Here is a 102,024-nt window from a genome sequence, read left to right on the forward strand (position 1 = left end):
CATGGCGAATTTGGTTCGCGAGTCGAAAGCGTCCTGCGTGTGTAGTGGTGGTGTATCTCTTATCTCTTCTCTTCTCTTCTCTTCTTTATTCGTTGAGTTTTCGTTCAACGGGATTTCAACGGGCGTTGAACGAGCGTTGCGAGCCTTTGTCGGGCGGGCCTTTGCGGATTGCTTGCGAGCTTCGGCGGACGCCTTTCCTGCTGCAATTCGCTGCTCTTGCGTTGCGCGAACAGCTTCCAAGTCACGCTCAATTCGGTCGTGTACCCACTCGTTATCACGCTCGTTGAAGAATTCCCCCAACGACCGCTCAACGTCCGTCCAGCGCTCGTTCGAAAGCCGCGTAATACGGGCCAGCCGTGACATCGGGATAGGCTTTCCGGTCTGCCAGTAGTTGAAGATCAGCAGTAGGTAAGCCCCATGCTCTTCAGTGGTGAGGTGCATGGTGTCGGCCAGGTAGTCGGCGACGTAAAGCTGCATATACGGGAGGGCTGCCATAGTCAGTCCTCCTCCAGCTGATCGACGTGCTGGACGTGCTCCATCCAGCGCTTGGCCTGGTGGAAAATCGCCTCGATATCGCGCTGGTTGAAGCAGCGCATGTCATTCGGGACAACCTTCAGCCCCAGCACCGCCAAGATCTGGCAGAACTGTTCGAACTTCTCCGGCTTCATGCGGCTGATGGTTGCCTCGTCGCAACCCACTGCAAGTGCGACAGGGGCGTTGCCGATCGATGCAAGGCTCTGCATGAGAACGGAGTAGTTCTTGCGGGCCCTTACGGTCTGCTCTTGGTTCAATGGGTTCGTCGACATGATCAGGCCGCCTGTTCACCGGAGTCGGGGAACCGCTCCGGGTAAAGGATATGGATCTCGGTGATTTCGCCGTCGAAGACCTTGCTCAGGTTCTCCGCAAGACCTGCGGAGGCACGCTGAACCCCGCGTTCAACGCGAGAAAGGTTGCCGGAGTCGATGGCGTCACCGATCAGAGCAAGACGGGCCGAAACATCGGCGAGCGTCCATTTCTTTTCGAGACGAGCACGTTTTAGGGGAGTCATGGCGGTAGCCCTGAGTTGATTTCAGGGTAATTCTGCGATTAGCGCAGATTTAATGCAAACAAATTCTGCGCCAATCGCTTTGCGTATAACGCAGCAAGACCGGAAAATTCGCCCATGGATATCGGACAGATCATCAGAAACGCACGGAAAGCTAAAAAGCTCTCCCTCGAAGAACTCGCGCACCAGGTCGATTCAGACTCTGGCAACCTCTCGCGTCTGGAGCGTGGGCTGCAAAGCACCACCCCGGAAAAGCTCAAGCAGATCATGAGCGTCCTTGGTATCAAACTGACCCCGCAACAAGACGCTGGAATGTCGAACGTGCAGATGGCCCTGCAACCGAGTCGGGCGCCTAAGGAATATCCTTTGATCAGTTGGGTAATTGCTGGTGAGTGGGCGGAGTCCTGCGACAACTTCCACCCGGGCGATGCAGACCAGTGGCTTGCTTCCACAGAGAATGCTGGGCCTCATGGCTTTTGGCTGGACGTTAAAGGCGATTCGATGACCTGTAACGGAAATCCGAGCTTTCCAGAAGGCTCTCGCATCCTGGTACAGCCCGAAGCCGATCTGATCAGTGGAAAATATTACGTGGTGAAGCTGCTCGACAGTGGCGAAAGCACGTTCAAGCAGTACATTGAAGATGCAGGACTGAAGTACCTTCGCCCGCTGAACCCGAGCTACCGCACCATCCAGATCAATGGTGAGTGCAAGTTCATTGGCCGGGTAATCGACACCAAGATGACGGGGCTTTAAATGCGAACCTCGACGGATAAAGCAGTTTGGCGCCAAGCGCAGACTTACGCCGTGATGGCTTTTATTGCCCTGGGCGCCATCCTACTGGGGCTCTGGATGCTGCGGGCGCATGTTGCCAGCAGCTACCGAGACGCCTTTGAGTCAGCGCTCTACGTGGCTTGTTTCTTCGCAATATTCGCCGTTCGCCCACTTACCGATCTGTTTTACTCACGCCTGATCCGCCGCTAACTCCCCTTCTCCGAAATCAAGCCCGCCGCGTGCGGGCATTTTTGTGCCTGCGATTTATAAATCTGCGCTTGACGCAGAAACATTTCTGCGCATAATGCAATCCATGTTCTGCGATTAGCGCAGATTAGAAACCCGGCGAAAGCCAGCGCTCTTTAGTTACACCAGGCAGCAATGGTCCGGCCTCAACGGACCAGATGGGGGGCCTCCACCCAGGGCGCGAAGCGTAAAGCGCCAAGACTGGAGAGATCGCAGCCTGCAGGGCGTGGCGATCTGTCGAGGCCTCAAGCCTCCCGAACAAGTCATCGCCCAGTCCGCAGGTGGCGTGTAACAGCGGCCAGCAACAAACGAATTCAAAGCGCCTTGGCAACAGGGCGCATCGGATAGCGCTCGGCTGCGACCGCACCGAGATAGCAGGGTGGCCACCTTTCCCCGAGCCAGAGCGGATTGTCCGCGGCGTAGACGGGTTACTCGCCGGCCAGATTCGAGCGCTATCCGATGCACAACCACCCGCAATCACGGAGGCGACCATGTTCAATAAGACAGCACGAACGATTTTCGAGGAGCGGCTTGAAAAGGCTCGGGGCCTGACCACCGGTGACCTGGTCGGCTCCGAATCAGAACTTTGCTACGCGGCTGGGATGATTTCCTACGCCCTAATGTGTGGCGACGTTGACCACACCGAATCGGCCTTGCTGCACCACCGGGTGAATTCGGTGCGCAGCAACCGAGTAGCACGGCTCTGCCGAGATAATCGGATGGCGCGGACATGACAATCATCGCCAGAACCTGCAAGGAACTCGCCGAAGCCCTGAATAAGCAGGGCTTTTTTCTGGTCGCCGATCTGCCGGAGAAAACCAAAATCGAAATCCGGCGCGGAATGATCGTGGTGCACATGCCATGACCGCCCGCCAGCGTGCCCGCCGAGTGCTGATCTGGCGCGGATCTTTCTCCGCCATCACCGTTTTAACTCTCCTGATGCTGCTCGGCGCCCTCGCCGACCGCGTCACTCAATAGGAAAACACCATGCCAATCGATCCTCGGGCAAACGCCCCCGAGCGCATTGCTGCACCCGCGCCGCTGCCTCACATCAGCCGCCGTGCACTCAAACGCGTGAAGAACCCACTCCCTGCGCCGACCGTCTGCCGTTACTGCGCTGGCCACGTCGAGCTGGTGAGCAATTCCGAAATCTACAACGGCCGGGAATACGGAGATTGGCCATACGCCTACCTCTGCACCGATTGCAAAGCCTATGTCGGCCTGCATCCGGACACGGACATTCCGCTGGGCACACTGGCTGCGCCGCAACTTCGCAAGGATCGCAATGCAGCCAAGGACGCCTTCCACCGCGTTAAGGAAAAGCGCGGCTTCAGTCGCTCCCTTGCTTATCAGTGGCTGGCCGAAAAGATGGGCATTGAGGTCGGCGAATGCCACTTCGGATGGTTCGACCAGGCCGACTGTGCAAAGGCCTTTGCGCTCTGCACTGAGGATCTGGCGGCCAGCCCCAACACCAACAATGCCTGGGTACAAGCATTCAAAAATGCGAGGAAAATCACATGGCCGTAACCACAGTCCGTGCCTCGTCGTGGGGCTCGCTGTTCGACTGCGCCTTCAAGTGGGAGTGGATACACCTTCTGGGGCATCACTCGCCCAGCAGCCCGCGCGCCCACCTGGGCACGTCGATCCACACAAGCACCGCGGCTTTCGACGTTTCCCGCATGAACGGCAGCAACCTGACCGCATTCGACACGGCCGAGCTGCTGATTCACACCCTGCGCAACCCTGACCGGGACGTTGACTGGAAGGCCGACAAGCTGACCATTCAAGAGGCCGAACGCATCGCCCTTCCCTTGCACACGATGTACTGCAACGAAATCAGCCCGCGCTATGAGTACGTGGCCGTTGAACGTACAGCCACGCCGCTGGAGATCGATTGCGGCGGTGGCGTCATCGTTCGCCTGACCGGCCAGCTTGACCGGGCCCGGATATGCAAGACCGGTGACGGCAAGGGTATTGCCGACGTGAAGACTGGCGGCGCCGCTGTCAGTGAGGGCGTGGCGAAGACCAAAGGCCATGCCGCGCAGATCGGCACCTACGAAATTCTCGAAGAGCACACCACCGGCGAGCCCTGCACCGCCCCGGCTCACATCATCGGGCTGAAGACGAAGGGCAAACCCGAGGTGGGGATCGGCGAGATTCGCAACGCCCGCCAGATGATGGTCGGTACCGAAGAGTTTCCCGGCCTGATCCAGATCGGCGCCGAAATGTTCCGCACCGGCCTGTTCCCGCCCAATCCCCAGAGTTTCCTGTGCAGCGCGAAGTACTGCCCGCGCTGGTCCTCCTGTCCTTACCACGAGTAACCACTATGACCCAGACCACCCTTGCGGCAATGCAGACCAGCGCTGTCGCCGCACCAAAGAACGATGCACCCATGTCGCTGCTGACAGGTTCGGGCTTCGAACAACTGCAGCGAGTCGCAAAGGCCCTCGCCGGCTCTACCCTTGTGCCGGTGCAGTACCGCGCATTCACCGAAACGAAGGAATACGGCAAGGTCGTGGGTCATGTCGCGAATGCTGCCGGCCTGCCCAACTGCGTTGTAGCGCTGAACATGGCGCTGCGCATGGGTGCCGATCCACTAATGGTGATGCAGAACCTCTACGTCATCGAAGGCCGCCCGAGCTGGTCGAGCCAGTTCATCATCGCAATGCTCAACAGCTGCGGTCGTTTCAGTCCGCTGCGCTTCGACCTGAGCGATCCTGGCAAGGTCGAGGAACTGAAATACAGCGCCACGTTTTGGAAGGACGGCAAGAAGGTCACCGAGCAGCGGACGGCGAAGATTAAGCATCAAACCTGCACCGCCTGGGTGATCGAGAAGGAAACCGGTGATCGGCTCAACGGCCCGACCATTTCCATGCAGATGGCCATCGATGAGGGTTGGTTGACCAAAAACGGCAGTAAGTGGCTGACGATGCCGGAGGTCATGTTGCGGTACCGGGCAGCCAGCATGCTGGGACGGCTTTATGCGCCCGAACTGTTGATGGGATTGCAGTCACGCGAAGAGGTCGAGGATTTCATCGACGCCACGGCGGACGCTTCCGGTACCTACTCCGTGGACATCAATGATCTGCGCGATAAAGAGCCTGAGCCGCCAGCGATCATCGATGACGATGCCGACCAGGTCGACGCTGATGCATCCGATTCGCCGGAATCTGCATCAGAAACGTCCGAAACCGCAACAAATCAGGCCGAAACCGTTACAGAAACAGCCGAAACGGTCACCGAGGTCCCCGCCGACACCAGCAACCTGCAATTCGAGTAACCGCCATGGCTACTCAATCAGTCACCGAGATTTACGACCGCATTGAGGAGTTCGCCGCCCTGTTAGCCGTCGCTGAGCTTCACGCCAGCGGCGCCTGGGAGTTGGAGTTCGTCGAGAACTTGCGGGCCAACTTCAAGCGCTATGGCGCCCACACCCATCTGAGCCCGGCGCAACAGTCGAAGCTCGAACGCATCGCGAAAGCGTAGGAGTCACCAACGATGAAAACTGAACACATGGAAGCCATCGAACGCGCCAAGCTACATGGCCTTATGCCGTCGATGCTGGCTCATGAGCTGCTGGAACGCGACCTGGTGGAAGCGGCCATGTTCGAGTGGAAGAACATCGCTGCCCCATTCAGCAAGTTGAACGAGGGCCAACAGCAGGAAGTCATCGATCGACTGACGGAGAAAGTTCATGAAGCCGTGCACGGTGCGATTGCGATCATCGCTTCCCGCGGCTCGATCACCATCCCCTGCACCATGAAGCAGATCAAGGTGGACGCAAAAAACCTGACTGTAACGTCGGTAGTTGATGCCAAGGATAAGAACAGGCATGGGCTAACCGACAGCGCCGGTCACATCTGCCTGCTGGTTCTTGCGCCCGACGACTATGACGAGGGGCTCGACAGCATCAAGCCAGAACGCGACCAGCATGACCTACCGCTTCATGTCAGCAATCTGACCGGCAGCCTGTTTGATGGCAAGCCTACCGGGGCAGATGAGCCGGACGGTCAGGATTACACGCCATTGACCGACCCCTTCTATGACCGGGCCGTTGCTTTCGTGGTTGAGAGCCGCCGGGCTACGGCTTCATCGGTTCAGCGGGAACTTGATATCGGCTTCAACCGTGCGGCCACGCTTCTCGAAGCGATGGAGCAAAACGGCGTTGTGAGCGGGATTGATCACACCGGTGCGCGGGAAGTTTTGTGGGAGCCGGGTGCTGTAGCACAAGCCAACAGTGAACTGCCAGACGATCTGGTTGACGCTGAGTTTAAACCAGAGGGTAAAGAGTTCGGCGATTTCAGCTACGAAGACGCCGCCCAGCTGGTGGTGCTCCACGCCAAGACCGTCGACGTCGCCTGGCTGCAACGTCGCCTAGCCATCGACAGCGACCAGGCCATCACCCTGCTGCTGCGTCTCGTCGACAACCAAGTGATCGAACTCGAAACCGAGGCCGCACTTGTCATCGAAAACACCTACAAGGTCATCGCCGAGCTGGCGAACCTAAACCTGGAGTAACCGCCATGCGCCTGAATCACCTATTCGTCGAGAACTTCCAGGGTCTGCAAGCGTGCAACCTGGATCTGGCCGCACCAATCACGCTGGTCAGCGGCCCGAACGGCGCCGGCAAGTCCAGTCTTCAGGAAGCAATCAACTTGGCGTTGGGTGGTTCGGCGCGGGTTTCCCTGAAGAAGGACTACAAGCAGCTGGTCACCGAAGGCCAGAAGAAATCCCAGATCATTGTCAGCCACGACGACGTGGCCAGCAGTTACACCCTGCCAGATGGCAAGGGCGACCACACACTGGCTGTCGGTGACGAGTACCTGCCCTACGTGCTGACCCCTTCCCTGTTCGCCAGCCTGAAGGACGTCGAGCGCCGCAAAATGCTGTTCGCGCTGACCAAGTCCAGCAGCAAACCACAGGTGGTGGTCGACAAGCTGCTGGCCAAGGGCGCCGACGCGCTCAAGGTCGAGAAGATCAAGCCGCTGCTGTTGAGCGGTTTCACTGCGGCTCAGGACCAGGCCAAGACCTACACCAGCGAATGCCGCGGTGCCTGGAAGGGACTGACCGGTGAGGTTTACGGTAGCGAGAAGGCCGAGGGCTGGATGGTTGAAATCCTGCCGTTGCCGGACGATGCGCCCGAGGTGACCCAAGATGACCTGGTGCAGGCGCAGAAGGAATTGACCGACGCCGCCACCGAAATCGAGAAAGGCACCCAGCATCTGGGCGGCCTGAACGCCAAACGCGAAGCGGCCGACAACCTGGACGCCCGCAAGACCGAACTCGAAAAGATCTATCTCGAACTGAACCGCCGGAAGACCAAGCTCGCCGCCACCAACAAAGAGCTGGAGCCGTGGAAAGCCAAGGTCAGCGAGGCTGAACAACAGGTCACCGCGTTCTCTGGTGAAAACCCATGCGCCTGCCCTGAATGCGGCGTGAAGCTGAAGATCGTCGGCAAGGTGCTGGAGCTGTTCAAGGGCAAGACTGCTGACGCGGCCAAGCTGGCGCAGGCTCAGGCCGATCTGAAGAAGGCGAACGACGCCTACAACCTGCTCGCCCGCACCCAGGTCAACGACCAGAAGGCCGTCGATGAATCCGAACAGGCCGGCCGCGATCTGGACGCCCTGGTGAAGAACGCCCCTGAAGCAATCACCGACGCCATGATCGAACGGGTCGAAAATGCCATTCAGGTACAACGCAAGCTGCGCGACACCGCCAAAGCCAAGGTCGACGCCATGTCCGACCGACTCGACCTGATCGCCAGCGCCGAACAGAAGGCAGAAGACGCCGCCGCACACCACGCTGACGTGAAGGCCTGGACTGTGATCGCCGACCTGCTGGCACCGGACGGCATCCCGAGCGAGATCCTGAAAGGCGCACTCAAGCCATTCAACGACAGCCTGGCCAAAGCATCGACGTTGTCGAACTGGAAGAAAGTGCAGATCGGCGCCGACATGAACGTCACCGCAGGCGGCCGCTTGTACACGCTGTTGTCCGAGTCAGAACGGTGGCGCGCTGACGCACTACTGGCCCTGGCCATCGCCGAGCATTCCGGATTACGGTTTGTGATCCTCGATCGCTTCGACGTTCTGGATCTGCCCGGACGAGGCCAACTGCTCGGCATGCTGGTCGCCATGGCCAAGGCCGGCACCATCGATAGCGCCATTGTCTGCGGCACCCTTAAGGCCAAGCCCGCCAAGTTGCCGCCAGAAATCAACGCGGTGTGGATCGAGGGCGGTGTTGCCGCCGGCGACCAGCAACTACAGGAAGCAAGTTGATGCGTAAGGTCGAACTGAAACGAAAGGTGTTCGTTCCAGCATCCGGGGACGTTCGCGGCCACTGGAAAGACGTCGAACCGGTGATCGCTACCTTCCACCAGTTTGGCGCGGCGTATGAAGAGTTCGAATCAGGCCCGGGCAACTACACCGTGGCCATCGGCGAGTTGCCAGACGGAACCGTCGAAACCGCGAACCTATATGACGTCCGCTTCATCGAGTAACCCACCCATCGCAACACCACAGGCGCCTACGGGCGCCTTCTTTTCGCCTGGAGAAAACCAATGTCCGATTTGATCTGCGTGTTCGACACCGAAACCACGGGCTTTCCCAACTGGAAAATCCCGAGCGACGACCCGTCGCAACCTCACCTCGTCGACATCTGCGCCCTGCTCTACACCCCACAAGGTGAACTGGTCGACTCGTTCGAAGCGATGGTCCGGCCGGATGGCTGGATGATTCCGAACGATGTCTCGGTAATTCACGGCATCACCACGGAAATGGCGCTTGAACAGGGCATTCCTGAACTTGAGGCCCTTGGCGGTTTCCTGAGCATCTACATGCGTGCCGGGCTCCGGGTTGCGCACAACTGCGCATTTGATGACCGAATCATGCGCATCGCGATCATGCGTTACATCGGCAAGCAGGCCGCTGACGTCTACAAAACGGAGACTAGCTACTGCACAGCCACCAGTTCGAAGCCCATCTGCCAGTTGCCACCCACCGAGAAGATGAAGGCGACCAACTTCAAAAACTCGTTCAAGACACCAACCGTCGCCGAGGCCCTGTTGCACTTCACCGGTGAAGAACTGGTCGGTGGCCACCGCGCCCGGCCCGACACCGAGGCCTGCGCCCGCATCTACTTCGCCATGAACCCGCCTGCTCAGGTGGCCTAAATAAAAACGCCCCGTGAGGGGCGTTTATTTATTCAGATTTCTGTCCGTTTCCGACGCTTCTACCGCGATCAAGCCCCCAATCAATAGCTTGCCCGACCGTCATGTCTTTAACGTCGTCCGTGTAGTCCTCAACGATTGGCTTTCCCTCAGCGCTGTAAACCCCAACGAATAGCTGAATGGTGCCATCGCTTAGCTGCCTGCAACACGATTCGACAAATGCTCCGTTTGTCAGTGTGTCCTCTTTACTCACATACGACTGCCGAACAGCCGCCCACTCGAAGTACGTTTTTGTCCTTTGACGACTCGCCAATCCCATTGCCCTACCCCTTGCTGTAGTTGAGCAACGAGTAAGGCACAAGCTTTCAATTTACGCCAACAGGCAAGGTCCCCCAATGAATTCACTCGCACAACAGACGCTCGCCAGCGCCTTGGGCAAAGCCTTGCCCGCGCCAAAGCTGTTACCGCCAATCGTGGCTAATGAGCCGTTGCCCGATCTGGTTATCACCGGCCCCATCAACCGGGTGATGGAACTGGAGGGTAAGCGGTTCGCCCTTGAGTTTGTGAGAGGGCTCGGCGCTTCCATCCGCCGCGAACCCATCAGGATCAAGGCCATTGCAGACCTGACCAAGTACGCCGCCGCGCAGCCTTCCAGCGTGGCCAGCGGCGTGAAGATCGTCATTGATGTGCTGAAGGGGGCTGCATGAAAGAGCGCCCGATTCTATTCAGCGCGCCGGTGGTGCGCGCCATTCTCGAAGGCCGGAAGACGGTCACGCGGCGGGCACTCAAGATGCCCCACGGCTTCTGGGAAACATCTGAAGCGGGCGAACTGGTGCCGATTCCTGCCAACTGCCCATTCGGCAATCCCGGGGACAGGTTGTGGGTGCGCGAGCCGTTCGGTGAGGTCTACGAGTATTGCGATCACCCCGAAATGCCCGGCTGCCCAACCGAGTATTGGCACATCGCCTGGAAATACCGGGCAGACGCTGAGACGCCTGAGATTGAAGACGGGGTGTTCGAAGGCTGGCGCCCAAATATTCATATGCCGCGCCGTGCGAGCCGAGTCGTTCTCGAAATAACGCAAGTCAGAATTGAGCGGTTGCGCGATTCGGAAGACTTGGAATTGCTGGATGAACTGGGCGACATGCTCGAGGACTGTGATAGCGCCGCCGGAAAGGAGTTCTTGCGCATCGAGCATTTGCAGTCAGCTGGCGCACCACTCCGGATGATCCCTGAAATGTACGGCTTCAAAGCGTTCTGGGATGGGAAGCACGGCGCAGGGAGTTTCGATGCCAACCCGTGGGTCTGGGTCGTCGAGTTCAAGCGGGTGCCCATAACTAACCAATTCGGGGGAGATAGTGATGAGTGAAGTGAAGCGTTACCACGTGACCGAGGCGGGGCTCGTTGAGGGCCAGTCCCTGGGGCGAATCAATGTTGTTCTGGGGGCCGACTTCGACCGCGTCGAGGCTGAGCGTGACGCCCTGCAGTTGCGCCTGAACGCAGCGGATCAGGCCTTGGACGAGGCCGACGATGGTTTTTCCCTGTTGAGCCTGGAAGCTGGGCGGCGGATCGATCTTCTGGAGGGACTGCTGGAGAAGATGCTCAAGGCAATGAAGCGAACGTATCAGGCAGGCCGTGACCGCATCGTTGACCTGGGCGGCGACTGTGACGGCGTTGAATACATGATGAACAGCGACCTGACGGTTCAGGAAGTCCGAACCGTGCTCAAGCCAGCCGATGAGGCTTGCCAGTTCCCGCAGTCGTGCACCACCCGCTGCGACTGCGACATTCCAGACTTCAGCCCCGGCAATGGCAACAAGGCGCGGCGCCGAGCGGAAGCGCTGCTCGGCTTTAAGGTCGTCGAGGATCCGACACTGGCGCCCGGTGAAATCAAGTTGGTGCAGCCGACAGTCAAGGATGCCGAACAATTCAGAACCTGCCTCGGATGCTTCGGCGCTGGCACCATCTGCACCGGTATCGAAGAAGCATCCTCAACAATCTGCAACGGGTGCAACGGCACCGGGAGAGAGAACCCATGAACACCGCACGCAACGATCAACACGAAGAGCCGGTCGAGTTCATCCGGCTGCCGAAGGTCAAGGAACTGACCGGCCTGGGTACCACCAAGATTTACACCATGGCAAGCGAGGGTCTGTTCCCAAAACAGGTACCGCTGGGTGGCCGGGCTGTAGCCTGGGTGAAGGCCGAGGTTCTGCAATGGAACAACGACCAGCTCGCCGCCGCCCGGGGTCAGCCTTCCAACTCGAGCTTATCCAAGTAATCTGCCCAGTCCTGCATCATCCCCCGCCGCTGTTCCACGTACTCCGCGTGGTTGTAGGTCTTCCTTACTTTGCTTGAACTCGCATGCGAAAGCTGCGCCTCGATCCAGTCCTCGTTGTAACCCATCTCGTTCAAGGCCGTTGAAATCGTGGCACGGATCCCGTGCCCGGTCAGCTTGCCTTCATACCCCATGCGCTTTAATGCAGCGTTGACCGTGCCGTCACTGATTGGCTTGCTCGGGTCGTTGCGGCCCGCGATCAGCAGTTTGTAACTGCCGGTCAACTGATGCACCTTGCGCACCTCTTCAACCGCCTGCCGCGACAGTGGCACCAGATACGGCGGAATCTCACCTCCCTCCTTTGTTCGAATCATCTTCCTCAATTGCTTCACGCCTTCTGGCGGTATCGTCCACAGCGCGGCGCCCAGGTCAAACTGGGCTGCCGTCGCATGGCGCACCTCGCCCGTGCGAACACCGGTCAGCAGCAAGATACGAATGGCGCTCTTCGTGTAGCCAGCGCAGTCGAAGCCCCTGAGCGTGTGTAGGAAGGCTTTCAGGTCGCGCTGCCTGAGCATTGGGTTGTGCTTCACCGGCGGCTCTTTGGCGGCGACGATGTCCAGGTCAGCGGCTGGGTTCATGTCCAGGTAACCCGAGGCAATGCCAAACCGGAATATCTCATTGAGCCAGGCGCGACACTTGCGGGCCGAGTTCAGCGCCGCGCGCTTTTCCACCCTGCGCACAGCCTCAAGTACATCGGATCGCTTCACCTCGGCCACAGGGATCTTGCCCAGCACCGGGATCAGGTCCTTGTCCAGGTAGAACCTCGACTGATAGGCGGCACCTTTTTTAGCCACCACCAGCCGCGGGGTTTTGAAGGTGTGCCATTCGTTGGCCACAACTTCGAAGGTCTTGACCGCTTCCGATGCGGCGGCGCGTTTCTCTTCCCGACGCTGCAACCGTGGGTCGACACCCTTGGCGACGAGCGTGCGAGCCTGATCCCGTAGTTCGCGGGCTTCCTTTAGGGTGATTTCGGGATAGGTGCCCAGCGACATGCGCGGCTGTTTACCGTGCCAGGAAAACCTGAAGTGCCAGGACTTGGTGCCATTGGGGGCGATGAACAGGGAAAGGCCGCTGGCATCCGTGAGGGTGAAGCTTTTGTCGGCCGGCTTGGCCTGTCGCACAGCGGTATCAGTGAGGGGCATTAGTACATCACCAAGTCACTCGAATTAAGAAGTGCTGAATGATGTACTAAAAGTGCGCGGCACGCAGCGAAAGACTACGAAAGACCACGAAAAGAAAAACCGCCAAGGCTTGTGGCTCTTGGCGGCTTCGGGAAACTCTGTGAAACAGGGCGGAAATTAATATGGTGCCCGAGACAGGAATCGAACCTGCGACCTTCGCGTTACGAGTGCGCTGCTCTACCGGCTGAGCTACACGGGCGGTGGGCTAAACCTAGCACTGACTTCAGGGGCAGGCAACTTCCGGAACGTCTCAATTTCCTGCAGACAAAAAAATGCCCCACAGCTTTCACTGCGGGGCATTTTTTATAACGTTGAAGCGGTCAGGCGTGAGGCGTGATTAAACGCCCGAAGCCTTGGCTGCCGCCACGTCTTTGATGGACAGCTTGATACGGCCGCGGTTGTCCACGTCCAGTACCAGTACTTCCACTTCCTGGCCTTCTTTGAGGATGTCGGTCACTTTCTCAACGCGAGCATCGCTCAGCATGGAGATGTGAACCAGACCATCCTTGCCCGGCAGGATGTTGACGAATGCGCCGAAGTCGACGATGCGTTCAACCTTACCGACATAGATCTTGCCGATCTCGGCTTCAGCGGTGATGCCCAGAACGCGCTGACGAGCAGCTTCCGCCGCTTCCTTGGTTTCGCCGAAGATCTTGATCGAACCGTCGTCTTCGATGTCGATCGAAGCCTTGGTTTCTTCACAGATCGCACGAATGGTCGCGCCGCCTTTACCGATGACGTCACGGATTTTGTCGGTGTCGATCTTCATCGCGATCATGGTCGGAGCGTTGGCCGACAATTCGGTACGCGACTGGCCAATGATCTGGTTCATCTGGCCGAGGATGTTCAGGCGCGCTTCCAGGGCTTGGCCCAGAGCGATTTCCATGATCTCTTCGGTGATGCCCTTGATCTTGATGTCCATCTGCAGCGCGGTGACGCCTTTGGCGGTACCCGCTACCTTGAAGTCCATGTCGCCCAGGTGGTCTTCGTCACCCAGGATGTCGGTCAGGACGGCGAATTTCTCGCCTTCTTTAACCAGACCCATGGCGATACCGGCAACCGGCGCCTTCATTGGCACACCAGCGTCCATCAGGGCCAGGGAAGCGCCACAAACGGAAGCCATCGAGCTCGAACCGTTGGATTCGGTGATTTCCGACACAACACGGATGGTGTACGGGAACACGTCAGCGGCAGGCAGCATGGCCGACACCGAACGACGGGCCAGACGGCCGTGACCGATTTCGCGACGACCAGCACCACCCATGCGACCACACTCGCCTACCGAGAACGGAGGGAAGTTGTAGTGCAGCATGAACGGGTCTTTTTTCTCGCCTTCCAGGGTGTCCAGCAGTTGTGCGTCACGGGCAGTACCCAGTGTTGCAACGACCAGAGCCTGGGTTTCGCCACGAGTGAACAGAGCCGAACCGTGGGTCTTTGGCAGAACACCGACTTCGATGTTCAACGGACGTACGGTCTTGGTGTCGCGACCGTCGATACGTGGCTTGCCGTTAACGATGTTTTCGCGAACGGTACGGTATTCGATTTCGCCGAAAGCCGCTTTGACTTCGCTGGAAGAAGGCTGGCCTTCTTCACCGGACAGCTTGGCAACGACCTGGTCCTTCAACTCGCCCAGGCGAGCGTAACGGTCGGCCTTGACGGTGATGGTGTAGGCCTGGGAGATCGCTTCGCCGAACTCGGCACGGATAGCGCCCAGCAGTTCGGTGGCTTCTGGCGCAGGTGCCCAGGTCCAGGTCGGCTTGGCAGCTTCAGCGGCCAGTTCCTTGACGGCGTTGATCACAACCTGGAACTCGTCGTGAGCAAACAGTACCGCGCCCAGCATCTGGTCTTCGGTCAGCTCTTTGGCTTCCGATTCAACCATCAGCACGGCGTCCGAAGTACCGGCAACGACCATGTCCAGGCTCGAGGCAGCCTGTTGCTCGTAGGTCGGGTTCAGCAGGTAGCCGGTGCTTTCGTGGAAGGCAACGCGGGCAGCGCCGATCGGGCCATCGAAAGGAATGCCGGAGATTGCCAGAGCAGCCGAGGTACCGATCATCGCAGCGATGTCCGGATCGGTCTTCTTGCTGGTGGAAACGACGGTGCAGACAACCTGCACTTCGTTCATGAAGCCTTCGGGGAACAGCGGACGGATCGGACGGTCGATCAGTCGGGAAGTCAGGGTTTCTTTCTCGGAAGGACGGCCTTCGCGCTTGAAGAAACCGCCAGGGATCTTACCGGCAGCGTAAGTCTTTTCCTGGTAGTGAACAGACAGAGGGAAGAAGCCCTTGCCTGGATCGGCTTGTTTTGCACCGACTACGGTCACCAATACGCTGACGTCGTCGTCAACGGTGACCAATACTGCGCCGGAGGCCTGACGGGCGATACGGCCAGTCTCGAGGGTAACGGTCGACTGACCGAACTGGAATTTTTTGATTACCGGGTTCACGGTGTCCTACCTTCTTTGTGGCTCTTGGGGGAACTGGTTTCTTGCGAAATTCTTGGGCAATGTCGGGAGTCGGCCCGACCGGTTTGTCCAGGTGCTACTCAGGCAAAGCAGGTATCCAGATAAAACTTGAGGCTGGGAGCCTGCCATGCGCCAACGGGAAACCCGCTGGTGCACGACAGACAACCAACCTCTAGCGCAATCGCTTATTAGCGACGCAGACCCAGGCGACCGATCAGAGTCTGATAGCGACCCAGATCCTTGCCTTTCAGGTAGTCCAGCAGCTTACGACGCTGGTTAACCATGCGGATCAGACCACGACGGGAGTGGTGGTCTTTACCGTTGGCCTTGAAGTGACCTTGCAGTTTGTTGATGTTGGCGGTCAGCAGTGCAACTTGCACTTCTGGCGAACCGGTGTCACCAACAGCTTGCTGGTAGTCAGCTACGATTTGAGCTTTTTCTTGAACGTCGAGAGCCATGAGGCAATCCTTTTATCAGGAAACTGTTTGTCGAAAAACAGTTTCAACAGGCCAGGGACAAATCCCTGTATCTAAAAATGAGTAGTGACCGTGCCTGTTGACAGCCACCCTCGCCAGCCTGCTGTTACACAGACTGGTTTCGGTCATTCTGACCGAATCAGTCGACGCGGCGCGATGCGCCCGTCTTCGCTCACTTCACCGATACCGATGAAACGACCATTGTGATCCTGTACCCGCACCATGCCGAACTTCGGAGCATCCGGGGCACGTACCGGCTGGCCGTTGAGCCAGTAGAACGCACTCGCTTCCGAGAACTGCAACAGTGGCCAATCCAGCAGGCCGCTGTCCGATGGCATCAGGAAGCGATCGACCGCTTCGTTGCCGCCTTCGGCATGTACCGCTTCCAGCTCTTCGAGGGTAACCGTCTGCGCCAGGGTGAATGGCCCGGCCTGGGTACGTCGCAGTTCTGCAACGTAAGCGCCACAACCGAGTTGCTCACCGATATCCTCCACCAGGGTGCGGATATAGGTGCCTTTAGTGCAATCCACCGCCAGCCGCGCAGTATCACCTTCGAAGGCCAGTAATTCCAAGCGCGTAATAGTAACAGAACGCGGTTCGCGCTCCACTACTTCGCCTGCACGAGCCAGCTTGTACAGCGGCTGGCCATCACGCTTGAGCGCCGAGTACATCGGCGGTATCTGACTGATTTGCCCACGAAATTTCGGCAGTACAGCCTCGATATCGGGGCGACCAACGGTCACCGGGCGTTCCTGCAAAACTTCACCCTCGGCATCCGCCGTGGTGGTGGTCTTGCCCAGTTGCGCCAGGGTTTCATAACCCTTGTCGGAGTCGAGCAGGTATTGTGAGAACTTGGTGGCCTCGCCAAAGCACAGCGGCAACACGCCGGTGGCCAAGGGATCGAGACTGCCGGTATGACCTGCCTTTTCGGCGTTCAGCAACCAGCGAACCTTCTGCAAGGCCGCGTTGGAGGTGAACCCCAGCGGCTTGTCGAGAAGGATAATGCCGCTGACGTTACGACGGATACGTTTGACCTGAGCCACCGATTACTCCTTGGTGTCTTCGGCTTCTGCCGCAACCGGATGCTGATTGTCTTCAGCCACTGCGCGCTCGATCAATGCCGACAGATGCGCACCACGCACGACGCTTTCGTCGTAGTGGAAGTGCAGCTGTGGAACGCTGCGCAGTTTCATCTCGCGAGCCAGCTGCATACGCAGGAAACCGGCGGCGGAGTTGAGCACCTTGATGCTTTGTGCAATTTCTTCGGCGCTGTCCTGCCCCATCACGGTGATGAAGATCTTGGCGTGACCGACGTCACGGCTGACTTCCACTGCGGTAATGGTGACCAGGCCGACGCGCGGGTCTTTGACTTCACGACGGATCAGTTGTGCAAGCTCGCGCTGCATCTGATCGCCGATGCGTTGGGTACGGCTATATTCTTTTGCCATGTCTTGTTACCTGTTACTGCCCCACGGTGAAACCCGTAAGGTCTGAAAGCGGCAAACGCCCGGCCTGACAAAAGCCAGACCGGGCGTTGCGTTTAGAGTCCTGGTGACGAGCTGCGCATTTGCATGCGACGCCCCGTCACGGCTCCTGAAGTGCGCGAATTAGAGGCTGCGAGCAACCTGCACCTTCTCGAAGACTTCGATCTTGTCACCGACCTTGACGTCGTTGTAGCTCTTCACGCCGATACCGCATTCCATGCCGGCACGTACTTCGGAAGCGTCATCCTTGAAGCGGCGCAGGGATTCCAGCTCGCCTTCGAAGATAACAATGTCTTCACGCAGTACACGGATCGGACGGTTACGGTGCACAACACCTTCGATAACCATGCAACCGGCGATCGCGCCAAACTTCGGCGAACGGAACACGTCACGCACTTCGGCGATACCCAGGATGTTCTCGCGAACATCGCTGCCGAGCATACCGGTCAGGGCTTTCTTGACGTCTTCGATGATGTCGTAGATCACGTTGTAGTAACGCATATCCAGACCTTCCTGCTCGACGATCTTGCGCGCGCCGGCATCGGCACGCACGTTGAAGCCGAACAGTACAGCGTTGGAGGCCAGTGCCAGGTTGGCGTCGGATTCGGTGATACCACCGACACCGCCACCCACTACACGCACTTGCACTTCGTCGTTACCCAGGCCGTTCAAGGCACCGTTCAACGCTTCCAGCGAACCACGGACGTCGGATTTGAGGACGATGTTGAGCGTCTTCTTCTCTTCCTGACCCATGTTTTCGAAGATGTTTTCCAGCTTGCCGGCGTGAGCACGGGCCAGCTTGACTTCGCGGAACTTGCCTTGACGGAACAGAGCCACTTCACGGGCTTTCTTCTCGTCGGCAACCACGCTCATCTCGTCGCCAGCATCCGGGGTACCGTCCAGGCCGAGGATCTCGACAGGGATGGCCGGACCGGCTTCCTTGATTGGCTTGCCGTTCTCGTCGAGCATGGCACGTACACGGCCATAGTTCGAACCGACCAGGACCATGTCGCCTTGGCGCAGGGTACCGTCTTGAACCAGAACGGTAGCCACCGGGCCACGGCCCTTGTCCAGACGGGACTCAACCACAACGCCACGGCCAGGAGCCGAAGGAGTTGCAGTCAGTTCCAGGACTTCGGCTTGCAGCAATACGGCTTCGAGCAGTTCGTCGACGCCAGTACCCATCTTCGCCGAGACCGGTACGAACGGAGTGTCACCACCCCACTCTTCCGACGTCACGCCGTGAACCGACAGTTCGCTACGGATGCGATCGAGGTCAGCACCTGGCTTGTCGATCTTGTTCACTGCAACAACCAGTGGCACACCAGCCGCTACCGCGTGCTGGACAGCTTCAATGGTCTGCGGCATCACGCCGTCGTCCGCTGCAACCACCAGGATCACGATGTCGGTCGCCTTGGCACCACGGGCACGCATTGCGGTAAACGCAGCGTGACCAGGGGTGTCGAGGAACGTCACCATGCCACGGTCGGTTTCAACGTGGTATGCGCCGATGTGCTGGGTGATACCACCGGCTTCGCCAGCAGCAACCTTGGCACGACGGATGTAGTCGAGCAGGGAAGTCTTACCGTGGTCAACGTGGCCCATTACGGTCACGACTGGTGCACGGGAAACTGCCTCGCCTTCAAACTTCAGGGACTCGGCCAGGGAGTCTTCCAGGGCGGTGTCGCTGACCAGGGTCACTTTGTGGCCCAGTTCTTCGGCAACCAACTGGGCAGTTTCCTGATCCAGTACCTGGTTGATGGTCGCTGGAGTACCCAGTTTGAACATGAACTTGATGATTTCAGCAGCCTTCACCGACATCTGCTGGGCGAGATCGCCAACAGTGATGGTTTCGCCGATCTTCACTTCGCGCACGACAGGGCCGGTAGGGCTCTGGAAACCGTGGGCGTTGCGCTTCTTCAGCTTGGCCTTGCCGCGACCACCACGACGGAAGCTATCGCTTTCTTCGTCGGTAGTACGTGGGGCAACACGTGGAGCCGGAGCCTTTTCCTTGACCGAAGCACGATGCGGAGCGTTTTTGCGCTCGCCATCGCCGCTACCGCGACGATTGCTGTCGTCGGCACGTGGCTTGTCCGGACGGCGCTGTTCGTCACGCTTGCGGGTATCGGCCGCAGGCGCTGGAGCAGCCGCCACAACCGGTGCGCTTTCGCGAACTGGCTCGGCCACCGCAGCAGGCGCTGCAACAGGTACGGCTTGAGCGGTCGACGCAGCAGCAGGCTGGCGACGCGCTTCTTCTTCGGCGCGACGCTTGGCTTCTTCTTCAGCCTTCTGACGAGCAGCATTTTCTACTGCGCGACGTTCATCCAGTTCACGCTTGCGCTCGGCTTCGATTTCTTCCGGGCTGCGCTGTACGAAGACCTTCTTCTTGCGTACTTCAACGCTGATGCTCTTGCTGCCAGCAACACGCAGGGTGCTGGTGGTTTTACGCTGCAGCGTAATCTTGCGTGGTTCTTCCACTTTCGCCTTGTGGCTGCTTTTCAAGTGAGTCAGCAACGATTGCTTCTCACTGTCAGTCACATGTTCTTCGGCGGCGGTGTGCGGCAGACCTGCCTCACGCATCTGCTGCAACAGGCGCTCTACCGGTGTTTTGACCTCATCGGCCAGTTGTTTCACCGTGACTTGCGTCATGCACTTCTCTCCTCAGGCCGCGCCTAATTACTCGAACCAGTGGGCTCGGGCGGCCATGATCAACTTGCCGGCACGATCATCGTCAATGCCGTCGATGTCGAGCAGGTCGTCAATAGACTGCTCGGCCAGGTCTTCGCGGGTAATTACGCCGCGCACCGCCAGTTCCATCGCCAAATCCTTGTCCATACCCTCAAGCGAGAGCAGGTCTTCGGCCGGATGGGCGTCTGCCAGCTTTTCCTCAGTAGCGATGGCTTTGGTCAACAAACGATCCTTGGCACGAGCGCGAAGCTCGTTGACGGTTTCTTCGTCAAAGCCGTCGATGTTGAGCATTTCTTCCAACGGTACGTAGGCAATCTCTTCCAGGCTGGTGAAGCCTTCATCTACCAGCACCTGTGCCAGGTCTTCGTCGACTTCCAGCTCGTCGATGAAGTTGCGCAGGATGTCGCCGGTTTCTGCTTGCTGCTTAGCCTGGATGTCCGATTCGGTCATCACGTTCAGGGTCCAGCCAGTCAACTGGCTGGCCAGACGCACGTTCTGACCACCGCGACCGATGGCCTGAGCCAGATTGTCTGCGCCAACGGCGATGTCCATTGCATGGGCATCTTCGTCAACGATAATTGCCGCCACTTCAGCCGGCGACATTGCATTGATCACGAACTGAGCCGGGTTATCGTCCCACAGGACGATGTCCACACGCTCACCGCCCAACTCGCCGGACACTGCCTGGACGCGCGAACCGCGCATACCGATGCAAGCGCCTTGCGGATCAATGCGTTTGTCCTTGGAGCGGACCGCGATCTTGGCGCGCGAACCCGGGTCGCGGGACGCAGCCATTACTTCGATCAGGCCTTCGGCGATTTCCGGCACTTCGATGCGGAACAACTCGATCAGCATTTCCGGCGCGGTACGCGACAGGATCAGCTGCGGGCCGCGGTTCTCGGTGCGGATTTCCTTGAGCAGCGCACGCAGACGCACGCCAACCCGGAAAGTTTCGCGAGAAATGATGTCTTCACGGGCCAGCAACGCTTCAGCGTTGTTGCCCAGATCAACGATCACGTTGTCGCGGGTGACTTTTTTCACGGTGCCGGAGATGATTTCACCCAGGCGCTCGCGGTAAGCGTCAACAACCTGAGCGCGCTCGGCTTCGCGAACTTTCTGCACGATGACCTGCTTGGCAGTCTGTGCAGCGATGCGGCCAAACTCGATGGACTCGATCTTCTCTTCTACGACGTCACCGACCTTGGCACCAGGATGCGTTTCGGCAACCTTGCTCGGCCAGGTTTCGATGGCCGGATCGTCCAGGTCTGCTTCTTCGACGACCGTCCAGCGACGGAATGTCTCGTATGCACCCGTGTGGCGGTTGATTTCCACACGCAGATCAACTTCGTCTTCGAAACGCTTCTTGGTAGCAGTGGCCAGGGCCAGCTCCAGCGCTTCAAAAATCACGTTTGCCGGTACGCCCTTTTCATTGGATACCGACTCAACAACCAGCAGTACTTCTTTGCTCATCGTACGCCTCGCCTTTCGCAAGCCATTGGATCCGCGGGATCCGCAGTATCTGGCACGCCTCAGTCAAAACTGGGAATAATGTTGGCCTTGTCGATCATATCGATCGGCAACAGGAACTCATGGTCATCTACCTGCACCACGACATCCTGCTCTTCTACGCCGCGCAGAAGGCCCTGAAAGTTGCGTCGTCCTTCAAAAGGCGAGCGCAGCTTGATCTTCACTTGTTCACCGGCAAATTTTGCAAACTGCTCAAGAGTGAACAGAGGGCGTTCCATGCCAGGCGAGGAAACTTCAAGGGTGTACTCAACGGAGATTGGATCTTCAACATCCAGCACACCGCTGATCTGACGGCTGACGATGGCGCAATCGTCCACCAGCACGCCGCCTTCTTTATCGATATAAACGCGCAACATCGAGTGACGACCCTGAGCCGAAAACTCGATACCCCAGCATTCATAGCCTAGGGCCACGACCACCGGGGCCAGCAAGGCCTGCAACTCTTCTAGCTTGCTCGACACCTGAACCCCCTAGTGCATGTATGTGCATGCTATGCAAAATAAAAAAATGGGCGAAACGCCCATCCTTGAAACGCCGTCGAACAGCGGCGTTGAAAGTGTCCAGCTAACAAAAAGCCCCTTAAAAGGGGCTCCTTAAACTGGTTGCGGGGGCCGGATTTGAACCGACGACCTTCGGGTTATGAGCCCGACGAGCTACCAGACTGCTCCACCCCGCGACAAAGCTGGGGCGGAAGTATACGACCGATCCCCTACAGGGTCAATGTAACCTTCCACCTGCAAGAAAGCCCGCAACAGCGGGCTCTCCTGACTAATTGGTACCGAGAAGGGGACTCGAACCCCTACACCCTATGGGCACAACCACCTCAAGGTTGCGTGTCTACCAATTCCACCACCTCGGCAATACTACGTTTGAAACCCTTCTTACTTCTGCTCTTGAGCTGGAGGCACGTCAGTCGCTGGAGTAGCCGACTTTTGCTCTTGAAGCACCGGGACATCATCAGAAGCCGGTTGTTGCTTTGGAACTTCCAGTACCGCTGGATTTGGGAGACCTACTTGAGTCAGCTGGTGAGCCTTCTCTTTAGCAAAGTAACCTAACCCCAAGCTGGTTATGAAAAAACCTGCGGCAAGTATAGCAGTAAACTTACTAAGAAAGGTAGAGGAACCTTGGCTTCCGAACACAGTATTTGAAGCACCTGCTCCGAAAGACGCGCCAGCATCCGCACCTTTACCCTGCTGCAGCAAAACCAGAGCTACTACGCCCAATGCACCCAGCAGATGAAAAACGACTACGACTGTTTCCAGCATTTTTTCAGTTTCCCGCGGCGCGACAGATCGCACCGAACTCATCTGCATTCAGGGAAGCCCCACCAATGAGACCCCCATCGATATCCGGCATGCCGAACAGTTCGACCGCATTGGCCGCCTTCACGCTGCCGCCGTATAGAAGCCGCACACCTTGTGCGACTTCAGAATTCTCTGCCGCCAACTGGGCGCGAATGGCTGCATGCACATCCTGCGCCTGTTGTGGCGTTGCAGTCAGCCCGGTGCCAATGGCCCAGACCGGCTCGTAAGCGATCACTGCCTTGGCAAAGACACCAACACCCAGCTCCTCGATGATACTGCCCAGCTGACGCGAGACAACCTCAAGAGTTTTTCCGGCTTCACGCTGCTCAAGGGTCTCCCCTATGCACAACACCGGAATCAAGCCACATGCCTGTGCCGCTGCGAACTTGCGGATCAGCACTGCGTCCTGCTCGCCCATGATCTGGCGGCGTTCGGAGTGCCCGACAAGTACCAGGGAACAACCTGCATCCACCAACTGACTCGGTGCAACTTCACCGGTCAACGCACCTTGCCCGGATTCCACCGCAGAATTCTGCGCGCCGACCGAAATCGACTTTCCTTCCAGGCCATCAATCACTTGATTGATATGCAACAAAGGCGGGAATACCGCGACATCAACACTGCTCGGCAACGCCAAGTCACGAAGGCCGTTGATCAGCTCAGCGACGCTGGCGCGGGTACCGTGCATCTTCCAGTTACCAGCTACCATAGGGCGACGCATGCTGTACCTCGTCGGTCAAAGTGGGCGCAGATGTTACCCAACACAATCATGGCTGGCAAGCCGAATTCAGGCAGAAACTTCAGTAACCAGTTTTGCCAGCTCTTCGGCATAGCCACGAACCTGCGTTTCGTCTTCGCCTTCGACCATCACACGCACCAGCGGTTCGGTTCCTGACTTGCGCAACAGCACACGCCCGCGACCCGCCATGGCCTTGGTCACCCGCTCGCTGGCTTCCTTGACCGACGGATGATCAAGAGGGCTTGCGCCGCCACCGAATCGCACATTGATCAACACCTGAGGGCACTTGCGCAGCGCCTGCCGGGATTGCGCCAGACTTTCGTCACGCGATCGCAGCGCCATCAACACCTGAAGCGCCGCAATGATTGCATCACCGGTGGTGGTGTGACTGAAGCACACGATGTGCCCGGAGTTTTCACCACCCACGATCCAGTTGCGCTCCAGCAGCTCGGCAATGACATAGCGGTCACCGACGTTGGCGCGCACCAATGGAATACCCAGGTCAGCCAGGGCCAGCTCCAGCCCCAGGTTACTCATCAAGGTTCCGACCACGCCGCCTTGAAGCTTGTCGCGCTCATGCAGGTCACGGGCAATGATGAACAGCAGCTCATCACCATCCACCACCGCACCGGTGTGATCGACCATCTGGACGCGGTCACCGTCGCCATCGAAAGCAATGCCCAGATCGGCCTTCTCAGCCACGACGGCAGCCTGCAACGGCCCCATATGGGTCGAACCGCAATTGTCGTTGATGTTCAATCCATTGGGTTGCGCCGACAGCACGACGACTTCAGCGCCCAACTCGCGGAACACGCTCGGCGCCACTTTGTAGGTCGCGCCGTGAGCGCAGTCGATGACGATCTTCAGGCCCGTGAAGCTGGTGCCGGTCGGCACGCTGCTCTTGCAGAATTCGATATAGCGCCCCGACGCATCGTTGATTCGCGATACCTTGCCGATCTTGCTCGACTCAACCACGGTCATCGGCGTATCGAGCAACTCTTCGATCATCAGTTCGACTTCATCCGGGAGCTTGGTGCCCTTGCCGGAGAAGAACTTGATGCCATTATCATCATGCGGATTGTGCGACGCACTGATGACGATGCCTGCCTCGGCATGGAAAGTACGCGTCAGATAGGCGATTGCCGGAGTCGGCATAGGCCCCAGCAGCATCACATCGGCACCTGCCGACGTCAGCCCTGCTTCAAGCGCCGACTCAAACATGTAGCCGGAAATTCGGGTGTCCTTGCCGACCAGCACCTTGCAGGCGCCCATCTTGCGGAAAGCCATGCCAGCAGCCCAGCCGAGCTTGAGCATGAAATCAGGGGTAATCGGGTATTGACCAACACGTCCACGAATACCATCGGTGCCAAAATATTTTTTGCTCATAAGTGCTCCATCATTCTTATTCGGCTGATTCCACTGCGGCGATCATCCGCACCACATCCACTGTTTCGGCTACATCATGGACGCGCAATATACGCGCACCTTTCGCCAAAGCCAGCGCCGCGAGCGCCAAACCGCCATACAGTCGGTCCCCCACCGGACGACTCAACGCCTGACCAATCATGCTCTTTCGAGAAACCCCGACCAACAGGGGCCGCCCCAAGGCATGCAAGGCCTCCATATGTTTGAACAAGCTTAGATTGTGCTGCAAGGTTTTAGCGAAGCCAAAGCCGGGGTCAAGAATGACCCGCTCAGCGGGAATACCCACCAATGAACACTGATGCATGCGCTCGGCGAGAAACTCTCCGACCTCCCTTGTAACGTCCTGATACTGCGGATTGTCCTGCATATCGCCCGGCTCGCCCAGCATGTGCATCAGACAAACCGGAAGCCCGGTGGCTGCCGCTGCATCCAGAGCACCATCACGACGCAACGAACGTACGTCATTGATCAACCCGGCACCCAGGCGCGCAGCTTCACGCATGACGGCTGGCGTTGAGGTATCGACCGATATGATCACATCCAGCTCGCGACTGATGCGCTCGACGATGGGGGCTACGCGCTCCAGCTCTTCGAGTGGCGATACGACCCTGGCACCGGGACGGGTGGACTCGCCACCGACATCGATCAGCGTCGCGCCGGCCGCCACCATGGCTTCGGCGTGGCGCATGGCCGCGTCGAGCTGGCTATATTGGCCGCCATCGGAAAAAGAATCAGGAGTGACATTGAGAATACCCATGACATGCGTCTGGGCCAAATCAAGAACCCGGTTGCCGCAAGGCAACCGGGTCGAGGACTGAACAGAAGTCATTTCAAACCTTATACGTCAGCAGCAGGACCACCGATCGGTGTTTCCGGACGCTCATCCTGCACCGCCGGCGGGGTACCGGAAGTGCCCGTGCCACCCGACCAGTCGCGCGGCTCGCGAGGCGAACGACCCGCCATGATGTCGTCGATCTGCTCGGCATCGATGGTTTCGTACTTCATCAAGGCATCGGCCATCGCATCGAGCTTGTCACGGTTGTCCGTGAGAATCTGCTTCGCCGTGCCGTAGCACTGATCGATGATGCTGCGCACTTCGGAGTCGATCAGCTTGGCTGTCTCACCAGAGAAGCTTGCACCCTGACCGCCACCGCCGCGACCGAGGAACACTTCACCCTCTTCTTCGGCGTACATCAACGGACCGAGTTTTTCCGAAAGACCCCACTTGGTCACCATGTTCCGCGCAATCTGGCTGGCGCGCATGATGTCGTTGGAGGCACCGGTGGTCACGCCGTCGAAGCCCAGGGTCATTTCTTCAGCGATACGACCGCCGTACAGCGAGCAGATCTGGCTGATCAGTGCGCGCTTGGACAGGCTGTAGCGGTCTTCTTCCGGCAGGAACATGGTCACACCCAGCGCACGACCGCGCGGGATGATCGACACCTTGTACACCGGATCGTGCTCAGGCACGACACGACCCACGATGGCGTGGCCCGCTTCGTGATAAGCCGTGTTCTGTTTTTCTTTCTCGGACATGACCATGGATTTGCGCTCGGCACCCATCATGATCTTGTCTTTCGCCAGTTCGAACTCTTTCATTTCGACGATGCGCTTGCCGGCACGGGCAGCGAACAACGACGCCTCGTTCACCAGGTTGGCCAGGTCAGCACCGGAGAAGCCTGGAGTACCACGAGCGATCACGGCCGGGGCAACGTCGTCACCCATCGGCACTTTGCGCATGTGAACCTTGAGAATCTGTTCGCGACCACGGATGTCCGGCAGACCGACCACAACCTGTCGGTCGAAACGGCCCGGACGCAGCAACGCAGGGTCCAGTACATCAGGACGGTTGGTCGCGGCAATCACGATGATGCCGTCATTCATCTCAAAGCCGTCCATCTCAACCAGCAACTGGTTGAGCGTTTGCTCGCGCTCGTCATGACCACCACCCATGCCAGCACCACGATGGCGACCAACGGCGTCGATCTCGTCGATGAAGATGATGCATGGAGCGTGCTTCTTGGCCTGTTCGAACATATCGCGAACACGGCTGGCACCAACACCGACGAACATTTCGACGAAGTCGGAACCGGAGATGGTGAAGAACGGTACTTTGGCTTCGCCAGCGATGGCCTTGGCCAGCAAGGTTTTACCAGTACCCGGTGGACCGACCATCAGCACACCGCGAGGAATGCGGCCACCCAGGCGCTGGAACTTGCCCGGATCACGCAGGAACTCGACAAGCTCGCCGACTTCTTCCTTGGCTTCGTCGCAACCGGCGACGTCAGCCAGGGTCGTTTTCACCTGATCTTCCGAGAGCAGGCGCGCCTTGCTTTTACCGAAGCTCATCGGCCCGCCTTTGCCACCGGCACCGCCCTGCATCTGCCGCATGAAGAACATGAATACGGCGATGATCACGAGGATAGGGAAGCTGGCGACCAGAAGCTGAGTCCAGATGGATTGCTGTTCAGGCTGCTTGCCTTCGACCACGACGTGGTTATCCACCAGGTCACCGATCAGGCCGTTGTCCTGGATCGCGGGACGAATGGTCTTGAAGCTGTCGCCATCGTTGCGCTTGCCTGTAATCACGTAGCCATCAACCGCCACGCGCTCGACCTTGCCATCCTTGACCTGCTGGATGAAGTCGGAATAGTTGAGGGTCTGCGGCTCGTTAGGGCTGGAGAAGTTGTTCATCACCGTCACCAGGACAGCCGCGATGATCAACCACAGGATCAGATTCTTTGCCATATCGTTCAATTAACTACCCTCTGAAGCAAGCTCCGCTACTGACGCGCGCTTCGCATGATATTCACCGGCCTAACTTACTACATTACCTACAACTTGGCAGGCGCCGTCTGTAACCCTTTGTGAAACACTTCCTACACAATATTCGCTAATTCTGACAAGGCGTAATACAAAAAACCTATCACCCTGATCGAAAATTCACTCAACCTTCACTGCGCCCGCGGAAACCGCGACCCAGCAGGTACTGCTCGCGAGAACGGTCGCGCGACGAGGTCGGCTTGCGCATCTGCACCTTGTCGAACTGCTGGCGAACGCTCTTGTGGAACTCGTCGAAGCCTTCGCCCTGAAAGATCTTGATCAAAAAATCACCACCGGGCTTGAGCACCCGAGTCGAAAGATCCAGTGCCAATTCGCACAGGAACATCGCTCGCGGCATGTCTACGGCCGGTAATCCACTCATATTGGGGGCCATATCGGAAATCACAAGGTCTACTTCCTTATTTCCGACGGCATCGAGGATCTGGGCCAGCACGGCGTCCTCGGTAAAGTCGCCCTGAATGAAGGTCACGTCCGGGATGCTGTCCATTTCCAGAATGTCAGAAGCGATCAGCGTACCCTGCCCGCCAATCAGACGACTGGTCACCTGGGACCACCCACCGGGAGCCGCACCAAGGTCAATTACGCTCATGCCCGGACGGATCAGACGATCCTTTTCCTGGATCTCCAGCAATTTGTAGCTGGCGCGGGAACGGTACCCGTCTTTTTGTGCCATTTTGACGAATGGGTCGTTGAAATGTTCTTTCAGCCAGTTAAGGCTTGTCTTGGAACGGGCCACGGGATACCTCGGAAATAAAACGGGTCGTGATTAACTGGGCGGTCCCGGACTCGCTCGGGTAAACTGGCCGCCGCTTTTTACAAGATCAGACGCAGGGGTCAGATTATGCCGCTCACTCAAGAGCAGAAGAAACAGTACAAATCCATTGGCCACCATCTGAAACCAGTATTGATTGTGGCAGACAATGGTTTGACTGAAGGTGTGTTAGCCGAACTCGAACGCGCATTGGCGGATCACGAGCTGATCAAGATCAAGCTCAACATCCTCGATCGCGAATCGCGCCTGGCGTCCATTGCAGAGCTCTGCAAGGTCGGCAAAGCGGATCTGGTCCAGGTCATCGGCAAGATGGCACTGATCTACCGCAAGAACTTCAGCGTCAACAAGCAGCTGTCGAACGTCCATCGCTTCAAGTGATGACAAGGGTCAAGGGTGTGCTTCGCGCACCCTGCCACTCCATCCCGGCACCGGCTGCAATACCAGCACCAGCCCGGAAAAGCCCAGAACAAGATAGCTGAACGCCTGCCAACGTAGCGCATCCGGCCAGCCGAAACGCACCGCGAAGTACATCGCGCACGCACACAGCGCCATCAAAAGCAGTTGCCCGCGAATATCCCGCCATAGACTGCCAGGGCCCTCGGCCTTAACCAGCACCAAAGCCTGAAAAATCACACACGCCGTAGCGAATCCCACTACCAGCGTATTGAGCATGCCTGCGATTTCGTCGATCAGCAGCGGCGCCAGGCCAATTCGCCCCAGCACCGGCAACAGACCGATTTGCAACAGCCACAGGCCGCCGACCCACAACATCTGGGTCAGTTGCCAAAGCATGGCGCCCGCATGAAACGGGCGCCGGCTTTCAGATGTGGCGAACTTCGACAATCTCGTACTCGATAACGCCACTTGGCGTTTTCACCGCAACCACATCGCCCTCTTCCTTGCCGATCAAGGCACGAGCCAGGGGCGAGCCGACCGAAATCTTGCCAAGTTTGAAGTCAGCTTCATCCTCACCCACGATGTGGTAAGTGACGCTTTCATCAGTCTCGACGTTGGCGATTTCGACGGTGGTACCGAAGATAACCTTGCCAGTGTGAGGAATGGTCGTGACATCAATGATGACCTGATTCTGAATCCGGCCCTCGATGTCACGAATGCGCGCCTCGACCATACCCTGCTGCTCACGGGCAGCGTGGTATTCGGCGTTTTCCTTCAAGTCACCCAACTCGCGGGCCGTACCGATGTCCTGGCTGAGCTTCGGACGAACGACCTTGGTCAGGTGAGTGTGCTCTTCTTCCAGGGCGCGAGCGCCCTGAACGGTCATTGGGTATTTCGTTATGCTCATGCCTTCAATCCTGCGTGTAGATCCTGCAAGCGGCGCACGGTCTTCTCGGGACCGAATTTCAGCGCTTCACAGATGGCTTCGCCAGCAGCAATGGTGGTGGTGCAGTAAATCTTGTGCTGCAAGGCATTACGACGAATGGAATACGAATCAGCGATCGACTGACGACCTTCGGTGGTGTTGATGATCAGCGTGACTTCGTCATTCTTGATCATGTCGACCACATGCGGACGACCTTCGGTCACCTTGTTCACACGGCGCACTTTCAGGCCTGCCGCCTCGATCAGCTTGGCAGTACCGGCAGTGGCAACCACTTCGAAGCCCAAGTTGATCAGATCACGGGCCACGCCCGCAACCAGCGGCTTGTCGTCGTCACGTACGCTGATGAACGCAGTACCGCCGGTCGGCAGCACTTCGCTGGCACCCATCTGGGCCTTGGCGAACGCTTCACCGAAGGTGTCGCCCACGCCCATCACTTCACCGGTGGACTTCATCTCCGGGCCGAGGATCGGGTCAACGCCGGGGAATTTGGCGAACGGGAACACCGCCTCTTTCACGCTGTAGAAGTTCGGGATGATTTCCTTGGTGAAGCCGATTTCCTTCAAGGTCTTACCGGCCATGACGCGAGCCGCGATCATTGCCAGGGAAACACCGATGCACTTGGAAACGAACGGCACGGTACGGGAAGCACGCGGGTTGACTTCGATGACGTAGATGTCGTCGCCTTGCAGCGCCAACTGAACGTTCATCAGGCCGATTACGCCCAGTTCCAGAGCCATTTTCTTGACCTGGTCACGCATCTCGTCCTGGATGTGCGCTGGCAGCGAGTACGGCGGCAGCGAGCACGCGGAGTCACCGGAGTGAACACCAGCCTGCTCGATGTGCTGCATGATCGCGCCGATCACAACGTCTTTGCCGTCGCAGACCGCATCCACGTCCATCTCGATGGCGCAGTTGAGGAAGTGGTCCAGCAGCACCGGGCTGTCGTTGGACACTTGCACCGCTTCGCGCAGGTAGCGCTTGAGTTCTTCTTCTTCGTAGACGATTTCCATCGCACGACCGCCCAGCACATAGGACGGACGCACCACCAGCGGGTAACCGATCTTGCTGGCGGCACGAATCGCTTCGTCTTCGCTGCGCACGGTGGCATTTGGCGGCTGACGCAGGTTCAGGCGCTGGACCATCTGCTGGAAGCGCTCACGGTCTTCGGCACGGTCGATGGCGTCAGGGCTGGTACCGATGATCGGCACGCCGGCGGCTTCCAGGGCGCGAGCCAGCTTCAGTGGAGTCTGGCCGCCGTACTGGACGATCACGCCTTTCGGCTTCTCGACGCGAACGATTTCCAGCACGTCTTCCAGGGTCACTGGTTCGAAGTACAGGCGATCGGAAGTGTCATAGTCGGTGGAAACGGTTTCCGGGTTGCAGTTGACCATGATGGTCTCGTAGCCGTCATCGCGCAGGGCCAGTGCCGCGTGTACGCAGCAGTAGTCGAACTCGATGCCTTGGCCGATGCGGTTCGGACCGCCACCCAGGATCATGATCTTGTCGCGACCCGATGGCGCCGCTTCGCACTCTTCCTCGTACGTCGAGTAGAGGTAGGCAGTATCGGTGGCGAACTCGGCGGCGCAGGTGTCGACGCGCTTGTAGACCGGGAAGATTTCCAGCTTGTGACGGTGAGCGCGCAGGCTCTTCTCGGTCACACCCAGCAATTTGGCCAGGCGCATATCGGAGAAGCCTTTGCGCTTGAGGCGGAACATCAGATCGCGGTCGATGCTGGTCAGACCCAGGGTCTTGACCTTCTCTTCTTCCTTGATCAGGTCTTCCATCTGCACCAGGAACCAAGGGTCGATCATGGTCATGCCGAAGATGTCTTCGACGGTCATGCCGGCGCGCATGGCGTCCGCCACGTACCAGATACGCTCCGCACCCGGCACGGTCAGCTCGCGCTTGAGCACGCTCATGCTTTCCGGGTTGGCCAGGTCAACCTTCTCGTCCAGGCCGCAAACGCCCACTTCCAGGCCACGCAGGGCTTTCTGCAGGGATTCCTGGAAGGTACGGCCGATGGCCATGACTTCACCGACAGACTTCATCTGGGTGGTCAGGCGCGCGTCAGCCTTGGCGAACTTCTCGAAAGCGAAGCGTGGCAACTTGGTGACGACGTAGTCGATGGACGGCTCGAAGGACGCCGGGGTCTTGCCGCCGGTGATGTCGTTCGACAGCTCGTCGAGGGTGTAACCCACAGCCAGCTTGGCCGCGACCTTGGCGATCGGGAAGCCGGTGGCCTTCGAAGCCAGGGCCGAAGAACGCGATACACGCGGGTTCATCTCGATCACGACCATGCGGCCGGTGTTCGGGCAGATACCGAACTGAACGTTGGAACCGCCGGTTTCCACGCCGATCTCGCGCAGTACCGCCAGGGAGGCGTTACGCAGGATCTGGTATTCCTTGTCGGTCAGGGTCTGTGCAGGAGCCACGGTGATCGAGTCACCGGTGTGCACGCCCATCGGGTCGAAGTTTTCGATGGAGCAGACGATGATGCAGTTGTCCTTCTTATCGCGGACAACCTCCATCTCGTATTCTTTCCAGCCGATCAGCGATTCGTCGATCAGCAGCTCTTTGGTCGGCGACAGGTCCAGACCACGGGCGCAGATTTCTTCGAACTCTTCACGGTTGTAAGCGATACCGCCACCGGTGCCGCCCATGGTGAAGGACGGACGGATGATGCACGGGAAGCCGAGCTTCTCGAGGACCGCATTGGCCTCTTCCATGCTGTGGGCGATACCGGAACGCGGGCACGCCAGGCCGATGGACTTCATCGCCTTGTCGAAACGCGAGCGGTCTTCAGCCTTGTCGATGGTGTCGGCGTTGGCACCGATCATCTCTACGCCGAACTTCTCCAGAACGCCTTCGCGCTCCAGGTCCAGGGCGCAGTTCAGAGCGGTCTGGCCACCCATGGTCGGCAGCAGCGCGTCCGGACGCTCTTTCTCGATGATCTTGGCAACGGTCTGCCACTTGATCGGCTCGATGTAGGTGGCGTCGGCCATGGCCGGGTCGGTCATGATGGTGGCCGGGTTGGAGTTCACCAGGATGACGCGGTAACCCTCTTCGCGCAGGGCTTTGCAGGCCTGGGCGCCGGAGTAGTCGAATTCGCAGGCCTGGCCGATCACGATCGGGCCAGCGCCGAGAATCAGGATGCTTTTAATGTCTGTACGTTTTGGCATGGGTTTGTCACTCAAATCCGCAGGTCAGTCGGCAAGCCGTCTTGTTCAATCTCTGAAGCCTTGAGGGGGCCGCCGGTGCGGGGCCACCCTCAAGCTTTGCTACATCAGGGCGAGCGATCAGCGTCGCTTGGCCATCTCGGTGATGAAGCGATCGAACAATGGCGCTACGTCGTTCGGGCCAGGGCTGGCTTCCGGGTGACCCTGGAAGCTGAAGGCGCTCTTGTCGGTACGCTCGATCCCTTGCAGGGTGCCGTCGAACAGCGATTTGTGGATCGCGCGAACGTTGGCCGGCAGGGTCGCTTCGTCTACGGCAAAACCGTGGTTCTGGCTGGTGATCATCACCACACCGCTGTCCAGGTCCTGGACGGGGTGGTTGGCACCGTGGTGGCCGTGACCCATTTTCAGGGTCTTGGCGCCGGAGGCCAGGGCCAGCAACTGGTGACCGAGGCAGATACCGAAGACCGGGATCTCGGTTTCCAGCACATCCTTGATCGCCTGGATCGCGTAGTCGCAAGGCTCCGGATCACCAGGGCCGTTGGACAGGAACACGCCGTCCGGCTTCAGCGCCAGCACATCGGCGGCAGGAGTTTGCGCAGGGACGACAGTCACGCGGCAACCGCGTTCGACCAGCATGCGCAGGATGTTCACCTTGACGCCGTAGTCGTAGGCGACCACATGGTACGGCAGCTCGGAGGCTTCGATGGTTGCGTGGCTGTCGGTTTTCAGATCCCAGACAGTCGAGCGCCACTCGTAGCTTTCCTTGGTGCTGACGACTTTCGCCAGGTCCATGCCCTTGAGGCCAGGGAAACCCTGGGCGGCGGCGATGGCGGCAGCTTCGGAAATGTTGTCACCGGCCATGATGCAGCCGTTCTGCGCGCCTTTTTCACGCAGGATGCGCGTCAGGCGGCGGGTGTCGATACCGGCGATGGCCACAACATTGTTGGCCTTCAGGTAGTCGGACAGGGACATCGTGTTACGCCAGTTGCTCGCCACCAGTGGCAGGTCACGAATGACCAGGCCGGCAGACCAGACGCGGTTGGACTCGGCGTCCTCCGGCGTGGTGCCGGTGTTGCCGATGTGCGGGTAAGTCAGGGTAACGATTTGTTGGGCGTAGGAAGGATCGGTAAGGATTTCCTGATAGCCGGTCATTGCGGTGTTGAACACCACCTCACCAACGGTTTGACCGTCGGCTCCAATGGCTTCGCCGCGAAAAATGCTGCCATCAGCAAGGGCGAGTATGGCTGGCTTAGTCAAGAAGACCTCCCGTAAATAAAGCCTGAAAGGGCGATCGCAGGTTGTAAAAAAGCGGAGTGACGTATGGACACGTCACCCCGCTTCTTCACTGAATTATTCTGCGCGCTTTTAGTGGACACACTAAAGCTGTAGCTTACAGAAAAAGGCTTTTTTGGTCTACCGCCAATGAGCCTTAAAGGCTGGAGAATGCGACAGGACGTCGCTTGGCGGAACAAAACCGGGCTCAAACGCGGTGCGCGAGCCCGATTTCGGGTGCATATTAACGCAAATCGAGCACGTCTTGCATGTCGTAAAGGCCAGGCTCGCGCCCGTCCAGCCACAAAGCAGCACGTACCGCGCCCTTGGCGAACGTCATGCGACTGGAAGCCTTGTGGGTGATCTCGACACGCTCGCCGTCGGCAGCGAACAGCACGGTGTGATCACCAACGATGTCGCCAGCGCGTACGGTGGCGAAACCAATGGTCTCGCGCTCACGAGCGCCGGTCTGCCCCTCACGACCGTACACCGCCACTTTCTTCAGGTCGCGACCCAACGCATCGGCAATCACCTCACCCATGCGCACGGCAGTGCCGGACGGCGCATCGACTTTATGCCGATGGTGAGCTTCGGTGATTTCGATATCGACATCGTCGCCCAACACGCGAGCGGCCGTGTCGAGCAGCTTCAGGCACAGGTTGACCCCGACACTGAAGTTGGCCGCGAAGACAATCGGAATGTCCTTGCCCGCTTCCGCCAGCAGTTGCTTCTCTTCAACGCTGAAGCCGGTGGTACCGATGATCATGGCCTTGCCGTGTTTACGGCAGAAAGCCAGGTTCTTCAGGGTCACCGTCGGGTGAGTGAAGTCGATCAGCACGTCGAACTCGTCGACCACCCGATCCAGATCACCGGACAGAGGCACGCCGATACGACCCAGCGCAGCCAGCTCACCGGCATCCGCGCCGACCAGCGTGCTGTCGGGGCGATCCACCGCCGCCGTCAGACCGGCGCCCGGAGTTTGCTGCACCGCTTCAATCAGGGTCTTGCCCATGCGCCCGGCGGCGCCCATCACTGCAATACGTCGCATGCCTGCCTCCTTACAAATCGCCGAAGAAACGCTTCACGCCTTCGAACCAACCGGTGGTTTTTGGCGAATGGCTGTTGTCATCCGCCAGCGAACTACGGAACTCCTCGAGCATTTCACGCTGGCGACGGCTCAGGTTGACCGGAGTCTCGACCGCCACACGGCACATCAAGTCACCAGCACCACCACCACGCACAGGCGCGACACCCTTGCCACGTACACGGAACTGCTTGCCGGTCTGGGTCCCCTCAGGAATCTTCAGCTTGACCCGACCATCAAGGGTCGGAATCTCCAGCTCGCCACCCAGCGCCGCATCGACGAAGCTGATCGGCACTTCGCAGAACAGATGCTTGCCATCGCGCTGGAAAATCGAGTGCTCGCGCACATTGATCACCACGTACAGGTCGCCAGTCGGCCCACCCTGGGCACCCGCCTCGCCCTCACCGGACAGACGAATGCGGTCACCGGTATCGACACCGGCCGGCACTTTCACCGACAGGGTCTTGTACTCTTCGACACGACCTTCGCCGTGGCAGGAGTCGCACGGATCGGAAATGATCTTGCCCTGGCCATGGCAGCGCGGGCAGGTCTGTTGCACCGAGAAGAAACCTTGCTGCATGCGCACCTGGCCGATACCGCCGCAAGTCGGGCAGGTCACGGGCGCAGAACCCTTCTTGGCACCGGAGCCGTCGCAAGGCTTGCAGTTGACCAGCGTCGGAACGCGGATATTCACGGTCGTACCGCGCACCGCTTCTTCGAGGTCCAGTTCCAGGGTGTAGCGCAAGTCACTGCCGCGCTGAGCGCCGCCACGGGAACCGCCGCGACCACCACCGAAGAAGTCACTGAAGACATCGCCAAAGATGTCGGAGAAGTTCTGACCACCGAAACCGGCACCGCCGCCACCCATGCTCGGGTCGACACCGGCATGGCCATACTGGTCGTATGCCGCGCGTTTGCTGGAGTCGGACAGCACTTCGTAGGCCTCGTTGGCCTCCTTGAACATGTCTTCCGACGCTTTGTCATCGGGATTACGGTCCGGGTGATGCTTCATTGCCAGGCGACGGTAGGCCTTTTTCAGGTCCGCTTCGCTTGAGCCACGCTCAACACCCAACACTTCGTAATAGTCACGCTTTGCCATAAGTCTTTGCACTCTTGAGGACGTCCGACAAAACCCTCCTGAGTTTGCCGAACTCGTTGAGCCCCAATACAGGCCCGGACCCAACTCACGTCAATTCAACGATCCTGGTCTTTGATTCTTGCGGTACTTGCGGCACGAAAAGCAGGAGCATTCCCGGCCATACCAACAACACGCGACCGCTGTCGCATGCTGTAAAAATTCGCGTATTCCAGATACGCCAACGCGGGAGCAAGCTCCCGCGCGGCGACATCCTACCAGTCACCGCCTTGAGGCAGTCAACCGGCCGACCAACAACTTACTTGTGGTCTTTGACTTCTTCGAACTCGGCATCGACAACGTCGTCAGCCTTTTCCGCCTTGTCGTCGTGCGGTGCAGCGCCTTCAGCAGGCTGAGCCTGTTCGGCGTACATCTTCTGCGCCACTGGAGCGGAGACCTTGGACAGCTCCTCAACCTTGGCGTCGATAGCAGCCTTGTCGTCGCCTTTAACAGCGGCTTCCAGGGCAACTACGGCCGCTTCGATTGCAGTCTTCTCTTCAGCGCTCACTTTATCGCCGGCATCGGCAACCATTTTGCGCGTCGAGTGAACCAGTGCGTCACCCTGGTTGCGGGCAGCGGCCAGTTCTTCGAACTTGCGGTCTTCCTCGGCGTTCGCCTCGGCATCACGCACCATGCGCTCGATTTCCTCGTCGGACAGACCGGAGTTGGCCTTGATCACGATCGACTGAGTTTTGCCGGTAGCCTTGTCCTTCGCACCTACGTGCAAGATGCCGTTGGCGTCGATGTCGAAGGTCACTTCGATCTGTGGCACGCCACGTGGAGCTGGTGGAATGTCGGCCAGATCGAACTTGCCCAGGGACTTGTTCTGTGCGGCTTGCTTACGCTCGCCTTGCAGCACGTGAATGGTCACGGCGCCCTGGTTGTCGTCGGCAGTCGAGAACACTTGCGATTTCTTGGTAGGAATCGTGGTGTTTTTCTCGATCAGCGCGGTCATCACGCCACCCATGGTTTCGATACCCAGGGTCAGCGGGCTGACGTCGAGCAGCAGAACGTCTTTCACGTCACCGGCCAGTACCGCGCCCTGGATAGCAGCACCCATGGCAACCGCTTCGTCCGGGTTGACGTCTTTACGAGCTTCTTTACCGAAGAACTCGGTGACCAGCTTCTGAACCAGTGGCATACGGGTCTGACCGCCCACCAGGATCACGTCGTTGATCGCGCCAACGTCGATACCGGCATCTTTCATTGCGATGCGGCAAGGTTCGATGGTGCGCTGAACCAGGTCTTCCACCAGCGCTTCGAGCTTGGCGCGGGAGATCTTCACGTTCAGGTGCTTAGGACCGGTGGCGTCTGCAGTGATGTACGGCAGGTTCACGTCGGTCGACTGGCTCGAGGACAGTTCGATCTTGGCTTTTTCAGCGGCTTCTTTCAGGCGCTGCATGGCCAGCGGGTCGCCTTTGAGGTTCATGCCGCTTTCTTTCTTGAATTCGTCGACGAGGTAGTCGATCAGACGAATGTCAAAGTCTTCACCGCCCAGGAACGTGTCACCGTTGGTGGCCAGTACTTCGAACTGGTGCTCGCCATCGACTTCAGCGATCTCGATCACGGAAACGTCGAAAGTACCACCACCCAGGTCGTAAACGATCACGGTGTGATCGCCCTTGGCTTTGTCCATGCCGTAAGCCAGAGCGGCTGCGGTTGGTTCGTTGATGATACGTTTTACGTCCAGGCCAGCAATGCGGCCGGCGTCTTTGGTGGCCTGACGCTGGCTGTCGTTGAAGTAGGCCGGAACGGTGATCACCGCTTCAGTCACGGTCTCGCCGAGATAGTCTTCGGCGGTCTTCTTCATTTTTTTCAGGATTTCAGCCGAGATTTGTGGCGGTGCCATTTTCTGGCCGTTCACTTCAACCCAGGCGTCGCTGTTGTCAGCCTTGACGATCTTGTAAGGGACCATCTGGATGTCTTTCTGCACGACTTCTTCGTCGAAACGACGACCGATCAGACGCTTCACCGCATACAGGGTGTTATGCGGATTGGTCACAGCCTGACGCTTGGCCGACTGGCCAACCAGGATTTCGCCATCGTTGGCGTAAGCGATGATCGACGGCGTGGTACGCGCGCCTTCAGCGTTTTCAATAACTTTTGCCTTGCCGTTTTCCAGCACGGAGACGCAGGAGTTGGTAGTCCCCAGGTCGATACCGATAATTTTGCCCATGTTCACTCTCCCGAAACTTTGGATTTGGTTGCCGCAGCAGTGGTGGCTAACTGCGGTAGCACTTAAACGCTTGACTTATAAATGGGGGCCTTGCGGCGGATTTCAAGCCTGCTCGTCAATCGAAGGCGAAACCGGCGCAGGCGCCTTGCTGACCACGACCATCGCCGGGCGCAGCAGGCGGCCATTGAGCTGATAGCCCTTCTGGAACACCTTCAGAACGCTGTTCGGCTCGACGTCAGCGCTTTCCTGCATGGCCATCGCCTGATGGTGAACGGCGTTGAACGGTTCGCCATGGGGATCGATCGCTTCAAGCTGATAACGCTTGAGGGTGTCGTGGAACATTTTCAGAGTCAGCTCGATACCTTCGCGCATCGGACGGATGCTTTCGTCGTCCGGGCTGGACAGCTCCAGGCCGCGCTCCAGGCTGTCGACGATCGGCAGCAGGTCGCTGGCGAATTTTTCCAGCGCGAACTTGTGAGCCTTTTCCACATCCTGCTCGGCGCGACGGCGGACGTTCTGCAGATCCGCGGCTACACGCAAAGCCTGATCCTGAGCGCCTGCCAGTTGCTCTTCGAGCACTTGTACACGAGCCGCCAGGTCATCACCCGAAGCCTCGGGCGCCTGGTTGGCGTCTGGGTTTTGCGTATCCACTGTCTGTTCGTCAGCCATAGATTTCTCCTTTCAATATCGTCCGCGAGCTCAACTCGCGCTTCTGCCCAGCTATATGGGGCCGCAAAATCCGGCTTCAAGGGGGCCCGACGATTAACCCTACAAAAAACAACTGCTTTGTCATTCCCGGCCGCGATAAGGCTTTCGTCGGACTGAGCGAATCGAGCTAACGAGGGGCATTGTCAGCCGGAAACAAAACACTGTATAAATAACCAGACCTAACACCTGGGAGCGGCCCATATGCTGGTGCACCTGTCCGTACACAACTACGCCATCGTTGAACATCTCGATCTCGAACTCGATCGCGGGATGAGCGTGATCACCGGGGAAACCGGCGCGGGCAAGTCAATCATGCTCGACGCGCTGGGCCTTACCCTGGGCGATCGCGCCGACAGTGGCGTGGTCCGCCCCGGCGCCGACAAGGCCGATATCCTGGCCACCTTCGATCTGGTCGACATTCCGGAAGCCAGCGCCTGGCTGGCCGAACGCGACCTCGAAAACGACGGCCCGTGCATCCTGCGCCGGGTCATCACATCCGAAGGGCGCTCGCGCGGCTACATCAACGGCACGCCCTGCCCGCTTGGCGACCTCAAGGCGCTGGGTGAGCTGCTGATCGACATTCACAGCCAGCACGAACACCAATCCCTGCTCAAGACCGATACCCACCGTCGCCTGCTCGATGAATATGCCGGCGCGACCGATCTGGCCCGCCAGGTTCAACTCGCCGCCCAGCGCTGGCGCCAGACCCGCCAGGAACTGGAGCGACTCTCCAACTCCGGCGATGAGCAACGCGCCCGCCATCAGTTGCTCAGCTATCAACTCGAAGAGCTGGAGAACCTTGGCCTTGGCGACAACGAACTGGAGCAGCTCGAGCAGGAACACAAGAACCTGACCAACGCCGAGACCCTGCTCGGCATCTGCCGACAAGTCGTCGAGCAATGCAGTGAGAGCGATTCCGGGAATGTCCTGAACGCCCTCACCGCCAGCCTCAACCGCCTGTCGAGCGTGAACAGTTCGATCGGCGCACTGGGCGAAGCCAGCAGCTTGCTGACCAGTGCACAGATCCAGGTTGAAGAGGCCGTTGGTGAACTGAACCGCTTCCTCGACAACTTCGACGCCGATCCGTCGCGCCTTCAATACCTCGAAGAGCGCCTCGACGCGATCTACACCCTGGCGCGCAAACACCGCATCCAGCCGACCGAAGTCGCAGAGATGCAGCAGAAACTGCTGGATGAAATCGAAACCCTCAACGCCAACGACGAATCCATCGAGCGGCTGAGCGACGAACTGTCTTCATACGCTCGTCATTATCAGGAAAAGGCTCGGGAACTGAGTGACCTGCGTCATCAGGCCTCGAGCAGCCTGGCCAGCGCCGTGGAACTGGAAATCCAGCGCCTGGGCATGCCTGGCGGGCGCTTCACCATCGAACTGCGCCCAAACAGCAGCGACGAACTGCTGCCTAACGGACTTGAACAGGTTGAACTGCTGGTCAGCGCCAACCCGGGCCAACCCTTGAAAGCCTTGGCAAAAGTCGCCTCCGGAGGCGAGCTGTCACGGATCAGCCTGGCGATCCAGGTGATCACTGCGCAGACCTCCCGCGTACCGACCCTGGTGTTCGACGAAGTAGACGTTGGTATCGGTGGTCCGACAGCAGAAATCGTCGGCCAACTGTTGCGGCGCCTCGGAGAACGCGGACAGGTACTGACCGTGACCCACTTGCCGCAAGTAGCAGCGCAAGGTCATCAACATCTATTTGTGCATAAAGTGCGCGGCGAAGATGCCACCCGCACGGCTGTTTCCAAATTGAGCAAAAACGACCGCGTCGAAGAAGTCGCACGGATGCTGGGGGGCATCGATCTCACCAAGGAGTCCCTGGCGCACGCAAAAAAAATGGTGGTGGCCGCAAAAGCCTGAATAAATAAAGGCAGAAAGCACGAAGGCGACCCTGGGGTCGCCTTCGTTCGTTTCGCGAACCTCAGGTTCGCGCGACATGCTTACTTTTTCTTGCGCACGTACAGCACCAGATTGTGATCAACCATCTCGAAGCCATACTTGTCGACGATTGCTTTCTGAAGCCGCTCGATTTCTTCGTCGAAGAATTCGATCACTTCGCTGGTTTCGACGTTGACCATATGGTCGTGATGCTTTCCGTCGTCCAGCTCGAAGACCGCATGGCCTCCATCGAAGTTGTGCCGCACCACAAGGCCAGCTGCCTCGAACTGGGTCAGAACACGGTAAACCGTGGCCAGACCGACGTCCTCACCAGCCTCCATAAGGGCCTTGTAGACATCCTCGGCACTCATGTGGCGCTGCTCGGCGGAATCGAGCATTTGCAGAATTTTGACCCGTGGCAGGGTCACTTTGAGGCCGGCTTTGCGTAGTTCGCTATTTTCAACCATGGTCAGCTTTCTCGCGATGCTGCTTCGCAGCTTCTCTTAATGCGGGTATGATCGGCGTTTACGTTGTCCCAGCCAAGATAGTGGAAGTCGCCCACCGATGCAAAACACCAAGCTCTTGCTAACCAGTTTCACCTTTGTGGGACTGCTCGCACTCGCCGGTTGTTCATTCCCCGGGGTTTACAAAATCGACATCCAGCAGGGCAATGTCGTCACGCAGGACATGATAGACCAGTTACGCCCGGGAATGACCCGTAAGCAAGTACGGTTTATCATGGGCAACCCTCTGCTGACCGACACGTTCCATGCCGATCGCTGGGATTATCTGTACAGCCTGCAACCGGGTGGCGGTGAACGCCAACAGGAACGCGTCAGCGTTATCTTCAACCCAAATGATCAGCTTGTCAGCCTCTCTGGTGATTTCATGCCAGGCGTGAGCCGTGACGAAGCCATTCTCGGCAAGGACAGCGGCACGACAGTGGCCGCCCCGGCAGAAAACGTCGAGAAGCCAAAACCGGAAAAACCGGTCAAGCCAGGTTCGTTGCTGGATCAGATCCAGAAGGACGTCGACGGTGTAGAAACCGTTCCGGTCCCGACGCCGCAACCACTGGACACCTCGCCGCAATAATTTGCGACGCAAAAAAAAGCCCGGCATGCCCGGGCTTTTTATTGTCTGGCGTTCCAGCCAATCACTGATTCCGCGCCTTGGCCTCGGCCGCTTTCGCCGCGCGCAGTCGGCGCACCTCTTTCGGATCGGCCAACAGCGGGCGGTAAATCTCGATACGATCCCCAGCCTGGACTGCCCGACTCTCCGGATCAGCTACCACCTTGCCGAAGATCCCCACAGGGCAATGGGCCAGATCCAGCTCCGGAAACTCTTCAGCCACGGCCGACCTGAGCAAGGCCGCCCGCACGGTCGTTCCAACAGGCACGGTCACTGTCAGCAGCACCTGACGGTCTTCGGCCGCGTAGACCACCTCGACTTCAATCATGACCTCAACCATGTATCTGCTTGGCGCGCTGGCAGAACGCATCCACCAAAGTATTGGCCGCCTGATTGAACAGCGGTCCCAAGGTGGCACGAACCAGCGGCCCGGCATAATCGAACGACAGATCGAGGCTGATCTTGCAGGCTTTGTCGGTCAACGCCTTGAATACCCAGATGCCATGCAATTGGGTGAAAGGGCCCTCCTCGAGGTTCATTTCGATCGACTGCCCCGGAACCAGCGTGTTGCGCGTCACGAAATGCTGGCTGAGGCCGCCCTTCGCCACGCCGACGCTCGCCCGCATATGCTCAGGTGAGCTCTCCAGGACTTCGGCGGACGAGCACCACGGCAGAAACTCCGGATAGCGCGCCACGTCATTGACCAGGTCATACAGCGCTTGTGCCGGGTACGGCAGCAAGGCCGAACGTGAAATGTGTGTCGTCATGTCAGCGTCACTTCCACAGCTGGGCGGCAAACACTACGAGAATGCCGATGGGCGCCACATAGCGCATCAAGAACAAGGACAGGCCAAACAGCGCAGGGTTACGGATCGACAACTCGTCGCGCACCGCTTCGCGCCCCATGATCCAGCCCGCAAACACCACGAAACACAAACCGCCAAGCGGCAACATGAGTCGCGAGGTGAAGAAATCGATCACACCGAAGAAGTCGAGACCACCGGCGGCTCCCCATTGGTAGAGGTGGAACATCCCGCCTTCGTTCACGAAGAACTTCGCCTCCTTCCAGATATTGAAGGAGAACACCGTGCCCAGGCCGACAAACCAGCAGCTGAACGCCAGCCAGAAGGTGACCCAGGCTCGGCTCACTTTAGTGCGCTCGACCAGGTAGGCCACCATCGGCTCAAGCAGGGAAATCGCCGAACTCCAGGCAGCGACCGCCACCAGCACGAAGAACACCACCCCCATCAATTGCCCGAACGCCACGTTACCGAAGGCAAACGGCAGGCTGACGAACATCAGCCCCGGCCCCTCGCTCGGATTCAGGCCCGCCGCAAAAACAATCGGAAACAATGCCAGGCCGGCCACCAGGGAAACGAAGGTATCGAGCAGCGCCACGCCAACGACCGTCCCTGAAATCGACGAGTTCTTCGGCATGTAGGCGCCGTAGATCATGATCGAGCCGACGCCCACGCTCAGGGAAAAGAACGCATGCCCCATCGCGGGCAACAAGCCGTCCATGACCTTTTCCGGGTGGAAGTCGAACATGAAATGCACGCCCGCCATGAAATGCCCGGTGGTCATGCTGTAGCCCAACAACACGAGGATCATCACGAACAGCAGCGGCATCATGATGCGCAAACTGCGTTCAAGCCCGGCAACCACACCCTTGGCGATCACCACCGCGGACAACAGCATGAAAATGGTGTGCCAAAGTGTCAGGCGCCAGGGATCGGCGATCACATTGCCGAAGTAAGCCCCCACCTGATCAGGCGTCGCCCCCTGAAAATCGCCACGCCCCATGTCGATGATGTAGTCCAGCGACCAGCCGCCGACCACACTGTAGAACGACAGGATCAGCAACGCGGTGATCATCCCGGCAAAAGCGCCCCAGGACCATTTGGCCGAGTGCCCCGCCTCTGTCGCCAGGATCTTCAAGGCATTGGCCGGGCTCTGCCGGGCACGCCGGCCGATCAGGGTTTCCGCCAGCATGACCGGCACCCCGATCAGCGCGATGCAGGCCAGGAACATCAGCACGAAGGCACCGCCGCCATAGACGCCGACCATGTACGGGAATTTCCAGATACTACCCAGCCCCACGGCCGAACCGGTCGCGGCGAGTATGAAGACCCAGCGGCTAGCCCAACTGCCGTGGACAGAAACCTTGTCTGTCGACATCGTTATCACGCCCAAGCGTTCAAAAAAGAGGCCGCATTGTCCGGGATTCAATCAACCTGCTCAAGCACGTAGCAACACCGTAGCCGACTCGCGTGCAACTCCCTATAATGCCGCCCCTATGGCTAAACAGAAGAAACACCCAACAGGGACCATCGCGCAAAACAAAAAGGCGCGACACGATTACTTCATCGAGCATCGTTTCGAGGCTGGTCTGGTCCTGGCCGGCTGGGAAGTAAAAAGTCTGCGGGCAAGCAAGCTGCAGCTGGTTGACAGCTACGTGCTGCTCAAGGATGGCGAAGCCTGGCTGCTCGGCAGCCACATTACGCCCCTGACGACCGCCAGTACCCACGTCATCGCCGATCCCGTGCGCACCCGTAAGTTGCTGCTCAACCGACGCGAGCTGGAAAAGCTGGCCGCGGCCGTGCAGCAAAAGGGTTACGCCTGCGTGTGCCTGTCCTGGTACTGGAGCAAGCACATGGTCAAGTGCGAGATCGCCCTGGGCAAGGGCAAGAAGGAATACGACAAGCGCGATACCGAACGCGAACGCGATGCCGGTCGCGAGTTGCAGCGTGCGGTACGCAACAAGGGCAAGGAAGACTGATTTTTCTGCCTGCGAATTGCGGCGCGAATAAAAAGATCGCAGCCTGCGGCAGCTCCTACAGGGAACGCATTCCAATGTAGGAGCTGCCGCAGGCTGCGATCTTTTGCATTAAACGGTCACATCCCCTTGCGCCGCTCCGCCCGGGCCACGCGCTGCACTTCCTGACGCACCTCTTCCAGCACTTCCTGCACATACAGAATGTGCCGACTGGAAACTTCCCGCGCCTGCTCCGCCCGCCCTTCGATAATCGCCTGATACAACTCTCGATGCTGCGTGATCAGCATGTCGCGGGTTTCAGTGCGCTGCTTGTACATCCCACCGATGTTGGTCACCACGTTGCGCTTGAGCAGATCGAACAGCCCGCGAATGGTGTGCAGCAACACGGCATTGTGGCTGGCCTCGGCAATCGCCAGGTGAAACCTTGCGTCCGCCGCACCCTCTTCGGCACGACTCACTTCTTCGTGACGCGAATAACAGTCCTGCAATTCGTTGAAAGCCGCGGTCAGCCGCTCGCGATCCACATCCGTGGCACGCAGCGCCGCATAGTAGGCGCAAGACGCTTCCAGCGTATGGCGAAACTCCAGCAGATCGCGTTGCGCCTCGGGGTTGCTTTCCAGCAGATGCAACAAGGGATCACTGAAGGTGCTGCCCAGTGATTCCACCACATAGTTGCCACCACCCTGGCGACTGACCAGCAGGCCCTTGGCGGTCAGTTTCTGAATGGCTTCGCGCAACGAAGGGCGAGACACGCCAAATTGCTCGGCCAGCGCGCGCTCGGCCGGCAAGCGCCCACCCGCTTTGAGCGTGCCCTCGAGGATCATGCCCTCAAGCTGCTCGACAATATCGTCAGACAAACGGCGCTGACGAATCTGATCAAACCCCATAACTCGATTACTCCACGATCCGACGGCTCGCCGGCGCTCTATTCTGGCCTATCGGCGCCGCGCCAGCACCTGCCACAACGCATTTGGTCATACCAGGCAGACGACCTGCGCACTTCGCATTCGACAAAAGTTTTAGGGCGGCAAATTGACACACCGCCTACAAGGCTTTTACCCTAGCCAACAGCGATTGTAAATTGGTCTTACCAATTATCCAAGAACGCTGATCAGTGCCTGACCAACAACAATTAGGGGCCACCCCATATGCAAACCTGGCAACAGCTCTATACCCCGCTCGGCAGCCTCGGCCTGTCCGCACTCGCCGCCGTCATCCCCATCGTGTTTTTCTTCCTGGCTTTGGCCGTGTTCCGCCTCAAAGGGCATGTGGCCGGCAGCATCACCCTGGCTTTGTCGATCCTGGTGGCGATCTTCGCCTTCCAGATGCCGGTCGACATGGCGTTCGCCGCCGCCGGGTATGGCTTCGCCTATGGCCTGTGGCCGATTGCCTGGATCATCGTGGCAGCGGTATTCCTCTACAAACTGACGGTCAAGAGCGGGCAGTTTGAAGTCATCCGCAGCTCGGTCCTGTCGATCACCGATGACCAGCGCCTGCAGGTCCTGCTGATCGGTTTCTGCTTCGGCGCCTTCCTCGAAGGTGCAGCCGGTTTTGGCGCACCCGTGGCGATTACCGCTGCGCTGCTGGTAGGTCTTGGCTTCAACCCGCTGTACGCCGCTGGCTTGTGCCTGATCGCCAACACGGCGCCGGTGGCATTCGGTGCCCTGGGCATTCCGATCATCGTTGCCGGCCAAGTCACCGGTATCGACGCGTTCAAGATCGGCGCCATGACCGGTCGCCAATTGCCACTGCTGTCGTTGTTCGTGCCATTCTGGCTGGTGTTCATGATGGACGGCCTGCGCGGCGTGCGGGAAACCTGGCCGGCAGCCCTGGTGGCCGGCTTGAGCTTTGCCGTGACCCAGTACTTCACCTCGAACTTCATCGGCCCGGAACTGCCGGACATCACCTCGGCCCTGGCCAGCCTGATTTCCCTGACCCTGTTCCTGAAAGTCTGGCAACCAAAACGCGCCGCCGGCCAACACATCGTCGGCGCTGTATCGGCCTCTGTGGTGAGCGCCAGTGTCGGTGGTTTCGGCCAGAAACGCACCACCGTGGCTTCGCCCTACAGCCTCGGGGAAATCTTCAAGGCCTGGTCGCCGTTTCTGATCCTGACCGTACTGGTCACCATCTGGACCCTGAAGCCGTTCAAGGCGATGTTCGCCGCCGGCGGTGCGATGTACAGCTTCGTATTCAACTTCGCCATCCCGCACCTTGACCAGATGGTGATCAAGGTCGCACCGATCGTGACCGCGCCAACCGCCCTTCCGGCAGTGTTCAAACTGGACCCGATTTCCGCCACCGGCACGGCGATTTTCTTCTCGGCCCTGATCTCCATGCTGGTGCTGAAGATCAACATCAAAACTGGTCTTACCACTTTCAAGGAGACCTTCTACGAACTGCGCTGGCCGATCCTGTCCATCGGCATGGTGCTGGCCTTCGCTTTCGTCACCAACTACTCGGGCATGTCCTCGACAATGGCCCTGGTATTGGCAGGCACCGGCGCGGCGTTCCCGTTCTTCTCGCCGTTCCTCGGCTGGCTGGGCGTGTTCCTCACTGGCTCCGATACGTCGTCCAACGCCCTGTTCAGTTCGCTGCAAGCGACCACTGCGCACCAGATCGGTGTCAACGACACCTTGCTGGTGGCGGCGAACACCAGCGGTGGCGTGACCGGCAAGATGATCTCACCACAATCGATCGCCGTGGCCTGTGCCGCGACCGGCCTGGTGGGCAAAGAATCGGATCTGTTCCGCTTCACCCTCAAGCACAGCCTATTCTTTGCAACGATTGTCGGCTTGATCACGTTGGCCCAGGCCTACTGGTTCACCGGCATGCTGGTGCACTAAGGGCTACAGGCAACACGATAAAAACCGACGCCGGGCCACGCCCCCGGCGTCCGCTATTCACACCCCGGTCTGTAAGGCTGCTGAAAGCTTCCGGCTCTATATTCAGCAGCCTCGACAGACGAATAACCGGGACCACCCGGAGACCGCCTGATGAGCGAGCTTTATTACAACGCCGTGCCGAATGCGACCCGTGTCGCCCCGCCACTGCCCGAGCCTCGGCAATACCCCAGCGAGAAACCGTCACGGGTCTACCTGTTCGGGACCTGCGTAGTCGATCTGTTCTACCCGCAAGCCGGGATGGATGCGATCCACCTGCTGGAGCGCGAAGGCATTCGTGTCGAATACCCGCAAGGGCAAAGCTGCTGCGGCCAACCGGCCTACACCTCCGGTTACACCGAACAGGCACGGACCGTGGCGCGCTCGCAACTGGCGTTGTTCGCCGGCGACTATCCGGTGGTGGTGCCGTCGGGTTCTTGCGCGGGCATGCTGCGCGAACATTACGCCGACTTGTTCAAAGACGAGCCGGATACGTTGAAACAGGTCCAGGCCCTGGCGGCCAGGACCTACGAGCTGGCCGAGTTTCTGTTGTTTGTCTGCAAGGTGCAGCTCAAGGACAGTGGCGAACCGGTAAAAGTGGCGCTGCACACCTCGTGCTCGGCACGCCGTGAAATGAACACCCACCTGCACGGCCGCGAGTTGTTGTCGCAACTAAGCAATGTGGAGCGGGTCAATCACGATCACGAAAGTGAGTGCTGTGGCTTTGGCGGGACATTCAGCGTCCGTATGCCAGACATTTCCGGCGCGATGGTGGCTGACAAGACCCGGGCGCTGAAGGAATCCGGCGCGCACAAGGTGTTGAGTGCCGACTGCGGCTGTTTGATGAACATCAACGGCTCGCTGGAAAAACAGCAGGAAGCGTTGCGCGGTCAGCATCTGGCCAGTTTCCTCTGGCAGCGAACCGGAGGTGCGAAATGAGCACCTCGACGATTATTCCTACGGTTGCCGTAGAAGAAGATTTCCGCACCCGCGCCCACAACGCACTGGGTGACGCGCAATTGCGAGGCAACTTTCGCAAGGCGATGGATTCACTGATGACCAAACGGGCAGCGGCGTTCAGCGATGCCCATGAAAGAGAACACTTGCGCGCACTGGGCAATGCAATCCGTGCCCGCGCGCTCTCCAAATTGCCCGACCTGCTCGAGCAACTGGAACAGAACCTGACCCGCAACGGTGTGACAGTGCACTGGGCGGAAACGGTGGACGAGGCCAATGGCATCGTCCTCTCGATCATCCGCGCTCACGAGGGGCGGCAAGTGATCAAGGGCAAATCGATGGTCAGCGAAGAAATGGAGATGAACCATTTCCTCGCTGATCGGGGCATTGAATGCCTGGAATCGGACATGGGCGAGTACATCGTCCAGCTCGACCACGAGAAGCCTTCACACATAATCATGCCGGCAATCCACAAGAACGCCGGTCAGGTCGCGTCCTTGTTCCACGACAAACTTGGCGTGGAATACACCAAGGACGTAGACCAACTCATTCAGATCGGCCGCAGAGTCCTGCGGCAGAAATTCTTCGAAGCGGACATCGGCGTCTCCGGCGTCAACTTCGCCGTGGCCGAAACCGGCACCCTGCTGCTGGTGGAAAACGAAGGCAACGGTCGCATGACCACCACGGTGCCTCCGGTACACATCGCCGTCACAGGTATCGAAAAAGTCGTGGAAAACCTGCGCGACGTGGTGCCGTTGCTGTCATTGCTGACCCGCTCGGCCCTGGGCATTCCGATCACCACCTACGTCAACATGATCTCCGGTCCGCGCAAGGAGCATGAACTCGACGGCCCGCAGGAAGTACACCTGGTACTGCTCGACAACGGCCGCAGCCAGGCCTTTGCCGACAGCGAACTGCGCCAGACCCTGAACTGCATTCGCTGCGGCGCCTGTATGAATCATTGCCCGGTCTACACCCGAATCGGCGGCCATGCCTATGGGGAGGTTTACCCCGGCCCTATCGGAAAAATCATCACCCCGCACATGGTCGGCCTGGCGAAAGTCCCGGATCACCCGAGCGCGTCTTCGCTGTGCGGTGCCTGCGGTGAAGTCTGCCCGGTGAAAATCCCGATCCCTGCTTTGCTGCGACGCCTGCGGGAAGAGAACGTCAAGGCCCCGGACAGCCCCCATCAAGTGATGCGCGGTCAGGGCAGCAAGTATTCGCGCAAGGAGCGGTTCATCTGGAACGCCTGGGCCAAGCTCAACAGTTCGCCGACGCTGTATCGCCTGTTCGGTTTCTTCGCCACCCGGTTGCGCGCCCTCACGCCGAGCAACGTCGGCCCATGGACGCAAAACCACAGCGCACCAAAACCCGCTGCCCGCTCGCTGCATGACATGGCCCGCGAACATCTGGCCAAACAGGGAGACCGCTGATGAGCGCCAAGCAAAATATCCTCGCCAAACTGCGCAAAAGCCTGACAGGCACCACGCCAGTGGCCGACAACTTCGATGTCGGTCTGGTGACCCAGCCTTACACCTACGCCCCTGAGCAGCGCATTGCGCAACTGCGCAAGTTGATGGAAGCGGTGCACACGGAAATACATCTGACGTCCGGCCAAGAGTGGCCGACGCTACTCGCGCAGTTGCTGCAGGACCGCCAGTTGCCAAGCCTGCTGATCGCACCGACAACGCCCCACGGTCAACGGATCACGCAGCACTGGGCGAATAATCCCGGCCTGCCAATGCTCAAGGCCTACGACCGTCCGGTTGAAGAATGGAAAGCCGAGCTGTTCAACGACACCCCGGCGAGCATCACTGGAACCCTCGGCGCCATCGCTGCCACGGGCAGCCTTATTCTCTGGCCGACCCGGGAAGAACCACGCCTGATGAGCCTGGTGCCACCGGTGCATTTCGCCCTGCTCAAGGCCAGTGAAATCCGCGACAACTTCTATCAGGTGCAGCAGGAGTTCGAATGGGCCCAAGGCATGCCGACCAACGCGTTGCTGGTATCCGGCCCGTCGAAAACCGCCGACATCGAACAAGTGCTGGCGTACGGCGCCCACGGTCCGAAGGACCTGGTGGTACTGATCCTGGAGGACCAATGAGTCTACCGGCTGCTTTCCTGCGTGATGCACAGCAACTGATCCCCCTAGAGCGACGTTTCGACGACCCGTTGTCGACCCTGGCCTTCGGCACCGACGCCAGCTTCTATCGCTTGATTCCGCAACTGGTGATCCGCGTCGAGTCCGAAGACGAAGTGGTCGCACTGCTGCAACTGGCGCAACGGGATCAGGTGCCGGTGACTTTCCGCGCCGCCGGCACCAGCCTCTCCGGCCAAGCCATCAGCGACTCGGTATTGATCGTGCTGGGGGATAACTGGAACGCTCGCGAGATCCGCGGCCAAGGCACGCAAATCCGCCTGCAACCGGGGGTGATCGGCGCCCAGGCCAATGCCTGGCTGGCACCGTTCGGGCGCAAGATCGGCCCGGACCCGGCCTCGATCAATGCCTGCAAGATCGGCGGCATCGTCGCCAACAATGCCAGCGGCATGTGCTGCGGCACGGCGCAAAACACCTATCACACCCTGGCCGGCATTCGTCTGGTGCTGGCCGACGGCAGTCGTCTCGACACTGAAGATACCGCCAGTGTCGCGGCGTTTCGCCAAAGCCACGCCGCCCTGCTGGAGCGCTTGGCGTCTCTGGGCCGCGAGACCCGGGCCAACGCCGAGCTGGCTGCGAAAATTCGCCACAAATACCGTCTGAAAAATACCACCGGCCTGTCGCTCAATGCCCTGGTGGATTTCGACGAGCCTGTGGATATCTTGAGCCACTTGCTGGTGGGCTCCGAGGGCACGCTCGGATTCATCAGTGCCGTGACCTACGACACCGTGATCGACCACCCGAACAAGGCCTCGGCGCTGATCGTGTTCCCGGATGTCGAAACCTGCTGCAACGCGGTCACCGTGTTGAAAAGCCAACCGGTATCGGCCGTGGAACTGCTGGACCGCCGCAGCCTGCGCTCGGTGCAGAACAAACCCGGCATGCCCGCTTTCGTACAGCATCTGTCGAACAATGCCTGCGCCTTGCTGATCGAATCCCGCGCTGCGTCGTCCACCTTACTGCACGAGCAACTGGCGCAGATCATGGCGTCGCTGAAGGCGTTCCCGGTGGAAAAGCAGGTCGACTTCACCGAAGACCCGCAGGAAAACGCCCGTCTCTGGGCCATCCGCAAGGACACCTTCCCGGCCGTCGGCGCCGTGCGCAAGACCGGCACCACGGTGATCATCGAAGACGTCACCTTTCCGGTCGAACAACTGGCTATCGGCGTCAACCGCCTGATCGAACTGTTCGACAAACATCACTACGACGAAGCGATCCTTTTCGGACACGCCCTGGAAGGCAATCTGCACTTCGTCTTCACCCAAGGCTTCAACAGCCCGGAAGAAGTCGCACGCTATCAGGCGTTCATGGACGACGTTGCGCAACTGGTGGCGGTGGAGTTCGGCGGTTCGCTCAAAGCCGAACACGGCACCGGGCGCAACATGGCGCCGTTCGTCGAACTGGAATGGGGCAGCGATGCCTACCAGTTGATGTGGCAACTCAAACGACTGCTCGACCCCAACGGCATTCTCAATCCGGACGTGGTGCTCAGCGAAGATCCACAGATCCACCTCAAGCACCTCAAGCCCTTGCCCGCCGCTGACGAGATTGTGGACAAGTGCATCGAATGCGGCTTCTGCGAACCGGTTTGCCCGTCGAAAGGACTGACCCTGAGCCCGCGCCAGCGCATCGTGATCTGGCGCGACATCCAGGCGAAGAAACGCGCGGGCATCGATACGTCCGAACTCGAAGCCGCCTACGACTATCAAGGCATCGACACCTGCGCCGCCACCGGCCTGTGCGCACAGCGTTGCCCTGTAGGCATCAATACCGGCGAGCTGGTGAAAAAGCTGCGTAGCCGGAAGGCGACGCATACGAAAACCGCCAACTGGCTCGAAGGAAATTTCGCCACGGCACTTCAAGGTGCACGCTTCACCCTGCACGTGGCCAATGGCGCGCGGATGTTGCTGGGGGCGCCGAGATTGGCGAAGTTGTCGGAGACGTTGACGCGCCTGTCCAAGGGTCAGGTCCCGCAATGGACCAACGCGATGCCGCAACCGGAAAAGGCCATTCGCTTCAGCCCGACGGTGATGGACGCGCGCCCGCGCGTGGTCTATCTGGCGGCCTGTGTGTCCCGCGCCATGGGGCCGGCAGCGGGCGATACGGAGCAAATGTCGCTGCACGACAAGACCCGTGGCCTGCTGGAAAAGGCCGGTTACCAGGTGGTGTTCCCGGACAACCTGGACAATCTGTGCTGCGGTCAGCCATTCGCCTCCAAAGGCTACGCCGAGCAAGCCGAGCACAAACGACAGGAACTGATCGGCGCCCTGCTCCACGCCAGCCGTGGCGGGCTCGACCCGATCTACTGCGACACCAGCCCCTGTACCTTGCGCCTGGTTCAAGACCTGGGGGAAGTCCGTCTGGACCTGTACGACCCGGTACGCTTCATCCGTACACACCTGATGGACCGCCTGGATTTCACGCCTCAGGAGGCGCCGATCGCCGTGCACGTAACCTGCAGCACCCAGCACCTCGGAGAAAGCCAGGCGTTGATCGACCTGGCGCGCAAGTGCAGCAAAAACGTGATTATTCCCGAGGGTATCCACTGCTGCGGCTTCGCCGGCGACAAGGGTTTCACCACCCCGGAACTGAACGCCCATTCGCTGCGCACGCTCAAGGACGCGGTGAAACAGTGCAGCGAGGGGATTTCCACCAGCCGCACCTGTGAGATCGGTCTGACGCAACATGGCGGCATTGACTACCACGGACTAGTCTATCTGGTGGACCGCGTTACCCAGGCTAGGGTGCCCTGATAGCAGGATCTAAAGGAGGGTGCATAAAGGTGCCCTTCGTTAATGCTTCTTGTCGGAATCGACAGCTCTACAGAAAAAAAGAACCCTGATGTGCCACCGCAGTCCACTGATCAAGCCCCGCAAATGCGGGATTTTCCCAAAACTCGGTAAACCGATTTGATGGCCAGCAATGCTGGACCTTCAGTTCAAGGAGAAACACATGAATCGTTCTGTGCTGTTAGGTTTGTTCGTTGCTGCTTCCATGATGGCTTCCACTTCGTTTGCGGCCGAAAAAGACCTATGCGCGGTCAACCTGCAAACCATCGAAAACGGCAAGGCACAGATTCCTCCGGAAATGACTGACCAGGTAAAAGCCTCTGTCGAGCAAGCCAAAGCCGACCAGGCAAAAGGCACCAAGGAAGGCACTGATGATTGCATCGCCGAGACCAACGACATCATCAAGGCCGTCACCGACTCGAAAAAAGGCGGGAAGTAACCCGGTTCACGGCCAACCTCCGGGTTGGCCTTCCGCGCCACGCTGGCGTACATCAACAACGGAGTACAGGCAGCCGGGAGTTCAAAGCCCGGCTGCACCCGCTACGAAGCAAACCAAAACCCGCCAGTTGCGGGTTTTGTTGCATCTGGGGTCTGGAAATTTGCCTACCATCGCTGGAAAAGCTCGACACACTTTCTTAAAAAACCGAATTCTTGCGTTGAATCGCAGTCTTTGAGGTAGGCCCCATCAGATCGTGGCTGATTTTTCGGGCTTGGCCTGGCTGTCCGCTCATACGCCAGCACCGAGACCATCAGCTCAAGGAGATACCCATGAAACGCACCACACTCGCTGGCCTGTTCATTGCTGCCGCCATGCTGGCCTCTCCTGTATTTGCTGCGGACAACAACCTTTGTACGAGCAAGTTGCAAGAGCTCAAAGGCAAAGTGAATGCGCTGCCGGCGACCGCCACAAACACCTCAATGGAGATCAAAAGGCTGATGTCCAGCGCCGAAGCCTCACAAGCCTCCGGGGACGACAAAAAATGCGTCACCGAGGCCACCCAGGCATTGGCACTTGCTGACAGTCAGGGCAACCAACCAAACCCATGATCTGTGGTGGTCAACCTTCGGGTTGGCCTTCCGGGGCGTGATGACGTACACTGTACAGGCCTGCTGCTCACTTGATTCACAGAGCATCAGGCTCGGGGCCGTTTAGGATTCGACGCCGGTTGCGAAACTTTAGGTGCATGCCGAGTTGGTAACAGAACTCGTAAATCCACTGTTGCAACTACTTATAGTTGCCAATGACGATAACTACGGCCAGGAATTCGCTCTCGCTGCGTAAGCAGCCTTAGCCCTGAGCTTCTGGTACCTTCGGGTCCAGCAATCACCAGGGGATGTCTGTAAACCCAAAGTGATTGTCATATAGAACAGAATCGCCGTGCAGTACGTTGTGGACGAAGCGGCTAAAACTTACACAACTCGCCCAAAGCACCCTGCCCGTCGGGTCGCTGAGGGTTAACTTAATAGACACGGCTACGCATGTAGTACCGACAGCGGAGTACTGGCGGACGGGGGTTCAAATCCCCCCGGCTCCACCAATTGAGACACCAACGAAGCCCGCCTTGTGCGGGCTTTGTTGTTTCTAGGCGCACCACAAGCCCAGTAACAGCCTGAAACAGAACCCACACTAACGATCAGTACTTGATATCCCGGGCCGTGCGACGGGTATCCTGCTTGGTGCTGCGCTTGTCCTGGCGACATTCCACGTTGCTCTTGTCGCTGCCCTTTCTGCATTCATCCTTGGTTTGCCGGGCAGTAGAGCGCCCATCCTGCCGGGTATCGCGAGCTTCACGCCGCTGCTCACCCTGCTCGGTCGCGTAGACGGGTAGCGTCACCCACTGCACGCCGGCGGCGATGAGCAGCGTTGCCAGGGCTTTCAAGTAGTGCTTGCGAATCATGATTTTTCTCCAATTCAACATCGCTCGATCGCTTCGTTCGCTCCCCCCAGGAATTCAGCGAAAACGTGAGTTACATCGTACGCCCACAACTCACAAAAGCACTTTGTGGCAGGTAAAAGCTGACGATAGGGTCACATGGACAGTCGCGCAATGCCGCTATGTGCATGGTTGCAATATGGGCACGGCAGGGTCGTCACTGGACCGGACGAGCGGGTTGGGGGTCAGGCTTTGGGGGCATCATTTCAAGCACACGGTGAGATCGAGTGACCTGTGATCGATGCAACGACTTCACCGCGTCCTAGGACATTTCCCGCAAGACGCATCGCCTTTCATGAACTGGCGGACGCATCTTCTCGACGATAGCCTTCAGGGGTCGCTGCAAATCAGCGATCGGCTTTGACAGGCTGAAAGTGTAATCTTCACACCTCCCAAATCAGCCAGCATGCATTCGCGCATGTAGTCACGATTATGGCGGCTGTGCGCGGGGCACCTTCGGGTGCACCGGGTTCTCACACTTCCGGTCTGTCAACCCGCGTATAGCTGCCACCCAATCCTGTTTGACAGCAGGGGATGGCAACTTCTCTAAACAGTGTGAGGAATGCCATCTTGAAAAAGAACAGCCCCAACCCCCCGGAAACCCCAGCCAATTTAGCTGAAGACAAAATCGACTTATCGAAAACCACCGAACCCGCCATCAGCGCCCGCCTCCGCAACCCCAATCAACTCGACCCCATCAGCCACGTCTTCACCCTGCGCCCCAACATCGACACACCGTCCCTGCTCACCCACGCCAGCGAAACCCTGGCCTCGCTCAACGTCATGAGCACCGACCTTGCCTGCGAACTTGAGAGTTCGCGTCGCAACATCGCCCTGGCGATCCAGCAGTTGGCCGTGCTGGCGCAATTGCTGGTGAACCGGGCACTGGACAACATCGCGCCACTCGACGAAGTGGAGGCTTGAGATGGATCGATACATGCCGATGACCGGCATCGACTGCACCATCGCGTCGCTGCTGATCGACACCGAAGCACCGCTGGATGTACTGCATGAAACAGCTGCCTACCGCATTCGAACCGCGACGCAATTGCTAGAGAGTTTCGCGGCTGATGAGGGTGTTTACAGCGAACTGGCGCGGGTGCTGGTCACGTCCCTGCGCGATGGTTGCGATTTGCTGGATGTGGTTGGGCGGCGGTTGCGGATGCAGGTTTGATCTCGGAAAACAAAATGGGCGACTTCCCTGAAGTCGCCCATTTTAATTGATGTTGAAACTACCCAAACGTCAGGGCGAAAGGGGCTGCCGCGTGCTGTATTGCCTTCACCACATGAGGCGCCTGCTCTCGAAACTCAGGGTAGCGCTTCAGCACCAACTCAACTGCCGCAAGCAATCGCTGAATCCGCAACTCAGGATGTTCCACCTCACACGTCTGTGCAAACTCCAACAACCCCTGACGGGAAGCAAACAACGACTTGTTACCCACAAGGTCTAGCGCCAAAACATCTTCAGGGATATAGGCCGTCGTATTAACGATGTCGTATGCCGGCGCGAGGCGCGCGTCACGTTGGGTCGGCTCCGAATAGAGCAAGCCGAAGTTCTTTAAATGAGCATCGCCGTTCCCAACGATGCAGCTCAGCGCTATGTAATCGAAAAGTTGATCAAGCGAGGTTCGTTGATTGTTTGCCGGGCAAAACAGCCGAATCGCTTTGGCTATGGCAGCATAGCTTTTGCTGTATTTCTGATCAGCCGAGAGCCCCATCAGTGCGGCCATGTCCTCGAATCCAATCGGGTTAAGCTGGTCGTCCCGATCAAAGCGACGCATGACAAACAGCCTTGCATTGTCGGACAGGTAAAACTGCGGGACTGGAATGCCCGCCTCCTTGGCAATGGACATGCAAAGGAACTCATTGATGGCCAGTCCTGGAAACTCATCCCGGCCACTCTTGATTATCAAGTCAGAGGTTTTCGAGGTGGCTCGTCGCAATTCGAAATCTTGCTGCTCAGGCACCAAAACCTTCGGCTGAACACCCGATATACCTGCCCGTAAAATATAGCGGTCAAGAAGGTCGGCGAAGATATCTTCCGCTCCATCCCAGGTGAGAATTTCTTCGAGTTTTTCTCCAGGGAACTGCTGTTCGCCAAGCAGGGCATCAACGGTTTCGGAATGCACCTGAATCCTGCCAATTGGCGAACTGCTGCCAGAAAGAGCAAGCAACAACATTGGATCGACATTTACGGTTTTCGCCAGGCGATTGCGCAACTGCTCCAACATATAGCCTTCAGGAAGGTTCATCTGGAATACGGGATGCAGATCCCGCCGACGAAACTCGTCAGCCCGCACGGGCATCGACAGACTGATGGAGGTGTTGGGTAAAGCGTCTTCTAGATAGCGAAAAATATAATTATCGCCGCTGGTGAGGATTCGGCCGCTATGGCCCTCTGGGGTACTGACTTTGAGGGAGGTCATTTTCATTCGAACAACTCCCCAAGCTCTTCAAGGGTCGGCATGGCCGCCGGTATAACGGTGAGCTCGCAGTCCAAAGCGCTCAAGACTCTTGCGTAAGCGTTCATGGCAACAGTATCGACACCCTGCTCGACAGCAATGACTTTCTGCCGCGTCAAACCGGCGAGCTCAGCAAGTCGAGCTTGTGTCAGACCGCGCCTGATACGCGTTTCACGTATTTGGCTACCGAGTCGGGATATCAGCAGGGCGTATTCCATGTTCAGTTACCGTGACATTTATATTTAAATGTATCGTATACAGAACATTATTGCGAATTTGCCTTACACCCCCGTCTCCCCCCACCAATATCCCCAACACAATCGACACCAACGCTGCCGCAAGGGCCGCTTGCGTGCCCGGTCGGAGGTCGACCTTGCCGCGGATCATTTGCCGTAGCGGTGTCGCAAGCTCTGGTACAGGGCCTTGATCCAGATGAATTTTTCTTCACCCCACCCCCTCACGCCAGCCTGTACATTGCCCTCGCTCATTCAAGAAACTACGGTTTGCCCGCCCTCCCGCGGGCTTTTTTTTGTCTGCGAATTCGCAATCCGAGACTCACTGAAGGTTTCCTCGGGTAACAAAAAACCCGCCCCCTTTCGAGATGCGGGTTTTGCGCTTCAACAACGACTCAATTCACAGGTTGAGTCTGAGTCGCCAACACCGGTTGTTCCGCTCTGGTGAGCACCGGCTGTTCCAGCCTCGCTCGCCCGTAAAACGCCAGCGCCGTCAGCAAACACGCCAGCCACACGAAGATACCGGCCCAGAAGGTGTGGGACATGTAGTGCCACCCTTGCAATACTCGCGTGGTGCCATAGATGAAACCGAGTGCCAGCGAGCCGTACATGATCGCTTTCGAATAGCGCCAGCGATAACGGCGAGCCACGAAGTACAACGCCAGCATGGTGAAGCCGCCCGACGCATGTCCGCCCGGCCAGCAGCGCCCCTCTCCAGCGACTTTCAGCAGGTCGAAATTCTCGTACCACTCGACGTGCTCCATTTTGCCGCCGTACAGGGTCGTCTCGATCGGGCAATACACGCTGGTGTGGCCCTTGAGGTAGTGAATGACCCCGGTGCTGATGGAGAACGCGAACACCACGTAGAGAAAGTCGCGTCGATGGCGGTTGGCAAAGCGCAGTACCGGTGCGACTTTGATTTTTTCCAGGAAGGCGATGATTTTCGCGTGTTTTTCAGCCTTCAGGCGTGGCCAGAGAAACGACAGCAAGACACCGATAATCGCAATTTCGCCGGTCCAGTTCGGAATGATTCGCGCCCATTTGTGGGTGATTTTTTCGAACAGATGGACCTGGTCCAACGGGTACGTCTGCGTCACCGGATCAAAAAAGTAATTGTTGAAAGCGATGTCGATGCTGGTCATGTCGAACATCAGGAACACCGCGACCGCGCAGGCCAGCGGAATACCAAAATTCATCCAGTAAAAGCGGTAGCGGGAAGCGGTCAGCATGCTCAGTCCTGATTCAAAGGGATGGTGAAATTCAACGGGGCGTCACCGTCGGCCAATCCGATGCTTCGATAAAGCCAAGCATGCGCGGAGCCTGTGGCGATTCGGCGGAGATAAACAGAGAGGCCCCGTAACCCAGGGTCGAAGTCGGCAAATGGAGCTCTTTTTCCAGTTGGTCCATGCATTCGCTGTGGGTCACCAGAATCATGTTGCGCCCGGCCACCTTGTGCGCCAGCGCGTCGCGCAGCATGGTGCCCTTGCAACTGATCAGCCAGTCTTCCCCCGCGCCAACCTTGTTGAACATGAAGTTGGCAGTCTGTGCAGTGCGCTGGATCGGGCTGTTGTAGATATCGACCTTGCCCAGGCCAAGGTGTTTGAACTGTGCCCCGAGGTTCTCGGCAACACGACGAGAACGCTCGGTAATGCCATCGTTGCCAACCAGGCAAGGCGCCGAGGAGTGATCGCAGCGCTCGACGTGGCGCACCAGAACGATCAGGTCGCCCTTGGCCCATCCGGTCATCAACGCCTGTGCACCGCTCACATTGCCGTGAGCCAGGTCCGGAACGGCGGCAGGTCGCAGCAAGAACACCGTCAACGGGATCACCAGCAGCGCCGAGGCCAACACTACCGCAGCGTTGCGATAACGGGCGAAGCGGCTCAGATCGATCGAGCGCTTTATCCCGAAAAGACTCAGTCTTAATTCCACATCACGCTGCCTCGCCAGCAAACACTGCCTCATTAGATCCCGGCAGGTTAAGGAAACGTGCGTCGGTGACTGGTGAAACGTTTGTGAAAAAAAGCTTAAAAGCGCTGTAAAAATTTTGTTACAGAATCCGTTCGGAAAAATCCTTTCAGCTCCCGGGATTGCTGCCGATACATCCTGCTTACACAGCTTGGCGGCTTCCAAAAAAAACAATCTTCCAGCCAACCGACGATAAAGAAGTACCAAGTTCCTGGAGGAATGAGATGAATAGCTGGTTCGGCAACATCAGCGTGAACCTGAAACTGGGCCTGGGGTTTGGCCTGGTCCTGGCACTGACCTGCGTCCTGGCCCTGACCGGCTGGACCAGCCTGGGCGGGTTGATCGACCGCAGCAACTGGATGAGTGACATCACCCAGCTCAACGCCGGCCTGACCAAGCTGCGCGTGGTTCGCCTGCAATACATGCTGACCAACGGCGACGAAACCGCCGCGCAGAACGTACAGACCACCCTCGACGCCTTCTCGGCCCAGCAGCAAGCCCTGCTGGCGAAGTTCAAGAGCCCGGAAAACCTCAAGCTGCTGCGCGAGCAAGGCGCCGTCATCGACGCCTACAGGACGTCCCTGGGCAAGATGCGCAGCGCCTATCGCGCCGGTAACAGCGCCCGCGACGCCATGAGTGCCAACGCCGAAACCGCCAACACGCTGATCAATGACATCAATGCCCGCGTGCAGCAAATGCCGTTGAGCGACCAGCGCTTCGAACAGTTCCAGGCCATCACCGCGGCCAAGGAAGCGTTCCTGCTGGCGCGCTACGAAGTGCGCGGCTACACCGCCAGTACCAATGCCGAGACCGAGCAAAAAGCCGTCGGCCAACTGGACGCCGCCATCGCCAGCCTGAAACCGCTGAACACGCATTTCGCCGACTCCCGGCAAGACGCCCTGCGTCAGCTGGAAACCGCGCTCGGCAACTACCGCAGCGCCTTGCAGGCCTATAAAGCCGCCAGCAATGACGCGGTGCAAGCGCGCAAGGAAATGACCGACCAGGGAGCGGCCATCGTGTCCCAGAGCGATCAGCTGTATCAAATCCAGCTCGACCGACGTGATGCCGAAAGCGCCCAGGCCCGGACCCTGCAACTGATCAGCACGTTGCTTGCACTGCTGGTGGGCATCATTGCCGCCGTGGTCATCACTCGCCAGATCACCCGGCCATTGCGCGAAACCCTGGCGGTGGTCGATCGCATCGCCAGCGGTGACCTGTCCCACAACGTGCTGGTCACCCGTCGCGACGAACTCGGCGTGTTGCAGCAAGGCATCGCGCGCATGGGTGTGACCCTGCGCGACTTGATCAGCGGCATCCGCGACGGCGTGACCCAGATCGCCAGCGCCGCCGAAGAGCTGTCGGCCGTGACCGAGCAGACCAGTGCCGGGGTCAACAGCCAGAAAGTCGAGACCGATCAGGTGGCCACCGCCATGCACGAGATGACCGCCACCGTGCAGGAAGTCGCGCGCAACGCCGAAGAAGCCTCGCAAGCCGCTGCGGCGGCGGACGGCGAAGCCCGTGAGGGTGACAAAGTGGTCAACGAAGCCATTGCCCAGATCGAGCGCCTGGCCAACGAAGTGGTGCGCTCCACCGAGGCCATGAGCGTGCTGCAAAAGGAAAGCGACAAGATCGGCAGCGTCATGGACGTGATCAAGGCCGTCGCCGAACAGACCAACCTGCTGGCACTCAATGCCGCCATTGAAGCGGCACGTGCCGGTGAAGCCGGTCGAGGTTTTGCGGTGGTGGCCGACGAGGTCCGCGGCCTGGCCCAGCGCACGCAGAAATCCACCGAGGAAATCGAAGGCCTGGTGGCCGGCCTGCAGAACGGCACGCAACAAGTGTCGGCGGTGATGAACAACAGTCGTGTCCTCACCGACAGCAGCGTGGCCCTGACCCGCAAGGCCGGCGAGTCACTGGAGAACATCACCCGCACGGTGTCCAACATCCAGTCGATGAACCAGCAGATCGCCGCCGCTGCCGAACAGCAAAGCGCCGTGGCCGAAGAGATCAGCCGCAGCATCATCAACGTGCGCGATGTGTCCGAACAGACCGCAGCGGCGAGCGATGAGACCGCCAAGTCCAGCATTGAACTGGCGCGGCTGGGTGGTCAATTGCAGCAGATGGTGAGCCACTTCCGCGTCTGACATTCGCCTTGCGGTGAATGAAAGATCCCTTCGCGAGCAGGCTCGCTCCCACAAGTAAGGTGTCGAACACAGAATCTGTGAATGACCCAAAACCCTGTGGGAGCGTGGCTTGCCCGCGATGGCTATCTATCTGACTGCGCAGATACTCAGGCCTCCCAAGGATTGATGACATCAATCCCGGGAAATCCGAAGTCGCGAATGTTGCGGGTGGCTATGGCAGCCCCATGGCTTCGGCAAATGGCGGCAATTTGCGCATCTGCCATTGAAACCGCACGCCCATTGGCTTCAGCACCTGCTGTCAGCGTTGCGTACTCAACAGCGGCATGAGCATCGAACGGCAAAATGCGTCCGGCAAAGTCTTCTTCGAACATGGCCATGGCATGGGCTTCAAGTTTCTGTTTGCGCTTGCCAGAAGGCAGGCGTGCGATGCCGTGGAGAATTTCCGCCACCGTTACCGCACTGACTGCCAGATCCATCGCCGGCTGCGCATCAACCCAGGCAAGCACCCGGGTTTCAGGCTCGACTCGCATAAATTCTGAAAGAACGTTGGTATCGAGCACTATCATTCAGAGAAATCCACCGCCGTTGCCTTCTCTGAACGCTCTGGCAGATCAAGCTCGACGCCTCCGAGAGCGCTGAATCTGTTGCGGATCCTGCTTCCAAGTCCACCAGCGCGATCAACAGTCGCCAAAGCCCGACCCAGAATCAGGCGAGCCTCTTCTTCCATGGAATGTCCGTTATGAGCTGCTGTGATACGCAACTGCTCCTTGAGCTTCTCATCAAGGTTTCTAATTGTGATGCTGGCCATGATGCCTCCTGCAATCAATGAAATCATTGATTGCAGACTAGCACATCCTGACAAACCAGAACCCGGCCATCTTCCCAATGGCCAATATCACCGAGTCCCGCGCTGGCGCAATGCCGATGGCATGAAGTACGCGTCTTCCGGCACCGGTTGGGCGAAGTCCACTGTGGCCGGCTCTTCGTTGTCCAGGTTCTGCACGTAGTAACGACGCGCCTGCAAGTCATGGAATACGTCCAGTGCGCTCCAGGTGGTGGGCAGGTCGTAGAAGTTTTTCAGGTAGGCCATCGACACCCGCCACAACTCCCCTCGCCCGTCGTATTGGTCCACCAGGGCGGCGCCCCAACTGTCCTCGTCCAGAAACAGCACGCGCTTGGAATAGATATGCCGCGCACCCGGCTTGAGCGTGCCTTCGACCACCCAGACCCGATGCAGCTCATAACGGGTGAATTGCGGGTTGAGGTGGCCCGGTGTGAGCAACTGCTCGTACTTCACCTCAGGGCTGCCGACTTTGTAATTGTTATAGGGAATGTAGACCTCTTGCTTGCCCTTGAGCTTCCAGTCGTAGCGGTCTGGCGAGCCGTTGAACATGTCCGTATCGTCCGCCGTGCGCAGGCCGTCGGATGAGGCGATCGGGGTGTCATACGCGAGGTTCGGCGCCCGGCGTACACGGCGTTGGCCCGCGTCGTAGACCCAGGCCTGGCGCGGGTCCTTGAGCTGGTCCAGGGTCTCGTGAACCAATGCCGCACCGCCCGCCAGCCGGGCCGGGCTCTTCACGAATGCCAGGTAGTAGAACAGGATGTTTTTCAGGTCGGCAAACTGGCCACCCGGGCGGTAATAGTTGAAGAGCCCCTCTTGCTGCGAGGTTACAAGCGCGAAGCTGCCGTTGCGTTGTACCGGCGCTTCGGAAGCACGACGGACCACATAGATGCCGCGATAACGGGTGATGTGGTTCCACAGCACCTCGATGCCATCCTTGGGCACCGGGAACGGCACGCCGCCGTAGCCTTCGGCAAAACCGGTCCCGCCATCGAGCAGCTTGGCCGAGGTCGCGTTTTTCAAGGTGTTGTCGTACAGCCACTGCGGTGCCGAGCCCGACCGGCGAGAGGGATAGACCGGCATCTGGAAGGTGTCGGGGTAGCTGTTGAACAGTGCGATCTGACCCGGGCTGAGGTGGGCCTTGTACTGTTCAAGGTTGGCTTTGGTGATGGTGAACAGCGGCTTGTCCGCCGCATAGGGGTCCAGGTGATGCTGGCCCGGCTTATAGCCTGCCGGCGCCTGGGTGATACCGCCGTTCCAGGCCGGAATGGTCCCGGCCGCGTTGCCGGCACGCTCGGCCCCCATTGGCGTCAGGGTGGTTTTCAGTTGCTCGGCTTGCTGGGGCGTGATCGCAGCAAGTGCGCTGCCGGCGGCCAGGCTCAGGAACAGCGCCAGCGTGGTCTTGGTCAGTTGTGGAAGGTCAAACATGGACGTTCTCCGAAATAAAAACAGCCGTCTGGGAGTGCGGTCTGCAATACACAAAAGATCCAATGTGGGAGCGGGCTTGCTCGCGAAGAGGGCGGCACATCCAGCGCAGATGTCGCCTGACACACCGCTTTCGCGAGCAAGCCCGCTCCCACAAGGGGTTGTGCGCAGCAATCAAAGGAAGTACTTGAGGTTGAAGCCGACGTTGTCGCGATCACGCAGGCCGTTGTCCTGCCCGCCGCCGTAGAATTCGGTGTATTGCAACTCGGCCTCCAGCTTGTTCTGGTAGTTGGCCTTGATCCCCAGGGTGTAGGCCTTGCGGCCCTCGATGATGTTGCCCGCCTGGTAGCTGTTGCCCTCGAAGTCATCCTTGTAGACGACATAAGGCGAGACGTTGACCCCGGCATACACGTCGTTCCAGGTGCCGTTGAGCATCGCGGTGTAGCTGTAGGAGTTGCGGTTGACCTGGTCGCTGCGCTCGCCGCCGGACACATAGGAAAAGTTACCGGTGCCAGCGTAGTAACGGGTACTGCCGTCATACGCGGTGTATTGCAGGCTGCTGCCGCGCAGGTGCTCGGACGCCAGCTCGAATACGCCGAACAGCGAGTCGAATGACAGGCTCGGGCCAAAGTTGTAAATGGTGCCCAGGGACGTGTTGAACGCTTCCACCCGCTCGGCGTTATTGATCTGGCTGTCGAGCGTGACCTGCTGCCCGCCGATGTTGATGGTCTGGCCGCCTGCCGCTGCAGCGGCGCTGTTGGCCAGGTCGCCGATCAGGTCGTTGGTGGCGGCGACCCCGATGGGCAGGTTCGGCCGATAGGCCACTTCACCGAACACCGACGCCTGGCCCAGGGTGGTGTTGAAACTGAAGCCGTACATGCGGATGTCTTCGGCGTAGCGCCGATGCGCCTGGATATTGCCCAGCACATCCATGGTCGCCAGGCCATTGGCCAATTGCCCCGCCTGGCTGCCGGCGACACCGGTCAACAGGTTGGTCAGGGCATTCATGTCGATGCCCTGGTACCCGCCCAGATCGGCGGAAATGGTCGGCTCCTTGGCGTGGTAGTTGACCATGTACAACCCGAACTCGGTGCTGTTGAGTTCTTCTGCGATGTAGCGAAAAGCGAAACCGAACTGGCCGTCGTTGCGCGCATTGAAATCCTTGCCGACCGTGGCCACTTTGACGGTGTTGCCAAAGGCCGGGGTGACCCCGTTGGCGTACAGGCCGGTGGTGCTCAGGGCCTGGTTGAGCAACGGGTTGTTGCCCAGCGCGCTGTACAGATCGATCACGTTGCCGAAGCCAGGCACCGGGGTGTCCAGCGCGGTACCGCTGAAGTTGTTGTAGGCGGTGTTGCCGCCGTCGGCGAACAGGTCCGTCTGCGAGTAGAACGTACCGACCGGGTCGATGCGGGTTTCCTTCCAGTTCGTCTGGTAGAAGCTTTCCATGGTCAGGCTGTCGGTCAGGCCAATGTTGAAGCTCAGCGCTTCCACCGGTACCAGCACTTCCTTGACTTCAGCCCCGGGCAGACGGTACTTGGCCGCATCCACCGGGTTGGTGGTGTTGATCCCGCCACGGTAGAAAATCCCCTCGCCCCAGTTGAACACCTGGCGCCCTATGCGTGCCGTGAGCGGCATCTGCGCGACGTCCCAGTTGCCGTAGAGGTAGGCGTCGAGCATCTCCACCCGGCTGCCGGCGATATCGCGGGTCTGGTCCGTGAAGTGGTCGTCCTGCGGGAAACTCTGGCTGGGTTGCGACGGGTTGTTGTTGCGGTAGTAATCGTTGCGCTTGTCCATCAGTTGGGTGTCATAGAACGCGGTGCCGCGCACGAACATCCCGTAGTTCTGATAGTTGGCCTCGAGCTCCGAGGTGATCTTGTACACCTCGGAAACCAGCCCGGTGTCGAAGTTGCGATTGCCGTCGTTGGTGTTGACGTCATCGTTGTTCTTGTCCCGGCCCTGGACCCGCCACAAACGGCCATAAGACAGGGTACTGTCGAATGAACCGGTGATCTGGTTGTCCAGCACGCTGAACTCCTTGGCCTGCACGCCGTCGACCGCGCACAGTTGCAGCAGCCCTGCCAGGCCCACGCCGGGAAGCGCCGCGCCAGACAGGCGAAATCGAGTGCTCATGATCCTTTCCTCTTTCCCTGGTTTTATTGTTTTTGTGTTCTGAAGCTATTGCTGCGATGGCTGTGGCGCCATTCCCGCACGGGCGTAAATCCGGCTGTGGGCGCCGAAATGCCCCAGCAGTTTGAACAGCTGCTGGTTAAGTGCCGGATGGTCGAAGTCTTCGCGCTGCAGCTGATTGCCGCTGCTGAAATCACTGGTGATCGGTGCCGTGTCCAGCCACTGGCCGATGGCTTCATCAAATACCGCCGATTCGTCGACGGACTCGGCACTCACTACTTCGCGCAAGTAGTCCACCGAGTACGGCGGATAACGGGCGTCCTGTGCAGAGTCGGCATAAACGTCGAGCATCGGGTGTGCCTGGCCGGCGCGCAGCAGGCGACGAAGCCAGGTCGACTGATACTTCTCCACTTCCATGTGCCGGGTGGCGACCCGTTCGATGGCCGCATGTTTGTCCGCATCGAAGCCGGCCAGGGCCTTGCCTTCCAGCACCAGCAGGCTTGCCAGTTCGACACCGGGCAGAGGCTTGGTGTGATAAGGCTGGGTCAGGTCCTGAACGTGGTGCAGGCCCCAACCTAGGAATCGATAACCCCAATAGGGATGGCCAGTGGCAAACGCCAGTCGCGCCAAGCCCATGTACTGGTAGGCGCGCCAGTCCGGCCAGCTGCGCTGAAGAAATCCGGCGGCGGCGTATACCACCGGGCTTTCATGGAAGAAGCCCATATGGAAAGGCGCCTGGGAGCTGTACTGAAACCGCGCGTCGCCGAAAGGCTGCGGGCCGAAGCCGTACAACGCGCCGACGTCGCCGGGGTTGTCGCTGAACAGGTTGATGTCGTGGCCGTAATCCGGCTCATCGGCGGCGCTGGCCAACACGGCAAGGGGCGCGACTTGTTCGTGGTCAGCCACAACGATGAAGCGCTGGCGATTCCACGGTGAAAGCGTCTGCTCCACCATGACTTGTTCGGCCTTGAGGTGCTCACGCTCGGGCAGATCCTTGCCCGGCAGCGGCTGGATGACCATCGCCAGATGAACCCCGGGATTGATGCGCAGTGCGGTGAGGAAGTCGTGGCGCAGATTGTCCCCAGGCACGGCTGGCAATCGCAGGTTGTCGGGGCGCGGCGGGTAGTGGGTGAAGTGCTCGCGGGCAAAGTTCTCCTGCTCATCGAGCAGCGCACTCACGGCCTGGTATTGCTGCGAAAGAAACTGCTCCAGCGGCTCGACTTCGACCTGTGGCGCATCACGCAAGGCCGGCAAATCCTGCAACGCCAGGTAGCTGCCCACCGTATGGTTCGACCAGCCCCAGGCAGTAGGGGCCGTTGCACAAAGCAGCAACAGGAGGAGTGTCAGCTTCATTGCCTGGTTCTTATTGGATGTGCCGTGGGGGTTGAGCCTAACAACCGACCCTGCCCCTGACACTGTCCAATCTCACCAGAAAAGTTCTCCGATAGCGCCACGTGCAAAGTTGCCTATGGTTCTCTGTAGGAGCTGCCGAAGGCTGCGATTTTTTGATTTTGGCGGACTCGAAGATCAAAGGATCGCAGCCTTCGGCAGCTCCTACAGGGGAGATCTGCGGTGTTCTTTCAGGCCGGGTAACCAGTGATTTTGCGGATGCTCTGGTACAACGGCTTGAGCTGTCGATACATGCGCACGTAGACCTCTTTGTACAGTCGCTCGTAGATCTGCTGCGCCTCGGGTTGCGGCATGAATACCGCACCGACCCGTGTCATGGCGGCCATCGCCGTGGGGAAATCCGCGTGCAGCCCCAGGCCCACCGCGCAGCAAATGGCCGCGCCCAGGCCGGACGCTTCGTAGACATGCGGACGCTCGGCCGGCAGGCCGAAAATATTCGCCGTGAGTTGCATCGCGGCATCACTCTGCGAACCGCCTCCGGCAACACGCAAGCGCGTAATGGAGACCCTCGAGCGCTTCTCGATTTTCTCCATGCCCTGACGCAAGGCATACGCCAGGCCTTCGAGGATCGCCCGGTAAATGTGGGCGCGGGTATGCACGTCGCCGAAGCCGATCATCGCGCCCTTGGCCTCCACACCCGGCTCGCGGATGCCAGGCGACCAGTAGGGTTGCAGCATCAACCCCATGGAACCCGGCGGCACGGCGTCGACCAGCGCATCGAAGAGTTGCTCCGGCTCCACGCCCTGGGCTTTGGCCTGCTGCATTTCCCGCAGGCCGAACTCGTTCTTGAACCAGCTGACCATCCAGTAACCGCGATAAATCATCACCTCGCAGTTGTATTGATCCGGCACTGCGGACGGGTAAGGCGGAATCAACGGGACGATTTCCAGGTAGCGCGAGCGGGTGCTGGTGATCGTCGCCGTGGTGCCGTAGGAAAGGCACACGGTGCCTGGGTCGACGACACCGGAACCCACGACTTCGCAGGCCTTGTCGGCACCTGCGGCGATCAGCGGCAGCCCCTCGGGAATGCCGGTGTGGCGGCTGGCCTCGGCGCTGATATGGCCGAGGGTTTCACCAGGCTTGTACAGGCTCGGCAGTTGCTCGGGACGCACCGCCAGCGCCTGCCATTTCCAGTCGGTGGGGGCGGCCCATTTCAGGCGTTTGAAGTCGAACGGCAGGTAACCGACGCAACAACCCACCGAATCGACAAAGCGCCCACAAAGGCGGTGGGTGAGAAACCCCGAAAGCAGCAGAAACTTGTCGGTCGCCGCCCAGACTCCAGGCTGATTGCGGGCGATCCAGTTGGCCTCGGCCTGGGCGCGAAAGTAGTCCACCGTGGCTTGCGCGCCGACCAGTTTGAACAGCCAGCCCCACGGCCCCTTGATGCCGCCCTTGACTTCGGCCTGACGTTGATCGAGCCACAGGATCGCCGGACGCAGCGCCTTGCCCTGGGCATCGACGTTGATCACGGTGCCGCGTTGGGTGGTCAGGGAGACACCGGCAATCTGTGAACGATCGATGCCGGTCTGCGTCCACAACTGCTGGCAAGCTTCACCCAGTTTTGCCCAGTAATACTCAGGGTCCTGCTCGGCCCAGCCGGGTTGAGTCGAGTAATAGGCCTGCAACTCGACCTTGCCTTTGCCCAGCAGATTGCCCTGCAGGTCGAAGAGCAGCGCGCGCACGCTCTGGGTGCCATTGTCGATGGCCAACAGGTAACGCTTGTTCGGGTGGTTATCCATGGAGCTCTCTTCAAGGGGCATCAATGCGCGGCATCCGGTAAACCATGATGGCGTTGCCACAACGCCCGATAACGCTGTAATTCCTGCTGCCAATGCTCATCGTCCCAGCCCAGTCGCGGTTGGCAGAGTTGGCCAATGGCAGCGAAATAATCCTCGCCACCGCGCGGCAACAACAAGCCAAGGCGGGTTCGGCGCAGCAGCAGGTCATCCAGGTGCAGGACCATTTCTGCATCGCAGGCAACGGCCAGTTCCACCCACAAGGTGTCAGTGCCGCCGATGGTGTCGTGGCCCAGTTCGGTGATCAGCTTCGCCAGCCTCGGCAGGTCACGGCCATGCCGCCCGGCCAGGCGCCGCCACCGATGGGCGCTGAGCCCCGGTATCGCCAACGGTGGCACAGCGGCGAACACCGGCGCGGCGTCATCAACGAATGGACGATCGAGCATGGCCGCGCAGGCCTTGAGCACTTCGATGGACTGCGGGCGAAAGGTGGTCAGCTTGCCGCCGGCCAGGGTCACGCAACCCGGCTCCTGCCACAGTACATGCTCGCGGGTTTCATTCGACGGTTTGAGCTCACCCGCCGCACTGCCCACCACCGGGCGCACACCCGACCAGGTCGACAGCACATCGGCAGCGACCACTTCGGCCTGGGGGAACTGCTGGCTGCAGGCCGCCAGCAGATAGTCGAGTTCATCCAGGCTGATGCTCGCGCTCTCATCCAGATCCTCGCGATGATCGAGGTCCGTGGTGCCGACCACCGTGGCACCCTCCCAAGGGAAAACGAACACTGGTCGACGGTCGCGCTCGTGCAGGAAGGTGAAGGCTTGCGCCACTGGCAGGCGCCAGCCCGGCAACAACAGATGACTGCCACGCAACGGGCGCAACTGGCGAGGGGCATCGGGCAGGCGCAAGCGCTCGGCCCACGCGCCGGTGGCCACGGCCAGCACACCGCAACGCAATGTCAGTAATCCGCCGCCCTCGCAGTCTTCGACCTGAACCCCGCAAACGCGCCCCTCTTCACGCAGCAATTGCTGCACGCGCAAGCCGTTGAGCACCACGCCACCGTCGGCCCGGGCCTCGCCCAATACGCGCATCACCAGACGGGCATCATCGGTCAGCGCATCGATAAAACAGGTGCCGCCCAGCAGGTCATGTTCCTTCACCCCGGGCGCCAGATAACGCAGTTGTTGCGCGTCATGGAAGTGATGGCTGCGCCGCCCGGCCAAGGCGTCATAAACGGACAACAAACCACCCAGCACCCGAGGTCCGGGAAAGCCGCCACGGTAATGCGGCATCATGAAACTCATCGGTTCCACCAGCCCCGGCGCTTCGTCGAGCAGGCGCTGGCGTTCACGGACCGAATCGCGGGTCAGGCGCCACTGGCCCTTGGCGATGTAACGCAAGCCGCCATGGACCATTTTCGAGGAGCGACTGGAGGTGCCCCAGGCGAAATCGCGCTGTTCCAGCAGCAGGCAACGCCAGCCACGGCGCGCAGCTTCGCGCAGGATGCCGGCGCCGCTGATGCCGCCGCCGATGACGATCAGGTCCCAGGTTTCATCCGCCAGCGTCGGCAGCACCCGCTGTCGCCACGCCGCGTTCCAGTCCAGGCTCATGGCGCCGTCACTCCTGCAACAGCGTGCCAGGGTTCAGTCGCCCGGCCGGATCAAAATGCCGACTCAATACCTGCAGGGTGTCCATCGCCAGCGCGCCCTTCTCCCGCCGCAGGTACGGCGCGTGATCCTTGCCCACGCCATGCTGGTGACTGATGGTGCCATGGTTGTCGACGATGGTCTGGCTGGCCGCGTGCTTGAGGGCCTGCCAGCGCGCCAGAGTGGCGGGATAGTCCGCCGCCGGGCGAAACACGTAGGTGGTGTAGATGCTCGACCCTTCGCCGTAGACATGGGAAAGGTGGGTGAAGACATGCACCCGCTCGCCTTCGGCAGCCAAGGCGTCGCGCAGGCTGTTTTCGATCAGCGTGAGCAGGTTGTCGACGTTGCTCCAGTCAGTGGCCGTTTCCAGGGTGTCCACCACGTAACCGGCGTTCCACAGGTTCTCGCGCAGGTAGGGAAAACGAAAACGGTTCTGCGCCCACTTCTTGCCGAGCAAGGTGCCGGTAAACACCCCGCCGAACGCCTTGAGGTGCTGCCGGGCCTGACGCAGGGACAGCGCATTTTGCCGACGATTGCCGGTCACGCCGAACGTCAGCAGGCATTTGCCCGCGCCGGCGCCACGCAGGGCCAGGTACTTTTCCAGCCAGGCGATCTGCTGCGGGTGACCGGCCAGCGCCAACTGGGTTTCGGTTTCCACCGCGTTGGACAGGCGCAACATCGACAGCGGCACGCGCGCCTGGGCCAACTGGCGGATAGCTTGCAGCGCCTTGGGCCAATCGGGCAGAAACACACCATAGAAACGCTCATCGGCGGGCAGTGCGCTGACCCGCACCTTCACCTCGGAAATGATCCCGAAACGGCCCTCACAGCCCAACACCACCTCGCGCAGATCGGGCCCGGCCGCCGAGGCCGGAAAGGAGGGAATGTCCAAAGGGCCGGCAAAGGTTTCCAGGGTGCCGCCGGCGAACAGTTGCTCGATCCGCCCATAGCGCAACGACTGCTGGCCGCTGGAGCGGCTGGCGACCCAACCACCCAGGGTCGACAGCTCCCACGACTGCGGGAAATGCCCCAGGGTGTAACCACGGGCACGCAGCTGACTTTCCACCTGCGGTCCACTGGTGCCGGGGCCGAAGGTGGCCAGCAGGCTCTCTTCGTCGAGGTCCAGCAGGCGACTCATGCGGGCCAGGGAAACCGTCACCACCGGCCGCGCGGAACTCGGCGGGTTGATGTGACCGGCCACCGAGGTGCCGCCGCCATAAGGAATCAGGCACAGGTCCTGTTCATGGGCGAGCAGCAGTAACCGGCGAATCTGTTCAGCACTCGTGGGATAGGCCACGGCGTCGGGATAATTTCCCAGCGCGCCCTCACGCAACGCCAGCCAGTCCGGCAGGCTCTGGCCCCGCGCATGCAGCAAACGATCATGGGCATCCACGCTGTACAAGAAGTGTTGCTGCAACCGCGACGGGGGCACGCGGGCCAATGCCGCCTCAAGCGTCGCATCGGGCAGCGCTCGACCGTCACCCACCCGCCGGGCGAGAAAACTCGCGCCCTGGGCCGGCAGCTCGACCACCGTGGTTGCATCTCCCCAGCCGTTCCAGCGTCGCATGCGTGTGTCCTTTTGCGGTTCTGATCAGTGATATTTCAGGCCCCCATACTAGTCAGCCGCCCGAAAGTGTCACGGTCGCATCGGGCCAGTTCGAGTAGCCAATTGAGTCAAACGTCGCGCAGGCGTCAGCCATTTACTTTAGCCGTGGTTTCAAATTACCTTTCAGGGCATTCATCCGCGCACGCGGGCCTTGATCAAAGGAATACGATCATGCAATCCCTGGGCTTCACTTCAGTTCCGCCGCTGCTCAAATACCTGCGTCATGCCGAACAACTGGGCATGGCCATCGAGCCTGCGTTGGCGGCTGCCGGGTTGCAGGCACAGCAGTTGAGTGACAACAGCCTGCGGTTGCCGGGTGAGGCCCACGAACGGCTGCTCGATTACTTCTGCGAACACTCGGGCGATGCGTTGTTCGGTCTCAACGCCGCGCGGTTCGTGTTGCCCAACTCCTGGAGCGTGCTGGGCTACATCACCATGAACTGCGCGACACTGGGCGACGCCATGAGCCGCATCATGCCGTTCGAGAAACTGGTGGGCGACATGGGCGTCAGCCGCGCCGAGGTGCAAGGCAGCGAGGTGCACCTGATCTGGACATGCCGCCATCAGCGCCCGCGAATTCGCCGGCACCTGGTGGAAAACGTGCTCGGTTCCTGGCTGCAATACGCGCGCTGGATCGCCGACACGCAGATGTCGCCGGCCGCCGTATGGCTGGAACATGCCTGCCCCGCCGACACGACGCTGGCCGAGTACGAGCAGTTCTTCGACTGCCCGGTACTGTTCGACCAGCCTTATTCGGCGCTGATTGTCCCGTTGCCGTATTTGCAGTTGCCATTGCGCCAGGCCGATGCGCAATTGCTGCGCACGCTGGAAGAACATGCCCAGGGATTGATGGCCACTCTGGAGGACGCGTCGCTGGAACAGCGGGTCAAAAGCATCCTGCGAAAGTTGCTCAAGGAAGGCCTGCCCCGCAAGGAGCAGGTGGCCGAGCATCTCGCCGTGTCAGTGCGCACGCTGCAACGCCAACTGCATCTGGCCGGTACGTCGTACCAGCAGATCCTCGATGACCTGCGCCAGGAGCTGGCCGAGCATTACCTGCTCAACAGCACCCTGCCGATCCAGGACATCGCCCAGTACCTGGGTTTCACCGAACCCCGCTCGTTTCACCGCACATTCAAAAGCCGGCGCGGGATGCCGCCCGGCGAGTTTCGCCAAACCCACCGGGTTTGACGCAGTCCTCGAAACTCACTGAAAACCCGTGCGCAAATCTCCTTCCCGGGCCAGGAACCGCCCTTCCCTGCGCCCGTTGGCCTGGCCATCGCGGTAGCTCAACACACCGTTGACCCATACCCCTTCGATGCCTTGCGCCGCCCGCTGCGGATCGTTGAAATCGGCGACATCACGGATGGTCGCCGGATCGAACAACACCAGGTCAGCCCAATGGCCTTCGCGTATTTCACCGCGCGCCTTCAAACCGAAGCGTGCCGCCGACAACCCGGTCATTTTGTGCACGGCGGTGTGCAGCGGGAACAGTCCTACGTCACGGCTGAAATGACCGAGCACCCGGGGGAATGCGCCCCACAACCGTGGGTGCGGAAACGGATCTTCCGGCAAGCCGTCGGAGCCGACCATCGACAGCGGATGCGCGAGGATTCTGCGGACATCCGCCTCATCCATGCCGTAGTACACCGCACCGGCCGGTTGCAGTTGGCGAGCGGCCTCCAGCAACGGCACATTCCATTCGGCGGCGATGTCCATCAGGTCGCGGCCACCCATTTCCGGGTGCGGCGTCGACCAGGTGATGGTGATGCGATGGGCATCGGTCACCTGCTTGAGGTCCAGGGTCGAAGAGCTCGCCGCATACGGATAACAATCGCAACCCACCGGGTGGGTTTTCGCCGCCTGTTCGAGGGACGCCAGCAGCTGCGGACTGCGCCCCCAGTTACCGGCGCCGGCGCATTTGAGGTGGGAAATGATCACCGGGCTTTGCGCGTGGCGGCCGATCTTGAACGCCTCGTCCATGGCCTCCAGCACCGGTTCGAATTCGCTGCGCAAATGGGTGGTGTAGACCGCCCCGAAGGCGGTCAATTCTTCGGTCAGTTGCATCACTTCATCGGTGGATGCCGAGTAGGCGCTGGCATAGGCAAGGCCAGTGGACAGGCCCAAGGCGCCGGCCTCCAGGCTTTCGCGCAATTGCTCGCGCATCGCGCTGACTTCATCCGCCGTGGCGGTGCGGAACAGGTCGTCCAGATGATTGCTGCGCAACGCCGTATGGCCGACCAGTGCGGCAACGTTCAGCGTGGTGTTCGCCGCTTCGACGGCCGCGCGGTAGTCGCCGAAGGTCGGGTAAACGAACGCAGCGGCCGTGCCCAGCAGGTTCATCGGGTCCGGCGGATCGCCGCGCAAAATCACCGGTGACGCGCTGATCCCGCAGTTGCCGACAATGACCGTGGTCACGCCCTGGCTGAGCTTGGGCAGCATCTGCGGCTGACGGATCACCACGGTGTCGTCATGGGTGTGCACGTCGATGAAACCCGGCGCCAGCACATGGCCCTGCGCGTCGATTTCCTCACTGGCACGGGCATCGCGCAAGTCGCCGATACGCTCGATGCGCCCGTTGAGAATGGCCACGTCGGCGGGGTATCCGGGGCTGTTGCTGCCGTCGATGATCAGGGCGTTGCGAATCAGCGTGTCGTACTGCATGTCAGTCTCCCAGCGGCAAGTGATCGTCGCCGCCGCGGTATTCGTCGAGGGCGAGTTTGATCCGCCGCAGACGTTCTTGATTGTCTTCAGGATTGGCCAGCGCCAGCTCGGTGGCGAGCACGTCGATGGCCAGCAGCATGCCGTAGCGCGCTGCCGTGGGTTTGTAGATGAACGAGGTTTCGGCGCTTTGCAGGGGCAGGACGATGTCGGCCAGCTGCGCCAGCGGCGAATCGGCCCGGGTGATGGCCAGAATGGGTGCGCCGTAGTTGCGCGCCAGTTCCACCGTTTCAATCAGCTCCGGGGTGATCCCGGTCAGCGAGCAGACAATCACCACGTGTTCAGCGCTGAGGCTGGCGGCGGTGACGCGCATCATCACCGCATCGTGGCACACCGCAATCGGATAGCCGAGGCGTACCAGGCGCACTTGCAGTTCATCGCTGCACAGGGTCGAGCAACCGCCCATGCCGAAAGCGTGAATCATCCGCGCCTTGCCCAGCAGCTTCACCGCATCGGCGAAACGCGACTCATCGAACGCGGCCAGGTGCTGGCGCAAAGTCGACTCGATGTCGCCCACGATCTGCCCGTAGAACGCCGACTGCTCGGGCGTGCCCGCCGGGTCGAGAAAGCGGCTGCCGACGCCGCTGGCCTGGGCCAGTTGCAAGCGCAGGTCACGCAGGTCCTTACAGCCGACCGTGCGAGCGAAGCGCGACAGCGTGGCGCTGCTGACCTCCGCCCGCAGCGCCAGCTCATCGAGGCTGGCGGAGGCGGCAAATCCTACGTCGTCGAGCATCAGGCGAGCGATACGTCCTTCACCGGCGCTGAAGGAGTCCTGACGGGCGCGGATCTGGTAGAGGATGTCCATGCAAGTGGCTCCGGCTAAATCAGGTAAGAAAGGCCAACGGTCAGGCCGAAGGCAACGACCGAGATCAACGTCTCGAGCACGGTCCAGGTCTTGAAGGTTTGGGTAACGGTCATGTTGAAGTATTCCTTGATCAACCAGAAACCGCCGTCATTGACGTGGGAAAAGATAACCGACCCGGCGCCAGTCGCCAGCACCAGCAGCTCTGGATGGGGATAACCCAGACCAATGGCCACTGGCGCGACCACACCTGAAGCGGTGGTCATGGCCACAGTGGCAGAACCGGTGGCGATGCGCATCAGCGCGGCAAACAGCCAGCCCATCAACAGCGGCGACAAATGAAACTCGTGGGCCAGGCCGACGATCTGGTCGGTGACGCCGGCGTCCACCAGAATCCGGTTCAAGCCACCGCCGGCGCCCACCAGCAACGTGATGCTGGCGGTCGGCGCCAGGCATTCGTTGGTGAACTTGAGGATCGACTCGCGGTTGAAGCCCTGGGCCAGGCCGAGGGTCCAGAAACTCAGCAATGTGGCCAGCAACAGCGCGATCACCGAGTTGCCGATGAACAGCAGGAACTGGTTGAAACCGGTGCCCGGCGTGGAAATCAGGTTGGCCCAGCCGCCGATCAGCATCAGCACCACCGGCAACAGGATGGTCGCCATGGTGATGCCGAAGCCCGGCAGGCTGTCGCGCGGTTCACGCTCAAGAAACTGGCGTTCCAGCGGGTTTTCCGCCGGCAACTGAATGCGCGGCACGATGAACTTGGCGTACAGGGGACCGGCGATGATCGCGGTCGGAATGCCGATCAGGATCGCGTACATCAAGGTCTGCCCCACCGATGCCTGATACACCTGCACCGCCAGCATCGCCGCCGGGTGCGGCGGTACCAGCGCATGCACCACCGACAGCCCGGCGACCATCGGCAAGCCGACCATCAGGATCGAGACGCCCACGCGCCGCGCCACGGTAAAGGCAATCGGCACCAGCAAGACGAAACCGACTTCGAAGAACAGCGGCAGCCCCACCAGAAACGCGATGCACACCATCGCCCAGTGCGCGTTCTTCTCGCCGAAACGGTCGATCATGGTCCGCGCCACCTGCTCGGCGCCGCCGGACTCGGCCATCATTTTGCCGAGCATGGTGCCCAGCGCCACCACCAGCGCGATGTGCCCCAGGGTCTTGCCGACCCCGGCCTCGTACGCCCCCACCACACCGGACGGCGGCATGCCCGCCACCAGCGCCAGGCCGATGGAAATCAGGGTGATGACAATGAACGGGTTGAGTCGGTAGCGGGCGATCAGAACGATCAGAGCGATGATGGCGATGGCGGCATACACCAGCAGCCAATAGCCGAAGGACAGGGTCATGCGGTACTCCTCGAGAGGGTCACGTCGAAATATTTGTGAAACTCTTAAAACATTTCGGCAGGCGATTTTCAAACGAGGTGAAAGTAATTTTCGTACAGAGGTAAGGCGTGTCGCAAAGAGGTATGAGTTGTCGCAAATAATGAAAATCAGGCAGGCGGATTTTCATCGCGCCTGCCTGTTTGATTTCAGTCGTGTTGCATCCGGGCGCGCTTGAGCAATTTCTTGCAGCGTTCGGACAAATGCAGCACCCGCAAGTGCTTGCCGGCCTTGTTATAACGCTCGCGCAAGGTGCCCAGCGCGGCGATGGCCGAGTAGTCGACAAAACTCAGGTGCTGGCAATCAAGTGTCACCTGCGCCGGGTCATTGGCCGGATCGAACTGATTGAGAAAGGGTGTGGTCGAGGCGAAGAACAGCGTGCCATGCACCCGGTACAGCTTACTGCCGTCGGTTTCCAGATGACTGTCGGCATACAGCTGACGCGCCTGCTGCCAGGCAAAGTTCAGCGCCGCAATGATGATGCCGCAGAGCACCGCGATGGCCAGATCGGTGAAAACGGTAATCACCGTCACCGCGATGATCACCAACGCATCGTTCAGCGGGACCTTGTTCATCACCCGCAGCGAAGCCCAGGCGAAGGTCTGTTGCGCCACCACGAACATCACCCCGACCAACGCGGCCAATGGAATGCGCTCGATCAGCGGCGACAGAAACAGGATGAACAACAGGATCGACACCCCGGCCACCATCCCGGACAAGCGCCCGCGCCCGCCGGAACTGAGGTTGATCATAGTCTGGCCAATCATCGCGCAACCGCCCATGCCGCCGAACGCACCGGACACGATGTTCGCCGCCCCCAGCGCCACGCACTCGCGATCCGGATAGCCGCGGCTCTCGGTGATTTCGTCGGTGAGGTTCAGGGTCAACAGGGTTTCCAGCAACCCCACCAGCGCCATCAGGATCGCGTAGGGCGCGATGATGCGCAGGGTGTCGAGGTTCCACGCAATGTCCGGCAGCGCCAGCGTCGGCAAGCCACCGGCAATGTGCGCCATGTCGCCCAGGGTGCGGGTCGGCAGGCCGAGCAGATACACCGCCAGGCCCACGCCGAGAATCGCCACCAGTGCCGGCGGCACCGTACGGGTCAGGCGCGGCAGCACATAGACAACCGTCATCGTCACCGCGACCAGCCCGAGCATCATGTACAGCGGCGTACCGCTCAACCAGGTCTCACCGCTCTTGAAGTGCTCCAGTTGTGCCAGGGCAATGATGATCGCCAGGCCGTTGACGAAGCCAAGCATCACCGGGTGCGGCACCATGCGCACCAGTTTGCCGAGCTTGAGCAGTCCGAACGCCATCATGATCAACCCGCCCAGCAACACCGTGGCCAGCAGGTACTGCACGCCGTGTTGCACCACCAGCGCGACGATCACCACGGCCATCGAGCCGGCCGCGCCGGACACCATGCCCGGTCGCCCGCCGAACAGCGCGGTCAGGGTGCAGATGATGAACGCGCCATAGAGCCCCATCAGTGGATTGAGATGGGCCACCAGCGCGAAAGCGATGCACTCGGGCAACAGGGCGAAGGAAGTGGTAAGCCCGGCCAGGACATCGGCGCGTAGACGTTTTGCTTTCATTGGAGACCGCACACAGGGAGAGACGAAAAAGAGTGTGCGGATGTTACGGAATCGGGGGCGGCGCGGCCAGTTGCAGGGACTTCGAAAACGCCATCGCGGGCTTGCCCGCGATGGGAACAACGCGGTCTAAAGCGAACTCACACCATCTCGTCGCGAATCCACTCCACTACCGACGTGCGCTTCGGCACCCAACCCAGCAATTCCCGCGCATGCTTGCCGCGCACCCGGCTGTTGGAGCCCAAACCATAGTTGGCCATCTCATAGCCCCACTCGGCTTCGGCGTCCTTGAGCGGCCAGTCTTGCGGTTCGCCCAGGTTCAGCGCCTGGGCCATAGCGGTGGTCATGTCGATGAACGACGCTTCACTGCTTTCGACGAAGTAGAAGGTGCCCGGCACGTTATTGGTCAGCGCCAGCAGGTACAGGGCAACCACGTCCTCGATGTGCACGTTGGACCAGATGTTCCGGCCAGTGCCGACATGGCGCACCACCCCGCTTTTGCGTGCCTGCTTGAGCAGGCGCGGCAGCTGCACGCTGTCGCGATTCACGCCCAGGCTGTGGCCGTAGATCAGCGTGTTGCAGATCACCGCCGAGTTCACCCCGTCCATGGCCGCCGCCAGGATCAGATTGTCGATGGCCACGCGCGCCGCCTTGTCGACTGTCGGTTCCGGCAGGTTGTCTTCGTAGTAGAGGATGTCGCTGGACTTGCCGCCCGAGGCATCACCGACGATGCTCGAACCGCTGGTGTGCAAAAACACTTTGCCGGAACCGCGCAAGGCATCGAGCAAGGCCTCCACCGCGCCACGATGATCGCTGCTGGCCGCGTTGATCACCGCGTCGGCAGCAAGCGCCTGATCGGCCAACAGGGCGGAGTCGTCGAGGGTGCCGATCACCGGGGTGATGCCCAGTGCGCGCAGCTCATCGGCTTGTTCGGCGCTGCGCACCAGACCGGTGACGTTGTGGCCGGCCTGGACCAGGCCCGTGGCGATGGAACCGCCGATAAAACCGGTGGCACCGGTAACGAATACGTTCATGGAGAAACTCCCTGCGTGGATAAGTGATGCAAGGAGTATCCGGCAGCGATCCCGGAGGAAAAATCCCTGCCGACCCAATTCACTTTTGCGCAGGAATCACGAATCAGCCCTTGAAATCTGCACTCGCATATTCGGCCAACTTGCCCTGGATAAAGTCCAGGAAGCATTGAATCCGCAGGGCCAGTTGCGAGTTGCGGTAGTACACCGCGTTGATCGGCTGGCGATAGCCGCTGTTGAACTCGGCCAGCAACACTTTCAAGCGTCCGGCACGAATGTCCTCGATGGTCATGAAGTGCGACAGGCTGGCGATGCCCTGGCCGTCCAGTGCGAGATGGCGGATGGTCTCGCCGCTGGAGGCGCTGATCGATGCCTGGATCGGCCAGCGATCGCCATGCACATAACGCAGCGGCCATTGGTTGAGGCCTTCGTTCTGGGTGAACCCCAGCAGCGTATGGTTGGCCAGGTCAGCCACGGCTTGCGGTGCGCCGTGCTTTTCCAGGTAGGCCGGGCTGGCGACGATGTGCAGCGGGCTGCAACCCAGGGAGCGGGCATGCAGCGTCGAATCGGTTAGTGTGCCGATGCGGATGGCGATGTCGGTGCTTTGCTCCAGCAGGTCGATGATCAAATCGTTGCTGTTGAGTTCGAGCTGGATGTCGGGGTAAAGCCTGCGAAATTCATCGATGTAGGGCACGATGGCGTGCAGCATGAACGGCGATGCTGCGTTGATCCGCAGCCGCCCGGACGGCGTTTGCTGGCGTGAGGACAGGCGCTCTTCGAGCTCATCCATCTGATCGAGAATGCGCTTGGCGTGCTCGAAGAAGTACTTGCCCTCTTCGGTCAGGTCCATGCGCCGCGTGGTGCGATTGATCAAAGTGGTGTCGAGCTTGGCCTCCAGCCGCGACAGCGTACGACTGACTGCCGAAGGCGTTTGCCCGACCTGCTCGGCCGCCGCGGAAATCGACCCGCATTCAATCACGCAGACGAAAACCTGCAATTCATCGGATCTGGCTTTCACGTGTGTCCTCGTTTGCGAATCGGCGCGGCAAGAATCGCCAAGATCGCAGCCTGCGGCAGCTCCTACAGGGTTTTGTGTACACCCGTAGGAGCTGCCGCAGGCTGCGATCTTCCTGGCCGTTGCATCGGATAGTAGCCGAGCGTCATGCCTTCAGGCCAAACACCTCAGCCAAATGCTGCTCATAACGCGCCACGTCGCCTTCGATGTTCGGGCGCTTCATCACGTCCACGCAGAGGAAAGTTGGCAAACCGGTCATGCCCAGGAACTCGTTGGCCTTGTGGAACGGGAAGTACACCGCGTCCACGCCTTTGGCCTCGAAGAAATCGGTCGGGTCGTCGAAGGCTTGCTGCGGAGCGTTCCAGGTCAGCGACAACATGTATTGCTTGCCGTGAATCAGGCCGCCGCTGCCGTACTTCTGCGACGCGTCCGAACGGGTGCGACCGTCGCTGGCATAGAGGCTGCCATGGCCCTCGGTGAAGACTTCATCGATGTACTTTTTCACGGTCCACGGCGCGCCCATCCACCAGCCTGGCATCTGGTAAATGATCACGTCGGCCCAGAGGAACTTGGCCACTTCTTCGGCGATGTCATAGCCCTCGTCGATGAAAGTGGTTTTCACATCCATGCCACCGCGATCCAGCACGCTCAATGCGGCTTCATGCAGGGTGGCGTTGTAGCGGCCGTCGGAGTGCGCAAATTTTTTGCCGCCATTGAGCAACAGGACTTTTTTCATGGGAGGTGGTCTCGGGAAGGTCGGGAATCGGATGGCGGCAGAGTACCGATCGACCTTGCGCGGAGTAAGCGTCGATTTGGCAAAATACATTTGACCTACAAGCACGAATCGATAAGCGATTGTTGCCTTAAACTGGCGCCAGTTCTGACTTGAGGAGAGATGTAGATGAGTGAAATCCAGGGCTTTATCCTGCACGCCAAGACCCGCCCGGAAAAATCCGACGCCTTCGAAGCGTTTTTCAGCGGCTATGTGCAAGCGAGCCGAGCCGAACCGGGTTGCATCGAATACCACATGTTGCGTGACAAACAGGACCCGACCCTGTTCATCTTCTACGAGATCTGGCAATCCCAGGCCCACCTCGACGTGCACTCGAACCTGCCGCACATGAAGCAGTTTCTCGCGCAACGCGATGAATACCTGGAACGGGACTTCGAGATCCGCGCCATCGAGATGATCAGCCCGTCGTCCGCTAGCCGCTGATCAGCAAATGGCCGCCGAGCACACCCAGGCCAACGAAAAACACGCGTTTGAACCACAGGGCGCTGATCCGCTGGCGCAGCGATTGCCCCAGCCACATGCCGAGCATGGCCGGGATCAGCGCCAGCAACGACGCGCTCAACTCGCCTCCACCGAGCGCGCCACGCCATAACAAGCCACCGGCCAGGGCCAGGGTCGAGACGGTGAACGACAGGCCCAGCGCCTGCACCAGTTCGTCCTTGCTCAAACCCAGCGCTTGCAGATAAGGCACCGCCGGAATCACGAACACGCCAGTGGCCGAAGTGATGACGCCGGTCAGCACGCCACACAGAGGACCGAGCCAGCGTTCGCTGCTCTGCCCTACGCGCACAGTCGGCAGGAACAAACCGCTCAGCGCATACAGCAATAATGCCGCCCCCAACCCTCGCACCACCCAATGGCCGCCGCTCATGCCGATCCATAGCGTGCCCGCCCCGGTGCCGATGAAAATCGCCAGCAACATCGGCCACAACCGTTTGACCAGACCCGACAGATGCCCGCCGAACGCCAGTTGCCAGACGTTGGTCAGGGTCGCCGGAATGATCAGCAACGCCGCAGCCTGCGTCGGCGCCATAGCCAGGCCGAGCAGACCCATGGCAACAGTTGGCAGGCCGAGACCGATCACGCCCTTGATCATGCCGGCCAGCACAAAGGTGCCGATAACCAACAATGAAAGGGCCAATCCGAGATTCTGATAAAACGCCGAAAGTGTATTCATGGGGCCATGGTGGGCCCGCGGGGGTTGATTGAAAATCTGCCATATACTGAGGCTGCCTCTTGCCTTGACAGAGGCTGAAAATTTCGCTGAAGCGACTGGCCTCTTCGCGGGCTTGCTCGCGAAGGCGCCCTTCCAGACAACATTCAACTCGGGATTGTTGTAATGCACTTCGACCTGACCGACCTGCGCCTGTACCTGCACATCCTCGACACCGGCAACATCACCGCCGGCGCCGCACGCAGTCATTTGTCCCTGGCAGCGGCCAGCGCACGAATTCGCGCCATGGAGGCGTCGCTGGGCGTCGAGTTTCTGCAGCGCAATCGTCGTGGGGTCAGCCCGACGCCGGCCGGCAATGCCCTGGCCCGACACGCCCGGGTCCTGCTGCAACAGGCCGAACGCCTGCAACAGGAACTGGCCGAATACGCCCAGGGCGTCAAAGGCCAGGTGCGGCTGCTGTGCAACACCACGGCGATCACCGAGTACCTGCCAGAGTTGCTCGCGGACTTCCTGCACAGCCATCCCAACCTCGACATCGACCTGCAGGAACTGCCCAGCACCCGCATCACCCATGCCTTGCGCCAAGGGGCGGCGGACCTCGGCATCGTGTCCGACGCGGTGGACACCGAGGACCTGCAGACGCGAGCGTTCCGCGATGATCCGCTGGTGCTGATCATGCCCCGGGAACATCCCCTGGCCCAGGCGACCTCAGTGAGCTTCACCGACACGCTGCATCACGACTACGTCAGCCTGAATGCCAATAGCGCCCTGGCGGTGTACCTGGAGGAACAGGCGCTGCACGCCGGCCTGCGCATGCAGATTCGCATCCGCGCCGACGGCTTCGATGGCGTGATGCGCATGGTCGCCCGAGGGGCTGGGCTGGCAATCGTACCGCTGGCCGCGGTCGAACGCAGGTCAGGTGGACTGTCCTTCAAAAGCCTCGCCCTGCAAGAACCCTGGGGCCAACGCAAACTGTTGCTCTGCGCCCGGGACTTCGCCGCATTGCCCGGCTATGCCAAGGCCCTGCTGCACGCCTTGACTCTCCCCTGAGGGGCAGACTTTATCCTTGAGGTTTGATCCTCAAGGACAGCGATGATGGGTAAGCGAATACTGGTGATCCTCGGGCATCCGTCCAGCAACAGCTTCTGCGCCGCCCTTGCCGAGCGTTACACACAGTCGGCAATCCGCGCCGGGCATGAAGTGCGGCCGTTGTTTCTGGGCAGCATGGATTTTGACCCGGTGCTGCGCGAAGGCTATCAACAGGTCCAGCCGCTGGAAGCCGACTTGCGTAACGCCCAGGCCGATATCCTCTGGGCCGAACTGTTGGTGCTGGTTTATCCGATCTGGTGGGGTGGCGTACCGGCCTTGCTCAAGGGCTTTTTCGACCGGGTGTTCTTGCCGGGTTTTGCCTTCAAGTATCGCCAGGGCAAAGCTTTCCCCGACAAACTCCTGCGCGGCCGAACCGCCCACCTGCTGGTGACCATGGACACACCGCCCTGGTACTACCGCTGGATCTACCGCATGCCCGGTTTGCATCAGGTCCGCAAAACCACGCTGGAGTTCTGTGGCATCAAGCCAACCCGAACCCTCACCTTCGGGCCAATTCTCGGCGCCAGCGCAGACCGGCATGCGGCCTGGTTGCGGCAAGCCGAAGCTATCGCCAGCGCTTGAGTCGGTCGATAATGCGCCGAGCTCTATCCTCGGAGAAAAGGACCTTCCCATGTACATCGGCCAAGCCGCGCAACGTTCCGGTACCACGGTCAAAAGCATCCGTCACTACGAGTCGATTGGCTTGTTGCCTGCCGCTCGCCGCTTGGGCAAGTACCGCATCTATGACCAGCACAGCGTCGATCTGCTGATGTTCATCAAATGTGCCCAACAGTTGGGCTTCAGGCTCAAGGAATTGCAGTCGGTCTTCGCCGGCCATCAGGGCCCGCAGTTGCCATGGGAGCGGGCACACCAGGTCCTCGCCAGCAAAAAGCAGGAAATCGCCGAGCGGATAGCGGCGCTGTCGCAACAGCACGCGCAATTGGTCGAATTCGAGAACAGCCTCGAACAATCCAGGCTTGACTGCCCACTGAACCGGAATTGAAGAACGTGCGTTTCTGGACAGCTCAGTGTCGAGCACAGACAACTGAGGGTTGGGCAGGCGCTATAGGGTGCGACTTCAGTTCTTGAGCCCACTGCCCGGAGTCATCATGACCGCACCGATTACCGTTCTTCGCGACACCCACCCGCTGCCCGTACTCGACGCCTGCAAATGGGAAAAGCTCGAAGGCGACCCGCACACCGTCAACCTCAATGCCTACACCAGTGAAGACGGCAGCAAGATCATGGGCACCTGGATCTGCACGCCGGGCAAGTGGTACGTGGAATACGTGAAGTGGGAGTACTGCCACTTCCAGGAAGGCTACTGCATCATCACCCCGGAAGGCATGGCGCCGATCCACCTGCGCGCCGGCGACATTTTCGTCGTTGAACCGGGGATGAAAGGCACCTGGGAAGTAGTGGAAACCGTTCGCAAATATTTCGTGTTTGCCTGACAAAGCAAAAGATCGCAGCCTTCGGCAGCTCCTACGGGGTGTATACATTCCCCTGTAGGAGCCGAAGGCTGCGATCTTTTCTTTCTGCCAAATTAAAAAACCGGGAATCCACCCGACGCGGATTCCCGGAAATATCCCTTATTGCGGCTTGCGATAGCCGTTGATGATCGCCGAGAAGTCCTGTCCACCCTCCCCACGCAAACTCATCGCCTGATACAACTGCTGGGCCACCGCGCCGAGAACCACCGGCTGGTGCGCCTGACGCGCAGCCTCAGTGGCCAGCCCCAGATCCTTGAGCATCAGTTCGGCACCGAAACCACCGGTATAGCCGCGCGACGCCGGCGCCGTTTCGACGATGCCCGGCCACGGGTTGTACATCTCCGAGCTCCAGCAACGCCCGGTGGAACTGTTGATGATGCCCGCCAGCACCTTGGTGTCGATGCCCAATGCATCGCCAAGCGCCATGGCTTCGCTGACGCCGACCATGGAAATCCCCAACAACAGATTGTTGCAGATTTTAGCGATTTGCCCGGTGCCGACCTCACCACAATGGACGATGTTGCGGCCCATTTGCGCCAGTACCGGTTGCAGGGTGGCGAACAGTTCAGGCGTGGCGCCGACCATGAAGGTCAGCGTCCCGGCGGCTGCACCACCGGTGCCGCCAGAAACCGGCGCATCGGCCATGGCCACGCCCTGTTTGGCAGCGGCGGCGGCAACGTCCCGCGCGGTCTGCGGATCGATGGTGCTGCAATCCACGGCCGGGACACCTTTGCCGATACCGGCGAGCACGCCGTCTTCGCCCAGCCACACACTGCGCACATGCACAGCGGCAGGCAGCATGGTGATGACCAGTTCGGCGCCTTCTGAAGCTTCGCGGGCCGTTGGGCTGATACTGCCGCCCAGTTGTTCCAGTTCCGCCAGCACGGCTTTGTTCAGGTCCACCAGGCGCAGTGCATGGCCGGCCTTGATCAGGTTGCGCGCCATTGGCGCGCCCATGTTGCCCAGACCGATAAAAGCGATTTTCATGTCCGGCTCCTTATCGCAGGTTGATGGTGGTGTTCACACCGTCGTTGACGCTGTCGTCATCGAACCAGCGACTGGTGACGGTCTTGGTCTGAGTGTAGAACTGCACCACTTGCTTGCCGTACGGGCCGAGGTCGCCGAGCTTGGAACCGCGCGAACCGGTGAAGCTGAAGAACGGGACCGGCACCGGAATCGGGATGTTGATGCCGACCTGGCCGACGTCGATTTCGTTCTGGAATTTACGTGCCGCCGCGCCGCTCTGGGTGAACAGGCCCGTGCCGTTGCCGAACGGGTTGGCATTGACCAGGGCGATGGCCTCGTCGAGCGTATTGACCTCCAGCACCACCAGCACCGGGCCGAAGATTTCCTGGGTGTAGATCTGCATGTCGGTGGTCACGCCGGAGAACAGGGTCGGGCCGACAAAGTTGCCCTTCTCGTAGCCGGGAACCGTGATCTCGCGACCGTCCAGCTCCAGTTTCGCGCCTTCCTTGATGCCGCTTTCGATCAGGTCGAGAATCCGCGCCTTGGCTTTTTTCGAGATCACCGGGCCCACATCAGTGCCCGGCTCGCTGCCGGCATTGACCTTGAGCTTCTGCGCCAGCGCCTTGAGATCCGGCAGCCACTGCTTGGCCGCGCCCACCAGCACCACCACCGAGGTGGCCATGCAGCGTTGACCCGCGGCACCGAAACCGGCGCCCACCAGCGCATTCAGCGCTTGTTCGCGATTGGCGTCCGGCAGCACCACGGCGTGGTTCTTCGCGCCCATCATCGACTGCACGCGCTTGCCGTGTTTGCCTGCCAGGTCATACACATGGGTACCAACGGCAGTTGAACCGACGAAGGAAACCGCCTTGATGTCCTTGTGGGTGCAGAGCCCGTCCACCACGTCCTTGCCGCCATGCACGACGTTGAGCACACCGGCCGGAATGCCCGCCTCGATCGCCAGCTCCACCAGAAGCATGGTCGACATCGGGTCCTGTTCGGACGGTTTGAGCACGAAGGTGTTGCCGCAGGCGATGGCCATCGGGAACATCCACAGCGGAATCATCGCCGGGAAGTTGAACGGGGTAATGCCGGCGCACACGCCGATTGGCTGGCGCAGGGTGTAGGTGTCGACGCCACCGGCGACGTTTTCAGCGAACTCGCCCATTTGCAGACTGCCAATGGAGCAAGCGTGCTCGACCACTTCCAGGCCACGGAAAATATCGCCTTCGGCATCGGCAATGGTCTTGCCCTGCTCGGCGCTGAGGACCGCGGCGATGCGCTTGGAGTGTTCGCGAATCAGCGCCTGGAGCTTGAGCATGATGCGCATGCGGGCGCCGATCGGGGTCAGCTTCCAGGTCTGGAAGGCACGATGGGCCGCGCTGATGGCCGCGTCGACTTCTTCAGCGGTGGCAAACGGCACTTTGGCCAGCACTTGCTGGGTCGCCGGGTTGATGATGTCGTGCCATTCGGTAGTCTTGGATTCGACCCACTCGCCGTCGATCAACAATTTGACCTTTTGTACGGTGGTGTCGGTGGGCGTGAGCGATACGTTCATGTGGGTCTCCGGATGTTTGCTTTTTTTATTGAGAGCTATCTTGGGAGCCGGGGCGAGATAGTCGCCCTGAGATGAGCCATGTGTCGCGAATTGGTTGTCGGACTGTTTTTGGAGTATAGATGTGCAAACTTCTGATAAGAACGCACATAAAAACCGGTCCAACATGCAAAAAAACATCACCTCCCTCGGTTCGCTGAACTGGGATGACCTCAAGTTTTTCCTCGAAGTCGCCCGCACCCGCAAGGCCAGCACCGCGGCCAAGCGCCTGGCGGTGGACTACACCACGGTGTCGCGGCGCATCAGCTCCCTGGAAACCGCACTGGGCACCTTGCTGTTCGAAAAATCCCGGACCAACGGCTTTGTCCTGACCGCCGAAGGCCAGCGGTTGATGGGGTATGCCGAGTCGATCGAAAGTACCTTGCACATGGCGTGCGAGCAGGTTTCCGGGTCTGGCGTGGCGCTGTCCGGTCATGTGCGCATGGGCTGCACCGAAGGCTTCGGCAGTTTTTTCATCACACCGCAGCTGAGCCACTTCGTCGACACCTACCCGGCCATTTCGGTGGATATCCTGCCGCTGCCGCACTTCATCAGCCTGTCCAAGCGCGAGGCCGACATCGTCATCGCCCTGGAGCGCCCGGAGCATGGCCCGTACGTCTGCTGCAAACTGTGCGACTACCGATTGCAGCTGTACGCGACCCAGGAATACCTGGACAACCACCCGCCGATCCGCAAACCCGCCGATTTGGCCAAGCATTCATTTATCAGTTACGTCGACGACCTGGCGTTCAGCTCGGAGCTGTTGTACCTGGCCAACGTATTGCCCGGCGCCAGCGCCAACCTGCGCAGCACCAGCGTGATCGCACAGTTCGTGGCCGCGCAGCAAGGACGCTCACTGGCGATCCTGCCGTGCTTCCTCGCCACCCAGGACCCGCGGCTGCTGCCGGTGTTGCCACAGGAAATCAATATCACTCGGCAGTTCTGGATGTACTGCCGCGAAGACCTGCGCAAGCTCAAGCGGATCACCCTGTTGTGGGATTACATCCGCCAGGTGACTGAGCAGAATCAGGGGCTGTTGATGGGGGAAAGTCGGGAGATGCTATTTGCCGATTAGTCGGAGCTGACCACAATCGCCACCCGGCGATTTTCGGTGCGGCCACTGGATGTGCTGTTGCTGGCCACCGGCACGCTGCTGCCCAGGCCACGCAGCTGGATATTTTCCTGTTTCATGCCGACGGTGTTGAGCACCTTGGCCACGCTTTTCGCCCGGCGCATGGACAGTTGCTCGTTGTACGCCTCTTTGCCCGATGCATCGGTGTGGCCATCGACCCGTACCCGCTCGATACCCACCCCCAACAGCGCCTTGCCGATGCGTTCGACGATGTCGGTGCTCTGCTTGTTCAGGCTGTCGTCGTCACTGCCAAACAGGACCTTGCCGGACAAGCCGAAAGCCCAGCCATCGTCTGTCAGCTCGAAACCCTGCTGTTTCAGCACGGCGATCTGCGCCGGGGTCAGGCCTTTTGGCGGGGTGGTCTGGCAACCGGTCAGGCTCAGCAAGGCCACGAGCAGGGTCATGGTGAAAAAACGCAGGGAACGCGGGTTGAATGTGAACACGTAAATCAGCTCCTGTTTTGAACATCGGCGGCAGGGTGCTCCGACCCTGCCGTGTACTGTGCGCCTCGGGACAGGCGCTTGGCCTGGTACATCGCGCCATCGGCGGCGTTGAGCAGGGCACCCGGCGTTGCGCCATGATCCGGGTACACCGCGACGCCGATGCTGAGGGAGGTCAGTACCTGGGTACTGCCCGGCAATGGAATCGGCATGTCCATGCTGGCCAGAATCTTGTCGGCAATCCGTTCGGCGTCTTCGGTCTTGTGCAGTGGCGTCAGCAGCACGGCAAATTCATCGCCACCCAAGCGCGCCACCAGGTCCCCTTCGCGCAGTTGCGCCCGAACCCGATTGGCCACGGCCACCAACACCGCATCGCCCGCCGCATGGCCGAAACTGTCGTTGATCTCCTTGAAGCGATCGCTGTCGAGAAACAGCACCGCCACTCGCTCGCCGAGCTTGTTGGCGCTGCGCAGCGCGCGCATCAGGCGACCTTCGAAAAACGCCCGATTGGGCAATCCGGTAAGGCTGTCGTGGTTGGCCTGGTGAGCCAGGGATTCGTTTTCGCTTTGCAGGTGCGACTGCCAGGCTTCGAGCTCATCGAGCAGGGCATTGAAGTCGTTGCCGAAATTATCGAGTTCGGCAATGTCGGCGGGCGGCACGCGCTTGTCAAAGGCGCGGTCAATGCGCGCGGCGTGGGCGACGGCGGCCAGGTTGCGCAGGGGCTTGATGATCCCGCGAAGTTGTCGGCGCGCCAAAAAGAGTGCAACCCAGGCGCTGATGGCCGTGCACAAGATGATGCCCACCAGACCGCTGAGCAAAAAGCGCATCAGGCTGGCGCCATGACCGGTGAGCCTGATGCTGCCGACTTCCCGCCCTTGATGGAGGATCGGCATGCTCATGGGTTCTTCCAGAAACGCTTTGGCGATGTGCAATTCGAGATCGGACACCCAACCGGTTTCCGGTCGTTGCCAGCGGGCCAGCAACTGGCCCTGCTGGTCGAACACCTGGGCGTCGGCCACCTCTTCGTTGGAGGCAATCAGCGCCAGCGCTTCGGTGGTGGCGGTTTTGTCGTCGAACACCACCGCGGCTTCCACGGTGTAGCTGATCGAGCGGGCGATCAGGTGCAGGTTGTTGTCGGCGTACACGCGCAAGGCCAGCACACCGAGCAACGTCAGTGAAACACTGGCCATGGCGACGCCCACCAGCGCAACGAGCAGGTTGCCGCGACCGATGACCGAATGCAAAGTCGGGCGATTGCCCGGTTTCAGTATTTTCATGGCGCCGCCGGCTTGCGACGGGACAGTTGCAGCACGCTCGGATGAATGCGTACGCCGCTACGGGCGACAGAGTCGAGATTGACCTCGAACGACACCTGCTCATCGCTGACCCGCAAGCAAAACAGACTGCCGACGGTGCATTGCTCGTCGCTCTCACTGATGCTCAACACCGGATGCCCGATCAACGCGGCAAACAATCGGCTGCGTTCTACGCCGGTCAGCTTGCCGATATAAACCGCATCGCAGTCACTGACAATCGTAGGGTTGTCGGCCAACAAACGCTGCACCGCGACAGGTCGACCGGTCTCCTGGGTCGTGCCTTTGACCAGGTCGTCGGTGTATTCGGTAGGGCCGACCAGGCACAAGCGCAGCAGCAAAGGCTCGACGGGCCAGCGGGCATAGCTGAGGATTCCGAGGACTACCTGGGTAACCGCTTTGGCACGTTGGTCCGCCATGCCCACCGGGGCTTGCGATTGAGCGAAAACGACGCTGGCCAGCAGACAAAGAAGGATGGCAAGCAGCGCTTTTCTACAGCCAACGACGCACTCTGTCGTCCTGACAGCCACCTTCATGCAGGGATACTCTTTGACCGTAGCGAAATGATGCCGCAACGATAGCACAGCGAGGAAATGCCAGCGAGGCCACGTACTACGCAGCCTCGGACATTTTCCTACAGCCTGTTACTGACCTTTCAGCCTGTCGGCTCGCTGCCGTCCTTGAGCTCCAGCATCAGCCCGCTCAAGCGTTTGACCCGGCGTTTCACCGCCTCTTCAAACACCCCCGCACGGGACTCGATCAAGGTGAACCAGTCCTTGGCCCGGGTAATGCCGGTGTAGATCAATTCCTTGGTGAGTACCGGATTCAAGGCATCGGGAAGAATCAACGCGGTATGCGCGAACTCCGAGCCCTGGGATTTATGCACGGTCATGGCGTACACGGTTTCGACATCATTCAGGCGGCTGGGCAGGACAAATCGCACGCCACCCTGGCCATCATTGCGTGGGAATGCCACACGCAGAACCTGCCTTCCAGTCCCCTGGCCTTCCTGCTCCGGGAGCTTGAGGGCGATGCCGATATCGCCGTTCATCAACCCTAGCCCGTAATCGTTGCGGGTCATCAGCACAGGGCGACCTTCGTACCACTGCTGGTCGCTGTCGATCAGGCGCGCCCTGAGCAATGCCTCCGTCACCCGCTGGTTCAAGCCCTCTACACCCCATGGCCCCTTGCGCACGGCACATAACAACTGGAACGCGTCGAAAGCCTGCAGCACTTGTCGAGCCCAATCAATCCAGCGTGAATCTTCCAGCGGGCTGTCCAGTGGCGGTCGCTGATTGCGCAGCACGCTCAGGTAATGTCGATAACCCTGCGGCCCCTCACCATGGCCGTCGAGAAGCAAGCGTTCCAGGGCCCGATCCTGCTCCCCCTTGAGGGACAGGCAATGCACATCGTCATGGCTGCGCGCCGACAACAACTTGCGGGCTTCATCGGGTTGCTGCTGGTTGACCCAGCGAGCCAGTTGGCCAATGCCACTGCCTTCACCGAATCGCCGGGAATGGCGCAACATCACGACCTGTTGAGCCAATGGATGAGTGCCCTGCGCATCCTCCTGCAATCCGCTGGCCTGCAGGTTTTCGCCACTGACGGCTTCCAGCCACCGGCGTGTCTGCGGGCTGTACCAGCCAGCCTCCGCGTCGCGACACAGATCCCCCAATACCGCACCGGCCTCTACCGACGCCAATTGGTCCTTGTCCCCCAACAGCACGAGGCGCGCATGGGGCGGCAAGGCATCGAGCAGGTTGGCCATCATTTCCAGGTCGATCATCGAGGCCTCGTCCACCACCAACACATCCAGCGGCAGGCGATTGCCCGCGTGATGCCGGAAATGACGAGTCCCGGGCCGGCTGCCGAGCAGGCGGTGAACGGTGGTGACGTCGGAGGGGATCTTTTCCCGAACGTCCTCCGCGACCTTCAAGGTCCGGACCTGCTGGCTGATGGATTCGGTCAGACGCGCCGCGGCCTTGCCGGTAGGCGCGGCGAGGCGAATGCGCAGGGGCATGCCGGCCTCGACCGCCGGCGCCTGGAGCAACGCCAGCAAGCGTACGACGGTGGTGGTCTTGCCGGTTCCCGGCCCCCCCGTGACGATGCTGAAGGCACTGCGCGTCGCCAGGGCGCAGGCCAGCTTCTGCCAGTCGATCACTTCACCCGGCCGGGCAGGACCAAACAAACCGGTGAGGCGCTGGAGCAGGTCGCTCGGCGTGGATTCGTGTTCCGTCAGACGCTCGCGCAAGGAAACGTCGATCCGCCGCTCGTAGGCCCAATAGCGGCGCAGGTACAAGCGTTTGCCCGATAACACCAAAGGCCGGTCGCGCACGTTGTCACGACTGTCAGCGGCCAGCGCGACCAGGTTGCTGGCGGCCAGCACCTTGCACCAATGAGCGCCGTCCAGCGATCCCAGCAATTGCGAGGGCAGCAGCATCGCGCCGCCTTGCACGTCACCTTCGGGTGGCAGCGACAGGGCGAAGTCCGGTTCTTTCAGCGTCTCGAACAGGTCGAGGCAGACATGCCCGTGGCCCAACTGGTGGCTGGTCAGCGCGGCTGCCAGCAACACCAGCGGATCATCCTCTGGGGCCAGCTCATGCAGAAACGCCACAAAGGCTTTGTCCAGCGCGCGCAACCAGCCACGCTCGACCCAACGCGTGAGCAATAACAGCAAGTCGTCGGCACGCCTCAGCGGCACCAGATCGGCCAGGCTTTCGGCTGCCAGCGATGTGGGCAACAAATCGGCGAATGTGCGACTCATAACAGTACTCCCTGTTCCCAGGCGGGCTCGGCCTTGGGTTCTGGCTTGCCCTGAAACAGCCTGTCCAGGCGTTCGATCAGCTCTCTTGGCGGCCGGGCGAAAAACACCCCCTGGCTGGCCGCGCGCGTACCGCGCAAAAACAGGTACAACGCACCGCCGACATGCCGGTCGTAGTCGTAATCGGCGAGCCGCGCCTTGAGTTGGCGGTGCAGGGCCAACAGGTACAACACGTATTGCAGGTCATAACGGTTGTCGAGAATCGATTGCTCCATGGCCTGCGCGGTGTAGGCCGCATCATCGACGCCGAGCCAGTTGGATTTGTAGTCGGCCACGTAATAGCGGCCGTCATGTTCGAACGTCAGGTCGATGAAGCCCTTGAACATGCCGTTGAGCAACACCGGTTCCGCGGCCACCCGGGCCACGCCGTTATGGGTGTATTGGCACACCAGCGCATCGAGCTTGAGCACATCGACCTTATGGCTGGCGAACCAGAATTCCATCTCGACCTGATACTGCGTCAACTGGCCGAATATCACCGGTGCCTGACCGCCGCCCAGTTGCAGCGGCGACTTGAGCAGATGCTGCAGCCAGTCACTCAAGGTGCTGATCCAGCCCTCCCAGCCTCGACGGTTGCAGCGACGGGCAATGGCGTCGATCACCTCTTGCGGTGCCGCAGCAAAACCCTCGCCCCCCGCCCATTCGAGCAAGCCATGGAGGAAGGTGCCAGGGTTCGGGCCACGCGGGAAGCGATGGATATCGCCGCCACCGGTCACCACTTCCCGAGGGGCCTGCGGGTCGAGGCGTTCGTCATCGAACAGTTTTTGCGCCTGCGGGCTCTCCGGCGCCTCGTCGGTGCCGACACTCAGGGTGTCGCCAATTCGCAAGGCGCTGTAGGAAGCGATCCACCAGTTTTCACTGGCCTTGCGTTTCGGAACCAGCGGAACCAGCAGCGCTGCGTCGTTTTGCGGTGGCTGGTAATGCTCCGCTGTCGCTTCAGGCATCTCGGCATACGCCAGCGCCGGGCAGTCCTGTTGCAGGTCCCGCAACCAAAGCTGCAACGCCGGGGAATCGGCCAAAGGCGCACCGCCGCCCAGCAGATAACCCAATGCCGACAGATGCAGCACCGAGCCATTGTTGTTGCCGCGCTTGAGGTCGGCCACCCCCAGCCAGCAGGCGTGTTGCGCCCGGGTCAGGGCGACATAGAGCAAGCGAAGATCCTCGGCCAGACGCTCATCGTCAGCCAGGGCAATCAATTCTGCCGTCGGTTTCAACGTGACCTGGGCATTGCCGGATTCATCGTGGTAGTGCAACGGCAGGCGGCTGCCATCCACCGGTTTCGCCGAGCAAATGAACGGCAGAAACACCAAGGGGTATTCAAGGCCCTTGGACTTGTGAATGGTCACGACCTTGACCAATTGCTCATCACTTTCCAGACGCAGGATCTGCTCTTCGCCAGCCTGCCCGGACAACGCCAGATGCTCGGACAAATGCCGGATCAGGGCTTGCTCGCCATCAAGCTCCGCGGCGGCTTGTTGCAGCAGTTCGAAAAGGTGCAGAAGGTTGGTCAACACGCGTTCGCCGTCACTGCGGGCGATCAGCGCCTGGGGCAGGCGGAAGTCGTGCAGCAGGCGTCGCAGCATCGGCAGTACGCCCTGCTTGCGCCAGACTTCGCGATAGCCACGGAACTGCATGACCCGGGATTCCCAGGCCAACTCATCCTGATTCAGCCGCTCCAGCTCAGTCAGCGAAAGGTTCAACGTGATGCTGGCCAACGCAGCCCGCAGCGGTCGCTCGACATCCGGCTCGGCACAGGCCTTGAGCCAGGTCAGCACGTCATGCGCCTCCTGGGCGGCGAACACCGAGTCCTTGTCCGACAGGTAAACACTGCGCACGCCACGGGCGGCCAATTGCGCACGAACCGCCTGCGCCTCCTTGCCATCGCGTACCAGGATGGCGATGTCCGCCGGCAGCAGGCCCCTGAAGGCCTTGCCGTCCTGGGAGAACCCCGCATGCCCGTGCTGCCCGCCATTGAGCAACGCCGTGATTTCACTGGCGCAGGCAGCCGCCAGGTGTTGCCGGTACACCGCACCGGACAACGGTTGTTCGGCCGGCAAGTGCCAGATGTTCAAGGCCGGGATTGCCTGGTCATTGAGGCGCAAGACTTCTTTGCGACCCTGGGAGGCAACCGGCGTGAAAGGAACCGGGTTGTCGCCATTCTTCTGTCGGAAGAGGAAAGCGCCGCGGCCCGACTCCCGTGCCTCGGCGCGCTCGAACACATGGTTCACCGCGTTGACCATGCCATGGCTTGAGCGGAAGTTGGTGCCCAGGGTGTGCAGGCGGCCGGTGGTGGCCTGGCGGGCGCGCAGGTAGGTATGGATGTCCGCACCGCGAAAAGCGTAGATCGCCTGTTTCGGGTCGCCGATCAGGAACAGGCCACACTCGGGGCTGTTCTCTTCAATGCGATAGATGCTCTCGAAGATTCGGTATTGCACCGGGTCGGTGTCCTGGAACTCATCGATCAGGGCGACCGGAAACTGTTCACGAATCAGGGTTGCCAGGCGTTCGCCGCCATCGGACTGCAAGGCCGCATCAAGGCGCAGCAACATGTCGTCGAAACCCATTTCCGCGCGGCGGCGCTTCTCTTCCTCGAATCGCGCCCCGACCCAGCGGGCCGCGTGTTGCAGTACGGCGGCATCAGGCGTTGGCAGCCCATCGAGACAGGCCTTGAGGCCGGCCATCGCATCGAGCCCCGGATGTCGAGGCGCCTCACCCTTCCAGGCTTCAGCCATGCCGTCCGGGGTCAGGCGAGTGAAACCGGTGCCGATATCCAGTTGCTCGAGGGATTCGTCTTCGGCCCAGGCTTTGATCTTTTCAAACCAGGGCTCGAAATAGCGTGCCTGCATCTTGCGACCGTCGACAGCCTTGGTGGCAACGCCCTGGTGACAGATGACAAGCAACTCGTCCGCCCACTGCAGCCAGGGTTTCTTGAGTTCGATCAGGGCCGCCCGTCGTTCTTGCAGGCATTGCGAAATCACTTCGGCGGGTTCTTTCCCTTCATGCGCATCCCGCTCGCTGGCGAACAGCGCACGAATCCGCGGCAGCAGCGCCGCCGGCCCGCCCCAATTGCCGCGCACCCAATTCAAGGCGTCACCTTGCATCGGGTAACAGAACAGCCGCCAGTAATCGCGCAGGACTTCCCCCAGCAAGTCGCTGTGGTCGGTTTCCAGGGTCTGGGTAAACAGGCTGCCGCTGTCGAATGCGTGCTCGCGCAACATACGCTGGCACCAACTGTGGATGGTCGACACCGCTGCCTCGTCCATCCACTGGGCGGCGATATCCAGGCGGTTTGCGCAGCCGGGCCATTGCTCGGGCAGGTACTGATCACGCAACTCGGCAATCAGGCTGTCGGGGGCCGGGGTTTCATCGCGGAAATAGCGTGCGGCCTCGGCGAGCCGCGTGCGGATGCGTTCGCGCAGCTCTTTGGTCGCGGCGTCGGTGAAGGTCACGACGAGGATCTGCGGCGGCAACAGCTCTCGTCCGAAGCCACTGTCCTCCCCGCCATTGCCCAGCACCAGGCGCAGGTACAACGCGGAAATGGTGAACGTCTTGCCGGTCCCGGCGCTGGCTTCGATCAGTTGGCTGCCGCGCAGCGGGAATGCCAGGGCCAGCGGTGTCTTCGTGCTCATCAGCGCGACTCCTCGCTGGACAGTGAACGCCAGGGTGCTTCAAGAAGCGGGCGATAGAGCGCGTCACACCACAGGGGGAACGTCTCGTCGGCGACCAAGGCATCGTAATCGGCGAATTGGCGCGCGAGTGCCGGGCTTTCGCGACGCTCTCCGTCCGTCGTCTGCCCATCCCCTTCATAGGCCTTGCGCGCAGCGGCTTGGGCTTTGACCGGGTCGGTTTGCCCCAGCCACGCGAAGGCCGTCTTGACCGCGATCGGCAGAGGCTGGCGCATACCCGACTGCCAGGCCATCAACAGGTCACCGAGAATTGTCCGCGCCGTGGACTGCTCCATCGGACCGAGCAACAGACTGTCGTCGCTCGCCACCAATGCGGTGGTCAAGGCCATGCCACTGGCACACGCCATCAGATGATTGACCCAGGGGCGGGTCAGACGATGCCATTTGCGCGACTTGATCGAGCCGATACTGTTGGGGATCGTTGTAACAGACAACAAACCGCCATCAGCACGCTGATGCAGACCGCTGAGCCAGCCCTCGATGTGCAGGCCCTGCAGTTCAAGACTGACGGCCAACGCGCTGCTGAGGGGGGTTGGCCACAACGCCAGGAGCTGTTGGTGGCGTTGCAGCAAGTCAGGCAATGGCTCGATCAATTCGCGTTGCAGGCACTCACCGAATCCGGCCATGGGCAGCAGCCCGCTGTTCTGCAAACGTTTCGCCTGATCCTGCAGTGCCTGCCCGGAATTTCCAGGATCTGCCAGCGCCGCTTCGAGCAAACGGTCACTGAGGCTGTAACGCTGCAACGCATCCAGGACAAAGGGCTCTTCATCGGCCAATGGCACTTCTGCCGCCTCGAAGAAGACCTTCAGCCGCTGGCTGAAAAAGTGCCGTACCGGATTGCGCAGGAAATCCTGCACCTGACCGAGACTCAGAGGTTCGTCCTGGATGTGGGGCGCGAGCACTTCGGCGCTTGCCTGTTGCTCTGCCGCCTGATGAAGCACCTGCCATTCGCTGGCGTAGCTGAACGACTCATCACCGTCGTGAAAGTAACGAGCACTGAAGGGTTGTAATGGGTGTTCCCGGGTCATGGCTTCCAGCAGATCCTCGTCGCCTTGCAGCAATCGCCAACCGCTGGCCAGGTGGTCACGCAGTTGGCCAATCAGCACCGAGGCAGGCCGCTCGCTGTTATCGCGGATGCTACGGCCCACCCAACTGATGTAGAGATGGTCCCTTGCCGACAGCAAGGCTTCCAGTAGCAGGTAGCGGTCGTCTTCGCGCCGGGAGCGGTCACCCGGACGGTAATCACTGCCCATCAGGTCGAAATCCAGCGGCGGTTGCGCGCGCGGATAATCGCCGTCATTCATGCCCAGCAGGCACACCAGTTTGAACGGGATGGCGCGCATGGGCATCAAGGTGCAGAAGTTGACCGCACCGGCCAGAAAACGTTGGGACAAACGGCCCTGATCCAGACCTGCAAGCCAGGCTTCGCGGACGACGGTCAGCGGCAACTCGTCCTGCAACCCGACTGACTCGCAGGTCTCGAGCCAGGTCTCGCGCAGCTCTTCGAGTTGGGCCAGCAAGTAGTCATCGTGTTCGTTACCGGCAAGGAAGAACAACTGCACCAAAGCCTGCAAGCGCAAGCCCCATTGCCCCGGCGATGCTGGCTGAGAGAGCTCGTGGTGAGCCACTTCCAGCGCGTCGAGCAACGCAACCAGCGGACCGATGAGCGCAGCGTCCAGACCACCGATCTCGTCGTAGGGTTCGATCCCCTCATAAGCATCGGCGCTGCCAACGGCATAACCGAGCAGCATCCGTCGCAAGCCGAATCGCCAGCTGTTTTGCTCCAGTTCATTGGGCAACCCGAGCCCGGCACGTTGCTCGGCATTCATGCCCCAGCGAATGCCGGCACCTTCGATCCAGCGGTGCAGCGTCGGCAGGTCACGCTCCTCGACGCCAAAACGAGCGCGCAGCGCGGGGACGTCCAGCAAATCGAGAATTTCACTGACGGGGAATCGGCTGTCGGGCAGCTTGAGCAGGTGCTCGACAGCAATCAGCAATGGATCGCGACCACGCTGGCCCTGGTCAGCCAGGGTAAACGGAATGAAGCGTGGATCCTGGCGGTCAAGCTGACCAAACACGGCACGAATATGCGGGGCGTAGCTGTCGATGTCCGGGACCATCACGATGATGTCCCTGGGCCGCAATGTCGGGTCGGAGCTGAAACGTGCTAGCAGCTGATCGTGGAGGATCTCGACTTCTCGCTGGGCGCTATGGGCGATGTGAAAACGGATCGATTCGTCCTGTTCAAGATCGATGGCCGGCCAATGCTCCCGAGTCTCGTTGAGGGGACGCAACTCGAGGATGTCGTCCTGCAACTGGTTGAGCACGTTCAGCGGCAGACCATCACTGAACAGGTCGATGCGCCCGTCGCGGAATGCCGAACGATAGCTGCTGGGATCGTCATAACTGTCGAGCAGGTTGATGTAGTCCCGCCCCTGCTTGCCCCAGGCGGCCAACAGCGGGTGAGCATGTTGGTGGAGGGTTTGCGGATCGATGACTACCGGCATGCCGCTCTTGCGGGCCTGACGCTTGTATTGATGGCGCAGCAGGTCTTTATCGGCGACGATGTCCGCCCAATGGTGACGACAGGGGTTGTGTACGCACAGCAGGACCTGACTGAATCGCGCCAGTCCCGCCAGTGCTTCCAGGGCTTGGGCAGGCAGCGAAGAAATCCCGAAAACGATCACTCGCGAGGGTAATCCCTTGGGAGCTGTTTCGAGGTTATTGATGCGCTCGACAAATCGCTGATGGACGCCGGCACGGCTTTGCGCCATGCCTTCTTCTCCCACGTCCAGCAAGAGGGCGCGCCATAGCTCAGCCTGCCAGCAATTGGCCGGGGTCAGGGGTTTGGTTTCGCCCCTGGCGTTTCGTGTTTGATGTCGACCTTGCGCCCAGTCTTCGAGCCAGTCAGCTCGGTACACCTGGTATTGGTCGAACAGATCCGCCAGACGTTCAGCCAATTGATAACGTTTGCGCAGATCGGTGTCGTGGGTCAGGAAACGTTGCAGCGGCTCGAAGTGCGGCTGGTTGATCAACTGCGGCAGCAGGCGCATCAGACGCCAGGTCAGCGGGGCTTTATCGAGCAGGGAATTGACCGGGATTTCGTCGCGGCCAAGGACCATGCGATAGAGCTGCCACATGAAGCTGCCGGGCAACTGCACGTCGATGGCGGCAGCGATTCCGCAGCCTCCCATGTCGTCGTCTTCAGCATCTTCCGCCAGTGCCAGCTTCAGCCATTGGGCAATGCCATTGCTTTGCACCAACGCGATTTCATTCTCCAGGGGAGCCAGCGGGTAGCGCCGCATCCAGCTGACCACCAGGCTGCGCAATTCGTCCAGGCGGTTGCCGTGAACCACCATAAAACCAGCACTGAGGGACGTCGCGTCCGGCATAAAGGCTTCCTTGGAAAATACAAACGCCAGGGGCGAACCTTAGCATTGTCGGGAGACGGTGACAGCGTGAACCTGCTCGTTGTTGCTGTGCGA

96 protein-coding genes, 3 tRNA genes, 1 other RNA gene and 2 pseudogenes (1 of these 102 running past the window's edge) are annotated in these 102,024 nt (G+C 60.0%); 40 read left to right on the plus strand and 62 right to left on the minus strand.

Annotated features, from left to right (window positions below):
* The 3 genes in view from ACM6IT_RS02645 to ACM6IT_RS02655 are tightly spaced (at most 2 nt apart) and all read right to left on the minus strand, a layout consistent with a single transcriptional unit that may run on beyond the window.
* Positions 1-495, minus strand: partial view of a DUF1376 domain-containing protein gene (locus ACM6IT_RS02645; RefSeq protein WP_414917445.1) — the 5' portion only. It extends 402 nt beyond the left edge of the window; only the first 495 of its 897 coding nucleotides appear in the window; the start codon lies at positions 493-495; its stop codon lies beyond the left edge, outside the window.
* A gap of 2 nt (positions 496-497) precedes the next feature.
* Entirely contained in the window at positions 498-806 is a 309-nt protein-coding gene (locus ACM6IT_RS02650; protein ID WP_414917446.1) for a CII family transcriptional regulator, read from the minus strand.
* 2 nt (positions 807-808) lie between these two features.
* Entirely contained in the window at positions 809-1,048 is a 240-nt protein-coding gene (locus ACM6IT_RS02655; protein ID WP_414917447.1) for a helix-turn-helix domain-containing protein, read from the minus strand.
* Positions 1,049-1,162: 114 nt separating this feature from the next.
* Between ACM6IT_RS02655 and ACM6IT_RS02660 the strand changes: the two genes are divergently transcribed.
* From ACM6IT_RS02660 to ACM6IT_RS02735, 16 genes are all read left to right on the plus strand, one after another.
* Positions 1,163-1,798: a LexA family protein gene (locus ACM6IT_RS02660; RefSeq protein WP_414917448.1), complete on the plus strand. Its 636-nt coding sequence runs from the start codon at positions 1,163-1,165 to the stop codon at positions 1,796-1,798.
* A complete protein-coding gene (locus ACM6IT_RS02665) occupies positions 1,799-2,026 on the plus strand; it encodes a hypothetical protein (protein ID WP_414917449.1) in 228 nt (75 codons plus the stop codon).
* A gap of 527 nt (positions 2,027-2,553) precedes the next feature.
* Positions 2,554-2,796 (plus strand): hypothetical protein, encoded by a 243-nt coding sequence (locus ACM6IT_RS02670; RefSeq protein WP_414917450.1) that lies wholly within the window; start codon positions 2,554-2,556, stop codon positions 2,794-2,796.
* Positions 2,793-2,927 carry a hypothetical protein gene (locus tag ACM6IT_RS02675; RefSeq protein ID WP_414917451.1) on the plus strand — a complete coding sequence of 45 codons (135 nt, stop codon included), beginning with the start codon at positions 2,793-2,795 and terminating at the stop codon, positions 2,925-2,927. The genes ACM6IT_RS02670 and ACM6IT_RS02675 overlap by 4 nt, the downstream gene beginning before the upstream one ends.
* Before the next feature lie 122 nt (positions 2,928-3,049).
* Positions 3,050-3,589, plus strand: a complete 540-nt coding sequence (locus ACM6IT_RS02680; protein WP_414917452.1) for a zinc-finger-containing protein — start codon at positions 3,050-3,052, stop codon at positions 3,587-3,589.
* On the plus strand, positions 3,580-4,383 hold the full coding sequence (locus ACM6IT_RS02685; protein ID WP_414917453.1) for a PD-(D/E)XK nuclease family protein: 804 nt from the start codon (positions 3,580-3,582) through the stop codon (positions 4,381-4,383). The genes ACM6IT_RS02680 and ACM6IT_RS02685 overlap by 10 nt, the downstream gene beginning before the upstream one ends.
* A 5-nt stretch (positions 4,384-4,388) precedes the next feature.
* Complete coding sequence (locus ACM6IT_RS02690) at positions 4,389-5,342, plus strand: hypothetical protein (RefSeq protein ID WP_414917454.1); 954 nt, start codon at positions 4,389-4,391, stop codon at positions 5,340-5,342.
* A gap of 5 nt (positions 5,343-5,347) precedes the next feature.
* Positions 5,348-5,548: a hypothetical protein gene (locus ACM6IT_RS02695; protein ID WP_414917455.1), complete on the plus strand. Its 201-nt coding sequence runs from the start codon at positions 5,348-5,350 to the stop codon at positions 5,546-5,548.
* Between the two features lie 12 nt (positions 5,549-5,560).
* A complete protein-coding gene (locus tag ACM6IT_RS02700) occupies positions 5,561-6,580 on the plus strand; it encodes a DNA translocase FtsK (RefSeq protein ID WP_414917456.1) in 1,020 nt (339 codons plus the stop codon).
* Positions 6,581-6,585: 5 nt separating this feature from the next.
* Positions 6,586-8,340 (plus strand): AAA family ATPase, encoded by a 1,755-nt coding sequence (locus tag ACM6IT_RS02705; RefSeq protein ID WP_414917457.1) that lies wholly within the window; start codon positions 6,586-6,588, stop codon positions 8,338-8,340.
* The gene (locus ACM6IT_RS02710; RefSeq protein WP_414917458.1) at positions 8,340-8,561 is read left to right on the plus strand and encodes a hypothetical protein; all 222 of its coding nucleotides are present in this window, start codon (positions 8,340-8,342) and stop codon (positions 8,559-8,561) included. The genes ACM6IT_RS02705 and ACM6IT_RS02710 overlap by 1 nt, the downstream gene beginning before the upstream one ends.
* Positions 8,562-8,621: 60 nt before the next feature.
* A complete protein-coding gene (locus ACM6IT_RS02715) occupies positions 8,622-9,233 on the plus strand; it encodes a 3'-5' exonuclease (RefSeq protein WP_414917459.1) in 612 nt (203 codons plus the stop codon).
* A gap of 392 nt (positions 9,234-9,625) precedes the next feature.
* Entirely contained in the window at positions 9,626-9,937 is a 312-nt protein-coding gene (locus ACM6IT_RS02720) for a hypothetical protein (protein WP_414917460.1), read from the plus strand.
* Positions 9,934-10,599, plus strand: coding sequence for a hypothetical protein (locus tag ACM6IT_RS02725; RefSeq protein ID WP_414917461.1), 666 nt, complete (start codon positions 9,934-9,936; stop codon positions 10,597-10,599). Before ACM6IT_RS02720 ends, ACM6IT_RS02725 begins: the two co-directional genes overlap by 4 nt.
* A complete protein-coding gene (locus ACM6IT_RS02730; RefSeq protein ID WP_414917462.1) occupies positions 10,592-11,269 on the plus strand; it encodes a hypothetical protein in 678 nt (225 codons plus the stop codon). Before ACM6IT_RS02725 ends, ACM6IT_RS02730 begins: the two co-directional genes overlap by 8 nt.
* Positions 11,266-11,511, plus strand: a complete 246-nt coding sequence (locus tag ACM6IT_RS02735; RefSeq protein WP_414917463.1) for a helix-turn-helix transcriptional regulator — start codon at positions 11,266-11,268, stop codon at positions 11,509-11,511. Before ACM6IT_RS02730 ends, ACM6IT_RS02735 begins: the two co-directional genes overlap by 4 nt.
* Here ACM6IT_RS02735 and ACM6IT_RS02740 read toward each other — a convergent pair.
* The 17 genes from ACM6IT_RS02740 to rlmE all read right to left on the minus strand — a co-directional run bounded on the left by ACM6IT_RS02740 (position 11,481) and on the right by rlmE (position 28,433).
* Positions 11,481-12,710 carry a tyrosine-type recombinase/integrase gene (locus ACM6IT_RS02740; protein WP_414917464.1) on the minus strand — a complete coding sequence of 410 codons (1,230 nt, stop codon included), beginning with the start codon at positions 12,708-12,710 and terminating at the stop codon, positions 11,481-11,483. The genes ACM6IT_RS02735 and ACM6IT_RS02740 overlap by 31 nt on opposite strands.
* 162 nt (positions 12,711-12,872) lie before the next feature.
* Positions 12,873-12,948: transfer RNA gene (locus ACM6IT_RS02745), tRNA-Thr, on the minus strand.
* 138 nt (positions 12,949-13,086) lie between these two features.
* The gene (gene pnp, locus ACM6IT_RS02750; RefSeq protein ID WP_007915263.1) at positions 13,087-15,192 is read right to left on the minus strand and encodes a polyribonucleotide nucleotidyltransferase; all 2,106 of its coding nucleotides are present in this window, start codon (positions 15,190-15,192) and stop codon (positions 13,087-13,089) included.
* A 206-nt stretch (positions 15,193-15,398) separates the two neighbouring features.
* Positions 15,399-15,668: a 30S ribosomal protein S15 gene (rpsO, locus tag ACM6IT_RS02755; RefSeq protein WP_015093441.1), complete on the minus strand. Its 270-nt coding sequence runs from the start codon at positions 15,666-15,668 to the stop codon at positions 15,399-15,401.
* Between the two features lie 143 nt (positions 15,669-15,811).
* The gene (gene truB / locus ACM6IT_RS02760) at positions 15,812-16,729 is read right to left on the minus strand and encodes a tRNA pseudouridine(55) synthase TruB (RefSeq protein WP_056728245.1); all 918 of its coding nucleotides are present in this window, start codon (positions 16,727-16,729) and stop codon (positions 15,812-15,814) included.
* Positions 16,730-16,732: 3 nt separating this feature from the next.
* Entirely contained in the window at positions 16,733-17,134 is a 402-nt protein-coding gene (rbfA, locus tag ACM6IT_RS02765; RefSeq protein WP_007973108.1) for a 30S ribosome-binding factor RbfA, read from the minus strand.
* Positions 17,135-17,293: 159 nt separating this feature from the next.
* Positions 17,294-19,819, minus strand: a complete 2,526-nt coding sequence (gene infB / locus ACM6IT_RS02770; protein WP_056728243.1) for a translation initiation factor IF-2 — start codon at positions 19,817-19,819, stop codon at positions 17,294-17,296.
* 27 nt (positions 19,820-19,846) lie between these two features.
* Positions 19,847-21,328 carry a transcription termination factor NusA gene (nusA, locus tag ACM6IT_RS02775; RefSeq protein ID WP_007900474.1) on the minus strand — a complete coding sequence of 494 codons (1,482 nt, stop codon included), beginning with the start codon at positions 21,326-21,328 and terminating at the stop codon, positions 19,847-19,849.
* A gap of 59 nt (positions 21,329-21,387) precedes the next feature.
* Positions 21,388-21,846 (minus strand): ribosome maturation factor RimP, encoded by a 459-nt coding sequence (rimP, locus tag ACM6IT_RS02780; RefSeq protein WP_007915250.1) that lies wholly within the window; start codon positions 21,844-21,846, stop codon positions 21,388-21,390.
* 138 nt (positions 21,847-21,984) lie between these two features.
* Positions 21,985-22,061 (minus strand) — tRNA-Met (locus ACM6IT_RS02785).
* A gap of 97 nt (positions 22,062-22,158) precedes the next feature.
* Positions 22,159-22,244, minus strand: a tRNA-Leu gene (locus tag ACM6IT_RS02790).
* A gap of 22 nt (positions 22,245-22,266) precedes the next feature.
* A complete protein-coding gene (secG, locus tag ACM6IT_RS02795; protein WP_017336473.1) occupies positions 22,267-22,650 on the minus strand; it encodes a preprotein translocase subunit SecG in 384 nt (127 codons plus the stop codon).
* A gap of 4 nt (positions 22,651-22,654) precedes the next feature.
* Complete coding sequence (tpiA, locus tag ACM6IT_RS02800; protein WP_056728241.1) at positions 22,655-23,410, minus strand: triose-phosphate isomerase; 756 nt, start codon at positions 23,408-23,410, stop codon at positions 22,655-22,657.
* Between the two features lie 66 nt (positions 23,411-23,476).
* Positions 23,477-24,814 (minus strand): phosphoglucosamine mutase, encoded by a 1,338-nt coding sequence (gene glmM, locus ACM6IT_RS02805; RefSeq protein ID WP_056728239.1) that lies wholly within the window; start codon positions 24,812-24,814, stop codon positions 23,477-23,479.
* 16 nt (positions 24,815-24,830) lie between these two features.
* A complete protein-coding gene (folP, locus tag ACM6IT_RS02810) occupies positions 24,831-25,682 on the minus strand; it encodes a dihydropteroate synthase (protein ID WP_056728237.1) in 852 nt (283 codons plus the stop codon).
* 8 nt (positions 25,683-25,690) lie between these two features.
* Entirely contained in the window at positions 25,691-27,601 is a 1,911-nt protein-coding gene (ftsH, locus tag ACM6IT_RS02815; RefSeq protein ID WP_056728235.1) for an ATP-dependent zinc metalloprotease FtsH, read from the minus strand.
* A 199-nt stretch (positions 27,602-27,800) separates the two neighbouring features.
* Positions 27,801-28,433 carry a 23S rRNA (uridine(2552)-2'-O)-methyltransferase RlmE gene (rlmE, locus tag ACM6IT_RS02820; RefSeq protein ID WP_056728233.1) on the minus strand — a complete coding sequence of 211 codons (633 nt, stop codon included), beginning with the start codon at positions 28,431-28,433 and terminating at the stop codon, positions 27,801-27,803.
* 105 nt (positions 28,434-28,538) lie between these two features.
* On the opposite strand from rlmE, the gene ACM6IT_RS02825 reads away from it, so the two are divergent.
* Positions 28,539-28,847 carry a YhbY family RNA-binding protein gene (locus ACM6IT_RS02825; RefSeq protein ID WP_007942889.1) on the plus strand — a complete coding sequence of 103 codons (309 nt, stop codon included), beginning with the start codon at positions 28,539-28,541 and terminating at the stop codon, positions 28,845-28,847.
* A 9-nt stretch (positions 28,848-28,856) separates the two neighbouring features.
* Here ACM6IT_RS02825 and ACM6IT_RS02830 read toward each other — a convergent pair whose 3' ends face one another.
* The 8 genes from ACM6IT_RS02830 to grpE all read right to left on the minus strand — a co-directional run bounded on the left by ACM6IT_RS02830 (position 28,857) and on the right by grpE (position 39,323).
* Positions 28,857-29,261, minus strand: a complete 405-nt coding sequence (locus tag ACM6IT_RS02830) for an MFS transporter (protein ID WP_414913286.1) — start codon at positions 29,259-29,261, stop codon at positions 28,857-28,859.
* A gap of 28 nt (positions 29,262-29,289) precedes the next feature.
* The gene (gene greA, locus ACM6IT_RS02835) at positions 29,290-29,766 is read right to left on the minus strand and encodes a transcription elongation factor GreA (RefSeq protein ID WP_056728592.1); all 477 of its coding nucleotides are present in this window, start codon (positions 29,764-29,766) and stop codon (positions 29,290-29,292) included.
* A gap of 2 nt (positions 29,767-29,768) precedes the next feature.
* Positions 29,769-32,990, minus strand: a complete 3,222-nt coding sequence (gene carB / locus ACM6IT_RS02840) for a carbamoyl-phosphate synthase large subunit (protein ID WP_056728228.1) — start codon at positions 32,988-32,990, stop codon at positions 29,769-29,771.
* 117 nt (positions 32,991-33,107) lie between these two features.
* The gene (carA, locus tag ACM6IT_RS02845) at positions 33,108-34,244 is read right to left on the minus strand and encodes a glutamine-hydrolyzing carbamoyl-phosphate synthase small subunit (protein WP_046038697.1); all 1,137 of its coding nucleotides are present in this window, start codon (positions 34,242-34,244) and stop codon (positions 33,108-33,110) included.
* Between the two features lie 259 nt (positions 34,245-34,503).
* Positions 34,504-35,307 carry a 4-hydroxy-tetrahydrodipicolinate reductase gene (dapB, locus tag ACM6IT_RS02850; protein WP_056728226.1) on the minus strand — a complete coding sequence of 268 codons (804 nt, stop codon included), beginning with the start codon at positions 35,305-35,307 and terminating at the stop codon, positions 34,504-34,506.
* A gap of 10 nt (positions 35,308-35,317) precedes the next feature.
* On the minus strand, positions 35,318-36,442 hold the full coding sequence (gene dnaJ / locus ACM6IT_RS02855; protein WP_056728224.1) for a molecular chaperone DnaJ: 1,125 nt from the start codon (positions 36,440-36,442) through the stop codon (positions 35,318-35,320).
* A 295-nt stretch (positions 36,443-36,737) separates the two neighbouring features.
* Positions 36,738-38,654: a molecular chaperone DnaK gene (gene dnaK, locus ACM6IT_RS02860; protein WP_056728222.1), complete on the minus strand. Its 1,917-nt coding sequence runs from the start codon at positions 38,652-38,654 to the stop codon at positions 36,738-36,740.
* A 102-nt stretch (positions 38,655-38,756) separates the two neighbouring features.
* The gene (gene grpE, locus ACM6IT_RS02865) at positions 38,757-39,323 is read right to left on the minus strand and encodes a nucleotide exchange factor GrpE (protein ID WP_056728221.1); all 567 of its coding nucleotides are present in this window, start codon (positions 39,321-39,323) and stop codon (positions 38,757-38,759) included.
* Positions 39,324-39,563: 240 nt separating this feature from the next.
* Between grpE and recN the strand changes: the two genes are divergently transcribed.
* Complete coding sequence (gene recN / locus ACM6IT_RS02870; RefSeq protein ID WP_223542505.1) at positions 39,564-41,237, plus strand: DNA repair protein RecN; 1,674 nt, start codon at positions 39,564-39,566, stop codon at positions 41,235-41,237.
* Between the two features lie 80 nt (positions 41,238-41,317).
* Here the strand turns inward: recN and fur are convergent, their stop codons facing one another.
* Positions 41,318-41,722 carry a ferric iron uptake transcriptional regulator gene (gene fur / locus ACM6IT_RS02875; protein ID WP_003197684.1) on the minus strand — a complete coding sequence of 135 codons (405 nt, stop codon included), beginning with the start codon at positions 41,720-41,722 and terminating at the stop codon, positions 41,318-41,320.
* A gap of 97 nt (positions 41,723-41,819) precedes the next feature.
* Between fur and ACM6IT_RS02880 the strand changes: the two genes are divergently transcribed.
* The gene (locus ACM6IT_RS02880; protein ID WP_056728218.1) at positions 41,820-42,347 is read left to right on the plus strand and encodes an outer membrane protein assembly factor BamE; all 528 of its coding nucleotides are present in this window, start codon (positions 41,820-41,822) and stop codon (positions 42,345-42,347) included.
* A 61-nt stretch (positions 42,348-42,408) separates the two neighbouring features.
* Here ACM6IT_RS02880 and ACM6IT_RS02885 read toward each other — a convergent pair whose 3' ends face one another.
* From ACM6IT_RS02885 to ACM6IT_RS02895, 3 genes are read right to left on the minus strand one after another with little or no spacing between them, the layout of a single operon-like run.
* Entirely contained in the window at positions 42,409-42,723 is a 315-nt protein-coding gene (locus tag ACM6IT_RS02885; RefSeq protein ID WP_414913287.1) for an RnfH family protein, read from the minus strand.
* Positions 42,716-43,150: a type II toxin-antitoxin system RatA family toxin gene (locus tag ACM6IT_RS02890; protein WP_046038689.1), complete on the minus strand. Its 435-nt coding sequence runs from the start codon at positions 43,148-43,150 to the stop codon at positions 42,716-42,718. Before ACM6IT_RS02890 ends, ACM6IT_RS02885 begins: the two co-directional genes overlap by 8 nt.
* A gap of 7 nt (positions 43,151-43,157) precedes the next feature.
* Positions 43,158-44,561, minus strand: coding sequence for a sodium-dependent transporter (locus ACM6IT_RS02895; protein ID WP_056728211.1), 1,404 nt, complete (start codon positions 44,559-44,561; stop codon positions 43,158-43,160).
* 118 nt (positions 44,562-44,679) lie between these two features.
* Here ACM6IT_RS02895 and smpB point away from each other — a divergent pair, with 118 nt between their 5' ends.
* On the plus strand, positions 44,680-45,162 hold the full coding sequence (gene smpB / locus ACM6IT_RS02900) for an SsrA-binding protein SmpB (protein WP_008057382.1): 483 nt from the start codon (positions 44,680-44,682) through the stop codon (positions 45,160-45,162).
* A gap of 116 nt (positions 45,163-45,278) precedes the next feature.
* Here the strand turns inward: smpB and ACM6IT_RS02905 are convergent, their stop codons facing one another.
* Positions 45,279-46,046, minus strand: coding sequence for an FCD domain-containing protein (locus tag ACM6IT_RS02905; RefSeq protein WP_414913288.1), 768 nt, complete (start codon positions 46,044-46,046; stop codon positions 45,279-45,281).
* Between the two features lie 261 nt (positions 46,047-46,307).
* Here ACM6IT_RS02905 and ACM6IT_RS02910 point away from each other — a divergent pair, with 261 nt between their 5' ends.
* The 8 genes from ACM6IT_RS02910 (at position 46,308) to ssrA (ending at position 55,480) form a co-directional block, all read left to right on the plus strand.
* Positions 46,308-48,002 carry a lactate permease LctP family transporter gene (locus ACM6IT_RS02910; protein ID WP_056728206.1) on the plus strand — a complete coding sequence of 565 codons (1,695 nt, stop codon included), beginning with the start codon at positions 46,308-46,310 and terminating at the stop codon, positions 48,000-48,002.
* A 150-nt stretch (positions 48,003-48,152) separates the two neighbouring features.
* Complete coding sequence (locus ACM6IT_RS02915) at positions 48,153-48,977, plus strand: (Fe-S)-binding protein (protein WP_056728203.1); 825 nt, start codon at positions 48,153-48,155, stop codon at positions 48,975-48,977.
* On the plus strand, positions 48,974-50,428 hold the full coding sequence (locus ACM6IT_RS02920; RefSeq protein WP_056728201.1) for a LutB/LldF family L-lactate oxidation iron-sulfur protein: 1,455 nt from the start codon (positions 48,974-48,976) through the stop codon (positions 50,426-50,428). The genes ACM6IT_RS02915 and ACM6IT_RS02920 overlap by 4 nt, the downstream gene beginning before the upstream one ends.
* Positions 50,428-51,099 (plus strand): LutC/YkgG family protein, encoded by a 672-nt coding sequence (locus tag ACM6IT_RS02925; RefSeq protein ID WP_414917465.1) that lies wholly within the window; start codon positions 50,428-50,430, stop codon positions 51,097-51,099. Before ACM6IT_RS02920 ends, ACM6IT_RS02925 begins: the two co-directional genes overlap by 1 nt.
* On the plus strand, positions 51,096-53,906 hold the full coding sequence (locus ACM6IT_RS02930) for an FAD-binding and (Fe-S)-binding domain-containing protein (RefSeq protein WP_414917466.1): 2,811 nt from the start codon (positions 51,096-51,098) through the stop codon (positions 53,904-53,906). Before ACM6IT_RS02925 ends, ACM6IT_RS02930 begins: the two co-directional genes overlap by 4 nt.
* A 199-nt stretch (positions 53,907-54,105) precedes the next feature.
* On the plus strand, positions 54,106-54,381 hold the full coding sequence (locus ACM6IT_RS02935; RefSeq protein WP_056728196.1) for a hypothetical protein: 276 nt from the start codon (positions 54,106-54,108) through the stop codon (positions 54,379-54,381).
* 329 nt (positions 54,382-54,710) lie between these two features.
* Complete coding sequence (locus ACM6IT_RS02940) at positions 54,711-54,989, plus strand: hypothetical protein (RefSeq protein WP_056728194.1); 279 nt, start codon at positions 54,711-54,713, stop codon at positions 54,987-54,989.
* Between the two features lie 94 nt (positions 54,990-55,083).
* Positions 55,084-55,480, plus strand: a transfer-messenger RNA (tmRNA) gene (gene ssrA, locus ACM6IT_RS02945).
* 96 nt (positions 55,481-55,576) lie between these two features.
* Here ssrA and ACM6IT_RS02950 read toward each other — a convergent pair.
* Positions 55,577-55,840 (minus strand): hypothetical protein, encoded by a 264-nt coding sequence (locus ACM6IT_RS02950; RefSeq protein WP_056728174.1) that lies wholly within the window; start codon positions 55,838-55,840, stop codon positions 55,577-55,579.
* A gap of 181 nt (positions 55,841-56,021) precedes the next feature.
* Here ACM6IT_RS02950 and ACM6IT_RS02955 point away from each other — a divergent pair.
* The 3 genes and pseudogenes from ACM6IT_RS02955 to ACM6IT_RS02965 all read left to right on the plus strand — a co-directional run.
* Positions 56,022-56,114, plus strand: a pseudogene (locus ACM6IT_RS02955) (hydrolase); the annotation flags it as partial.
* 332 nt (positions 56,115-56,446) lie between these two features.
* A complete protein-coding gene (locus tag ACM6IT_RS02960; RefSeq protein WP_414917467.1) occupies positions 56,447-56,800 on the plus strand; it encodes a DUF6124 family protein in 354 nt (117 codons plus the stop codon).
* Position 56,801: 1 nt separating this feature from the next.
* On the plus strand, positions 56,802-57,050 hold the full coding sequence (locus ACM6IT_RS02965; RefSeq protein WP_056728170.1) for a hypothetical protein: 249 nt from the start codon (positions 56,802-56,804) through the stop codon (positions 57,048-57,050).
* A 58-nt stretch (positions 57,051-57,108) separates the two neighbouring features.
* On the opposite strand, the gene ACM6IT_RS02970 is transcribed toward ACM6IT_RS02965, so the two are convergent.
* The 4 genes from ACM6IT_RS02970 to ACM6IT_RS02985 all read right to left on the minus strand — a co-directional run bounded on the left by ACM6IT_RS02970 (position 57,109) and on the right by ACM6IT_RS02985 (position 60,503).
* On the minus strand, positions 57,109-58,308 hold the full coding sequence (locus ACM6IT_RS02970; RefSeq protein WP_414913704.1) for a type II toxin-antitoxin system HipA family toxin: 1,200 nt from the start codon (positions 58,306-58,308) through the stop codon (positions 57,109-57,111).
* The gene (locus ACM6IT_RS02975) at positions 58,305-58,556 is read right to left on the minus strand and encodes a helix-turn-helix domain-containing protein (protein ID WP_414913705.1); all 252 of its coding nucleotides are present in this window, start codon (positions 58,554-58,556) and stop codon (positions 58,305-58,307) included. The genes ACM6IT_RS02970 and ACM6IT_RS02975 overlap by 4 nt, the downstream gene beginning before the upstream one ends.
* Before the next feature lie 410 nt (positions 58,557-58,966).
* Positions 58,967-59,800: a phosphatase PAP2 family protein gene (locus ACM6IT_RS02980; protein ID WP_414917468.1), complete on the minus strand. Its 834-nt coding sequence runs from the start codon at positions 59,798-59,800 to the stop codon at positions 58,967-58,969.
* Positions 59,801-59,831: 31 nt separating this feature from the next.
* Positions 59,832-60,503, minus strand: coding sequence for a histidine phosphatase family protein (locus ACM6IT_RS02985; protein WP_056728588.1), 672 nt, complete (start codon positions 60,501-60,503; stop codon positions 59,832-59,834).
* Between the two features lie 395 nt (positions 60,504-60,898).
* Between ACM6IT_RS02985 and ACM6IT_RS02990 the strand changes: the two are divergent.
* Positions 60,899-61,777, plus strand: a pseudogene (locus ACM6IT_RS02990) (methyl-accepting chemotaxis protein); the annotation flags it as partial.
* 201 nt (positions 61,778-61,978) lie between these two features.
* Positions 61,979-62,683, plus strand: a complete 705-nt coding sequence (locus ACM6IT_RS02995) for a methyl-accepting chemotaxis protein (RefSeq protein ID WP_409078340.1) — start codon at positions 61,979-61,981, stop codon at positions 62,681-62,683.
* A gap of 146 nt (positions 62,684-62,829) precedes the next feature.
* Here the strand turns inward: ACM6IT_RS02995 and ACM6IT_RS03000 are convergent, their stop codons facing one another.
* The 8 genes from ACM6IT_RS03000 to ACM6IT_RS03035 form a co-directional block, all read right to left on the minus strand.
* On the minus strand, positions 62,830-63,249 hold the full coding sequence (locus ACM6IT_RS03000) for a type II toxin-antitoxin system VapC family toxin (RefSeq protein WP_414913707.1): 420 nt from the start codon (positions 63,247-63,249) through the stop codon (positions 62,830-62,832).
* Positions 63,246-63,491 carry a FitA-like ribbon-helix-helix domain-containing protein gene (locus ACM6IT_RS03005; protein ID WP_046038645.1) on the minus strand — a complete coding sequence of 82 codons (246 nt, stop codon included), beginning with the start codon at positions 63,489-63,491 and terminating at the stop codon, positions 63,246-63,248. The genes ACM6IT_RS03000 and ACM6IT_RS03005 overlap by 4 nt, the downstream gene beginning before the upstream one ends.
* Before the next feature lie 87 nt (positions 63,492-63,578).
* Positions 63,579-64,952 carry a DUF1329 domain-containing protein gene (locus ACM6IT_RS03010; RefSeq protein ID WP_414917469.1) on the minus strand — a complete coding sequence of 458 codons (1,374 nt, stop codon included), beginning with the start codon at positions 64,950-64,952 and terminating at the stop codon, positions 63,579-63,581.
* 171 nt (positions 64,953-65,123) lie between these two features.
* Positions 65,124-67,079: a DUF1302 domain-containing protein gene (locus ACM6IT_RS03015; protein ID WP_414917470.1), complete on the minus strand. Its 1,956-nt coding sequence runs from the start codon at positions 67,077-67,079 to the stop codon at positions 65,124-65,126.
* A gap of 45 nt (positions 67,080-67,124) precedes the next feature.
* Positions 67,125-68,429 carry a phospholipase gene (locus ACM6IT_RS03020; protein WP_414917471.1) on the minus strand — a complete coding sequence of 435 codons (1,305 nt, stop codon included), beginning with the start codon at positions 68,427-68,429 and terminating at the stop codon, positions 67,125-67,127.
* Positions 68,430-68,656: 227 nt separating this feature from the next.
* Positions 68,657-70,225 carry an FGGY-family carbohydrate kinase gene (locus ACM6IT_RS03025; protein WP_414917472.1) on the minus strand — a complete coding sequence of 523 codons (1,569 nt, stop codon included), beginning with the start codon at positions 70,223-70,225 and terminating at the stop codon, positions 68,657-68,659.
* A 20-nt stretch (positions 70,226-70,245) separates the two neighbouring features.
* Positions 70,246-71,835 (minus strand): glycerol-3-phosphate dehydrogenase/oxidase, encoded by a 1,590-nt coding sequence (locus ACM6IT_RS03030; protein ID WP_056728153.1) that lies wholly within the window; start codon positions 71,833-71,835, stop codon positions 70,246-70,248.
* A gap of 7 nt (positions 71,836-71,842) precedes the next feature.
* Positions 71,843-73,438, minus strand: a complete 1,596-nt coding sequence (locus tag ACM6IT_RS03035) for an FAD-binding oxidoreductase (RefSeq protein WP_414913713.1) — start codon at positions 73,436-73,438, stop codon at positions 71,843-71,845.
* 210 nt (positions 73,439-73,648) lie between these two features.
* Here ACM6IT_RS03035 and ACM6IT_RS03040 point away from each other — a divergent pair, with 210 nt between their 5' ends.
* On the plus strand, positions 73,649-74,665 hold the full coding sequence (locus ACM6IT_RS03040) for an AraC family transcriptional regulator (protein ID WP_056728148.1): 1,017 nt from the start codon (positions 73,649-73,651) through the stop codon (positions 74,663-74,665).
* 15 nt (positions 74,666-74,680) lie between these two features.
* Here ACM6IT_RS03040 and ACM6IT_RS03045 read toward each other — a convergent pair whose 3' ends face one another.
* The 7 genes from ACM6IT_RS03045 to ACM6IT_RS03075 form a co-directional block, all read right to left on the minus strand.
* On the minus strand, positions 74,681-76,138 hold the full coding sequence (locus ACM6IT_RS03045; protein ID WP_414917473.1) for an N-acyl-D-amino-acid deacylase family protein: 1,458 nt from the start codon (positions 76,136-76,138) through the stop codon (positions 74,681-74,683).
* Position 76,139: 1 nt separating this feature from the next.
* Positions 76,140-77,000, minus strand: a complete 861-nt coding sequence (locus tag ACM6IT_RS03050) for a MurR/RpiR family transcriptional regulator (RefSeq protein ID WP_223542530.1) — start codon at positions 76,998-77,000, stop codon at positions 76,140-76,142.
* Between the two features lie 14 nt (positions 77,001-77,014).
* Entirely contained in the window at positions 77,015-78,364 is a 1,350-nt protein-coding gene (locus tag ACM6IT_RS03055; RefSeq protein ID WP_056728145.1) for a gluconate:H+ symporter, read from the minus strand.
* 185 nt (positions 78,365-78,549) lie between these two features.
* Positions 78,550-79,995 carry a SulP family inorganic anion transporter gene (locus tag ACM6IT_RS03060; protein WP_414917474.1) on the minus strand — a complete coding sequence of 482 codons (1,446 nt, stop codon included), beginning with the start codon at positions 79,993-79,995 and terminating at the stop codon, positions 78,550-78,552.
* A gap of 137 nt (positions 79,996-80,132) precedes the next feature.
* Positions 80,133-81,026, minus strand: a complete 894-nt coding sequence (locus ACM6IT_RS03065; RefSeq protein WP_414917475.1) for an NAD-dependent epimerase/dehydratase family protein — start codon at positions 81,024-81,026, stop codon at positions 80,133-80,135.
* A 103-nt stretch (positions 81,027-81,129) separates the two neighbouring features.
* Positions 81,130-82,041, minus strand: a complete 912-nt coding sequence (locus ACM6IT_RS03070; protein WP_409078326.1) for a LysR family transcriptional regulator — start codon at positions 82,039-82,041, stop codon at positions 81,130-81,132.
* Positions 82,042-82,183: 142 nt separating this feature from the next.
* Complete coding sequence (locus ACM6IT_RS03075; RefSeq protein ID WP_223459898.1) at positions 82,184-82,774, minus strand: NAD(P)H-dependent oxidoreductase; 591 nt, start codon at positions 82,772-82,774, stop codon at positions 82,184-82,186.
* A gap of 165 nt (positions 82,775-82,939) precedes the next feature.
* On the opposite strand from ACM6IT_RS03075, the gene ACM6IT_RS03080 reads away from it, so the two are divergent.
* Positions 82,940-83,254, plus strand: coding sequence for a putative quinol monooxygenase (locus ACM6IT_RS03080; protein ID WP_056728136.1), 315 nt, complete (start codon positions 82,940-82,942; stop codon positions 83,252-83,254).
* Here the strand turns inward: ACM6IT_RS03080 and ACM6IT_RS03085 are convergent.
* Positions 83,244-84,008 (minus strand): sulfite exporter TauE/SafE family protein, encoded by a 765-nt coding sequence (locus tag ACM6IT_RS03085; RefSeq protein ID WP_414917476.1) that lies wholly within the window; start codon positions 84,006-84,008, stop codon positions 83,244-83,246. The genes ACM6IT_RS03080 and ACM6IT_RS03085 overlap by 11 nt on opposite strands.
* A gap of 162 nt (positions 84,009-84,170) precedes the next feature.
* Between ACM6IT_RS03085 and ACM6IT_RS03090 the strand changes: the two genes are divergently transcribed.
* The 4 genes from ACM6IT_RS03090 to ACM6IT_RS03105 all read left to right on the plus strand — a co-directional run bounded on the left by ACM6IT_RS03090 (position 84,171) and on the right by ACM6IT_RS03105 (position 86,548).
* Positions 84,171-85,055, plus strand: coding sequence for a LysR family transcriptional regulator (locus tag ACM6IT_RS03090; protein WP_223542314.1), 885 nt, complete (start codon positions 84,171-84,173; stop codon positions 85,053-85,055).
* Positions 85,056-85,097: 42 nt separating this feature from the next.
* A complete protein-coding gene (locus ACM6IT_RS03095) occupies positions 85,098-85,676 on the plus strand; it encodes an NAD(P)H-dependent oxidoreductase (protein WP_414917477.1) in 579 nt (192 codons plus the stop codon).
* A gap of 49 nt (positions 85,677-85,725) precedes the next feature.
* The gene (locus ACM6IT_RS03100) at positions 85,726-86,097 is read left to right on the plus strand and encodes a MerR family transcriptional regulator (protein WP_056728128.1); all 372 of its coding nucleotides are present in this window, start codon (positions 85,726-85,728) and stop codon (positions 86,095-86,097) included.
* Positions 86,098-86,203: 106 nt separating this feature from the next.
* Complete coding sequence (locus tag ACM6IT_RS03105) at positions 86,204-86,548, plus strand: cupin domain-containing protein (RefSeq protein WP_046038617.1); 345 nt, start codon at positions 86,204-86,206, stop codon at positions 86,546-86,548.
* Between the two features lie 138 nt (positions 86,549-86,686).
* On the opposite strand, the gene mmsB is transcribed toward ACM6IT_RS03105, so the two are convergent.
* Entirely contained in the window at positions 86,687-87,574 is an 888-nt protein-coding gene (gene mmsB / locus ACM6IT_RS03110) for a 3-hydroxyisobutyrate dehydrogenase (protein ID WP_056728126.1), read from the minus strand.
* Between the two features lie 10 nt (positions 87,575-87,584).
* The gene (locus tag ACM6IT_RS03115; RefSeq protein ID WP_056728124.1) at positions 87,585-89,111 is read right to left on the minus strand and encodes a CoA-acylating methylmalonate-semialdehyde dehydrogenase; all 1,527 of its coding nucleotides are present in this window, start codon (positions 89,109-89,111) and stop codon (positions 87,585-87,587) included.
* 163 nt (positions 89,112-89,274) lie between these two features.
* Here ACM6IT_RS03115 and ACM6IT_RS03120 point away from each other — a divergent pair, with 163 nt between their 5' ends.
* Positions 89,275-90,222: a LysR family transcriptional regulator gene (locus tag ACM6IT_RS03120; RefSeq protein ID WP_056728122.1), complete on the plus strand. Its 948-nt coding sequence runs from the start codon at positions 89,275-89,277 to the stop codon at positions 90,220-90,222.
* On the opposite strand, the gene ACM6IT_RS03125 is transcribed toward ACM6IT_RS03120, so the two are convergent.
* The 6 genes from ACM6IT_RS03125 to recC form a co-directional block, all read right to left on the minus strand.
* Complete coding sequence (locus ACM6IT_RS03125) at positions 90,219-90,683, minus strand: OmpA family protein (RefSeq protein ID WP_414917482.1); 465 nt, start codon at positions 90,681-90,683, stop codon at positions 90,219-90,221. The genes ACM6IT_RS03120 and ACM6IT_RS03125 overlap by 4 nt on opposite strands.
* A 44-nt stretch (positions 90,684-90,727) precedes the next feature.
* Positions 90,728-91,996, minus strand: coding sequence for a diguanylate cyclase domain-containing protein (locus tag ACM6IT_RS03130; RefSeq protein WP_056728117.1), 1,269 nt, complete (start codon positions 91,994-91,996; stop codon positions 90,728-90,730).
* Positions 91,993-92,568, minus strand: a complete 576-nt coding sequence (locus ACM6IT_RS03135) for a YfiR family protein (protein WP_414917478.1) — start codon at positions 92,566-92,568, stop codon at positions 91,993-91,995. Before ACM6IT_RS03135 ends, ACM6IT_RS03130 begins: the two co-directional genes overlap by 4 nt.
* A 119-nt stretch (positions 92,569-92,687) precedes the next feature.
* Positions 92,688-94,796 (minus strand): exodeoxyribonuclease V subunit alpha, encoded by a 2,109-nt coding sequence (recD, locus tag ACM6IT_RS03140; protein ID WP_414917479.1) that lies wholly within the window; start codon positions 94,794-94,796, stop codon positions 92,688-92,690.
* A complete protein-coding gene (gene recB / locus ACM6IT_RS03145; RefSeq protein ID WP_414917480.1) occupies positions 94,793-98,482 on the minus strand; it encodes an exodeoxyribonuclease V subunit beta in 3,690 nt (1,229 codons plus the stop codon). The genes recD and recB overlap by 4 nt, the downstream gene beginning before the upstream one ends.
* A complete protein-coding gene (recC, locus tag ACM6IT_RS03150) occupies positions 98,482-101,931 on the minus strand; it encodes an exodeoxyribonuclease V subunit gamma (protein ID WP_414917481.1) in 3,450 nt (1,149 codons plus the stop codon). The genes recB and recC overlap by 1 nt, the downstream gene beginning before the upstream one ends.
* Positions 101,932-102,024: the final 93 nt, after the last annotated feature.

It is taken from the genome of Pseudomonas sp. IT-P4 (genome assembly GCF_949767755.1).
GTDB classification, from domain to species: Bacteria; Pseudomonadota; Gammaproteobacteria; order Pseudomonadales; family Pseudomonadaceae; genus Aquipseudomonas; species Aquipseudomonas monachiensis.

Bases quoted from the DNA above. Each gene is read 5' to 3' on its own strand.
- ACM6IT_RS02650 (WP_414917446.1), bottom strand. From the start codon at position 806: ATGTCGACGAACCCATTGAACCAAGAGCAGACCGTAAGGGCCCGCAAG.
- ACM6IT_RS02655 (WP_414917447.1), bottom strand. From the start codon at position 1,048: ATGACTCCCCTAAAACGTGCTCGTCTCGAAAAGAAATGGACGCTCGCC.
- ACM6IT_RS02660 (WP_414917448.1), top strand. From the start codon at position 1,163: ATGGATATCGGACAGATCATCAGAAACGCACGGAAAGCTAAAAAGCTC.
- ACM6IT_RS02665 (WP_414917449.1), top strand. From the start codon at position 1,799: ATGCGAACCTCGACGGATAAAGCAGTTTGGCGCCAAGCGCAGACTTAC.
- ACM6IT_RS02670 (WP_414917450.1), top strand. From the start codon at position 2,554: ATGTTCAATAAGACAGCACGAACGATTTTCGAGGAGCGGCTTGAAAAG.
- ACM6IT_RS02675 (WP_414917451.1), top strand. From the start codon at position 2,793: ATGACAATCATCGCCAGAACCTGCAAGGAACTCGCCGAAGCCCTGAAT.
- ACM6IT_RS02680 (WP_414917452.1), top strand. From the start codon at position 3,050: ATGCCAATCGATCCTCGGGCAAACGCCCCCGAGCGCATTGCTGCACCC.
- ACM6IT_RS02685 (WP_414917453.1), top strand. From the start codon at position 3,580: ATGGCCGTAACCACAGTCCGTGCCTCGTCGTGGGGCTCGCTGTTCGAC.
- ACM6IT_RS02690 (WP_414917454.1), top strand. From the start codon at position 4,389: ATGACCCAGACCACCCTTGCGGCAATGCAGACCAGCGCTGTCGCCGCA.
- ACM6IT_RS02695 (WP_414917455.1), top strand. From the start codon at position 5,348: ATGGCTACTCAATCAGTCACCGAGATTTACGACCGCATTGAGGAGTTC.
- ACM6IT_RS02700 (WP_414917456.1), top strand. From the start codon at position 5,561: ATGAAAACTGAACACATGGAAGCCATCGAACGCGCCAAGCTACATGGC.
- ACM6IT_RS02705 (WP_414917457.1), top strand. From the start codon at position 6,586: ATGCGCCTGAATCACCTATTCGTCGAGAACTTCCAGGGTCTGCAAGCG.
- ACM6IT_RS02710 (WP_414917458.1), top strand. From the start codon at position 8,340: ATGCGTAAGGTCGAACTGAAACGAAAGGTGTTCGTTCCAGCATCCGGG.
- ACM6IT_RS02715 (WP_414917459.1), top strand. From the start codon at position 8,622: ATGTCCGATTTGATCTGCGTGTTCGACACCGAAACCACGGGCTTTCCC.
- ACM6IT_RS02720 (WP_414917460.1), top strand. From the start codon at position 9,626: ATGAATTCACTCGCACAACAGACGCTCGCCAGCGCCTTGGGCAAAGCC.
- ACM6IT_RS02725 (WP_414917461.1), top strand. From the start codon at position 9,934: ATGAAAGAGCGCCCGATTCTATTCAGCGCGCCGGTGGTGCGCGCCATT.
- ACM6IT_RS02730 (WP_414917462.1), top strand. From the start codon at position 10,592: ATGAGTGAAGTGAAGCGTTACCACGTGACCGAGGCGGGGCTCGTTGAG.
- ACM6IT_RS02735 (WP_414917463.1), top strand. From the start codon at position 11,266: ATGAACACCGCACGCAACGATCAACACGAAGAGCCGGTCGAGTTCATC.
- ACM6IT_RS02740 (WP_414917464.1), bottom strand. From the start codon at position 12,710: ATGCCCCTCACTGATACCGCTGTGCGACAGGCCAAGCCGGCCGACAAA.
- rpsO (WP_015093441.1), bottom strand. From the start codon at position 15,668: ATGGCTCTCGACGTTCAAGAAAAAGCTCAAATCGTAGCTGACTACCAG.
- rbfA (WP_007973108.1), bottom strand. From the start codon at position 17,134: ATGGCAAAAGAATATAGCCGTACCCAACGCATCGGCGATCAGATGCAG.
- infB (WP_056728243.1), bottom strand. From the start codon at position 19,819: ATGACGCAAGTCACGGTGAAACAACTGGCCGATGAGGTCAAAACACCG.
- nusA (WP_007900474.1), bottom strand. From the start codon at position 21,328: ATGAGCAAAGAAGTACTGCTGGTTGTTGAGTCGGTATCCAATGAAAAG.
- secG (WP_017336473.1), bottom strand. From the start codon at position 22,650: ATGCTGGAAACAGTCGTAGTCGTTTTTCATCTGCTGGGTGCATTGGGC.
- tpiA (WP_056728241.1), bottom strand. From the start codon at position 23,410: ATGCGTCGCCCTATGGTAGCTGGTAACTGGAAGATGCACGGTACCCGC.
- glmM (WP_056728239.1), bottom strand. From the start codon at position 24,814: ATGAGCAAAAAATATTTTGGCACCGATGGTATTCGTGGACGTGTTGGT.
- folP (WP_056728237.1), bottom strand. From the start codon at position 25,682: ATGACTTCTGTTCAGTCCTCGACCCGGTTGCCTTGCGGCAACCGGGTT.
- ftsH (WP_056728235.1), bottom strand. From the start codon at position 27,601: ATGGCAAAGAATCTGATCCTGTGGTTGATCATCGCGGCTGTCCTGGTG.
- ACM6IT_RS02825 (WP_007942889.1), top strand. From the start codon at position 28,539: ATGCCGCTCACTCAAGAGCAGAAGAAACAGTACAAATCCATTGGCCAC.
- ACM6IT_RS02830 (WP_414913286.1), bottom strand. From the start codon at position 29,261: ATGCTTTGGCAACTGACCCAGATGTTGTGGGTCGGCGGCCTGTGGCTG.
- carB (WP_056728228.1), bottom strand. From the start codon at position 32,990: ATGCCAAAACGTACAGACATTAAAAGCATCCTGATTCTCGGCGCTGGC.
- dapB (WP_056728226.1), bottom strand. From the start codon at position 35,307: ATGCGACGTATTGCAGTGATGGGCGCCGCCGGGCGCATGGGCAAGACC.
- dnaJ (WP_056728224.1), bottom strand. From the start codon at position 36,442: ATGGCAAAGCGTGACTATTACGAAGTGTTGGGTGTTGAGCGTGGCTCA.
- dnaK (WP_056728222.1), bottom strand. From the start codon at position 38,654: ATGGGCAAAATTATCGGTATCGACCTGGGGACTACCAACTCCTGCGTC.
- grpE (WP_056728221.1), bottom strand. From the start codon at position 39,323: ATGGCTGACGAACAGACAGTGGATACGCAAAACCCAGACGCCAACCAG.
- recN (WP_223542505.1), top strand. From the start codon at position 39,564: ATGCTGGTGCACCTGTCCGTACACAACTACGCCATCGTTGAACATCTC.
- fur (WP_003197684.1), bottom strand. From the start codon at position 41,722: ATGGTTGAAAATAGCGAACTACGCAAAGCCGGCCTCAAAGTGACCCTG.
- ACM6IT_RS02880 (WP_056728218.1), top strand. From the start codon at position 41,820: ATGCAAAACACCAAGCTCTTGCTAACCAGTTTCACCTTTGTGGGACTG.
- ACM6IT_RS02885 (WP_414913287.1), bottom strand. From the start codon at position 42,723: ATGGTTGAGGTCATGATTGAAGTCGAGGTGGTCTACGCGGCCGAAGAC.
- ACM6IT_RS02890 (WP_046038689.1), bottom strand. From the start codon at position 43,150: ATGACGACACACATTTCACGTTCGGCCTTGCTGCCGTACCCGGCACAA.
- ACM6IT_RS02895 (WP_056728211.1), bottom strand. From the start codon at position 44,561: ATGTCGACAGACAAGGTTTCTGTCCACGGCAGTTGGGCTAGCCGCTGG.
- smpB (WP_008057382.1), top strand. From the start codon at position 44,680: ATGGCTAAACAGAAGAAACACCCAACAGGGACCATCGCGCAAAACAAA.
- ACM6IT_RS02905 (WP_414913288.1), bottom strand. From the start codon at position 46,046: ATGGGGTTTGATCAGATTCGTCAGCGCCGTTTGTCTGACGATATTGTC.
- ACM6IT_RS02910 (WP_056728206.1), top strand. From the start codon at position 46,308: ATGCAAACCTGGCAACAGCTCTATACCCCGCTCGGCAGCCTCGGCCTG.
- ACM6IT_RS02915 (WP_056728203.1), top strand. From the start codon at position 48,153: ATGAGCGAGCTTTATTACAACGCCGTGCCGAATGCGACCCGTGTCGCC.
- ACM6IT_RS02920 (WP_056728201.1), top strand. From the start codon at position 48,974: ATGAGCACCTCGACGATTATTCCTACGGTTGCCGTAGAAGAAGATTTC.
- ACM6IT_RS02925 (WP_414917465.1), top strand. From the start codon at position 50,428: ATGAGCGCCAAGCAAAATATCCTCGCCAAACTGCGCAAAAGCCTGACA.
- ACM6IT_RS02930 (WP_414917466.1), top strand. From the start codon at position 51,096: ATGAGTCTACCGGCTGCTTTCCTGCGTGATGCACAGCAACTGATCCCC.
- ACM6IT_RS02935 (WP_056728196.1), top strand. From the start codon at position 54,106: ATGAATCGTTCTGTGCTGTTAGGTTTGTTCGTTGCTGCTTCCATGATG.
- ACM6IT_RS02940 (WP_056728194.1), top strand. From the start codon at position 54,711: ATGAAACGCACCACACTCGCTGGCCTGTTCATTGCTGCCGCCATGCTG.
- ACM6IT_RS02950 (WP_056728174.1), bottom strand. From the start codon at position 55,840: ATGATTCGCAAGCACTACTTGAAAGCCCTGGCAACGCTGCTCATCGCC.
- ACM6IT_RS02965 (WP_056728170.1), top strand. From the start codon at position 56,802: ATGGATCGATACATGCCGATGACCGGCATCGACTGCACCATCGCGTCG.
- ACM6IT_RS02970 (WP_414913704.1), bottom strand. From the start codon at position 58,308: ATGAAAATGACCTCCCTCAAAGTCAGTACCCCAGAGGGCCATAGCGGC.
- ACM6IT_RS02975 (WP_414913705.1), bottom strand. From the start codon at position 58,556: ATGGAATACGCCCTGCTGATATCCCGACTCGGTAGCCAAATACGTGAA.
- ACM6IT_RS02980 (WP_414917468.1), bottom strand. From the start codon at position 59,800: ATGCTGACCGCTTCCCGCTACCGCTTTTACTGGATGAATTTTGGTATT.
- ACM6IT_RS02995 (WP_409078340.1), top strand. From the start codon at position 61,979: ATGACCGCCACCGTGCAGGAAGTCGCGCGCAACGCCGAAGAAGCCTCG.
- ACM6IT_RS03000 (WP_414913707.1), bottom strand. From the start codon at position 63,249: ATGATAGTGCTCGATACCAACGTTCTTTCAGAATTTATGCGAGTCGAG.
- ACM6IT_RS03005 (WP_046038645.1), bottom strand. From the start codon at position 63,491: ATGGCCAGCATCACAATTAGAAACCTTGATGAGAAGCTCAAGGAGCAG.
- ACM6IT_RS03010 (WP_414917469.1), bottom strand. From the start codon at position 64,952: ATGTTTGACCTTCCACAACTGACCAAGACCACGCTGGCGCTGTTCCTG.
- ACM6IT_RS03015 (WP_414917470.1), bottom strand. From the start codon at position 67,079: ATGAGCACTCGATTTCGCCTGTCTGGCGCGGCGCTTCCCGGCGTGGGC.
- ACM6IT_RS03020 (WP_414917471.1), bottom strand. From the start codon at position 68,429: ATGAAGCTGACACTCCTCCTGTTGCTGCTTTGTGCAACGGCCCCTACT.
- ACM6IT_RS03025 (WP_414917472.1), bottom strand. From the start codon at position 70,225: ATGGATAACCACCCGAACAAGCGTTACCTGTTGGCCATCGACAATGGC.
- ACM6IT_RS03030 (WP_056728153.1), bottom strand. From the start codon at position 71,835: ATGAGCCTGGACTGGAACGCGGCGTGGCGACAGCGGGTGCTGCCGACG.
- ACM6IT_RS03035 (WP_414913713.1), bottom strand. From the start codon at position 73,438: ATGCGACGCTGGAACGGCTGGGGAGATGCAACCACGGTGGTCGAGCTG.
- ACM6IT_RS03040 (WP_056728148.1), top strand. From the start codon at position 73,649: ATGCAATCCCTGGGCTTCACTTCAGTTCCGCCGCTGCTCAAATACCTG.
- ACM6IT_RS03045 (WP_414917473.1), bottom strand. From the start codon at position 76,138: ATGCAGTACGACACGCTGATTCGCAACGCCCTGATCATCGACGGCAGC.
- ACM6IT_RS03050 (WP_223542530.1), bottom strand. From the start codon at position 77,000: ATGGACATCCTCTACCAGATCCGCGCCCGTCAGGACTCCTTCAGCGCC.
- ACM6IT_RS03055 (WP_056728145.1), bottom strand. From the start codon at position 78,364: ATGACCCTGTCCTTCGGCTATTGGCTGCTGGTGTATGCCGCCATCGCC.
- ACM6IT_RS03060 (WP_414917474.1), bottom strand. From the start codon at position 79,995: ATGAAAGCAAAACGTCTACGCGCCGATGTCCTGGCCGGGCTTACCACT.
- ACM6IT_RS03065 (WP_414917475.1), bottom strand. From the start codon at position 81,026: ATGAACGTATTCGTTACCGGTGCCACCGGTTTTATCGGCGGTTCCATC.
- ACM6IT_RS03075 (WP_223459898.1), bottom strand. From the start codon at position 82,774: ATGAAAAAAGTCCTGTTGCTCAATGGCGGCAAAAAATTTGCGCACTCC.
- ACM6IT_RS03080 (WP_056728136.1), top strand. From the start codon at position 82,940: ATGAGTGAAATCCAGGGCTTTATCCTGCACGCCAAGACCCGCCCGGAA.
- ACM6IT_RS03085 (WP_414917476.1), bottom strand. From the start codon at position 84,008: ATGAATACACTTTCGGCGTTTTATCAGAATCTCGGATTGGCCCTTTCA.
- ACM6IT_RS03090 (WP_223542314.1), top strand. From the start codon at position 84,171: ATGCACTTCGACCTGACCGACCTGCGCCTGTACCTGCACATCCTCGAC.
- ACM6IT_RS03095 (WP_414917477.1), top strand. From the start codon at position 85,098: ATGATGGGTAAGCGAATACTGGTGATCCTCGGGCATCCGTCCAGCAAC.
- ACM6IT_RS03100 (WP_056728128.1), top strand. From the start codon at position 85,726: ATGTACATCGGCCAAGCCGCGCAACGTTCCGGTACCACGGTCAAAAGC.
- ACM6IT_RS03105 (WP_046038617.1), top strand. From the start codon at position 86,204: ATGACCGCACCGATTACCGTTCTTCGCGACACCCACCCGCTGCCCGTA.
- mmsB (WP_056728126.1), bottom strand. From the start codon at position 87,574: ATGAAAATCGCTTTTATCGGTCTGGGCAACATGGGCGCGCCAATGGCG.
- ACM6IT_RS03115 (WP_056728124.1), bottom strand. From the start codon at position 89,111: ATGAACGTATCGCTCACGCCCACCGACACCACCGTACAAAAGGTCAAA.
- ACM6IT_RS03120 (WP_056728122.1), top strand. From the start codon at position 89,275: ATGCAAAAAAACATCACCTCCCTCGGTTCGCTGAACTGGGATGACCTC.
- ACM6IT_RS03125 (WP_414917482.1), bottom strand. From the start codon at position 90,683: ATGACCCTGCTCGTGGCCTTGCTGAGCCTGACCGGTTGCCAGACCACC.
- ACM6IT_RS03130 (WP_056728117.1), bottom strand. From the start codon at position 91,996: ATGAAAATACTGAAACCGGGCAATCGCCCGACTTTGCATTCGGTCATC.
- ACM6IT_RS03135 (WP_414917478.1), bottom strand. From the start codon at position 92,568: ATGAAGGTGGCTGTCAGGACGACAGAGTGCGTCGTTGGCTGTAGAAAA.
- recD (WP_414917479.1), bottom strand. From the start codon at position 94,796: ATGAGTCGCACATTCGCCGATTTGTTGCCCACATCGCTGGCAGCCGAA.
- recB (WP_414917480.1), bottom strand. From the start codon at position 98,482: ATGAGCACGAAGACACCGCTGGCCCTGGCATTCCCGCTGCGCGGCAGC.
- recC (WP_414917481.1), bottom strand. From the start codon at position 101,931: ATGCCGGACGCGACGTCCCTCAGTGCTGGTTTTATGGTGGTTCACGGC.